Source organism: Candidatus Micropelagos thuwalensis (assembly GCF_000469155.1).
GTDB lineage: Bacteria > Pseudomonadota > Alphaproteobacteria > RS24 > RS24 > Micropelagius > Micropelagius thuwalensis.
In genome coordinates, this window is the sequence record NZ_AWXE01000003.1 from 1 (window position 1) to 115,343 (window position 115,343).

General features: G+C 43.3%; 115 protein-coding genes, 2 tRNA genes and 1 riboswitch (1 of these 118 running past the window's edge). Of the genes, 36 read left to right on the forward strand and 81 right to left on the reverse strand.

The window, feature by feature from the left end; translation table 11 throughout:
- Nucleotides 1–67: 67 nt before the first annotated feature.
- The 12 genes from RS24_RS03695 to RS24_RS03755 form a co-directional block, all read right to left on the reverse strand.
- A complete protein-coding gene (locus tag RS24_RS03695) occupies nucleotides 68–985 on the reverse strand; it encodes an NAD-dependent epimerase/dehydratase family protein (RefSeq protein ID WP_021776850.1) in 918 nt (305 codons plus the stop codon).
- 146 nt (nucleotides 986–1,131) lie between these two features.
- Complete coding sequence (locus tag RS24_RS03700) at nucleotides 1,132–2,526, reverse strand: FAD-binding oxidoreductase (protein WP_021776851.1); 1,395 nt, start codon at nucleotides 2,524–2,526, stop codon at nucleotides 1,132–1,134.
- A gap of 196 nt (nucleotides 2,527–2,722) precedes the next feature.
- On the reverse strand, nucleotides 2,723–3,898 hold the full coding sequence (locus RS24_RS03705) for a nucleotide sugar dehydrogenase (RefSeq protein WP_021776852.1): 1,176 nt from the start codon (nucleotides 3,896–3,898) through the stop codon (nucleotides 2,723–2,725).
- Nucleotides 3,899–3,905: 7 nt separating this feature from the next.
- Nucleotides 3,906–4,988, reverse strand: a complete 1,083-nt coding sequence (gene gmd / locus RS24_RS03710) for a GDP-mannose 4,6-dehydratase (protein ID WP_021776853.1) — start codon at nucleotides 4,986–4,988, stop codon at nucleotides 3,906–3,908.
- 197 nt (nucleotides 4,989–5,185) lie between these two features.
- Complete coding sequence (locus RS24_RS03715) at nucleotides 5,186–6,106, reverse strand: Wzz/FepE/Etk N-terminal domain-containing protein (protein ID WP_021776855.1); 921 nt, start codon at nucleotides 6,104–6,106, stop codon at nucleotides 5,186–5,188.
- Nucleotides 6,107–6,108: 2 nt separating this feature from the next.
- On the reverse strand, nucleotides 6,109–7,890 hold the full coding sequence (locus RS24_RS03720) for an SLBB domain-containing protein (protein WP_192814055.1): 1,782 nt from the start codon (nucleotides 7,888–7,890) through the stop codon (nucleotides 6,109–6,111).
- Between the two features lie 101 nt (nucleotides 7,891–7,991).
- A complete protein-coding gene (locus RS24_RS03725) occupies nucleotides 7,992–8,522 on the reverse strand; it encodes a hypothetical protein (RefSeq protein WP_021776857.1) in 531 nt (176 codons plus the stop codon).
- Complete coding sequence (locus tag RS24_RS03730) at nucleotides 8,519–10,591, reverse strand: YjbH domain-containing protein (RefSeq protein WP_021776858.1); 2,073 nt, start codon at nucleotides 10,589–10,591, stop codon at nucleotides 8,519–8,521. Before RS24_RS03730 ends, RS24_RS03725 begins: the two co-directional genes overlap by 4 nt.
- Before the next feature lie 17 nt (nucleotides 10,592–10,608).
- On the reverse strand, nucleotides 10,609–10,917 hold the full coding sequence (locus tag RS24_RS09995; protein ID WP_021776859.1) for a hypothetical protein: 309 nt from the start codon (nucleotides 10,915–10,917) through the stop codon (nucleotides 10,609–10,611).
- A gap of 343 nt (nucleotides 10,918–11,260) precedes the next feature.
- On the reverse strand, nucleotides 11,261–11,584 hold the full coding sequence (locus RS24_RS03745) for a hypothetical protein (protein ID WP_131443726.1): 324 nt from the start codon (nucleotides 11,582–11,584) through the stop codon (nucleotides 11,261–11,263).
- A gap of 59 nt (nucleotides 11,585–11,643) precedes the next feature.
- The gene (locus tag RS24_RS09710; protein WP_021776862.1) at nucleotides 11,644–12,465 is read right to left on the reverse strand and encodes a MipA/OmpV family protein; all 822 of its coding nucleotides are present in this window, start codon (nucleotides 12,463–12,465) and stop codon (nucleotides 11,644–11,646) included.
- 19 nt (nucleotides 12,466–12,484) lie between these two features.
- A complete protein-coding gene (locus tag RS24_RS03755) occupies nucleotides 12,485–13,525 on the reverse strand; it encodes an aldo/keto reductase (protein WP_021776863.1) in 1,041 nt (346 codons plus the stop codon).
- Between the two features lie 96 nt (nucleotides 13,526–13,621).
- On the opposite strand from RS24_RS03755, the gene RS24_RS03760 reads away from it, so the two are divergent.
- Together RS24_RS03760 and RS24_RS03765 are read left to right on the forward strand one after the other, a co-directional pair.
- Entirely contained in the window at nucleotides 13,622–14,293 is a 672-nt protein-coding gene (locus tag RS24_RS03760) for a nitroreductase (protein ID WP_021776864.1), read from the forward strand.
- Between the two features lie 73 nt (nucleotides 14,294–14,366).
- On the forward strand, nucleotides 14,367–14,723 hold the full coding sequence (locus tag RS24_RS03765) for a hypothetical protein (RefSeq protein WP_131443728.1): 357 nt from the start codon (nucleotides 14,367–14,369) through the stop codon (nucleotides 14,721–14,723).
- Between the two features lie 35 nt (nucleotides 14,724–14,758).
- Here RS24_RS03765 and RS24_RS03770 read toward each other — a convergent pair whose 3' ends face one another.
- Both RS24_RS03770 and RS24_RS03775 read right to left on the reverse strand, forming a co-directional pair.
- Entirely contained in the window at nucleotides 14,759–15,223 is a 465-nt protein-coding gene (locus RS24_RS03770; protein ID WP_021776866.1) for a cupin domain-containing protein, read from the reverse strand.
- Nucleotides 15,224–15,271: 48 nt separating this feature from the next.
- Nucleotides 15,272–15,628, reverse strand: coding sequence for a MotA/TolQ/ExbB proton channel family protein (locus RS24_RS03775; RefSeq protein WP_021776867.1), 357 nt, complete (start codon nucleotides 15,626–15,628; stop codon nucleotides 15,272–15,274).
- Nucleotides 15,629–15,845: 217 nt separating this feature from the next.
- Here RS24_RS03775 and RS24_RS03780 point away from each other — a divergent pair, with 217 nt between their 5' ends.
- On the forward strand, nucleotides 15,846–17,906 hold the full coding sequence (locus RS24_RS03780; protein WP_021776868.1) for a PQQ-dependent dehydrogenase, methanol/ethanol family: 2,061 nt from the start codon (nucleotides 15,846–15,848) through the stop codon (nucleotides 17,904–17,906).
- 40 nt (nucleotides 17,907–17,946) lie between these two features.
- Here RS24_RS03780 and RS24_RS03785 read toward each other — a convergent pair whose 3' ends face one another.
- Together RS24_RS03785 and RS24_RS03790 are read right to left on the reverse strand one after the other, a co-directional pair.
- On the reverse strand, nucleotides 17,947–18,336 hold the full coding sequence (locus tag RS24_RS03785) for a limonene-1,2-epoxide hydrolase family protein (protein ID WP_021776869.1): 390 nt from the start codon (nucleotides 18,334–18,336) through the stop codon (nucleotides 17,947–17,949).
- A 100-nt stretch (nucleotides 18,337–18,436) separates the two neighbouring features.
- The gene (locus tag RS24_RS03790) at nucleotides 18,437–19,099 is read right to left on the reverse strand and encodes a TetR/AcrR family transcriptional regulator (protein WP_021776870.1); all 663 of its coding nucleotides are present in this window, start codon (nucleotides 19,097–19,099) and stop codon (nucleotides 18,437–18,439) included.
- A 98-nt stretch (nucleotides 19,100–19,197) separates the two neighbouring features.
- Between RS24_RS03790 and RS24_RS03795 the strand changes: the two genes are divergently transcribed.
- A complete protein-coding gene (locus RS24_RS03795) occupies nucleotides 19,198–20,370 on the forward strand; it encodes a phytanoyl-CoA dioxygenase family protein (protein WP_038300680.1) in 1,173 nt (390 codons plus the stop codon).
- A 115-nt stretch (nucleotides 20,371–20,485) separates the two neighbouring features.
- Entirely contained in the window at nucleotides 20,486–22,030 is a 1,545-nt protein-coding gene (locus RS24_RS03800) for an acetolactate synthase large subunit (RefSeq protein WP_021776872.1), read from the forward strand.
- Between the two features lie 86 nt (nucleotides 22,031–22,116).
- Here the strand turns inward: RS24_RS03800 and RS24_RS03805 are convergent, their stop codons facing one another.
- From RS24_RS03805 to RS24_RS03840, 8 genes are all read right to left on the reverse strand, one after another.
- The gene (locus RS24_RS03805; protein ID WP_021776873.1) at nucleotides 22,117–23,436 is read right to left on the reverse strand and encodes a metal-dependent hydrolase family protein; all 1,320 of its coding nucleotides are present in this window, start codon (nucleotides 23,434–23,436) and stop codon (nucleotides 22,117–22,119) included.
- Nucleotides 23,433–24,386, reverse strand: coding sequence for an amidohydrolase family protein (locus RS24_RS03810; protein ID WP_021776874.1), 954 nt, complete (start codon nucleotides 24,384–24,386; stop codon nucleotides 23,433–23,435). The genes RS24_RS03805 and RS24_RS03810 overlap by 4 nt, the downstream gene beginning before the upstream one ends.
- Before the next feature lie 101 nt (nucleotides 24,387–24,487).
- Nucleotides 24,488–25,261, reverse strand: coding sequence for an SDR family oxidoreductase (locus RS24_RS03815; protein WP_021776875.1), 774 nt, complete (start codon nucleotides 25,259–25,261; stop codon nucleotides 24,488–24,490).
- Between the two features lie 51 nt (nucleotides 25,262–25,312).
- Nucleotides 25,313–26,800 (reverse strand): aldehyde dehydrogenase family protein, encoded by a 1,488-nt coding sequence (locus RS24_RS03820; RefSeq protein ID WP_021776876.1) that lies wholly within the window; start codon nucleotides 26,798–26,800, stop codon nucleotides 25,313–25,315.
- A 99-nt stretch (nucleotides 26,801–26,899) separates the two neighbouring features.
- Nucleotides 26,900–27,673, reverse strand: coding sequence for an SDR family NAD(P)-dependent oxidoreductase (locus RS24_RS03825; protein ID WP_021776877.1), 774 nt, complete (start codon nucleotides 27,671–27,673; stop codon nucleotides 26,900–26,902).
- Nucleotides 27,674–27,824: 151 nt separating this feature from the next.
- Complete coding sequence (locus RS24_RS03830) at nucleotides 27,825–28,226, reverse strand: MerC domain-containing protein (RefSeq protein ID WP_021776878.1); 402 nt, start codon at nucleotides 28,224–28,226, stop codon at nucleotides 27,825–27,827.
- A 203-nt stretch (nucleotides 28,227–28,429) separates the two neighbouring features.
- Nucleotides 28,430–28,732 carry a hypothetical protein gene (locus tag RS24_RS03835; RefSeq protein WP_021776879.1) on the reverse strand — a complete coding sequence of 101 codons (303 nt, stop codon included), beginning with the start codon at nucleotides 28,730–28,732 and terminating at the stop codon, nucleotides 28,430–28,432.
- On the reverse strand, nucleotides 28,729–29,838 hold the full coding sequence (locus RS24_RS03840) for an MBL fold metallo-hydrolase (protein ID WP_021776880.1): 1,110 nt from the start codon (nucleotides 29,836–29,838) through the stop codon (nucleotides 28,729–28,731). Before RS24_RS03840 ends, RS24_RS03835 begins: the two co-directional genes overlap by 4 nt.
- Before the next feature lie 210 nt (nucleotides 29,839–30,048).
- Between RS24_RS03840 and RS24_RS03845 the strand changes: the two genes are divergently transcribed.
- A complete protein-coding gene (locus tag RS24_RS03845; RefSeq protein WP_021776881.1) occupies nucleotides 30,049–30,843 on the forward strand; it encodes a phytanoyl-CoA dioxygenase family protein in 795 nt (264 codons plus the stop codon).
- 187 nt (nucleotides 30,844–31,030) lie between these two features.
- Entirely contained in the window at nucleotides 31,031–31,999 is a 969-nt protein-coding gene (locus RS24_RS03855) for a tyrosine-type recombinase/integrase (RefSeq protein WP_021776882.1), read from the forward strand.
- Nucleotides 32,000–32,112: 113 nt separating this feature from the next.
- On the opposite strand, the gene RS24_RS03860 is transcribed toward RS24_RS03855, so the two are convergent.
- From RS24_RS03860 to RS24_RS03870, 3 genes are all read right to left on the reverse strand, one after another.
- On the reverse strand, nucleotides 32,113–32,529 hold the full coding sequence (locus tag RS24_RS03860; RefSeq protein WP_021776883.1) for a surface-adhesin E family protein: 417 nt from the start codon (nucleotides 32,527–32,529) through the stop codon (nucleotides 32,113–32,115).
- A 10-nt stretch (nucleotides 32,530–32,539) separates the two neighbouring features.
- Nucleotides 32,540–32,947 carry a hypothetical protein gene (locus RS24_RS03865; protein WP_021776884.1) on the reverse strand — a complete coding sequence of 136 codons (408 nt, stop codon included), beginning with the start codon at nucleotides 32,945–32,947 and terminating at the stop codon, nucleotides 32,540–32,542.
- Nucleotides 32,948–33,235: 288 nt separating this feature from the next.
- A complete protein-coding gene (locus RS24_RS03870) occupies nucleotides 33,236–34,282 on the reverse strand; it encodes a bifunctional DNA primase/polymerase (protein ID WP_021776885.1) in 1,047 nt (348 codons plus the stop codon).
- Nucleotides 34,283–34,404: 122 nt separating this feature from the next.
- Between RS24_RS03870 and RS24_RS09715 the strand changes: the two genes are divergently transcribed.
- Complete coding sequence (locus tag RS24_RS09715; RefSeq protein WP_021776886.1) at nucleotides 34,405–35,181, forward strand: exonuclease domain-containing protein; 777 nt, start codon at nucleotides 34,405–34,407, stop codon at nucleotides 35,179–35,181.
- Between the two features lie 163 nt (nucleotides 35,182–35,344).
- Here RS24_RS09715 and RS24_RS03880 read toward each other — a convergent pair whose 3' ends face one another.
- From RS24_RS03880 to RS24_RS03915, 7 genes are all read right to left on the reverse strand, one after another.
- Nucleotides 35,345–35,671 carry a hypothetical protein gene (locus RS24_RS03880; protein WP_021776887.1) on the reverse strand — a complete coding sequence of 109 codons (327 nt, stop codon included), beginning with the start codon at nucleotides 35,669–35,671 and terminating at the stop codon, nucleotides 35,345–35,347.
- 293 nt (nucleotides 35,672–35,964) lie between these two features.
- Nucleotides 35,965–36,840, reverse strand: coding sequence for an ADP-ribosylglycohydrolase family protein (locus tag RS24_RS03890; RefSeq protein ID WP_021776889.1), 876 nt, complete (start codon nucleotides 36,838–36,840; stop codon nucleotides 35,965–35,967).
- Between the two features lie 34 nt (nucleotides 36,841–36,874).
- Nucleotides 36,875–37,198 carry an arginyl-tRNA-protein transferase gene (locus tag RS24_RS03895; protein WP_021776890.1) on the reverse strand — a complete coding sequence of 108 codons (324 nt, stop codon included), beginning with the start codon at nucleotides 37,196–37,198 and terminating at the stop codon, nucleotides 36,875–36,877.
- Nucleotides 37,199–37,207: 9 nt separating this feature from the next.
- Complete coding sequence (locus RS24_RS03900; RefSeq protein WP_021776891.1) at nucleotides 37,208–37,597, reverse strand: hypothetical protein; 390 nt, start codon at nucleotides 37,595–37,597, stop codon at nucleotides 37,208–37,210.
- Between the two features lies 1 nt (nucleotide 37,598).
- Complete coding sequence (locus tag RS24_RS03905) at nucleotides 37,599–38,294, reverse strand: tetratricopeptide repeat protein (protein ID WP_021776892.1); 696 nt, start codon at nucleotides 38,292–38,294, stop codon at nucleotides 37,599–37,601.
- A 1-nt stretch (nucleotide 38,295) separates the two neighbouring features.
- On the reverse strand, nucleotides 38,296–38,490 hold the full coding sequence (locus RS24_RS03910; RefSeq protein WP_021776893.1) for a hypothetical protein: 195 nt from the start codon (nucleotides 38,488–38,490) through the stop codon (nucleotides 38,296–38,298).
- A gap of 65 nt (nucleotides 38,491–38,555) precedes the next feature.
- On the reverse strand, nucleotides 38,556–38,864 hold the full coding sequence (locus tag RS24_RS03915; RefSeq protein ID WP_021776894.1) for a hypothetical protein: 309 nt from the start codon (nucleotides 38,862–38,864) through the stop codon (nucleotides 38,556–38,558).
- Nucleotides 38,865–38,957: 93 nt separating this feature from the next.
- Here RS24_RS03915 and RS24_RS10055 point away from each other — a divergent pair, with 93 nt between their 5' ends.
- The gene (locus tag RS24_RS10055; protein WP_021776895.1) at nucleotides 38,958–39,275 is read left to right on the forward strand and encodes a DUF5681 domain-containing protein; all 318 of its coding nucleotides are present in this window, start codon (nucleotides 38,958–38,960) and stop codon (nucleotides 39,273–39,275) included.
- Nucleotides 39,276–39,385: 110 nt separating this feature from the next.
- On the opposite strand, the gene RS24_RS03925 is transcribed toward RS24_RS10055, so the two are convergent.
- Nucleotides 39,386–39,460: transfer RNA gene (locus tag RS24_RS03925), tRNA-Val, on the reverse strand.
- A 302-nt stretch (nucleotides 39,461–39,762) separates the two neighbouring features.
- On the opposite strand from RS24_RS03925, the gene RS24_RS03930 reads away from it, so the two are divergent.
- The 4 genes from RS24_RS03930 (at nucleotide 39,763) to RS24_RS03945 (ending at nucleotide 43,864) form a co-directional block, all read left to right on the forward strand.
- Nucleotides 39,763–40,587, forward strand: a complete 825-nt coding sequence (locus RS24_RS03930) for an SDR family NAD(P)-dependent oxidoreductase (protein ID WP_021776896.1) — start codon at nucleotides 39,763–39,765, stop codon at nucleotides 40,585–40,587.
- Nucleotides 40,584–42,056 (forward strand): flavin-containing monooxygenase, encoded by a 1,473-nt coding sequence (locus tag RS24_RS03935; RefSeq protein ID WP_021776897.1) that lies wholly within the window; start codon nucleotides 40,584–40,586, stop codon nucleotides 42,054–42,056. The genes RS24_RS03930 and RS24_RS03935 overlap by 4 nt, the downstream gene beginning before the upstream one ends.
- Nucleotides 42,057–42,128: 72 nt before the next feature.
- Entirely contained in the window at nucleotides 42,129–43,046 is a 918-nt protein-coding gene (locus tag RS24_RS03940) for an N-formylglutamate amidohydrolase (RefSeq protein ID WP_051295594.1), read from the forward strand.
- A complete protein-coding gene (locus tag RS24_RS03945; protein ID WP_051295595.1) occupies nucleotides 43,043–43,864 on the forward strand; it encodes an inositol monophosphatase family protein in 822 nt (273 codons plus the stop codon). The genes RS24_RS03940 and RS24_RS03945 overlap by 4 nt, the downstream gene beginning before the upstream one ends.
- On the opposite strand, the gene RS24_RS03950 is transcribed toward RS24_RS03945, so the two are convergent.
- Nucleotides 43,853–44,827 (reverse strand): alpha/beta fold hydrolase, encoded by a 975-nt coding sequence (locus RS24_RS03950; RefSeq protein WP_038300681.1) that lies wholly within the window; start codon nucleotides 44,825–44,827, stop codon nucleotides 43,853–43,855. The two genes, RS24_RS03945 and RS24_RS03950, sit on opposite strands and share 12 nt — an antisense overlap.
- Before the next feature lie 93 nt (nucleotides 44,828–44,920).
- On the opposite strand from RS24_RS03950, the gene RS24_RS03955 reads away from it, so the two are divergent.
- The 4 genes from RS24_RS03955 to RS24_RS03970 all read left to right on the forward strand — a co-directional run bounded on the left by RS24_RS03955 (nucleotide 44,921) and on the right by RS24_RS03970 (nucleotide 53,978).
- On the forward strand, nucleotides 44,921–46,297 hold the full coding sequence (locus RS24_RS03955; RefSeq protein ID WP_021776901.1) for a sodium-dependent transporter: 1,377 nt from the start codon (nucleotides 44,921–44,923) through the stop codon (nucleotides 46,295–46,297).
- 234 nt (nucleotides 46,298–46,531) lie between these two features.
- Nucleotides 46,532–47,440, forward strand: coding sequence for an alpha/beta hydrolase (locus RS24_RS03960; protein WP_021776902.1), 909 nt, complete (start codon nucleotides 46,532–46,534; stop codon nucleotides 47,438–47,440).
- Between the two features lie 442 nt (nucleotides 47,441–47,882).
- On the forward strand, nucleotides 47,883–52,556 hold the full coding sequence (gene gltB / locus RS24_RS03965) for a glutamate synthase large subunit (RefSeq protein ID WP_021776903.1): 4,674 nt from the start codon (nucleotides 47,883–47,885) through the stop codon (nucleotides 52,554–52,556).
- Between the two features lie 3 nt (nucleotides 52,557–52,559).
- Complete coding sequence (locus tag RS24_RS03970) at nucleotides 52,560–53,978, forward strand: glutamate synthase subunit beta (protein ID WP_021776904.1); 1,419 nt, start codon at nucleotides 52,560–52,562, stop codon at nucleotides 53,976–53,978.
- 12 nt (nucleotides 53,979–53,990) lie between these two features.
- Here RS24_RS03970 and RS24_RS03975 read toward each other — a convergent pair whose 3' ends face one another.
- Nucleotides 53,991–55,193, reverse strand: coding sequence for a lytic murein transglycosylase (locus RS24_RS03975; RefSeq protein WP_021776905.1), 1,203 nt, complete (start codon nucleotides 55,191–55,193; stop codon nucleotides 53,991–53,993).
- A 78-nt stretch (nucleotides 55,194–55,271) separates the two neighbouring features.
- On the opposite strand from RS24_RS03975, the gene RS24_RS03980 reads away from it, so the two are divergent.
- On the forward strand, nucleotides 55,272–56,144 hold the full coding sequence (locus RS24_RS03980; protein ID WP_021776906.1) for a UTP--glucose-1-phosphate uridylyltransferase: 873 nt from the start codon (nucleotides 55,272–55,274) through the stop codon (nucleotides 56,142–56,144).
- Complete coding sequence (locus RS24_RS03985; protein WP_021776907.1) at nucleotides 56,141–57,124, forward strand: KpsF/GutQ family sugar-phosphate isomerase; 984 nt, start codon at nucleotides 56,141–56,143, stop codon at nucleotides 57,122–57,124. The genes RS24_RS03980 and RS24_RS03985 overlap by 4 nt, the downstream gene beginning before the upstream one ends.
- A 9-nt stretch (nucleotides 57,125–57,133) precedes the next feature.
- Here RS24_RS03985 and msrA read toward each other — a convergent pair whose 3' ends face one another.
- From msrA to RS24_RS04020, 6 genes are all read right to left on the reverse strand, one after another.
- Nucleotides 57,134–57,790: a peptide-methionine (S)-S-oxide reductase MsrA gene (msrA, locus tag RS24_RS03990; protein ID WP_108912107.1), complete on the reverse strand. Its 657-nt coding sequence runs from the start codon at nucleotides 57,788–57,790 to the stop codon at nucleotides 57,134–57,136.
- Between the two features lie 5 nt (nucleotides 57,791–57,795).
- Nucleotides 57,796–58,569 carry an ABC transporter ATP-binding protein gene (locus RS24_RS03995; protein WP_021776909.1) on the reverse strand — a complete coding sequence of 258 codons (774 nt, stop codon included), beginning with the start codon at nucleotides 58,567–58,569 and terminating at the stop codon, nucleotides 57,796–57,798.
- On the reverse strand, nucleotides 58,556–59,395 hold the full coding sequence (locus RS24_RS04000) for an ABC transporter ATP-binding protein (protein WP_021776910.1): 840 nt from the start codon (nucleotides 59,393–59,395) through the stop codon (nucleotides 58,556–58,558). Before RS24_RS04000 ends, RS24_RS03995 begins: the two co-directional genes overlap by 14 nt.
- The gene (locus tag RS24_RS04005) at nucleotides 59,380–60,297 is read right to left on the reverse strand and encodes a cobalamin-binding protein (RefSeq protein ID WP_021776911.1); all 918 of its coding nucleotides are present in this window, start codon (nucleotides 60,295–60,297) and stop codon (nucleotides 59,380–59,382) included. Before RS24_RS04005 ends, RS24_RS04000 begins: the two co-directional genes overlap by 16 nt.
- A gap of 23 nt (nucleotides 60,298–60,320) precedes the next feature.
- Nucleotides 60,321–62,165, reverse strand: coding sequence for a TonB-dependent receptor domain-containing protein (locus RS24_RS04010; protein ID WP_021776912.1), 1,845 nt, complete (start codon nucleotides 62,163–62,165; stop codon nucleotides 60,321–60,323).
- A gap of 96 nt (nucleotides 62,166–62,261) precedes the next feature.
- Nucleotides 62,262–62,448: riboswitch (cobalamin riboswitch) on the reverse strand.
- A 61-nt stretch (nucleotides 62,449–62,509) separates the two neighbouring features.
- The gene (locus RS24_RS04020; RefSeq protein ID WP_021776913.1) at nucleotides 62,510–63,529 is read right to left on the reverse strand and encodes a FecCD family ABC transporter permease; all 1,020 of its coding nucleotides are present in this window, start codon (nucleotides 63,527–63,529) and stop codon (nucleotides 62,510–62,512) included.
- A gap of 98 nt (nucleotides 63,530–63,627) precedes the next feature.
- Here RS24_RS04020 and RS24_RS04025 point away from each other — a divergent pair, with 98 nt between their 5' ends.
- Nucleotides 63,628–64,542, forward strand: a complete 915-nt coding sequence (locus RS24_RS04025) for an ABC transporter substrate-binding protein (RefSeq protein ID WP_021776914.1) — start codon at nucleotides 63,628–63,630, stop codon at nucleotides 64,540–64,542.
- Here RS24_RS04025 and RS24_RS04030 read toward each other — a convergent pair.
- Entirely contained in the window at nucleotides 64,510–65,295 is a 786-nt protein-coding gene (locus RS24_RS04030; RefSeq protein WP_021776915.1) for a hypothetical protein, read from the reverse strand. The two genes, RS24_RS04025 and RS24_RS04030, sit on opposite strands and share 33 nt — an antisense overlap.
- 182 nt (nucleotides 65,296–65,477) lie before the next feature.
- Here RS24_RS04030 and RS24_RS04035 point away from each other — a divergent pair, with 182 nt between their 5' ends.
- The 6 genes from RS24_RS04035 to RS24_RS04060 all read left to right on the forward strand — a co-directional run bounded on the left by RS24_RS04035 (nucleotide 65,478) and on the right by RS24_RS04060 (nucleotide 69,186).
- Complete coding sequence (locus RS24_RS04035; protein ID WP_131443730.1) at nucleotides 65,478–66,338, forward strand: hypothetical protein; 861 nt, start codon at nucleotides 65,478–65,480, stop codon at nucleotides 66,336–66,338.
- Between the two features lie 47 nt (nucleotides 66,339–66,385).
- The gene (locus RS24_RS04040) at nucleotides 66,386–67,105 is read left to right on the forward strand and encodes a FadR/GntR family transcriptional regulator (protein WP_021776917.1); all 720 of its coding nucleotides are present in this window, start codon (nucleotides 66,386–66,388) and stop codon (nucleotides 67,103–67,105) included.
- A gap of 105 nt (nucleotides 67,106–67,210) precedes the next feature.
- The gene (locus RS24_RS09720) at nucleotides 67,211–67,549 is read left to right on the forward strand and encodes an EF-hand domain-containing protein (protein ID WP_021776918.1); all 339 of its coding nucleotides are present in this window, start codon (nucleotides 67,211–67,213) and stop codon (nucleotides 67,547–67,549) included.
- A 17-nt stretch (nucleotides 67,550–67,566) separates the two neighbouring features.
- Nucleotides 67,567–68,118, forward strand: a complete 552-nt coding sequence (locus RS24_RS04050; protein WP_021776919.1) for a sigma-70 family RNA polymerase sigma factor — start codon at nucleotides 67,567–67,569, stop codon at nucleotides 68,116–68,118.
- 38 nt (nucleotides 68,119–68,156) lie between these two features.
- Entirely contained in the window at nucleotides 68,157–68,627 is a 471-nt protein-coding gene (locus tag RS24_RS04055; RefSeq protein WP_021776920.1) for a hypothetical protein, read from the forward strand.
- A gap of 13 nt (nucleotides 68,628–68,640) precedes the next feature.
- Nucleotides 68,641–69,186 carry a hypothetical protein gene (locus tag RS24_RS04060; protein WP_021776921.1) on the forward strand — a complete coding sequence of 182 codons (546 nt, stop codon included), beginning with the start codon at nucleotides 68,641–68,643 and terminating at the stop codon, nucleotides 69,184–69,186.
- 17 nt (nucleotides 69,187–69,203) lie between these two features.
- On the opposite strand, the gene RS24_RS04065 is transcribed toward RS24_RS04060, so the two are convergent.
- The 12 genes from RS24_RS04065 to RS24_RS04120 all read right to left on the reverse strand — a co-directional run bounded on the left by RS24_RS04065 (nucleotide 69,204) and on the right by RS24_RS04120 (nucleotide 81,205).
- Nucleotides 69,204–69,977, reverse strand: coding sequence for an SDR family NAD(P)-dependent oxidoreductase (locus tag RS24_RS04065; protein WP_021776922.1), 774 nt, complete (start codon nucleotides 69,975–69,977; stop codon nucleotides 69,204–69,206).
- A 34-nt stretch (nucleotides 69,978–70,011) separates the two neighbouring features.
- Entirely contained in the window at nucleotides 70,012–70,815 is an 804-nt protein-coding gene (locus RS24_RS04070) for a TIGR03084 family metal-binding protein (protein ID WP_021776923.1), read from the reverse strand.
- A complete protein-coding gene (locus RS24_RS04075) occupies nucleotides 70,815–72,860 on the reverse strand; it encodes an acetyl/propionyl/methylcrotonyl-CoA carboxylase subunit alpha (protein WP_021776924.1) in 2,046 nt (681 codons plus the stop codon). Before RS24_RS04075 ends, RS24_RS04070 begins: the two co-directional genes overlap by 1 nt.
- 6 nt (nucleotides 72,861–72,866) lie before the next feature.
- The gene (locus RS24_RS04080; protein WP_021776925.1) at nucleotides 72,867–73,679 is read right to left on the reverse strand and encodes an enoyl-CoA hydratase/isomerase family protein; all 813 of its coding nucleotides are present in this window, start codon (nucleotides 73,677–73,679) and stop codon (nucleotides 72,867–72,869) included.
- Nucleotides 73,680–73,725: 46 nt separating this feature from the next.
- Nucleotides 73,726–75,348 (reverse strand): acyl-CoA carboxylase subunit beta, encoded by a 1,623-nt coding sequence (locus tag RS24_RS04085; protein WP_021776926.1) that lies wholly within the window; start codon nucleotides 75,346–75,348, stop codon nucleotides 73,726–73,728.
- Between the two features lie 179 nt (nucleotides 75,349–75,527).
- Nucleotides 75,528–77,813, reverse strand: coding sequence for a TonB-dependent receptor (locus RS24_RS04090; protein ID WP_021776927.1), 2,286 nt, complete (start codon nucleotides 77,811–77,813; stop codon nucleotides 75,528–75,530).
- Nucleotides 77,814–77,977: 164 nt separating this feature from the next.
- Nucleotides 77,978–78,054: transfer RNA gene (locus RS24_RS04095), tRNA-Pro, on the reverse strand.
- Between the two features lie 67 nt (nucleotides 78,055–78,121).
- On the reverse strand, nucleotides 78,122–78,520 hold the full coding sequence (locus RS24_RS10150; RefSeq protein WP_021776928.1) for a MerR family transcriptional regulator: 399 nt from the start codon (nucleotides 78,518–78,520) through the stop codon (nucleotides 78,122–78,124).
- On the reverse strand, nucleotides 78,517–78,831 hold the full coding sequence (locus tag RS24_RS04105; RefSeq protein ID WP_021776929.1) for an integration host factor subunit alpha: 315 nt from the start codon (nucleotides 78,829–78,831) through the stop codon (nucleotides 78,517–78,519). The genes RS24_RS10150 and RS24_RS04105 overlap by 4 nt, the downstream gene beginning before the upstream one ends.
- A gap of 151 nt (nucleotides 78,832–78,982) precedes the next feature.
- Nucleotides 78,983–80,014 (reverse strand): phosphate acyltransferase PlsX, encoded by a 1,032-nt coding sequence (gene plsX / locus RS24_RS04110; RefSeq protein ID WP_021776930.1) that lies wholly within the window; start codon nucleotides 80,012–80,014, stop codon nucleotides 78,983–78,985.
- A 67-nt stretch (nucleotides 80,015–80,081) separates the two neighbouring features.
- Nucleotides 80,082–80,603, reverse strand: coding sequence for a DUF177 domain-containing protein (locus RS24_RS09725; protein ID WP_021776931.1), 522 nt, complete (start codon nucleotides 80,601–80,603; stop codon nucleotides 80,082–80,084).
- Nucleotides 80,604–80,632: 29 nt separating this feature from the next.
- Nucleotides 80,633–81,205 carry a ubiquinol-cytochrome C chaperone family protein gene (locus tag RS24_RS04120; protein WP_021776932.1) on the reverse strand — a complete coding sequence of 191 codons (573 nt, stop codon included), beginning with the start codon at nucleotides 81,203–81,205 and terminating at the stop codon, nucleotides 80,633–80,635.
- 136 nt (nucleotides 81,206–81,341) lie between these two features.
- On the opposite strand from RS24_RS04120, the gene RS24_RS04125 reads away from it, so the two are divergent.
- Complete coding sequence (locus tag RS24_RS04125; RefSeq protein WP_021776933.1) at nucleotides 81,342–81,854, forward strand: outer membrane protein assembly factor BamE; 513 nt, start codon at nucleotides 81,342–81,344, stop codon at nucleotides 81,852–81,854.
- Between the two features lie 71 nt (nucleotides 81,855–81,925).
- Here the strand turns inward: RS24_RS04125 and RS24_RS04130 are convergent, their stop codons facing one another.
- The 9 genes from RS24_RS04130 to glyA all read right to left on the reverse strand — a co-directional run bounded on the left by RS24_RS04130 (nucleotide 81,926) and on the right by glyA (nucleotide 90,762).
- On the reverse strand, nucleotides 81,926–84,022 hold the full coding sequence (locus RS24_RS04130; RefSeq protein WP_021776934.1) for a sodium-translocating pyrophosphatase: 2,097 nt from the start codon (nucleotides 84,020–84,022) through the stop codon (nucleotides 81,926–81,928).
- A 111-nt stretch (nucleotides 84,023–84,133) separates the two neighbouring features.
- On the reverse strand, nucleotides 84,134–85,105 hold the full coding sequence (gene thiL / locus RS24_RS04135; RefSeq protein WP_021776935.1) for a thiamine-phosphate kinase: 972 nt from the start codon (nucleotides 85,103–85,105) through the stop codon (nucleotides 84,134–84,136).
- A 6-nt stretch (nucleotides 85,106–85,111) separates the two neighbouring features.
- A complete protein-coding gene (gene nusB, locus RS24_RS04140; RefSeq protein WP_021776936.1) occupies nucleotides 85,112–85,579 on the reverse strand; it encodes a transcription antitermination factor NusB in 468 nt (155 codons plus the stop codon).
- Complete coding sequence (gene ribH, locus RS24_RS04145; RefSeq protein ID WP_021776937.1) at nucleotides 85,576–86,013, reverse strand: 6,7-dimethyl-8-ribityllumazine synthase; 438 nt, start codon at nucleotides 86,011–86,013, stop codon at nucleotides 85,576–85,578. The genes nusB and ribH overlap by 4 nt, the downstream gene beginning before the upstream one ends.
- Nucleotides 86,014–86,015: 2 nt before the next feature.
- On the reverse strand, nucleotides 86,016–87,140 hold the full coding sequence (gene ribB / locus RS24_RS04150) for a 3,4-dihydroxy-2-butanone-4-phosphate synthase (protein ID WP_021776938.1): 1,125 nt from the start codon (nucleotides 87,138–87,140) through the stop codon (nucleotides 86,016–86,018).
- A 47-nt stretch (nucleotides 87,141–87,187) separates the two neighbouring features.
- Nucleotides 87,188–87,787: a riboflavin synthase gene (locus RS24_RS04155; RefSeq protein ID WP_021776939.1), complete on the reverse strand. Its 600-nt coding sequence runs from the start codon at nucleotides 87,785–87,787 to the stop codon at nucleotides 87,188–87,190.
- A 42-nt stretch (nucleotides 87,788–87,829) separates the two neighbouring features.
- Nucleotides 87,830–88,933 carry a bifunctional diaminohydroxyphosphoribosylaminopyrimidine deaminase/5-amino-6-(5-phosphoribosylamino)uracil reductase RibD gene (gene ribD / locus RS24_RS04160; RefSeq protein WP_021776940.1) on the reverse strand — a complete coding sequence of 368 codons (1,104 nt, stop codon included), beginning with the start codon at nucleotides 88,931–88,933 and terminating at the stop codon, nucleotides 87,830–87,832.
- Between the two features lie 39 nt (nucleotides 88,934–88,972).
- Nucleotides 88,973–89,440 carry a transcriptional regulator NrdR gene (gene nrdR, locus RS24_RS04165; protein WP_021776941.1) on the reverse strand — a complete coding sequence of 156 codons (468 nt, stop codon included), beginning with the start codon at nucleotides 89,438–89,440 and terminating at the stop codon, nucleotides 88,973–88,975.
- Between the two features lie 17 nt (nucleotides 89,441–89,457).
- Nucleotides 89,458–90,762, reverse strand: coding sequence for a serine hydroxymethyltransferase (glyA, locus tag RS24_RS04170; protein ID WP_021776942.1), 1,305 nt, complete (start codon nucleotides 90,760–90,762; stop codon nucleotides 89,458–89,460).
- 157 nt (nucleotides 90,763–90,919) lie between these two features.
- On the opposite strand from glyA, the gene RS24_RS04175 reads away from it, so the two are divergent.
- From RS24_RS04175 to hemB, 3 genes are all read left to right on the forward strand, one after another.
- Nucleotides 90,920–91,693 carry a DUF1295 domain-containing protein gene (locus tag RS24_RS04175; protein ID WP_021776943.1) on the forward strand — a complete coding sequence of 258 codons (774 nt, stop codon included), beginning with the start codon at nucleotides 90,920–90,922 and terminating at the stop codon, nucleotides 91,691–91,693.
- Nucleotides 91,694–91,780: 87 nt separating this feature from the next.
- Nucleotides 91,781–92,953, forward strand: a complete 1,173-nt coding sequence (locus RS24_RS04180) for an isovaleryl-CoA dehydrogenase (protein ID WP_021776944.1) — start codon at nucleotides 91,781–91,783, stop codon at nucleotides 92,951–92,953.
- A gap of 19 nt (nucleotides 92,954–92,972) precedes the next feature.
- A complete protein-coding gene (gene hemB / locus RS24_RS04185) occupies nucleotides 92,973–93,965 on the forward strand; it encodes a porphobilinogen synthase (RefSeq protein WP_021776945.1) in 993 nt (330 codons plus the stop codon).
- Between the two features lie 237 nt (nucleotides 93,966–94,202).
- Here the strand turns inward: hemB and RS24_RS04190 are convergent, their stop codons facing one another.
- A complete protein-coding gene (locus RS24_RS04190; RefSeq protein ID WP_021776946.1) occupies nucleotides 94,203–95,078 on the reverse strand; it encodes an NAD(P)-dependent oxidoreductase in 876 nt (291 codons plus the stop codon).
- Nucleotides 95,079–95,166: 88 nt separating this feature from the next.
- Between RS24_RS04190 and RS24_RS04195 the strand changes: the two genes are divergently transcribed.
- From RS24_RS04195 to RS24_RS04215, 5 genes are read left to right on the forward strand one after another with little or no spacing between them, the layout of a single operon-like run.
- Nucleotides 95,167–97,047 carry an SLC13 family permease gene (locus tag RS24_RS04195; protein ID WP_021776947.1) on the forward strand — a complete coding sequence of 627 codons (1,881 nt, stop codon included), beginning with the start codon at nucleotides 95,167–95,169 and terminating at the stop codon, nucleotides 97,045–97,047.
- A gap of 58 nt (nucleotides 97,048–97,105) precedes the next feature.
- On the forward strand, nucleotides 97,106–97,834 hold the full coding sequence (locus RS24_RS04200) for an arginyltransferase (protein WP_038300689.1): 729 nt from the start codon (nucleotides 97,106–97,108) through the stop codon (nucleotides 97,832–97,834).
- Nucleotides 97,835–97,877: 43 nt separating this feature from the next.
- A complete protein-coding gene (locus RS24_RS04205; RefSeq protein WP_021776949.1) occupies nucleotides 97,878–98,966 on the forward strand; it encodes a TRAP transporter substrate-binding protein in 1,089 nt (362 codons plus the stop codon).
- Between the two features lie 2 nt (nucleotides 98,967–98,968).
- Complete coding sequence (locus RS24_RS04210) at nucleotides 98,969–99,505, forward strand: TRAP transporter small permease subunit (RefSeq protein ID WP_021776950.1); 537 nt, start codon at nucleotides 98,969–98,971, stop codon at nucleotides 99,503–99,505.
- Nucleotides 99,496–101,052: a TRAP transporter large permease gene (locus RS24_RS04215; RefSeq protein WP_021776951.1), complete on the forward strand. Its 1,557-nt coding sequence runs from the start codon at nucleotides 99,496–99,498 to the stop codon at nucleotides 101,050–101,052. Before RS24_RS04210 ends, RS24_RS04215 begins: the two co-directional genes overlap by 10 nt.
- A gap of 3 nt (nucleotides 101,053–101,055) precedes the next feature.
- On the opposite strand, the gene parC is transcribed toward RS24_RS04215, so the two are convergent.
- From parC to folK, 12 genes are all read right to left on the reverse strand, one after another.
- Nucleotides 101,056–103,308 (reverse strand): DNA topoisomerase IV subunit A, encoded by a 2,253-nt coding sequence (gene parC, locus RS24_RS04220; protein ID WP_021776952.1) that lies wholly within the window; start codon nucleotides 103,306–103,308, stop codon nucleotides 101,056–101,058.
- A gap of 35 nt (nucleotides 103,309–103,343) precedes the next feature.
- Nucleotides 103,344–104,072 carry a DNA repair protein RecO gene (gene recO, locus RS24_RS04225; RefSeq protein ID WP_021776953.1) on the reverse strand — a complete coding sequence of 243 codons (729 nt, stop codon included), beginning with the start codon at nucleotides 104,070–104,072 and terminating at the stop codon, nucleotides 103,344–103,346.
- A complete protein-coding gene (gene era, locus RS24_RS04230) occupies nucleotides 104,056–104,973 on the reverse strand; it encodes a GTPase Era (protein ID WP_021776954.1) in 918 nt (305 codons plus the stop codon). The genes recO and era overlap by 17 nt, the downstream gene beginning before the upstream one ends.
- On the reverse strand, nucleotides 104,970–105,668 hold the full coding sequence (rnc, locus tag RS24_RS04235) for a ribonuclease III (protein ID WP_021776955.1): 699 nt from the start codon (nucleotides 105,666–105,668) through the stop codon (nucleotides 104,970–104,972). Before rnc ends, era begins: the two co-directional genes overlap by 4 nt.
- Nucleotides 105,665–106,435, reverse strand: a complete 771-nt coding sequence (gene lepB / locus RS24_RS04240) for a signal peptidase I (protein ID WP_038300734.1) — start codon at nucleotides 106,433–106,435, stop codon at nucleotides 105,665–105,667. Before lepB ends, rnc begins: the two co-directional genes overlap by 4 nt.
- Nucleotides 106,436–106,452: 17 nt before the next feature.
- The gene (gene acpS, locus RS24_RS04245) at nucleotides 106,453–106,926 is read right to left on the reverse strand and encodes a holo-ACP synthase (protein ID WP_021776957.1); all 474 of its coding nucleotides are present in this window, start codon (nucleotides 106,924–106,926) and stop codon (nucleotides 106,453–106,455) included.
- A gap of 2 nt (nucleotides 106,927–106,928) precedes the next feature.
- A complete protein-coding gene (locus RS24_RS04250; protein WP_108912108.1) occupies nucleotides 106,929–107,735 on the reverse strand; it encodes a pyridoxine 5'-phosphate synthase in 807 nt (268 codons plus the stop codon).
- An 87-nt stretch (nucleotides 107,736–107,822) separates the two neighbouring features.
- Complete coding sequence (locus tag RS24_RS04255) at nucleotides 107,823–108,380, reverse strand: DUF2062 domain-containing protein (protein ID WP_021776959.1); 558 nt, start codon at nucleotides 108,378–108,380, stop codon at nucleotides 107,823–107,825.
- Nucleotides 108,380–108,979, reverse strand: a complete 600-nt coding sequence (pyrE, locus tag RS24_RS04260; RefSeq protein ID WP_021776960.1) for an orotate phosphoribosyltransferase — start codon at nucleotides 108,977–108,979, stop codon at nucleotides 108,380–108,382. The genes RS24_RS04255 and pyrE overlap by 1 nt, the downstream gene beginning before the upstream one ends.
- A 36-nt stretch (nucleotides 108,980–109,015) precedes the next feature.
- On the reverse strand, nucleotides 109,016–111,172 hold the full coding sequence (locus RS24_RS04265; protein WP_021776961.1) for a RelA/SpoT family protein: 2,157 nt from the start codon (nucleotides 111,170–111,172) through the stop codon (nucleotides 109,016–109,018).
- A gap of 33 nt (nucleotides 111,173–111,205) precedes the next feature.
- A complete protein-coding gene (gene rpoZ, locus RS24_RS04270; RefSeq protein WP_021776962.1) occupies nucleotides 111,206–111,652 on the reverse strand; it encodes a DNA-directed RNA polymerase subunit omega in 447 nt (148 codons plus the stop codon).
- A 140-nt stretch (nucleotides 111,653–111,792) separates the two neighbouring features.
- On the reverse strand, nucleotides 111,793–112,281 hold the full coding sequence (folK, locus tag RS24_RS04275; RefSeq protein ID WP_021776963.1) for a 2-amino-4-hydroxy-6-hydroxymethyldihydropteridine diphosphokinase: 489 nt from the start codon (nucleotides 112,279–112,281) through the stop codon (nucleotides 111,793–111,795).
- A gap of 132 nt (nucleotides 112,282–112,413) precedes the next feature.
- Between folK and RS24_RS04280 the strand changes: the two genes are divergently transcribed.
- Nucleotides 112,414–113,082, forward strand: coding sequence for a uracil-DNA glycosylase (locus RS24_RS04280; protein WP_021776964.1), 669 nt, complete (start codon nucleotides 112,414–112,416; stop codon nucleotides 113,080–113,082).
- 12 nt (nucleotides 113,083–113,094) lie between these two features.
- Here the strand turns inward: RS24_RS04280 and RS24_RS04285 are convergent, their stop codons facing one another.
- The 3 genes in view from RS24_RS04285 to dapA are tightly spaced (at most 16 nt apart) and all read right to left on the reverse strand, a layout consistent with a single transcriptional unit that may run on beyond the window.
- Nucleotides 113,095–114,051: a mitochondrial fission ELM1 family protein gene (locus RS24_RS04285; protein WP_021776965.1), complete on the reverse strand. Its 957-nt coding sequence runs from the start codon at nucleotides 114,049–114,051 to the stop codon at nucleotides 113,095–113,097.
- Between the two features lie 16 nt (nucleotides 114,052–114,067).
- Nucleotides 114,068–114,562 (reverse strand): SsrA-binding protein SmpB, encoded by a 495-nt coding sequence (smpB, locus tag RS24_RS04290; protein WP_021776966.1) that lies wholly within the window; start codon nucleotides 114,560–114,562, stop codon nucleotides 114,068–114,070.
- Nucleotides 114,563–114,573: 11 nt separating this feature from the next.
- A protein-coding gene (gene dapA, locus RS24_RS04295) for a 4-hydroxy-tetrahydrodipicolinate synthase (protein WP_021776967.1) crosses the window boundary here: on the reverse strand, nucleotides 114,574–115,343 show its 3' portion. 142 nt of this gene lie beyond the right edge of the window; 770 of the gene's 912 nt are visible here — the last part of the coding sequence; its start codon lies beyond the right edge, outside the window — the gene reads right to left on this strand; it ends in the stop codon at nucleotides 114,574–114,576.

Sequence of the window (115,343 nt, forward strand, 5' to 3'; positions counted from 1 at the left end):
GAATTATAAGGATATACATATATCTTGCGCTTTATATCAAGTAATTCAAACAAATATTTCTTAAATTTCAAATTAACTCGTTAGAACTATCATCTTTAAACCTAAGATTTCCCAAAAGACTCTGCTCTAATTTTTTTAAAAATAATAAACGACAAAAAATTTTAATAATTATAGGCGGAAAGCAAAAAGATCGTAAACTGTGACCAGATTGATTTGCGATAAGCTCAAAAATTTCTGATGTTGAAATATCTTTTTTTTCCTTGAAAACTCTAATTGTCGATTTTTTAGAATTATCCAATATCAGACTCTGAATACCCTCACACAGCGTGTCAACTTTAACATAGCTTCTTAAATTTTCTTTAAATCCTGCTATGGGCATCGGAATTCCCAAAGATAGTATTTTATCAAGAAGTCCCTTTTTCATATTTCCAGGCTTACCAATTACTAATGGTGGCCTGATTATATGGATTGTCATTGCAGTGGTTTTGCTTAATGCAATCAATTTTTTTTCAGCTTGTCTTTTTGTATGTGCATAAAATGTTGCTGGTTGAGGTTTATCAAGAATTTTAAATGGCTGTTTATTAATTTCTGCTTCACCAAATACCTTAGCGCTACTCAAGAAAATAAACCTGCTGACCCCAGCTTCAATTGCAGAATTGGCAAGAGCGATTGTAGCGTTACAATTTGTCTGGAAAATTTCGTGTTTTTTTGTTCGTCCCATTAAAAAAGGAGTTTTAGAAACCCCTGCTGCATGAACGATAACATCAACCTTATGAAGAATTTTGTTAATCCTATCATCAATAATATTAATGTTTCCTTTAATTACATTAAAGCTTGAGTCAAATTGATTGGAATCTCGAACTAAGGCTATGACTTTGTAATTCGCAGTGCTCTGAGAAAGAGTTTCGATAAGCTGTCGCCCAATAAACCCTGAAGCACCAGTAACAAGTATTGTGATTGATGAGTTTTGGCTGATTTCAGTCATGCAATAGGTACAAAAATATAATATGATTTAAGGTATGTATTCCGGTTCGTTATTTAGAAACCTTATAATTTCCAAGAAACACAATAACTAAACCTGAGTGAACTTATTTGACTATTTCATAAATAGCCTAACTACAAACAAATGAATTAATTGATAACACCTTTATTAAATATATTTTGATTATCAATAGACTTTTTAATTTTTAACCGTAAATCTCTTTCTGCTTCCCCCCTTAGTTCATTGTAGATAACTTTTTTGGTCCGCCCAATTCCGTGCTCTGCAGCAAAGCTACCATTCATTTCGTTTGCTAATGCGGCAATTTTTTGGCTGAGTCCTCTTTCTTTCTCTGTGAAAGCAGCATTACCTTCAGGTGGAGATATATTAAAGTGAATATTTCCATCCCCCATATGCCCAAAATAATTTATTCGCAAATTTGGGTTTACTTCAGAACAAATTTTAATAGCGCGAGTAATAAATTCTTCTATTGAACCAATGGGAACGGATATATCGTTTTTTATCTGCTCCCCTATTAATCTCTGTCCTTCAGGCTGCTCTTCTCTAAAAAACCATATTTTACGTCTCTGTGACTCTGAATTTGCTACAATACAATCTACCAATTCTGAGGAAACTAGATTGCTTGATAAGTAATCAATCAGAGGCTTACGTATATCCAGAAGTGATGATGTAGCACCCAATTCAAACAAAACATAAATTGATGCTCTGTCCTTTACGGGAAAATCATTATCAGTTGAAAGTTTTAAAATCAGATCAACACCAAAATCAGTAAAAAACTCAATTGCCATCAAAAAATTATGAAACTGACAACTAAAATCACGGCAAAATTTAACTGCTGTGTTTAGATCTTTAAATCCTACAAGGCCAGTTTCAACATTTGTGGATTTTGGCACTAATTTTAAAACTACTTTGGTTATCAGTCCTAGCGTACCCTCAGACCCACAAAAAAGAGACCTCAGTTGATACCCTGAATTATCTTTTTGAACCTCCCTGACACCTTCAAACACCTGCCCGTCTGGCAAAACAACTTCCAGGCCTAAAACCAAATCAGTCATCATACCGAACCTAAACGCCTGATTACCACCAGCATTCGTTGCAACTAGACCTCCAATTCTAGCAGACCCCTCAGACCCTAGGTGCATAGGGAATTCTAAATTTGTCTCGTTTAAAGCTGCATGAACATCAGCTAAAATTACACCAGCCTCGACGACCATTAGACCACTGTCCACATCCAATTTGATTATTTTATGCATCTTTTCAAATGAAACGATAATGGATTTACCCTGACTAGGCACCGAGGCTCCCACAAGACCTGTATTTCCTCCTTGGGGGATAATTTCTATATTTTCATGAGAGCAAACCTTCACAATTTCAGAAACATCATTTGTGTTGGCAGGAAAAGCAACACCCATTGGAATGGTGCCATTAATATTTAGCCAGTCGCGATAGTATTTTTGAGCATCTTTACCATCAATCCAATTATTCTTACCTATAATGTCTGAAATCGTTTTCTTTATTTTCGTCATTTTCGATAATCCATTACATCGGGATACCGCCCTTAGAAACCAATAAGTGTCAAACTAGTTGACGAATTAAAGGCTACAAAAAAATTCTCTTTGTGAGGGTGATGAGTTAATTTCCTTAAAGGTTTACAACAATGCGCAAAACTTAATCTGGGTCATGATGTCCATAACTTAAATATATATTTTTGAAGTTGCAATCTTAGTCAATGCCAAAAATATCTCTTGTGAAAATTTTATGTGAAACGTCACTCAGTTCATCAAATCGGCGGTTGGCGATAATTATTTCAGATCGAGATTTAAAATCTACTAAATCTACTACTACCTCAGAATTAAAGAATTTATCAGCCTCGAGTAATGGATCGTAAATAATAACTTCTATACCCTTAGCCTTAATACGCTTCATAATACCCTGCACAGCAGATGATCGAAAATTATCAGAACCCTTTTTCATGGCGAGGCGATATATCCCAACAGTTTTTGGGCTTTGAGCAAGAATTCTATCAGCAATGAAATCTTTTCGGGTTGTATTAGACGTGACAATCGCTTGGATTAAGTTTTGAGGAACATGTTCATAATTTGCCAGTAATTGCTTCGTATCTTTTGGTAAACAATAGCCACCATAGCCAAAACTAGGATTATTATATTGTTGACCAATTCTGTTATCTAATGAAACACCTTCAATTATAGACTTAGTATCAAGATTATGCGCCAATGCGTAGCTATCTAACTCGTTGAAAAATGAAACTCGCATTGCAAGATAGGTGTTTGAGAATAGTTTCACTGCCTCCGCTTCAGTAGGGCGCATATATAGGGTTTCAATATCGGTTTTTAATGCTGCGTCGCACAGAAGTTTCGCAAAAAATTTTCCATCTGGACATTCACCACCAATAATAACTCTTGAAGGGTAAAGATTATCGTAGAGGGCGCGACCTTCACGCAAGAACTCGGGTGAGAAAACAATGCGCTCTGTAACGAATTTATTTTTCATCTGCGCTGTAAAACCCACTGGAACAGTAGACTTAATAATGATTAGAGCCTTATTGTTATATTCAAGCGCGTCCGCAATAACCGTCTCAACAGAACTCGTATCAAAATAATTTGTCTCTGTGTCATAGTCTGTAGGTGTTGCAATCACAATATAGTCAGAATCTGAATATGCCTCAGACTTATCTGTTGTCGCAACTAAAGATAATTTTGTGTCTTTAAGAGTTTTTTCAATTTCATTATCGACAACTGTTGATAACCCTTTGTTAATTTGCTCTACACGAAAGCTATCAATATCTAATACTATGACATCATTATTCTTTGCAAGTAATACAGCTAATGACATTCCCACATATCCAGAGCCAACAATTGTTATTTTGGTATCAGCCATTAATCTTCTACCTGTATTTGTATCTCATAGCTGTGTTTTGATAGTCTTCATCGACCATTTCTTTGCACATCTGCTGGACAGATATTTGGGGTTCCCATCCAAGCATCTTTTTAGCCTTTGAAGGATCTCCCAAAAGCTTCTCGACCTCAGCAGGCCGGAAATATCGACTATCAATTCTTAAAATAACTTGACCAACTTTAACATTAGCAGCCCTGTCACCCTCAATTGCGGTCACAGTTCCAATTTCATCGATACCATTGCCTGTAAATTCAAGCTCTATGCCTAATGCTTTCGCTGACCACTTGAAAAATTCTCGAACTGAGTGCTGCTTACCAGTTGCAATTACAAAGTCGTGTGGCTCGTCTTGTTGTAACATCATCCACTGCATACGCACGTAATCTTTAGCGTGCCCCCAATCCCTCAATGCATCAAGATTGCCTAAATAGAGGCACTCTTCTATACCTAGAGCAATTTGGGCAAGACCCCGTGTAATTTTTCGAGTAACGAAGGTTTCCCCCCTACGTGGGCTTTCATGATTAAAGAGAATGCCATTGCATGCAAAGATATTATATGCCTCGCGATAATTAACGGTTATCCAAAAGGAATAAAGCTTAGCAACTGCATAGGGTGAGCGTGGATAGAAAGGTGTGTTTTCTGTCTGGGGAACTTCTTGGACTAACCCATATAGCTCAGATGTAGAAGCCTGATAGAATTTAGTTTTCTTTTCTAAGCCAAGAATTCTTATACCCTCAAGCAACCTTAACGTACCAACGCCATTTACATCTGCTGTGTATTCGGGTGTTTCAAAACTGACAGCTACATGGCTCTGAGCACCTAAATTGTAAATTTCGTCAGGTTCAATATCAGATAATAGGCGTATTAAATTACTTGTATCTGTCAAATCACCATAATGCAGCTTAAAGCGCTGATTTTCTAATTGGGGGTATTCATAAATATGATCTACCCTCTGGGTATTAAGGGAAGAAGAACGACGTTTAATTCCATGGACCTCATAACCTTTATCAAGCAGTAACTCTGCTAGATAAGAACCATCTTGTCCTGTAACTCCAGTTATTAGGGCTTTTTTCACAAAATAACGTTTTCTAAATGTGTTGACATAATTATTAATGGAATGTTCATAAGATAGAGATCATAATCAAGAAAATTATTGATAAAAGCAATTAAATTCATATAAAGATTAAGCCTCATCCAATTAGAACTTCTGGACCTTGCATTAATAATTTTTAATATCAATAACTATTAAAATTAAACATTTGTTTCTGATGTTTAGTCAGATTTACGATAACTATAAAAATAATCAATTACAAAGTATGAAATTGCAAAAAATAGACCTAAAAAAGCTCCCATTAAACTAATGATAGCCCGCGAAGGTTCAGATTTGGACTCAGGAACTGTTGCAGGGTCTATAGTTTTGAAAACATATTCTTCACGAACATTTGCCAACATCATAGTTTCAGTCTGTGACTGAATGAGATTAAAAAATAATTTACGAAGTTCTGTAAGCGGTGTCTGATCTATTTGTTGACGTAAATAAGCTATAGAACTTTCTGCTTCCTTAATTTCTTGTTCTCGAATGGCGTTGTTAAGATCCTTGATGACCAAGCCTGTCCACTCTGCGGCAATGTCAGGACTCTCATGTTTGAACCCTATTCTGATAAAGTCAGTTGCAGTATCCTCTTCAATCACCAAAGCATACATAAAGGCACTGTATATCTGCTCATTTGATGGTGTGTAACTCTCATTAACCCATGTTTTTGTTTTAACATCATATAAACTGGAATTAAGCTCAAGCTTTCTTGTCCCTGCATCCCAACGTTGAACAGCCAGGAGTTGAGGAGCGATTTTATGGCGTTCGACAAATTCACGAATGAATTTTCTTGATTTCAGAACCTCAAGCCCTAAGGAAGCCTTGTTAATCCCATCATCTGGCAATGCAACCCCAGCTAAAGAAGCGAGACCCCCGAATTGTCCTGCAATACCAGACATGCCTCCACCTTTTCCATCTTCGGCAGGGGCAACAAGCGCTTCAGCTTGGAAAAAATTAGGTAAAGTTATGGCATAAATAATAGAAATGAAGGCAGCGATAACGGTGAAGGTAGCTATTATTCTTTTTTTATCCCATAGAACTTTCATCAGTTCCAGCAGGTCTATTTCATCAGCTGGAATGTCAACCTTAGATTCAGACATAGCTACAACCCACTGATAGCAGCAATCGCGACTGCCCCTTGATAAACAATAGAAATCACATCTCTCCAGAATGGCAAAGACTGACGATAGTCATAATCCACTGGTACAATAATGGTATCACCTTCACTTAAAAGCTTGTCCGAACCATATCTAAACCAGCCGCCCTTGGGTTGTGCTACATTACCATTGGCCTTGACGATATAAATATTATCTTCATCGGCCAGTTGCGTTATACCAGCAGCCAACGTTAAGTAATCTTCGATTTCAAATTGCGAATTATAGACATATGAACTTTGACGCCTTACCTCTCCAAAAACGGTTATCGTATTACTTCTTTCAGGAATATAAAGCGCATCCCCATCTGAAAGAACTAAATTAGCATCATTCCTTCCTGCCAATGCGCGTGGCAAATCAATAATAACACGCCCTATTCCTGAGTAAGTTTCAAGCTGTTCAGTAATGAATTCAACATCTTCGACATCCAGCTGATTAGTTGACTGGGTTTGAGAGGAACTAACAACTTGCCGCCGCACTTCCTCAGCCAATTCTCTGGCCCTAAAAGCTTCTCTTTGGCGAACTTTCTCACGTGTAAAAACAGCCCCATGCAGAAAAGAGGCTTCCGTCGGACCACCAGCACGTGCCATAAGGTCACTAATGCGCTCACCAGCAGCCATTAGATAAGTACCAGGATAATTCACTTCACCTTGAATATTTACACGGATAGCAGAGGCTTTATTCATTACATAATTTGATTTATTCACCTTAGTGTATGACGTAGCCTTAAAATTGAAGTGGATGGCGTCACCATCAAAAAAACTAAACTTTTCGTTTTGACTAAAATTTAAAATTTTATTCGGTGAATCGGAAATCAGTGATGAATAAATAACAGCCTCGATATCTGCCCCTGGCGCCATCCCCCCCGCATAGGAGATTATCGCCTTTGCATCATCGCCGCCCTTAAGCTCAAAAATTCCTGGACGTTTGACCGCACCGGTTATTTGTAAATTTTTATTCGACTCCCCGACCAAAATGACATCATTTGACCTCAAATTAATGTCGGAAGAATTGTCCCCATTAATGAGAAAATCATACAGATCGACTTTACCAACGAGCTTCCCCCCCCTCTTGACCTGAATATTCCTGTAGGTACCTAGTTCAGTAATGCCACCAGCCAGATAGAGGGCATGCGTAACTCTCGAGAGGGCCGGCATTGAGTAAACACCAGGTGCCTCAACATTGCCTGCAATAAAAATATTGATGAATTTTGTTTTGCCAATTGTAACCGTCGCATTAACGCCAACCAGTTGGGAGTTTACACGGTTACGTATGAGTTCTTGCGCCTCATATAACTTCAGACCATTAAGATTAATCGGCCCAACTTTTGGCAGTAAGATTGACCCGTTTCTGTCAATTTCAATTGTATAGCTTACGCTTTCAGCACCATAATATTGAATGATAATTTGATCACCCAACCCCAAAAGATAATCATCGGGGGCCTGAGCATCATCTGCAATCTTGAACTCCCCCCTCTCGGAAGAAAAAAGCTCCTCCCCAAATCGTGACAAATCTCCTCGGAAGCCCAGGTAAGTTCTTAAATCCTCTTTATCTTTTTTATCAGGCAACTCGATGGTAAAATCTTCCATCTCCCGGCCGATACCGGTTTCTTTATCTTCAAAACCTCCCTTTAAATCGTCAATATCAAACCCCAGACTTTGAGCAAGTTCCTTTTGATCTCTTGTTTGTGCAAGGGTATCAGAGACAATACCTATTGAAAAAAAATTCAAAGCAAAGGCTGCGCCGAATAAGGAAAATAAAAGACAATATCTTTTAAAAATTGAATTACGAAATAAGGGAAACATACCAATCCACTTGCTATTTACTTGGTCTAATTTTGTTTTGTTAATGTCATAAGTTTATTTTGTGGCTCAATATATTGTTGTATTTCAATAATTTCATCAGCATCATTAACAACAATTTTATTAATATATCTAACTTCACTTTCACAAGATTGATTAAAAATTAAGAGATTATCCTGCAAGTTTTCTTCCCATTCACCACAGTTCTTTTGAATAGAATATGCATCCTCATCATTAAGTTCTACAGAACCAACCTCGTCGCCTTGAATATCATATTCTCCTTCAAAGTCGCCAAAACCAACAATAGACACTACAGACCATCCATCAAAAAATAATGAGTTTCCAAATTTATCAGCAAATAGAGTTCCATTAGGTAATTCCATAGCTATTAATTTATAATTAAGATTGTCATAAGTCGCATCCCAATAATAGTTTTGCATCTTAGGTTGAGGATTAGAGGAAGTAAAAGCTCCTATCTGACTAGAAGATACTGAACATGAAAAATTTATGAAAGAAATAGCAATTAAAAAAGCTAGGTATAAGTTTGTATTTTTTTTCATGGTTTCATTCTACTCTTGTTATTCGATAAAGTGTCATATCTAGCACCTCTTAAGCTATGCCACAACTCACCTGAAAAACCCTCTAATCTTGCCCCACCATCACGTTGTATGGTTCTGAGGCGAGATTGATAATTGTTCCTTGTATCACGACCAAATAATGCATTAAGAGGAACTTTAAAGTAAAGACCTTTATCAAAACTACCCTCTCCAAAATCCTCAGCAGATACGTCTGTCTGTGTAGCCCAAACACCTACTTTCCATCCATTATCGAAAGTTCGTCGAAGTTCAAAGGTTGCCCCCTTATCCTCAGCAAGATATTGACCAACATGAAGCGCAGCATCAAAGTTATAAAGCGGTGTCGCCCAATAAGCACTCACAAATCCGGTAACAGCTTCATAATCCAGATGGTCAAACTGACGGTCATAATCTCTTTTCTTTGCCCAATGCAAACTAGCGCCCGTTGCAAACCTTGATTGAGGCTTAGAAAATAAAACTTCTCCCCCTATACCTGAAAACATTTCCTCAAAAATACCGGCCTCTAACCTGATAAAGGTGATCTTATTTATTGAATTTTGATAAGCTAAGAAAAAACTTTCAACGCCAGTTTCACCTTGTTGATAATATTTTTTCATTTCCGATCTTACCCTTGGTAATACTGAGTCACTTTCTCTAATTATTGTATCGAAGTTGTTTTCCAAATCGACTGCTATAGATGATCGAATAGTAAAATTAGCTGGAAGAGGTATTGTAGATTTTAGTTGGGCATATAACTGGTATCTTAGAGGTTCATCGGGATCCATTAATTGCAGACGGTTTTGCAATGCAATATCAACAGGTATTCTAAATTTAACAAAATTAGTCCTACGAAACGGCTTTTTAATCTGTCTAGGTAATAATATATCCAACTGATTTACAAAAGTTTCAACACTATCATTGTGAATATTCATAGGCCTTATTGTTTCCAATGTATGAAGACGGTACCCCTCCTCATTAACAGTAATTGCAATAGATTTAAAATTTTGCGGAAGGTGAAGGTCAGCCAATCTTAATGCAACGCCAATAGCATCGGGCCAACTTCTATAGTCTTTATTACTTACCTCAAGATTAATTTCTTCCCCCTCAGGCTCGTAGTCTGCAGACATTAAAATTAATCCTGCCTTGCTCATATCAAGCAATAAGCGATCATACCAACTCGAGGGATTATAGCCTTCGGGAAACTCGTTTTTTTTCATATCAAGAGTGGATTTATAGAATCTTTCAGGATATTTTGGCGAAGTTTGCTTTGTATTTAAACTCGCAGAAATCTTAAATCCAAATTCATCGTTGTGTTTGTAATTTGCAGCCAGATGAAGATCTTCAAACAACTCCCACTCTAAGCCAAAGCTGTATGGGGTATCTGGGGATTTGCTACCTCTTCCAACCTGGAAGTTATACTCGTCAGGATTGTATTCAGCTAAAATTTTCAATGGGTAATTAGGAACAGCATATGTTAGGCCTCCAAAAATTCCGGCATTTTTACCGCTGAAGAAGTTATCGAAACTAAACTCTCCACCTTGGCCAGTAACAGCACTTCGCTCTTCAAATCTATCAGAAATATTTTTTAACGGGTTATCAAAATCACCTTTTCCAGCAAGGCGGCCCCACCCAACACCTAGGGTAACATCTAGGGGACCATATTTTTTGGAACCAACAATATATTCTGAACCATAAACTCCAGTACCAGCCACATCCCTTATACCAATAGCAATTTGAGGTAAGTAATTACTTTCCTCCAACAGCCTTATTTTGGCTTCGTAACTTCTGTCATAGTAAAAAAAGTCTTCAAACCCCACATACCTAAAAGTTGTTTCAAACCAAGGTGTCGCTTGATAATTAAGAGAGTAAACGCTTACTGTGTCTTGTTTTGAGACCGTAGCACGTAGATAGCCATCTTTCATCATGCGAGCAGAAGGGATATCTATAATCCCGGTTGTTCCCAAATCCCCAGCTTTAGCACCAAAGGATATGAAAAAAGATGATAATAAGAAAAATGGCCCTAGTAGAAGGGCCATTTTAAAAATTTTATTCATTTTATTAAATAAAGCTCTTAGGTACCGCCTGTACCACCTGTACCACCTGTACCGCCTGTACCGCCTGTACCGCCTGCGTCATCACCAGCAGCAGCAGGAGTGGGAGCTGGGTCGTCATCATCATCATCAGCAGCAACTGCTACACCAACAACGGCTGCGCCAATAGCAACAGCAGTAGCTACTGAGACACCAGCAATGGTTCCCGCACCAGCGGCAGCACCAGCTCCAGCACCAGCACCAGCACCACCAGCAGATGACTCAGATTGTGCATAAGCAGAACTGGTCATGATTATTGCGATTAAAGCAACAAGTAATTTTTTAAACATCTGAATCACCTTAGTAAAAAGTAACTTAAAAGCTAATTTATATTAGCAAACAAATAGAAAAAACTAAAAAACAACCTTTTGTCAAGAGGTTATTATATTAAAAATTAATTTTTTAAAAAATTTATAATTTTTTCGTTTAAATGATTAATCAGACCCTCAATGTCATCTTTCTTTAAATACCTTAAATATAACCCACGCTTCATTTTTGTATATCTAAAGTCCCAAAAACCAAAATCATAAACCTTCCAGCCATGATTAGTTTTATTAATAAAAAGTTTTAAATCCAAGTCAGGTACAATTTTCAGATTCCTCTCAACAATTAAGATTGCGCTTTTATTATTTATCAAAGTAATTTTTTTAGCCTAAGGCTAGTGTTAAGATTACTATTTAGCCATTCATATGCATATCTTCTGAATGTATTTTTAAGAGCTTCAGTAAGTTCTGAAATTAATTTTTTGTTAATTTTAAGGAAATTTTCTTCACCCAAAATTGTTTTTAAGGTTAATTCCGGATTACTGTGAAACAAAAAAAGTTTAGCTGGGCCTGCCTCAAATTTATAAGGATATTTGCGATAAAATTTTCTTTTCTTAGATACCTCACTACTTGAAATAATATCTTCAGCGAAAGTATCTTCAATCTCTTGGATAAGAATTTGTCTATTTTCCAAGCTATACCCAGTTGAGCAAAAGAAAAAAACAACAAAAAAGGCAGAGAGTAAAAACTTTTTTACCATATTTTGAATTTGCGAACGAAACCTATCCCCCCAAGGAGATAATCATCTTTTTTGATGAGGGGGCTTAATTCGTTCTTCCCTTTAGAAAGATCAATATATTTCACATAACTCAGGATAAGCCACTTATCTGTCTCATATTTAATTGTTGATGATAATCTATGCCCCAATAACCCGCTTCTGGCTTTATAGAATGCACGGTCGGTTGTTACAAATTCCTGATTTACCGAGAAAAACTTTGATTGATACGCCTCACTCGCCCAGATGATACCAATATCAAAATCATAAAATAGGTTTCCATTTTTGGCCTCATAATGCACCCGAGGCTCTACAAGATAACCTGCATCTTGCACAAATTTATCATCAAAAGCCTCATCTTCACCTAAAAGCTCAAATGAGGCGCGTACAGGGATATCTAAACTAATGTAATAATTTTGTTTCTGAATGAGCCTGAGGCTAACTTCAGGACCTATTTCGACAAAAAACCCCAAATCAGGCATACCATTACGCGCGGTATTATCATCACTGGATACCGGAAAAGAACCGGTAATATCAAAATCAAGCTGAATGATATTGGTATTAATCAATTCCGCATGTACGCCTTTATCATTGACGCTCAGTCGGTCAGACCTAAAGTCGATGTAAGGCACTGGCAGGAAATAATCATCATTCTCATCTGATCCGGGATAATGAGGTAAAGAGGCGACGCCCAGCCCAGCACCTAAGATCAGCGAGTCCTCGCTGATGCTCTCATTTTCCGTTGCATGACTGACGTGTGGAAAGCATGAAACTGCTACCAATAAGAAAAACCTTTTCATAAACCCTCAATTAACTCCCTTAGGGACAAAGGTTGGATGCGCTAAGATGTATTTCTTCTATTTCCGACAATATGTCATCATTTAATTCAACATCAATTGAAGAAATGGCAATTTCTAGCTGTTCCATACTTGTCGCCCCAATAATATTGGACGTTACAAAAGGTCTGGTCGTGACAAATTGAATAGCCATTTGTGCGGGATTTAACCCATGTTTGTTTGCCAATGCAAGATACTTGTCCACCGCCTCTTCCGATCCCGCTGTTTCATAGCGGCTAAGCCGAGGCGCAATATATTTTCTAGACCCGACGGGTATTGCTCCCTTTTGGTATTTACCGGTGAGATAGCCTTGCGCGAGAGGAGAATAGGCTAATAATCCGACCTTATCGCGATGATAGATTTCCGAACCGCCAAGTTCATAAATACGATTAAGAAAATTATAGGCATTCTGAACAGAGACAATACGAGGCAAATTCTTGGTTTCGGCATAATGCAAAAACTTCATTGTCCCCCATGGGGTTTCGTTAGAAAGACCAAAATGGCGGACTTTGCCGGATTTTCTCAACTCATCCAAAATACCGAGCGTATCCTCGATGCGGTTAATCTCATCACCGAAATGCTGATATCCTAATCCGCCAAATAAGGGCAGAGGGCGATCAGGCCAATGGAGCTGATAGAGATCAATATAATCGGTCTTTAAACGGGCGAGGCTTTTATCAATCGCCTCCATAATCTGAGGGCGTGTTAATTCAGGCTCATCCCCATTATCCCTGAACCAGGTCATGGTTGAACGACCGACCACTTTGGTTGCAAGAATAACATCCTGTCTCTTGCCGGTCTTCTCAAACCAGTTTCCAATCATGGTTTCCGTTCTTCCCTGCGTCACAGCTTCCGGCGGAATAGGATAAAGTTCGGCGGTATCAAAAAAGTTGACGCCCTTTTCAAATGCATAATCCATCTGCTCAAAGGCTTCTTCTTCGGTATTTTGACGACCCCAGGTCATTGTACCTAGACAGATGGCACTGACCTGCACATCCGTATCTCCTAATTGTCTTCTTTCCATGGCACCCCTCTTCAGCAACCTAACTGTGCTGATAAGTTCAGTTGCAACGCTGAAACCAATAACATAACTTCGGGAGAGTATTGAAAAGGAGCCACAATGACAACTGTTTCAGAAGCGATACTATCCCGGCGATCCATAAGAGCTTTTTTAGATAAACCTGTAGCCCCCGATTTAATAAAAAAAATCATCACACAGTCTGCCCGTGCCCCGTCTGGTGGAAATCTACAACCTTGGTATGTCGATGTTGTAACTGGGGATAGCCATAAAAAACTTTTGGATTTGATGGATAAAAAAATCGCAGACAACCCGGCAGGGGAAACAAGAGATTATGATTTCTATCCGAGTGATTTGCCTGATAAGTATACCAACCGCAGACGTGCAACCGGCGCCGGCCTCTATGAAGCAATGGGCATTGCTTATGATGATAAGCTGGCCAGATGGGATGCCATGAAGTTAAATTGGGAATTTTTTGGTGCGCCTGTTGGTCTGTTTTTCTCGATTGATAAATTCATGGGTAAAAATCAATGGTGTCATCTCGGCATGTTGATGCAAAACATTTCCCTCCTCGCAATTGAAAACGGTCTCGCAACCTGCATGCAAGAAGCTTGGGCCGTCTATAGTGAGACCATGCATGACTTTTTAAATCTACCTGATGAGCGTGTTTTTTACTGCGGTATGGCACTTGGTTATGAAGACAAAACTGCACAAGTTAATAAATTCATTACTGAAAGGGAGAAATTAGTTAAATTTGTTAGTTTTATTGATTGAAATAAAACAAATAAGGCGTATGTGTATTAAAGGTATTCTGGTTGAGTGTTGCGTAAATGAGGAAATTAAGCGTATGCGTAAGGAAGTAATTTTTAACGAGTGGTTGCAAGAAGTTTCCAAATATCCAAATGTAAATTACTTCAGACATTCAGGTGCTACGATGAGCCTCATGGCAACTATCGCCTCCCTAAATGGTGATTTCAACTTCGGGGTGACAGACTACATAAAAATCGCCCAGCAGCATCAAGCTTCAAAAAATCACAGCGAAAGCTCACTGCGTAATTTCTTGATGCAAGCAATTAAAGATGGTCATTTTGTGGCGTTGGATAATCCTTTGAAGAAAACCAGAAAGACGCTCGTACTATCCGATACGCTCAAAAAAGAGTACCGAAACTGGCTCAACTCTCTATCCAAAAAATTCGCAGCCTAAAAACAAAAAATTTCGTGACCTTAGGCCCTCACTGACTAGCCCTTAGCAGCATGGTCAACAATGTCATTCGGAAGATTACCTTCCCAAGCGTTTTTATAAAACGCTAAATCTGCAATGAATTGCACTTGGTCATCTGTATCAATAAATGACACTGGCCCGTGTCCGAAATAAATAAATTCAGTCACCTCCAGACCAGCAGCTTCTTCGTGAATCTCACCGATTGACTCATAGCCATACACACCCGGCCCAGCTTCACCAGTTTCAAATGTAAGTAAGCCTTTTGTGACAAAAAATTCCGCTGGGCTAATATGTTGATGTCGGCCAAATTTCACACCAGGTTGAAGCTGGACGTAAAGAACCCAGTCACCTGTGACATCGCAATATCTAAGAAGCTTAAACTTGACGCCTTCACCAAGTTCAACCCAATCAATTTTATTGATATCCGCGAGCATGCCACCTTGTACACCTGGGTCATGAATTTCTGATATATTTCTAGCCATTTCGTTACCAAATTATCCGCTACAGACGTTGTTAAATATTTATGAAATCTATTCAGGTTCGCTAAATGTAACAGCTACGAGCTTTAACATATATCCGTAGAAAAGGGTTGTGAGAGCAACAGCAAAAGCAGGGGCGACACTTTCCAAATCATTCAAGGTTTTAAATGAAGAATAAGCCATTATCGCAATAATGCCCATGATAGCGCCAATCCAACCGAAATATATCGTACCGTTACCAAATTCACTTAAGTAATTATCTGTTCTACCCTTTAACAATGCAAAACCGATACCGCCTCCGAAAACTAAAATAAAGCTGTATAGATCTATGAAAGTATTCAAACCGAATTTGTTTGCTATGGTAGCAACAAGAAAAATACAAATAACTAACCCTAAATATCTTTTCACAAGATTACCTCCAAATTTATAATCAAAATCAACATTAAAAGTTTACATAACTACTGTAAGCAATCTCAGCATTAATTGTGCTTAATTCATAGTAGCTTTTATCCTCTTGGAAATGAAATCAATTATATATATCTCTACAAATTACTAGTTTCCTTTTTTGGGGAAATATTTTGATCTCTAGGGTAATTTATATGTATCTGAGATTTGATGTAGTGGTATGACCAAAAAAAATTCTTTAGTTCCCGTTTTATTGATTTCTTTAATCGTAGTCTCATATTTTATCTTTTCATCTTCCGAAAAAGATAAAACCTCAGACTGGTTATCATATGGAAATGAGTACAACGAGCAGCATTTTAGTCATCTTAATCAAATCAACATTAAGAATGTAAATAGTCTTAAACTTGACTGGGAACTCCCTTTACCTGATGCCATTCAACTCGGTAGCACCCCTTTAGCCATTGATGGCAAAATATATTTCACTGGAGACAGAGCAATCGTATATGCCGTTGACGGTAGAACTGGACAATTAATTTGGGTTTATGATCCAAAAATTGGAGAAAAATCACCAAGAAAGATTGCACTGGGCTGGAATTCTAATCGGGGATTAGCCTATTTAGACGGAAAACTTTTTCTTGGTGCAACAGATGGTCGGCTCATCGCGCTGAATAAAGACTCAGGTGAATTAATTTGGTCAGTCGATACATTTGAAAAAAATGGTGACCGGGCCATTACTGGCGCACCGCGCGCTTTTAAAGACACTGTGATTATTGGTCATGGAGGCGCTGATGCACAAGCGCGGGGTTATGTGTCCGCCTATGACGCTAATACAGGTGAATTTAAATGGCGTTTTTATCTGGTTCCCGGAGATCCCGCAAAAGGCTTCGAGAATGAGGCCATGGAAATGGCTGCCAAAACCTGGCATGGCGACTGGTGGAATAGAGGCGGCGGCGGCGGAACCGTCTGGAATGCCATGACATTTGATGAAGAATTTAACGCAATTTATTTAGGCACCGGGAATGGAGGCGTTTGGGATCATCAACTTAGAAGTGATGGCATAGGGGATAACCTTTTTCTCGGGTCAATAGTCGCGCTGGATGCTGATACCGGCGACTATCGCTGGCATTATCAAGTCATGCCGGAAGAAAGCTGGGACTATAACGCCGCGATGGATATTGTTTTGGCTGATTTAGAAATTAAAGGGGAAACAAAAAAGGTTTTAATGCAAGCGCCCAAAAATGGATTTTTATATGTCATAGACCGTCAAACTGGGAAGCTCATCGGCGCGGATAAATTTTCTAAATCCAATTGGGCCAGTAAAATTGATTTGGAAACCGGGCGGCCTGTAATGGGCGAGGCAGCTGATTTTCAAAAAAGTCCTAAGCATCTTTGGCCGGGCCCAATCGGGGCACATAATTGGCAGGCCATGGCTTACAGCCCGAAACAAAAACTTGTTTACATTCCCGAAATGCAGCACGGGGCTACCTACATAAAATCTGAGATGCCAAATCTGAGAGAAAATTTTCTCAACCTCTCCATTATTACGACCTATGATCAAATAGATCCAAACGATGGCAAAGGATCAATCGTTGCGATGGATCCTGTGACATTGAAACCAAAATGGAAAGTTCAACATGATAGTTTTTGGAATGGCGGGATACTGGCCACGGAAGGTGATCTTGTTTTTCAAGGAACTGCTGATGGAGAATTTGCCGCCTACAGTGCAATTGATGGCACGAAATTATGGTTCATTGATGTTCAAAGAGGTGTAACCAGCGCGCCAATAAGTTACATGGTTGATGGTGTCCAGCGCATTGTTATACCAGTAGGATATGCTGGTGGGTATGCGGCATTCGGAATTAAAGCCACCCATGCGGGGTGGAAATATAAAGCACCTGGAATCAGACTTTTAAGCTTTAGTCTGGAGGGAGAAAAAGAACTCAAGAGGGTTGAAACCGGAAGGTATCAACTTGATTTAGTCGACTTGAGCGATGTTGAGATTGACGAAAAACTCGCGTTAACTGGCATGGAACTATATCACAGCGCCCCCTGTGGGAGTTGTCATGGTGGTCAAGGTAATAATTCTGGTTCCGGAGCGCCGGATTTAAGGGAGTCTGCATCTCTCACAGACTTTGAGACCTTCAAATCCTTAACAAAAGACGGGCTTTTGGTTGATAACGGTATGCCAAAATTTGATGATCTGTCTGATAGCGAGATCAATGCCATTTATGAGTATTTAAGGCAGAGAACGAAAATCGCCGCTGCGGATTTGAAAAATTAGGTTTTATGAATTTTGAAGAGAGTCGCAGGGCTTTATTGCTTCAGTATAAGGCTGTCGCTTCCTCCATGGCTTTTTCAAAAGTCATTAAATCAAAATAATCTCGCCAATGGGTCATTAGACCATCTGAAAACGTCATCACTCCGCATACGGGCAACTCGACCCATTTATCGTTAATTAGAAATTTATCTGTTCGTTCGGTAAAGACGTTGCCTCTATCATCTTCCGCAATTTGATGAATATCCCAGATGATTTTCTCGCTCATCTCTAATACAGGAGCAATGAAAGTTCTAATTTTGTCGTGCCCCTTAAGCGGTTTCATAGGAATGTTATGATATCGACAACTTTCGGACATCATATTGAGAATTTTATCGAGATTTTTATTTTCCCAAGCGCCAATAAAATCTTTTGCTAGATGGGTATTATCTGACATAGCCGGCTTTTTTTAAATCATAAAATATTATCAATTAAAAACACCTTAATTCAAATGTTTTACTTATGAAATCCATAAATCCAATATTTTTGTTTATCAATTATTTTAAATCATCAATTTTTCTTAAAAGTTCTTTTTTGAAGTCCTGAGAAGCATCTGCGCACAATGTAATTAACATCCCTGTCATCACCTGCCTTCTATAAGTTTTAAGGTCGATATAGCCATGCATCCAATCCAAACGAGCCAGCCTCTGAGAAGAGAAAAGCCTGATTGATATTTGATCTATATCTATTCGCCCCTCCAGCTTGCCAGAGGATATAGCGTGAGCACAAATTAATCTTGCTTGATTTCGTGCCTCCATAAAGACACCACTTTCTGACTGATGATCGAAAAAATTTAATCTTTCGCCAGCCATAAACGCAGCACGGTAAAAAGTTTCGTTTGTTGAGAGTAAATCAATTAGACCATCAACAAAACTTTCTAGGGCTTCTAATGTATTTGCTGGGTCAAAATCAGTAGCTGCATTCATAATATCCGACATGGCATCTCTCACAAGTTTGCTTAAAATCTCAGAACGCTTTCCGAGAAGATTATGAACTGTTGGTATTGTAACGCCTGCACAGTCAGCAAGCCTTGCAATTGTAAAGGCGTCTAGACCATCTTTAGAGATAATGTCACCAGCACACGCCAGTAAATAATTTTTACGTTTGTATTTATTTGCTTTGCGGGTTTTTAAACCCTTAGCAGGATTTTTTTTTGTCATTTAAATTTCTTAACAGATATACAGCTTGATTTACATTTTTTATTTTAATACAAATTTAATGTATAATAAAAACTGTAAATATTATGAAAGTGTCATTTATGTTTCAAAACGTTTCAAAATCAATAGAAGCCTGTGCAGCACATTATGGTGAAGATAGTAAAGCTATGCGTAAGTATTTGCTTAATGGAGAGAGGTTGGCTCTCGAGTTAAATAATCGTGGGCCTATTATCTTTGAACAAGACGGCTCTCTTTCTAAAGATATTCTTGAAGCTTACAACAAATATGGTTTTTATATTTTTACGGGCGTTATTGAGGACAAGGAACTCGAAGAAATTAAGCAAGACCTTGAGCAAATGAAAAAACGTTTCCCAGTCAGCCCAGGAGCTCAAAATACAATTGACGGCTCCCCAGCGCTAGGAGCAGATTGTTCAGCACTTACCTTAGTATGGTCTAAACCTCTCGGTGACCCTTTAGGCGGCACAGAATTAGCCAATGGTCGACATCAAGTAAAGCTTTTTGAACCGCAGGCAGCCGATGGAGCTCCTGAATTTATACCATTCATTTTGTTAGGTTCATTACAATTTTCTGAAACATGTTTGCGTATGTACGGACATCCTAAATTATTAAAAATTGCCGAGGAAATTAATGGTGAGGATTTTGCTCCTTTCAACGAAACCTTATTCATCAAGGAACCCGGTGTTGGAGCAGCCGTATCATGGCATCAAGACGGAGCTACTCATTGGGACAGCCCGGACTTTGATAGTGGTATTCACGGTTTCAATTTCATGGCTCAAGTTTATGGAAGCACGGCGGTAAACGGAGTATGGGTTTTGCCGGGCAGTCATATACATGGGAAAATAGATATAGCTAAGCTTGTAGAAGAGTCTGGAAGTGAACGTCTAATTGGGACTGTCCCAATAATTTGTGATCCTGGAGATGTAGTGATTTGTAATAGACAGATACTTCATGGCTCTTTCGCAAACACAGGATTTGAACCAAGAATTACAATAAATATGGGCTTTCACCGTCGAAGTTCTGTACTAAATGTTAAAGGTGCTGGAACGCATAGCGAAGTTCAAATTTTTAATGAAGAAATAATTGATAAAAGGTCAGAAGTTATAGGTTACGGCATTGATGCCCGCCGTCAGCATTTTCCTGGTGAAACCCCTTATGAATATAAACCATTTGTTAAAAAGGGATTAACATTTAAGTGGGATGAAGATGCCAGAGAAGCTATCCATGATTATAATAAATTGGATTTAAGTATCTAGTGGAAAGCTCAAATAGTTAGAAAAAATATCTTCCATAAAAATTAAAAAAGGCCTCGATATTTTTTATTACCCTGATCAAAATTAAGTCGTTCCTCAAAAAAATTAAGGTGTTTATATGAATGGTGCTCAAAGCTTGTTAGGAACTCTTGTCAGATCTGGAATTGAAGTCTGCTTTACAAACCCTGGCACATCAGAAATGCACTTCGTTGCATCCCTTGATCGTGAGCCAGAGATGCGAGCAGTTCTGGTTCTTTTTGAAGGTGTTGCAACTGCTGCTGCCGACGGATATGCTCGGATGATAAACAAACCAGCTGCAACACTTTTACATTTGGGACCAGGCCTGGCCAATGGTCTTTCAAATTTACATAATGCCAAAAAAGCAAGATCACCGGTTGTTAACATTATTGGCGATCATGCGACCTACCATCTGCCATTTGAAGCCCCGCTTACATCGGATGTTAAGGCCTTTGCTGCACCAGTTTCTCATTGGATAAAATCAAGTCCAAATGCTGCGGATGTGGGGCAAGATACAGCTGAAGCTGTGCGAGCAGCAAATTCGAATGGTGGACAAATCGCCTCGCTTATATTGCCTGCAGATACGGCTTGGACACCCGCCAGTGACTATGGCTTTTATCGCACACCTCCTATGCCAGACACTCCACCTCAAGCAGCAATTACTAAAGCTTCAAAGATGCTTAAAAATAGTAAAAAAACAGTAATTTTGATATCAGGTCATGCCCTTCGAGCTAAAGGGGTTAAAGCAGCAAACCGTATTGCTGTAAAATCTGGCGCACAAGTTTTTGCAGATACATTTAATGCCCGAATGGAACGTGGTGCAGGAAGATACAACATTAAAAGGCTACCATATTTTGCTGAGCAGGTTTCTGAGATACTTGCCGGGACTGAACAACTCATAATTGTCGGTTCCAAGCCTCCAGTCTCTTTTTTTGCATATCCTGACACTCCAAATTATCTTGTTCCAGATGGGTGTCAGATACATACATTATCAACACCAGCGGAAAACTCTATAAGTGCATTAGAGGCAGTAGCTGATGAAATCGGTGCCCCCAAAAACCCTCACGGTAGAATAGATTTAATACGTCCAGAATTAGCTAGCGGTGGCGATATTGCCTCTTCAGTTTGGCAAGCCATGGCACATTTTATGCCTGATGACTCAATTGTAGTTGACGAGGCAACAACAAGTGGCATCGCATCTGAGATGTTTCTCGCAAATGCCCCCTCATTTGACTATCTACAATTGACTGGTGGAAGTATTGGTATTGGTCTACCTCTATCATTAGGCGCCTCAATCGCATGCCCTGGTCGTAAAGTTATCTGTGGCCAGGGAGACGGTGGAGCCATGTATACACTCCAAGCTCTTTGGTCACAGGCAAGAGAACAATGTGATGTCGTAAACATTATATTTAACAATAGAAAATACCTAATTCTTGAAATTGAAATAATGCGCGTCGGAGCTGAAAATATAGGTCCAAAAGCGCTCGATATGTTTGATATTGGACGACCAGAAATAGATTGGTGCAAACTTGCTGAGGGTATGGGAGTTCATTCCATACGCGTTTCATCAGTCCAAGAAGTGAACCACGCAATGGAATTTTGTATGAAAAATAAGGGCCCTCATATGATTGAAGTTATTCTCTAAAACATTAATTACCGAAAAATTTTTATAATGTAATGCAAATTATAAATATTCACACTTTTCAAAAATCAATTATTTAATATCTTTTATTAACCTTGAAGTTTTTTCTTAATTATGTCCTTACATTCTGTTGGCAAAACCAAATGAGGCGACTGCTCATTGAGTAAATTGAAATACAACTGACCACTTTTCATGACAGAAATAATTTTAGATTTATCCTGCAAGGTCTGAATTTCTTCCAACGGGTTGCCGTCAATCAAAACAATATCAGCCAGACTCCCTGCTGTCATTGTGCCAAGACTTCCATCCGGCATAAAGGCTTCACCACCATGCTTAGTCGCAGCACGCAAGGCATCAAATTGGGAGAAACCAAAAAACTTAACAAAATATTCAAGATCTTTGGCATAGGTTCCATGCGGCGTAATGTTTAGACCATAATCGCCCCCAACAAGAATCCTAATACCCAACTTCTTCATTTTTTTGACGGAGTCGATTGTCGCCTCCAATTCAGCGGCATAACCCTCAACTTCAGGACTGTCTTTCGCAAATCCGAACATCTCGTAATTTTCCAGAAAGGTAACTTCCCATGCCGTTGCTGGTCCGACAAAAACTTTATCTTTATTGGCGTCAAGCAACTCACACGCTTCATCATCCAAGTAGTTCGCATGTCCGATATAATCGACCCCATATCTAACAGCTTGTTTAACCGCATCTGCAGAACGCGCATGACATGCAACGCGCATCCCCCTGCCATGTGCTTCGGAGACAAGAACATCCAACTCCTCATCCGTGAAACCAAGAACGCCAGGTTTAATACCTCCACCTGATGAAATTAACTCACCGTCAATCATGACCTTCACAACATCCACGCCGTTTTTTGAGAGGGTTCTCACAGCTTTTCGAACCTCCCAAGGGCCGTCCGTTATCATGCCGAGACCATCTATTTTCAACTGTGCATAATCCGGGTGCAAATCGGCATTACTGCCTGTCGACCCAATATCGCGCCCACCCGCCAATAGGCGTGGGCCAATAATATCGTTATTCTCAATGCCCTGTTTTAAAAAGGCATCGATACGATGCACCGAGCCGAAACTAATCGCTGAGGTAAATCCCGAACCGAGCATCACCCGCGCATTATTAATCGTTTTAATCATCACCTCTTCAACAGGCGATTTATCCAATTCTAGGGGACCGTTATTTGTGTAAGAAAGATGCGCGTGCGACTCTGTCATCCCCGGCATGGCAAATAACCCCATGCAATCAATCTCGTTGATATCACCAGAAATATCAGGCTTATTTGCACTGTCTCCAGCATATAAAATTTTATCCTGATCAATGACCAAAGTCCCATTTTCAATAGTCTCATCTGCATCACCGATAAAAAGATTAAGATTTTTTAATACGATCATAAAAGCCTCAACAATTTCTTGGCGTTAACAGATAAAGCGACGGCATCAGGGTGAATTGTCTCAGGCGTATCAAACCCACCAAAATTTGTCCCAAAAACAATTTTTTGATTATTCGCAAATTCATAAAGCAGGCTTTTTGCACTTTGCCCCTCAATATGCGTATCGAACCATAATTTTTTAACCATACCCAGATAATCAAAATCTTTATCTGCGAATTTAGCAAGCTTTGTCATCTTTTCTGCAAGAAAACTAAAACACCCACCGCCATGTGAGATGCATATATCCAGTTCAGGAAACCGATTTAAAACGCCCCCAAAAATAATCTGAGCAACAGCAAGCGTTTCTTCATAAGCATAGCCAAGGCTCAAAGATAAATTATAATTTTCCAGTCGATCATCCCTCAAGCCTGACCGCCCATCCGTGGAAGCAGGGTGTACAAATAAAGGAACATCCAGTTCTACCACCTTTTCATAGAGCTGATTAAGAGGCGCCGAGTCGAAGCCCCCCGGAAAATCAGTGCCAATAGAAGCGCCTGTGAGACCCAACTCTTTCACTGCACGTTCCAACTCAAAACACGCTGCTTCAATATCTTGAAGCGGCAAGGCTGCCAGTCCCAAAAACTTATCGTTATCAATGACGGTTTTTGACATTAGGTCATTATGTTTTTTGCAAAAACGGATTGCAGTTTCAGCTTCTATACCGTGGAACATTGTCAGAGGATTGGGCGACAAAACCTGCAAATCCACACCGAGGCGGTTCATCACATCCATCCTTAAATCAATATCGGTAAATATTGAGTTTTCGTAATCAAGATTCTTGAAAACATATTCACCGATTTTAAAACATTTGCGGCCTTCAGAGTCTTCAAACGCCTCAGGGCCATGAATTCCGGCTTCATTATTCAGATCTTGAAATACAATATGCGCGTGAACGTCAATTATGTTCGACATTTTACGCCCCTCCCCTCCAGATAATAATATTAGGGAGAAGGAGGAAAGATGTCATTAAATTTGCGTCTTCCGTCTTAACGGCAAACAGCTTGCATATGACATTACAAACTTCCTTTGATAACGCCACCATCAACCGGAATAGCTGTCCCCGTTATATAAGAAGCCTGTTGCGAGGCTAAAAAAGTAACCATACTGGCAATTTCATCTGGATACGCAAACCTTCCCAATGGAATGTCATCAATAATCGCTTGCTGTCTTTTATCGCCATCAGTACCACTTAACATTGATTTGACGCGGTCAGTCAGTGTCCACCCCGGGCAAACAGTATTAATGGTGATGCCATAAGCACCGATGTCTAATGACAGAGATTTCGCCCAACCCTGAACACCCATTCTCATAACATTTGAAAGCAGGATTTCTGGAATAGGCTGCTTAATAGAAAATGAAGAAATATTGACTATGCGCCCCCATTGCGCCCTTTTCATATCATCTAGAACCAGCTCGGTTGTAGTCACTGCAGAACGCAATGTCAGATGATAGGCATCCACCCAATCTTGGCTATCTACTGTTTGATAATTACCCACTTTAGGACCACCGGCATTATTGACGAGAATACTTACGGCCCCAAATTCACCCTGCACCTCTGAAATAAAACGCTGTATTTGCGATGCATCTGAAACATCCACAACGGAGGTAAAAATATTCACATCAACTTGAGATTGAATGTCTTGAACAGCAGCTGCAAGATTGCCTTCATCACGTCCGCAAATGGCGACATTTGCGCCTTCTTTGGCGAGAGATAAGGCAGTAGCCTTGCCAATCCCCAAACTCCCGGCAGTCACGACGGCAGTTTTTCCAGCAATTTCAAAATTCATAATTTAACCCGCCCAGATTAATGATTAATTGCCATTATTCCAAATTTAACTTTAGGTGCTTAACTTAATACTCACCGTTTTTTGCTCGGTATATGCCTTAAAGCCATCCTCGCCCAATTCCCGTCCCCAGCCAGATTGTTTGTATCCACCGAAAGGCAGGGCGGAATGCATTCCTCCATAATGATTGACCCATACATTCCCGGATTGGATTTTTGCGGCCACGGAATGGGCTTTGTTGACATCAGTAGTGAACACCCCAGCCCCTAAACCATATTGTGTATCATTTGCTAAGCTGATGACCTCATCCAGATCTTTGAATTTTGTGGCAGCCAATACAGGACCAAAAATCTCCTCCCGGGCGATTTTCATAGACGGGTCGATTTTAGTAAAGACCGTTGGTTTAAAAAAGTATCCGTCAGAATTATCACCATCTCCCCCAATTATAACCTCCGCCCCTTCTTCCAGACCTTCTTGGACATATTTATTGACTTGATTAAATTGGATTTCTGAAATGAGAGGGCCGAGCATTGTATCTGGGTCAAAACCGTTTCCGACTTTCAAACCTTTACTGAATTCTGCGATACCATTCAAAAACTCGTCATAGACACCTTCTTGGACATATAAGCGTGAACCCGCAAAACAAACTTGACCGCTATTGGTGAAAATCGCCATCGCCGCGGCAGGGATTGCCGTTTCAAGATCACAATCATCAAAAATGATACAGGGTGACTTCCCGCCCAATTCCAAAGTAATTCTTTTTAAATCATGACTGCAGGCATTGACGATTTTTTTACCTACTGAGGTTGAACCGGTAAATGAAATCTTATCAACGTCTTTGTGATGAACTAGCGCTTCCCCTGTAGAAGCATCTCCAGTTAAAACATTCAAAACGCCGGGGGGGATACCAGCTTCAAGAGCAGTCTCAGCCAGTAAAAGCGCACTCAGAGGGGTGTCCTCAGCAGGTTTCACAACACAACTGCACCCAGCCGCTAAAGCAGGTGCGACTTTGATTAAAAATGTACCAAAGGGGCCATTCCAAGGAAGAATTAAACCCACCACGCCGATAGGCTCAAGAGAGGTGTAACTATGAAAATTCTCACCATTACCAGTCAATGCAGATGAGATATTTTTGCCCAGAACCTTATCTGTCATCCCTGCAAAATATCGTATCCAATCAAGACCGTACTGTATGAAAGTCTTGGCAATCACAACAGGCATGCCATTGTCCAGCACCTCAATTTCGGAAATATGATCAATTTTAGATTCTAAAAGATCAGCCCATTTCCATAATATTTTGGTACGATCCAGAGGCTTCATGCCACTCCAAACACCTCTATCGAAAGAATTTCTGGCAGATGAAACAGCTTTATCAACATCCTGACTTGATGCGAAACAAACCTCGGCGATTTTATTTTTATTGGCAGGGTTAAAAACGTCGAAGCTTTTTCCATCAGATGAATCCAACCAGTTACCATCAATCAACAATTTATGTTTGTTTGATAAGAAATTTGTTGTTTCCTCTAAAACTTGATAGCCCATTTCACCCCCCGACAAACCTAAACTTACTTTTAATGCCTATACACATATAAGACGGAATCCACCTTAGATACTATAATTTTGTCTAACCACTTGAACATACTATAGAAAGACATCACCACCATTCGGGCTGAGGCACTGGCCTCGAAAATGAGCTGCCCCATCACTTGCAAGAAAAAGATACGCGCCGAGTATATCATCCACTTCAGCGAGTTTGCCCCGTGGAATACCTAAGCGAATAGCTTCAAGGATATCTGCTGGAACATCGCCCAATATCGGTGTTAGGGTTGCTCCAGGGGCCACACAGTTCGCTGTAATATTACCTGCACCGATTTCCAAAGCCAGCGTCCGCGTGAAAGACAATATAGCGCCTTTTGCGGCAGTATAATGAGCAAAACCCGGCGCGCCTTTATATGCAAGTTGCGAGGCGGTACTGATTATTCTACCCCTATCTCGTTCCAGCATATGAGGCAGGGCAGCACGTGTGCAGAGAAATGTCCCTTTAATGTGAACCGCCATTACCATGTCCCAATCGTCTTCAGAAATATCTTGTACAGGTGCTGAACACGCAATTCCTGCATTATTGACGAGAATATCCAACTTACCAAATTCAGAAAGGGTCGCATCCATCATGGTAGCAACTTCGTCAGATCGGCTAACATCAGCCTGAATAGCAATTGCCTTGCCGCCATTCTCGGTAATCGCATTGACGATATTATCTGCGGCAGATTGTGTTTCAGAGTCAGGATAATTAACCGCGATATGGCAGCCCTGTGCTGCAAAAGCAGACGCCAAACCCGCACCAATGCCTGAACTGGCGCCAGTAATCAAAACAGATTGTCCGAGCAGTTCCGGATAGTTTGGGAGACTTTCCATAGGACAACTCCATGATCATAAATATTATTCATATACTGAATTTAATCTTACGCTCTACACGTAAAAAATCCAGAAACTATCGGCAAAACCACCCTATCAAATGTGATAAATGGCAAATTACTAATTATATTTATGAATTAGATGGATAGAATTATTGATCGCAATCTGAAAGTCTACACAATCTGAAATTTCGGAAATGTGCGAGGGCAAGCAATCCTGCACCCAATAAAGTTGAATAACGCTCGCCTGATTCACCAAGCACCTCATGCCCGGTTAACGCTGTAAAAATTAATACACAAACACCTAAAACCCCTTTGAGTAAAACCGAGAGATTTCTGTGCCTTTTACAACCGAGAGAAAGGCTAAAGGCACTTAAAGGTATAAGTGCCCAAAGTAACCAAACATGAAAAGACTCCTCACCAAAAAGAGTAGTCCCAATTGCAGGAAACACACTCAAAAGAAAAGGAAGGCCAATACAGTGAACCGCACAAACGGAAGACGCAGAAACCGCAAACTTGTCAGCCAATCCGATATGTTTCGTTGCTATGCCCATAAGTTTTCCATGGATTAGTATTACAGAGTGTCTTTTCAAACAGAAAAAAATGAATAATACAACTCAAAATTATTCAGCTTTTTAGAAGAAACCTATCTCTTCAAATTCGCCTTATAAATAAAATAAAAATTTGAGGTCTAAAGCTCCAATATTTTTTTAAGAAAAATTTTGGCTTTGCTCATCCCAAAATACATCTCATTCAATTAATCATAGAGAGTTTGTGGGCAATCATATTCAGTGTTGGTGTGAACCGTGATTTCCGATTTATCCTGACAAAGAAAATTACACTGACGTTGTTTATTTGCCTTCCCGTCAGATGTATAGCCAAGTTCCACAATAGGTTCGCTTATAAGATTGCACACCAAGAGACGGTCTTGGGATGTCGACTCGGCAGGAGGTGGAGATGCCTGGCGTTGATTAAAAGATACATCTAAATCTACATCCAGCCAGAAAAACAGAGCTAGCAATGCCACCAACACCGTGATTGTTATGACGAAAGCCTTCATTTCAACCCCGTGTTTTCTTGGCTCATCGACAAGGCATCCAGCCCCAACGTTTCACCAATTTTCATTCTCAATGTTGCTAATCCGGCAGCTTCTCTGAAACGGGCATAAGGCTCTTCAGCAGGCTCAAGGGATAAGGTGAAAGTCCCCCAGTGCATTGGCACGAGTTTTTGACACCCAATCTCGCGGCCCAACTGCACGCCCCCTTCAGGTGTCATATGTGAGCCCTTCATCATTTTGCGGGGCGCATAAGCCCCAATACTCATTAGCCCAACATCACAGCCACCATGACGCTTGGCCATATGCTTTCCAATTTCTTTAAACACATATGAGTGGGTTTCTGTATCACCGCTGTGAAAAACAGAATGGCCACCTGCGCTAAAACCGAAGGACATCCATAATGTTTCATTAATGTCAAAAAGTGAACGGCTAGACCAGTGAACAGCCGGATAAGCTGTCAGGCGAAAGCGACCAGAATTCGAAGGAAGTTCAAATTCATCATACCAATCCATTTCTATAACCTTGCCGAAATTACGTTCAATAAAATATTTCCCTAACCCAAGCGGCACCAATGCAGTAATGGTCTCCCGATTCGGCAAACGATCTAATGTGTGCGTATCCAAATGGTCGTAATGTGCATGACTGATAACCAAAATATCAATATCAGGTAAATCTTCAATTTGAAGACCTGGGGGAAATAATCTCTCCGGCCCAGCCCAGCTCACAGGTGAAGCCCGTTTAGAAAAAATTGGATCAGTCAATACGACAATGCCGTCCAGCCGAACGAGAAAACTGGCGTGACCAATCCATGTAATCGCATCTGCTTCGCCATAAGCCTTAAAATCTTTCAAAGCCTTGCTCGAAATTTGAACATGCTCTTGTGGGATGATGTCACCCATGCCATCGGTAAGGCCTAATACCATTTTAGAAAAAAATGAGAGCCGCGTAAAAATACTACTCTCTCTTTCAGGACTATCAGGCGGATTTCTATAGCCGCCTTCTATATGGTGATACGGGGCGCTGGTTATGGCCCTATTTTCAAAGGTACAACTCACAAAAATTAAATCGCAACTAACAATCAACAAAATAACTTTAATAATTTTTTTCAATCATCAATCTCTTTATAACAAAAGTCGATTTCGAGTTTAACATCTCATATACTGATAGTTAATGTCCTTCCAATAAGAAACAAATTAAATGAATAATTTACATAACTGTTAGTTAAACATCTAAGAATTAGTCTCAAATCAGATTGTTTTTTTTGATTAAATGCATATTGTGGTTTTAGTAACTTAAATATCGTGATGTAGGCGTTACAGATGATTAAAAACAACAACTTATTAAAAAATATCTCTAAGTGTGCAAAAAACGAGATTGCTAATATTTATCATGGAACTCGTTCAAGGCTTGATTTCACCAGTAAGCGTCTTAATGACTGGGAAAAGCATTGTATTAAACAGATACATCTGAATAGCGCCTTTGTAATTGAAAATTATTGGTCCAGAGAAAAAGCCTTCCGAGTTAGAGATAAGCTCGAAGAATTCCATGACAGAAATGAACCCTTTGTCCTAGGGAATTATCTGAAAGATGAATTGGTAAGAATTTATCATGTAGAAAGAATTGTGCCCGAACTAAAAGAGTTTCGTTTTGATCCCTTTGTTTTAAAAATAGCCAGCGCTTATAACGGTCAGCCTTCTTATAGTGGGGCATTAGTTTATCAATATGATACTGTTCATGGCAGAGCTAAAAGTCACTACCATGTTGATACTTTTACGCGACAATTTAAATCTATGATGTACTTGGATGACGTGAATAATGGAAATGGCCCGTTTTCATATATTCCTGGGTCTCATCGCAAAAGAAGTTTATTAATAAAAAAACAAATAAGAGGAAATGATAACAATAAGAATAATGTATTTGATGAAGATGAGATAACTTCAATAAAAAACAAAGAGAAGCAAGTCTGCATGCCTGCTGGAAGCCTTTTAGTTTTCGATACTGCATGCATCCATAGAGGCGCACCTCAAGAAGAAAGAAGCCGTTCAGTTTTAATGAATTATATCACTCCAATCCAAAAAGAACTTTATCTACATAAACAAATACCAAGTCTATAATTCAATATCTAATAAATTGAAAAAATTATTATAAATTATTTTTGTCTCGTGGTGGGCGATACTGGGATTGAACCAGTGACCCCTACAATGTCAATGTAGTGCTCTCCCGCTGAGAAATAGAATTAAATCAGCTGGTTAACTGCCTCTCATTTTGTGACGCCACACTCAGGTCACAAAGGAGAGAGATATGGCCTCATTTCGCTTCCGTAATGGAAAGTGGCAAGCCCAAGTCAGAAGGCAGGGCTATAGAGCCACAACCAAAAGCTTTACCAATAAAACAGATGCCCAAAAATGGGCTAGAAGGCTAGAAACCGACATAGAAAATGGAAATACGCAATCAGGGGGGCAAGAAGCCCTAAACACCCCCCTTAAAAATTATCTCCAGCGGTATCTTGTCGAAATAGCCCCCCTCAAAGCTAGCTACAGTGTTGAGAAATACATTCTCAAAATTTGGCTAGAATCCTCACTGGCAAAACACCCAATCGGGTCCATAACACCCACTCAAATCATGTCTGAACTTGATGCTAAAAAGACCCTCTGGAAACCCACGACTATCCATCGAAACTTTGGGGTTTTAAGGCATGTTTTTAACACCTCTCAAACGCTCTGGGAGGTGCCTCTCAGGCGCAATCCTGTGCAGTATATAAAGTTACCTAAAACACCCAAAACACCTATCAGAAGACTCTCTGAGGGCTTCTTAGAGGCCTTTGAGAGCAGTCGCAGAGATAGTATTTATTGGGTCGTAAACTTTGCCCTTGAAACAGCCATGAGACGCTCTGAAATCGCCAATCTTCGGTGGGAGGATATACAAAGAGAGAAGCGGTTAGCTCTGGTTGTTAAATCAAAAACAAACCGACCAAGATTTGTGCCGCTAACGCCTAAAGCGCTTAGCATTCTGGATGAGGTTGGGGGGCAATCTGAATATGTCTTCGCCAAATCGTCGAATGCCATCAGACTTGCTTGGTCAAGACGCAAGGCATCAATCGGACATAATGAAGTGCGGTTTCATGATTTGAGACATGAGGCGATTTCTAGATTGTTTGAAAAAGGTCTGACTGTACCAGAGGTGGCAAGCATAAGCGGTCACTCAACCCCCCAAATGCTTTTTAGATATGCTCATAGTGATGTGAGGGCATTAGTCGATAAAATGCAATAAGTCGTATCCAATTTAGATATAGAAATACATAACAGTTCGGTGGGGGTAATAGGCGCAGTTAGAGTTTAAATAACTACATAAATAGTTTCACTAAGTGCAAAAAACCCCTCCAGTTAATTGCGGCTGGGGGGGTTATTTTTTTTAGCATTTTCAAGTGCGTTGCAAATGTAGCCTAAAGCAAGAGCACTATTATCATCTGGTGGCGGATACTCCCATTTTTCCTCATCGGGAGCGACGGATTCACTATCAATTACTTTTCCAACACCCATAGGTTGCAAATACGTAACAATTTGTAATGTTTTTTGCCTTCTTAAATCGCAATCAGACTGGCGGTACATTTTTAAAGAATGAAAACGCTCCGTGGGCTTTTTCCAGTTAATTAATTCCCAGTGAAATACATATCCATCTTTTATGCGAATACTATTTAAATCCATATAAACTTCAGCTATGGGTCCTGAAGCAAATAATTCCCACTCTGCCCAAGCAGGCGTCGAGAAAAGCAGTGCGATGGTTAGGAATAGTGGTTTCATTTTTAATCACTCAAGGACAATTATAATCATATGTATAGCCGTCAGTTCGTTCTCCTTTATAAAAACTATCTTTAATATATTCTCTTGTAGTTTTTATGACGTAGCAGTTTTCTTGTTGTTTTATTTCACTAAAATATCTTTCCAATACTTGTCGATAAGTAACGGATGAAGGGCTTGTATCAATATGGTCAAATGTAAATACTTCTAAAAGTGCTTTAGGTGCATCTAACATAGTTCCCCACCGCATTATATATATCTTAGATTTTTTATCGTCAAAAACAGCAAAATCCGTACCTTTATGCTTAATGTTATAAGAGGGCCACTCCGCAATGTGTCCTTTATAACCACTATGATATCCGCCGGCATTACAACCATGCAAAAACAAACCTAGGGTTAGAATAATCATGCTTTTTTTCATAATTTAAGTCCTCATGCTGTGGAGCAGAAATAAGTTCTGTCACTAGATAATAATCGAGCCTCCCCTCACCCACGAGCCCCGATAACTGCGGAAGAACCTATATTGCTCATCAAATATCTTTGCCAATTATTAAGCATTTCTGCTCTCTCTGCAAAGTAATCTGTTCTGTTATATGCGGCTTTGATACACATGATATTTTTCGGGTCGCCAGCTTTGGCTGGCGATCCGAAAATCATTCCTCTTCAGAAATGCAATCAAAATACTAACTGATTTAGAATTAGAATTTCATTACTGGTGCTTGGGGGGATGAAAGCTATATAGATATGCATTACGTGGACGATTGGGCACACACTTCTCGCCAACTCTGAAAATAATTTTATTATCTAATAAAACCTTCAAAGCCTCTCTCAATCTGTTTTTACCCCATCCCAAATAATTGGCAGTGGCTTCTTGTGCAATAGTATACACCTCTAAATCTCGTGTGTATTTAAGTGTTGCCAATAAGTAAAAGGCATCAGGTGTACACGAGTTGTGTTCTTTTCTGGCAAATTTAGCGAACTGTTCCCCTGGAGGAATTATTTGATTTGATATTCTGTTTTTCCATACGCTATTGACCACACTGATAACTTCACTAGCCCTCAAAGGAGGTATATTTGTTTCGTTCATTTGAAAAGCTAAGTGCTCTAATTCATTATAAGAACCAACCTCCAGCGCTCTTTCTCTCAAATAATTAAACAGCGAATTATTTCTAGCACCTTCAGCTGCTAAATATGTAACTGGCTCATCAGCCTCTTTAAATTGATACACATCCCTGAGGGCGGAATTTAAATTCAAAAGTCTATCTTCGGTAGTGATTGGCAAATCTTCCAAAGTTGCATCTAAAATGGACTCATTAGGCCAAGAATAGGGTTTTTTAGTCTCAGGATGAATGCCAGCTACAACGACCTGTTGCCCAACACCTAAAATCTCTACACCCCCCGTTTGCAATTTTCTTATGGGGGTCTTTGTACGATAGAAGTATGCCTTTCTTGGTGGCCTTCCTATCCGAATAAAATCAGAGGGACCCAAACACTGGAGCATTACCTGATTGATTATTTCAATCTTTTCTGGTTCTTCCTCATCAATATCAATTACTACGAGCTCACCAGTGCGTAATCCAATATTTTTAGTTTTATGTTTTTTTATATATTCAGCTCGCTCAAACTCATTATCTGGCATTGAAAATGTTGTCCAACCACTCATTCCCTTTTTGCCTTTCAGTGGCAATGGGTCATAACCATTTTGGTATAGTTGCTCAGCCCATCGACCATATATTTCTGCTTTTGACTCCGTCATAATTCATCCATAAAAATTTAACTTGTATAAATTTTAAGAAATCCAAAGTGAATCGCTAGAGGGTATTTTTCGAAAATAAAATCTAGTTCTGTGAATATTGTTAACTTGGTGGAAAACTAGGAATGAAAATTGTTGTTATTGATTTTGAAACAGCCAATGACCACCCATCAAGTGCGTGCGCTATAGGTATTACCGAAATACACGATGGTAAAATCATATCCTCGGAAGCTCATATCATTGAGCCCCCAACGGATATTTTTCGAAGAAGCTTTACTAAAATACACGGATTAAAATGGAAGGATTGTAAAGGCAAACCCACCTTTAAGGATTTTTACTCTGAGAACATTAGTAGATTTGAAAATGCAGATTTTCTTGCTGCCCATAATGCTGGATTTGACAGAACGGTATTATTTTCAACACTTTTACATTTTGGAATCTGCCCTCCCGAAACTCCGTTCATAAACACTCTTCCGATTGCTAGGAAAGTGTTAGGTATTAAGTCGGCTCCTCTCGATAAAGTTGCTAAACTTCTAAGCGTTGAATTAAATCACCATGAAGCTGCTTCTGACTCAAAAGCATGCGCTGAAATAATAGTTTATGCGCTATCAAATGGTTTCGATATTAGTTCGGCAGTAATGAAACCAACAATTATTGAAAAACCAGACAAACCTCCAACATGGGCAGACCATCCCGAAGAAATGAAGGAGAAATACCTATATCCATGGCGGGAGTTTTTCATTGAGAACGGCTACCTGGATAAGTCTTACTCAGACTTTCAATTTAGAATTAGAGGTTTTGAATTAAATGAAGCAAAAGGAAAAGAAGTAGACTTTACAGTTGAAGAAATTTTAGCTGACCAATGGGTTCAAGAGTTAATTAGGAAATTAAAAGAACAGTAATTTATCATTTCCTGGAACTCACAAAGCAAAGTAACTGGTTCTCAATTTATAGCCTAGGGTTAAGTTATACGTTTTCGGGTCGCCAGCTTTTGCTGGCGATCCGAAAACCACTTCCCTCCAGAAATAATCTCAGACAAAAATAATTCACTAAGAGGGTTAGGATTTAAATTTTATTTGTGTCTCTAAATTCTTTTTCTTTTTTATCTGCCTCTATTGTCCAATCAAGTTCTGGATTGGATGCATAAATCCCTTCTTTATTTGCCCATAGTTGTTTCTCATTATCTCTAATTTCTTCAACCTCTAAGTCGAGGATACGAATTGAAATTACCCCAATGATATTTGAAACTAATAGTGTGGCGGGTAGTAAAGAAATGCCAATGATTGCCAAGATTGCAAGACCAAAAATCCCGTAATTTGAAGCACTGACCATGAGAGTTTTAATGCCTAAAAATAATGCGTCACCAGTAAAAAATTTCCAGATGTATTTCATTTCACAGGAGAACAACTGAAAGATACATCAGGCCGCTTTGGGTCATTTTCAATCACAATCTCTCTGTCATATCTGCAATAATTAGCTATTCGCGACATCCAGTAAATTCTTTTGTCCACTTGTACTAAAATAATATCACAATCTTGGTTTCTGATGTTTTTTTCCAGAAGCTTTCTATCCTCTGTCAAATTTGGAAAAGATATGTAGTATTGACAAAAAGAATTAAATGCTTCCGCTGGGGTCGATAAAAGCAATGAAATTGTGAGGAGTAGTGGTTTCATTCTAATCTCAATTTAATGAAGCATATTAAAAGGGTATTGGTTCAATTTTAACAAATCAAGCCAGTCTTTATTAATACTATCATACCCATAAAGCGCTCCAGCAAATTGACCTGTTACAGCGCCAACTGTATCCGCGTCATCTCCTAAATTTACCGCCAACAATACCGCCTCATCAAAAGACCCTGTTTGGTTCACACACCATAAAGCTGCCTCAAGCGTGTGTATTACATACCCTGACGAGCTGATTTTATCTCTGGATTTATTCCTCCACCCTCCTGAGGGAATATCTTGCAAAAACTGCATATCATTTGGGGTTGCATCGATTGCGCTGTCCCAAGTTTTACCGTTAATTAAGTCTACAATTATGTTACAAGCAAAGGCGCAAGCCTCAGCTGCTACATTTGATGAATGCGTGGTAAAGCTTTGCTCTATAGCAATTTTAAGAGCCTTGGGCTTGTCATTCGAAAACAGAACTGGGACAGGCGCAAGCCTCATCAAACTTCCATTTCCATCGGATTTATTGTTTTGTGAAGCTGCTTCTAGAACGCCGCTTCGCCTGAACTCATTCAATGTCCAAAAAGTATTTTGGCCTATACCCACCGACTTTCCAGTGCTGGAGTATTTTCCATTTTCCATCCACTCACAAAACTCCTGGAGTAAATGTTTTCTGTCTAAACCTTCATTAACCTTCAGACTGTGAAATAAAGCCAATGACATTGCTGTGTCATCTGTCCAAGCGCCTGCAGGTAAGTCAAAATAGCCACCAGCTTCCATCTCAGAAATTGGTTCAAAGCTATCACGCTCATTGAATTCAACTGGCGCACCAAGAGCATCGCCAACTGCCAGCCCAAGCATACATCCTATCTGTGAATTATTGAGTAATTTCATTAGAAAAGCAGTCCGATGGTGAGGAGTAGTGTTTTCACTCTTGCTTATCTTCTAACGGCTTTTCCTCAGACTTCTTCTCACCAAAGTACTTATTTACAATCTCTAAAAGTAATAATAAAGCCTCAGGCCTAGATTTATTTTTTACGAGTTTCTTAAACCGCACTAAGTTTCGCTTTTTTTGAAGTTCTTTTCGATATTCAGTATCAAAAACTTCTCGTACTAAAGAATATAACAAGTAAACGGCAATAAATATGAACGGACTGTAAATAAAAACAAAAAGCCAAAACCAGTTTTCATCTAACCCAGCCCAAGCTGGCGTCGAGAAAAGCAGTGCAATGGTTAGGAGTAGTGGTTTCATTTTTATCAATTATTCAACAATTGAAAAACATGGGATTATTCCAAAGAGTTTTTGTATTCTCTTTTCTGCATATTCACTGTCTTTAATAGAGTGATATTCATTAAAGGGGGGGCCAATAGACAAATGCGAACCATCAAGACAAAGGTTTTCATTTACCCCATAATTTAATTGCCCATCAAGCTTAGCCACAAATGTTTTGTTACTTTTTGTTTTAATTAATTGGAACTTCTGTTCAGGAGTTATAGCTAAATACTTTCGGAAAAAAACCGTTTCTTTTATGGATACATATGTTGGCTTTTCTGGTTTTAAAACTTCTTCATTAAAACTCAGTCCATATGTGCAACTAGCTGTAATTCCAGAAGTTATGAGCAGTGCGATAATGAGGAGTAGTTGTTTCATCTCAACACCCCTTATAGTTGTTCTCTATACACTCAAGAGCCATTAGCATTGCTTTGTTTATCTCTTCGGTTGTCATCATACTTAAGACAATTTCTCTTTTTATAACGGCAGAGTCATCTCCATTTAATACTGCGAGGTGAAACCACATTAAAGCGCGCATATTATCTTTTATGACACCCGCTCCTTTGGCAAACGAAATCCCAAGGTTGCCTTGGGATGGGCCATCACCTTGCTCTGCCCCTTTTCGATACCACTTCACTGAAGTTTTGAAATCCTGAGTTACACCGAGTCCATCATAATACATATTACCTAGGTAGTATTGGGCTGAGACATTCCCTTGGTCTGCCGAAAGACGATACCACTTCGCAGCAGTTTTATAATCCTGAGTGACTCCGAGACCGTGATAAAACATACTACCAAGGCTATATTGGGCTGCACCATCACCTTGTTTAGCTGAAAGTGAATACCACTTAAACGCTTTTTTATAATCCTGTGTTACACCTTTTCCATGTGCATACATTGTGCCTAAATTATATTGCGCAACCGCATTACCTTTTTCTGCTAAAGGTTCCCATTGAAACAATGCTTCTGCATAATCGCCCCGTTCAGATGCCTCATAACCTTTATCAAAGTCCTGCGAATAACTAACAGACAAACTACCAACAAGTAATGCGATGGTGAGGAGTAGTGGTTTCATTTTATTTATCCTTTAGCTTTTTTTCGCGTTTGATAGCAGCGACTTCGCCTCTCAAAGACCGTGCGCTCCCCTCATAGGGGTCGCTATGGTCGCGCTCCAGCGCATCCACCTCAAAACCGCCAAACAAACCTTTCGGGCGACCCGACTTTAGCTTTGGAATAGCTGAAGTTTTGGATTTTTTGGAATCGCTACTCATTACTTTCCCCCTTCAAATATCTTTGCCAATTATTGAGCATTTCTGCTAATAAAAAACCCCTCCAGTTAATTGCGGCTGGGGGGGAATTTGTCTATCTCGCAAGTAAAAAAATGAGCATCGTCTGTTTCCGAAACTATAATTTGGCGGTCATATCGGCAAACTTCGTCCATGTAATATTGAATATGCTCGTCTTTCCCTGGGACTTTCTCGAGTCTAAAACTGAAAATATTGCAGTCTGCACGTTTAACTTCCCCTCTTATTTTTCTCCATTTTCCCCGCTCATCACTAGGGTCATATTTATAACGACACGCATAACCGAATGCCTCAGCAGGCGTCAAGAAAAGCAGTACGATGGTTAGGAAAAGTGGTTTCATTTTAATGTCTCAATAGACTGGTTAATAGCTTACCCTTTGAAATGCTAATTTCATCCATTGTATAATGCAACCTCAAGTCAGGAGGCGTTCACGATGCGAGATAAGACAGGCAGATTTATCAAAGGCTATTCAGGCAACCCTGGGGGCAGACCTAAGGACGAACATAACGTCATTGAGTTAGCGAGGAGCTATACGACTGAGGCTCTTGAGACGCTGGTGAAGCTCATGCGTGATGGTAAAGATGAGCGTGTAAGAGGCACTGCTGCTCAAGCATTGCTGGATAGAGGTTGGGGTAAGCCTAAGGTTGAGGTTCTCACAGACAAGTCTGACTACCTGACTGCGCTTCTGGAAGTGCAGAGCTCGATAATAGAGCATCGGTCACAATCTGGTCACAACTCGTCACAAATTTAAGTGTATTTTTGACAATCAAGGTGCACAGCTTGCCAGCCACCCCTGATATGTGTAATTCTATTTTCTGTCATGATTTGAGTGGTTTAAAAGGGAATTAACCTTTTGTCTCGTGGTGGGCGATACTGGGATTGAACCAGTGACCCCTACAATGTCAATGTAGTGCTCTCCCGCTGAGCTAATCGCCCCACTCACAAGAAGAATGTTTATGGCAAGAAAAAAAAGAAAATCAACTTGATTGACCTTACCCAATATCATTTATACTAGGCACTGTCATAAAAGTTGCGAAAGTATCATGCCATGCCCAACTCAACACCAAACAGCACCATCATCAATGCCAGCACCTTCGACTTGGTTTCAGAAGCTGAGCTTCAATTCATGGTCTCAAAATAAGTGAGATGGCTAATCAGCAATCATAAATCAATATCTAATGGAGAGGTTATACTAGGCACATTAACAGCTTAAACATTTCGATGACGGTGGGGGATAAATGATAAAAAATTTTCAAAATAAATCTGTATTGATTACTGGTGCTGCCACCGGAATCGGTCGTGCGCTGGCGCATGAACTTGCAAATCGCGGCGCGGTTGTCTATGTCACTGCCCTCACCGAAAAAGAAGCTCAGATTGAGGTTGATGAAATCACATCATCAAACGGTAAAGCTATCGCCGCCAAACTCGATGTCGGCAACTTCAAAGATATTGAGAAGATGATTGACCTCGTTGTCAGCGAGCAAGGGCAGCTTGACATCATGATTAACAATGCAGGCGTTGCTTATGTCGGCGAGAGCTATGACATGCAGGTTGAGACCATAGAGAAGCTGGCGCATATTAATTTTACTGCCGTCAATGTCGGTGCCGTTCTGGCCTATACGCAAATGAAGAAACAAGGCTTTGGGCATATTTTAAACACGGCCTCTATGGGCGGGTTTCTGCCGACCCCCGGCATGGCTGTTTATGCTGCGACCAAGCATGGCGTGGTTGGGTTAACCACCTCACTTGCATCTGAAGGCAAAGATTTTAACATTGTCGTTAAAGCTTCCTGCCCCGGCTTCATCAAATCAGAACTAATGAATAAATCCAGTGACGTAAGCAACAATATGTCAGACTATCTTGACCTGTTACCAGAACCGATAGATGCCAGCATTGCGGCGAAAACAATTATTGATGGACTGGGCAAAAAACCTGTCCTGATTTTCACGCCCTCTTATGCCAAAATCTCATATTTCCTGAACCGGTTTATTCCGGGTTTTCTAGCAAGAGGTGGAGACGATATTATGAATAAATATCGCCAAGCAGCAGGTATCTCAAAGTGAATGATAAATGCCACAAACGCACTGCCATAATCGGCGCCGGTATGGCAGGCTTGCTGGCAGCTATAAATTTAAAAAAAGCCAAACGAGAATTTATGGTTTTTGAAAAAGCCGATAGTCTCGGGGGGACATGGCGGGACAACCGTTATCCCGGGCTTACCTGCGATGTGCCAGCCCATGCTTACACATATAGCTTCGCGCCCTATGCCGAATGGAATGCCTATCACGCGACGGGTCCAGAAATTAAGCGCTATTTTGAGAAAGTTGCTAGCGATTATGGCATCACCCCGTTCATTCATTTCAACACCGAAATAACGGCATGTCATTTTCAGGAGGCTTCTGCTAACTGGGAACTGACAGACGCTCATGGCGAAAACCATATTTTTGATATTGTCATTGTGGCTTCAGGTGTTTTGCACCACCCGTCCACGCCGGACATCACCGGGTTAGACGATTTTCAAGGATCATGTTTTCACAGCGCACAATGGGAAGACGATCTTGTTCTAGAAAACAAAAATATTGGCATTATCGGTTGTGGTTCTTCCGGCATCCAAATCGCAACGGCATTAACCTCGGTCGCCAATCAGCTTGTACATTTTCAACGCTCGCCACAATGGATTATGCCGGTTGAACAATTCAATTATACAGAAGAAGAAAAACAAGATTTCCGCGATAACCAACAACTAATTGATGATATCCGTTACGACAAACAATATTGGGATAATATCTACAGATTTAACAAAGGCATTATCAATCCTGACAGCCCAGAAATGCAGATGATTGAAGATATTTGCCGCGACTATCTCGAAGCCAGTATTCAAGACCCCGCATTGAGAGAAAAACTCCGTCCCGATTACCGCGCCGCGTGCAAGCGGCTGATATATAACTGGCAATATTATGACTGTGTGCAAAACCAAAATGTCTTTGTAGAAACAGGATCAATTGACCGTGTCATGGCTTCTGGTGTCCAAATGCAAGACGGAACGTTTCACACATTGGACATTTTGGTTTTGGCAACCGGCTTCCATGCAGACAGATTTATCAAACCTACATCTGTAATAGGTCGCAATGGCCTATCTCTTGATACATTTTGGTCACCCCGCCCCACCGCACATTATGCCGTTACCCTGCCCGGCTTTCCGAATATGTTTATGTTGAACGGCCCGACTGGCCCTGTCGGGAATTTCTCTCTGATTGATATTGCGGAACGTCAGTGGGAATATATTGATCAGCTTCTTAGCATCATCCATTCAGGAGATGCAGAAACCGTCGAACCTAAAATTTCAGCATTTGAAGATTATGAAAAAAGACGAATTGAAGCTGCTCAAAAAACAATTTTCAGTTCGGGATGCTCTAGCTGGTATCTTGACAATACAGGCATACCCATGACCTGGCCCTGGAGTTATCAGGATTTTGCAGACGCCATGCAACAACCTATTTTATCCGAATATGACATTAGGGGCGCTTCATAAGCTCATAAATTCAGTTGGCCTGCCTTTCATGTTGCCGCGCCATGCAGTATAAAGGCCTTATAGGAATATGAGATGATGTCCAAAGATCATACGGCCCATGAGCCGGAGAAAAATTCAGAACCTAACCCTTTCACATTGACGACCCCGCAAGGAGGTGACACACCTTCAATATGGCTCATCACCTCCCCACATAGCGGGCATTATTATCCCCGCGATTTTATCGTGAAATCCCAGCTGGACAGCCAACAGCTTCGCCTATCTGAAGACATGCATATTGATGCATTACTCGCAGATGTTCCCAAAACAGGGGCAAGCTTACTTACGGCAACATACCCGCGCGCTTATGTTGATTTGAATCGGGAACCTTATGAATTGGATGCCTCAATGTTTAGTGACCCGCTTCCCGATTTTGTAAATAAAGATTCCACACGCGTTCTGGGCGGCCTTGGCACCATCGCAAAAATCGTCACTGAACGACTTGAGATTTATGACCGCCCACTCGAATTTTCAGAGGCAGAACAACGAATAGAAAAAATTTATTTCCCTTTCCATTCATGTCTTAAGCAACAATTGGAAATGGCGCGCGATTATTGGGGAGCAGCTTATTTGCTTGATGTTCACTCCATGCCATCCAATGCCGTAAGAAAATTCAAAGGCGGCAAATCCGGCAGTGTTGACTTTGTGTTGGGAAACCGTCACGGCAGAAGCTGTGATGCCGACTATTATGATCTCGTTTACAACTTCCTGACAGATGCCGGATATTATGTTGAAAAAAATAAACCCTATGCTGGCGGCTATATTACCGAGCATTACGGCAAACCGTCAGAGGGCTTCCATACACTTCAACTTGAAGTAAACCGAAAACTATATATGAACGAAGCCAGCTACGACTTGCTGGTTAATAGCGATGAAATGAAAAATCTGTTTTCTGACCTAATATCTGCGTTGATAAACAAAACGCTTGAAAAATGCCTAAAGGCGGCTGAATGATGAAAGAAATAGATAAAGATACAGCCTTCACATTTGCTAATGAACTTGCAGATGCGGCTGCCAAAATTACCCTACCCCTGTTTCGTCAATCTCTAGATGTATCCTCAAAAATGCAGGATGGCTTTGACCCTGTCACCAAGGCTGATAAAGACACTGAACAAAAATTGAGGGACTTGATTAATGCGCAATACCCCGATCATGCAATTTTGGGGGAAGAGTTTGGCTTCAAAGCTGGCACTGGATATCAATGGACGATCGATCCTATTGATGGCACACGCGCTTATATTTCAGGCATGCCAAGCTGGGGGACACTCATCGCGCTTTCAAAAATAACCGACGACGGGAATCTAACCGCCCTAATGGGGTTGGCTGACCAGCCCTATATCAAAGAACGTTATTTTGGCTGGATGTCTGGTGATGCTGCCGAAGCCAGTATGCATTCAGATGGAAGTGATAAAAAAAATATGGCGACACGACCCTGCAAGGCCATAGAAGACGCCGTGTTGGCCACAACAGACTCAAATCTTTTCATGAACACACCCACAGAAAACATTTGGTTAAACATCAGTTCACAAACACGTTTGAATAGATATGGCGGCGACTGGTATAATTACATGCTCCTAGCAGATGGGCACATAGATGTAGTCATCGAACAAGGACTTCAGGCCTACGACATCCAAGCCCTCATTCCTATAATTTCTGCAGCAGGGGGAATAGTGAGCGATTGGAAGGGTAATACGCCCATGCAAGGGGGTGAAGTTCTCGCTTGTGGCGACGCAGATTTACACGCGCAGATTGTTAGACTTTTATACGCTTGAAGCCTTCATAAAATGGTTATCTATATCTTCAAGAAACACCTGACGGGAGGCATCCGTTTCCATAAAAAGCTCGTGCCTAGTATCAGGATAGAGTTTTCCTTCAATGTAATCTGACAAGGCAATCGCCTTATATATCGCTTGATTAGCAACAAGCTTTTCATCCTCGGCGATACCAATAAATACAGGAATATCAAGACGTGAAAGAAAACTCTTTCTAAGCGTTTTTTGCATTGCATTGACTGCCCCCACGGACCAACTGTGACTTTTAAACGCAATATTCACATATGGGTGGCGGTCAACAATTCTCTCATTTCTCTCAAAACGACGATCATCCATCGTTACACGATTATAACTTGATCTGCCTGAAGCACGATCTGTAGCCGCAGATTTAAGCGGCCTATGACCCAACCAAAATAATTCATTAATACTTGTTACGATTTTAAGAAGTGCAAGCTGAAACGGATGCTCTTTGGGACCAATCATGGGTGCAGAAAGCGCTAACGAATGAAACAATCCTTTATGAAGCACAGCTGTTCGCAAATTAATCTGACCGCCCATACTATGCGATACGCCAAAAAAAGGCGGTGGAAAACGCTGCATGATAAAATCACGCATAACGATATTCAAATCGGAAATGTTTTTATCAAAATCTTTAAAATGTAAAACATCCCGACGAATATCTGAGCGACCACCAGAACAACCATGACTACGCCATTCAATCATGGCAACTCTGTATCCCAAATTCAGAAAATCTTTTACGGTCTCGGCATATTTTTCCATATATTCAGCATAGCCGTGGCTCAGAACAATCGTGCCCTTTGTTTTCTCAGATGGCAGTAAGCTTTCGAATAAACCGACGCGGATAGAAACTTCTTCATCCACGGAAACCAGATAGCAATCACCCGATGGCATAGGGATATCTAAACCTTCAAGAAACTGACTCTGTGAAACTCTTTTGGACATGTGACCGCAACACCCAACTCTAATCACATGGATACAACTTTCCATTTAATCAAAACACTACTATTTATTAGATAGCTATTGAAGGGGAAATCAATGTCAGAAAATAAAAACGCCATCGGCACAGAAAATCTTGCCTGGTCATCACATATCGGATTTCTGTTGGCCTGTGTGGGTGCAGCGATTGGCCTCGGAAATATTTGGAAATTTCCTTACATGGCAGGCACACAAGGCGGCGGCGCATTCGTATTAATTTATCTGGTTACCATTTTCCTTATCGCAATACCTGTGGCTGCGGCAGAGCTTATCACAGGTCGAATGGCAAGGCGCAACGCTGTCGACTCCGTTATTTATTTAGCGCGCGATACCAAGAACCCGGCACTTTTTGGTATTTCCGGTCTGATTGCCGTTCTTGCAAGTTTTATGTTACTGACTTTTTATCCTGTCATTTCCGGCTGGGTCATGGCCTATCTCGGCAAATCACTCATAGGTGGATTTTCGGGGTTTGACGCCGATCAAGTCGCAACAGAATTTAACAACCTTCTTGCCAATCCTGCTGAGATGATTTTCTGGCAGGTTACATTTCTGATGCTGACAGGGTTTGTTATCTCGCGTGATATCCACTCTGGCCTTGAAAAAGCAAATATATTTTTAATGCCCATTCTTTTTTTGATGCTTGTGATGGTTGTTATTTATGGCGCCATAGAGGGAGACATTGGAGCCGCAATCAGCTTTTTGTTTACGCCTGATTTTTCGAGTATCACACCTGATGTCATTCTCTCAGCTGTCGGTCACGGATTTTTCTCGGTGGGTGTTGGAGCCGCCATGTTGATAACTTATGGAGCGTATCTAGACCATCATGTCAGCATTGGGGAAGCTGCTATCACCATCGGCATTGCAGACACAATAATAGCCTTACTTGCCGGCATTGGTATTTTTGCGATTGTCTTCGGTCAATCTCTTGAACCCGCACAAGGCCCCGGACTTATTTTCGTAACCTTGCCATTAGCGTTTTCGGATATGACCGGAGGCGGTTTTTTTGCCTCTTTATTTTTCTTGCTTGTTGTTTTTGCCGCGCTAACTTCAAATCTCGCCCTCACTGAGGTTATAGTTCGCTTTATCAGCGACAAGCTGGGGACCTCTCGCGCCAAAACAACTTTAGTTGTCTTAATGGCGTCTTTCATCATTGGCCTAACAACAATATTTTCCTTCAATATTTTGAGCGAATTCAGACTTTCTGATACTGGTGTCTTTGCCGACAAGACATTATTTGATGCTAAAGATTATGTAACATCTAATATTCTTATGCCGCTTGGGGGCTTGCTGATTGTAGCTTTTGCGGGGTGGGTTGTCCCTGCAAATACCTCACTGAAACATTTTGGTGGAACAGCTTGGATGCACACTATTTGGCTTTGGCTGTCACGCCTCATCGCGCCATTAGGTGTTATTTGGGTTTTTATTAGCAATCTGTGAAGTATATTTTACTAACATATTCTAAAATTTAAAACATCGAAGTCATTTATTTGTTCAGATTACTAAAGTACCTAATGAAGAATTTCTTTGATCCACTACAAACAAGAAACTGTGACAGTTTTACTTTTGTCATATATTCAAAATAGAAAAGACATTAGGGCTATATATATATCAACCTATTACTCAAATTTACGAGTTCATTTACACGTGGTAACCAAGGATTAAGCCAATAAAATGAAAAAAATAAGTTTTCAGGCGCGTTTTTTAAAACGTATTTTTAGGCATTTCATAAAACCAATGCTTGAGAACGCAGGTGGCATTGAGGATATTAAAAGTGCTTCACGGGGGGAAGGTCCATTAAGCCGCTATTTGTCAAGGTTTATGCCTAAGCCTGATGAAAAAGTCATGATTGACCATATTTATGCTGAATGGCACGGTAAATCAGATGCTAAAGGAGCCCTTCTTTATTTGCATGGGGGGGCATTTGTGGTAGGGAGCCCCAAATCTCATCGAGGTCTAGTTAAAAATATCACCAAATTTGCTTCATTTCGTGCATTATCAATTGATTACCGGTTGGCACCAGAACATCAATTTCCAGCTGCACTTGAAGATGCCGAAAAAGCCTATGACTGGCTTTTGGAAAATGGCTATTCGCCTGAGAATATTGCTGTAGCGGGAGATAGTGCTGGTGGATGCTTAACTCTTGCGCTGTTGTTGAAACTTAAAGAGGTAGAGAAACCCTTACCTTCATGTGCCGTCACGATGTCGCCATGGACAGATTTGACTGGAAGTGGTGCGTCCGTTCGACTAAGAAATCATATTGACGACATGCTTGACGGCACCAAACTCAATGAAACTGCTGCACTATATCATGGTGAAACACCGGCAACGCACCCGCTTGTTTCACCACTTTTTGGTGATTTAGAAAACTTACCGCCTTTACTTATTCAGGTCGGAACTGACGAAATTCTCTGGGACGATGCATGCTCATTTGCAGAAAAAGCTAAAATGGCAGGAAATGAATGCACTCTAGAAGTATACGAAAACATGCCTCATGTTTTTCAACTCGGCGCGGATTTCGTTCCAGAGGCAAAAGTAGCGGTTAAAAAAATTACAGAATTCGTTAATACTAAAATAAAGTAGAATTTTAATTTATATATTTAAAAAATTTTCACAAATTTATCAGAAGATTATATGGTTTGCGCCAAATGCCAAAATGGACAATTCACCATGCGACTAATCGGCGCTACAATAATTATAATGTTAAAGAAATGCGTAATAGATTGATTCTATTAAGAATAATTTAGGTCAATAAAGCTGACATATTTACTTGTCAGTTTCCATCACAAGTGGCATATTTACATTATCAATAATGAACCTATTTAAACCTCAACTCGTAAAATACATGTACGTACGAGATATGGGATTATTGGCACTTTCTGGACTGTGTGTTTTTAAACATGCTTTTTGAATAAATATCATTAAGCGGTGCTTGTGGCTCCGCCCAAATATTTCCAGATACCAAAAATGGGTATTTGAATCCTTCAAATACTCAAAGCATGAATGTGAAACGAGAGTTAAATTAATGGATGGCAAACAAAACCGTTATCTTTCTGATAAGAAAACAGTGTTAAAAAATGAAAAAACCTCAGGCTTGCCTGAACCTCTCGGTTTGTATAATCCGCGTCACGAACACGATGCGTGTGGCATTGGATTTGTTGCTGATATTAAAAATCGTAAGTCTCATGATATTATCTCTGACGGTCTAAAAATCCTTGATAATTTAGAACATCGAGGTGCCGTAGGTGCCGACCCCAAAGCCGGGGATGGTGTAGGTATTCTCATCCAGACACCAGATGCATTTTTCCGCAAAGTCTGCGGTGAGTCAGGGTTTGATTTACCCGAAGAAGGCAACTACGCCGTCGGTTTCTTCTTTCTACCTCCAGACACTGAAAACCGAGTTCAGATTGAGAAAATTACTGAAAAGATTGTTGGTGAAGAAGGTCACACTGTTTTGGGCTGGCGTGATGTGCCCGTCGATAACAGCGATCTTGGCGAGTCCATTTTTCCCTCGGAACCTAAATCCCGTCAGCTTTTGATTGGCAACGCGCAAGATGCTAGTGACAGAGATAAATTTGACCGTGATTTATTCGTTATCCGCCGTCGTATAGAAATTGAAGTTAAGAAAATTGATAACCCTGACATTAACGGGTTTTTCTACATTCCTTCGATGAACTCACGGACAGTCCTCTATAAAGGTCTTTTGCTCTCAAGCCAGCTCGGGCCCTATTACCTTGACCTCCAAGATAAAGACATGGTTTCCGCCATGGCATTGGTTCATCAACGCTTTTCAACGAACACGTTCCCAACATGGAGCCTCGCACAGCCCTTCAGAATGATTTGCCATAATGGTGAAATCAATACAGTACGCGGCAATGTCAACTGGATGGCAGCACGCCACGAGGCTCTCAAGTCTGATCTTTTTGGTGACGACCTCAAAAAACTTTGGCCTTTGATTGAAGAAGGTCAATCCGACTCTGCATCTTTTGATAACGCTTTGGAACTAATGGTTCAAAGCGGCTATTCACTGCCGCATGCCATGATGATGCTCATTCCAGAAGCTTGGTCTGGCAATCCTCTCATGGATGCCAAAAGACGCGCCTTTTACGAGTATAATGCCGCTTTGATGGAACCATGGGATGGCCCCGCAGCGGTTGCCTTCACCAATGGGCGCCAGATTGGTGCGACACTTGACCGGAACGGTCTACGCCCTGCCCGTTATTATGTGACCTCTGATGACCGTGTCATGATGGCATCTGAAATGGGTGTCCTGCCTGCGCCGGAAGATAAAATCACTGAGAAATGGCGTCTCCAGCCGGGCAAAATGCTTCTGATAGACCTTGAACAGGGGCGCATCATTGAAGATAATGAAATTAAAGAAGAGCTTGCTTCTGCCCAGCCCTATCAAGATTGGCTTAATCAGGCGCAAATCAAATTGTCTGAGTTGCCAGAGAGTACTGCACCTGCCCATGTCGGTTTGCATGCGCCGGTTTTAGATTTACAACAAGCATTTGGTTACACGCAGGAAGATTTAAAATTCTTGCTTTCGCCAATGGTCGAGAAAAGTGAAGAGGCAATCGGTTCCATGGGAACTGACACACCTATTTCAGCCCTCTCCGACAAATCCAAGCTTCTTTATACCTATTTTAAACAGCTTTTTGCTCAGGTAACCAATCCGCCAATTGACCCGATTAGAGAAGAGTTGGTTATGTCTCTGGTCTCTTTTATTGGCCCGCGACCCAATTTGCTTGAACTTGAAGATACAGCCAAACAAAAACGTCTCGAAGTCGATCAGCCAGTCCTTACAAATGCAGATTTAGAGAAAATCAGAACCATCAGCGACATTGAAGATAACAACTTCCATGCCAAAACTTTGGATATTTGCTGGCCTGCCGATCAGGGTGCAGACGGCATGGCTCAAAGACTTACCGCCTTGTGTGAAGAAGCTGAGATTGCGATTACGCAAAATCACGAAAATATTATTATTCTTTCAGACAGGAATTTGTCTGCGGACAAAGTTGCTATCCCTGCATTGCTCGCAACCTCAGCTGTGCACCATCACCTGATCCGTAAAGGCCTTCGTACATCAACGGGTCTTGTGGTTGAAACTGGTGAGGCACGCGAAGTTCATCACATATGTTGTCTTGCAGGTTATGGCGCAGAAGCAGTTAATCCTTACCTCGCTTTCGAGACACTTGAGCATATGTGCTTAGAGAATGAAGAGACGCGGGATTTAACATCTGACGAGATTGCACAGCGCTATATCAAAGCTATGGGCAAAGGTATCCGTAAAGTGATGTCCAAAATGGGGATCTCAACCTACCAGTCCTATTGCGGCGCTCAGATTTTTGATGCCATCGGCCTCTCCGGAGATTTCGTAGACGCTTATTTCCGCGGCACAGCCACAACGATTGAAGGCATTGGCCTTGAAGAAGTTGCACTTGAGACCGTTCAACGCCATACCGACGCCTTTGGGGATAAAGCCATTCTGCGTAGTAGTCTCGAAGTCGGTGGTGAATATGCGGTTCGAACACGCGGTGAAGACCACATGTGGAATGCTGATACGGTCAGCACACTTCAACATGCTGTACGCGGTGAGGACTCAAAAACATATAAGGAATATGCCGATAAGGTAAACGTGCAGAACGAGAAATTGTTAACCTTGCGCGGTCTTTTCAAATTGAAAAAAGCCGCGGAGACTGGTCGTCAAGAAATCTCCATAGACGATGTCGAACCGGCCTCCGAAATTGTGAGGCGCTTCGCAACGGGTGCGATGTCCTTCGGCTCTATCAGCCCAGAAGCCCACCAAACCCTTGCCCTTGCCATGAACCGAATTGGCGGCAAGTCCAACACCGGTGAAGGTGGTGAAGAAGCCCAACGTTTTACGCCTCTTGAAAATGGTGATAGCATGCGCTCCGCCATTAAACAGGTCGCATCAGGACGCTTTGGTGTGACAACAGAATATCTTGTTAATTCAGATATGATTCAAATCAAAATGGCACAGGGTGCAAAACCCGGTGAAGGGGGGCAGTTGCCCGGTCATAAGGTAGACCGGCGTATTGCTGCCGTACGTCATTCAACACCCGGTGTTGGCCTTATATCACCGCCACCGCACCATGACATTTATTCTATCGAAGACCTTGCACAGCTTATCTTCGACCTTAAAAACGCCAATAGTGCAGCAGACATTTCAGTTAAACTTGTCTCCGAGGTTGGGGTTGGCACTGTGGCTGCAGGGGTATCAAAAGCCCGCGCAGACCATGTAACCATCTCAGGTTTTGAAGGCGGCACAGGCGCAAGCCCGCTGACCTCCATCAAGCATGCGGGTAGCCCATGGGAAATCGGTCTTGCCGAGACGCATCAGACATTGGTACTGAACCGCTTACGGACTCGGATTTCCGTTCAGGTTGATGGTGGCCTCCGGACAGGTCGTGATGTTGTGATTGGTGCTCTACTGGGTGCCGACGAATTTGGCTTTGCCACCGCGCCGCTCATTGCTTCAGGCTGTATTATGATGCGTAAATGTCATCTTAATACCTGCCCTGTCGGTATCGCTACACAAGATGAAACACTGCGGAAACGTTTCACCGGTACACCCGAGCATGTAATTAATTACTTCTTCTTCGTTGCCGAAGAGGTGCGTGAAATTATGGCTGAAATGGGTGTGCGGTCTTTAAACGATCTTATCGGTCAAACCGATATGCTAGATACGGATGAAGCCATCGCACACTGGAAAGCCAAGGGGTTAGATTTCAGCAAGCTGTTCGCCAAAATCGACAGCCAGGGTGAGGCTGTTTACCGCAGTCAGAATCAAGAGCATCCAATTGTCGACATTCTTGACCGCAAGCTGATTGCTGAAGCGAAGGATGCGTTGGAAAACAAAAAACCAGTCAGCATCGAGACACCAATTACAAATATTGATAGAACAGCTGGTGCCATGCTCTCAGGCGCAGTCGCCAGGAAATATGGTCATGAAGGCCTTGCTGAGGATACAATCTCTGTCCGTCTGAGCGGGACTGCCGGTCAAAGCTTCGGAGCATTTCTCGCGCATGGCGTATCTTTCGAATTGGTCGGAGAAGCCAATGACTATGTCGGGAAGGGGTTGTCGGGTGGTCGAATTGCGATTTACCCACCTGAGGAAAGCGGCATTGTCCCTGAAAAAAGCATCATTGTCGGTAATACCGTACTTTATGGCGCAATTACCGGTGAGTGTTATTTCCGCGGAGTCGCTGGAGAACGCTTCGCGGTAAGAAACTCAGGCGCATTTGCGGTTGTTGAAGGTTCTGGCGACCATTGTTGTGAATATATGACGGGTGGCTGTGTTGTTGTGTTGGGCGAAACAGGGCGTAATTTTGCAGCCGGTATGTCAGGCGGTATTGCCTATGTTTTAGATGAAAACGACGCGTTTGAATCCAAATGCAACATGTCAATGGTTGAGCTTGAAAGCATTGATGCGACAATGACGAATGAATTGTCAAACTTACGTGAGAATATGTCAGGCAATGATGCCGAGCGCCTTTATAAGTTGCTGGAAAATCATGCTCGTTACACCAATTCTGCAAAAGCAAAAACGATTCTTGTTGATTGGGACAACTGGCTGCCAAAATTTGTTAAAGTCATGCCGTCAGAATATCGTCGTGCTTTGAAAGAACTTGAAGTTGAAACAACGGACAAAGAGTCCGCACTGCCGGGAGAGTAAGATATGGGTAAGCCAACGGGTTTTCTCGAATATAACAGACATGACCGAAGCTATGTTGACCCAGAGGAACGGGTTCAACATTTCCGTGAGTTTGTTGTACCATTAGAAGCTGATGAGCTGAAAAAGCAGGCATCCCGCTGCATGGATTGTGGGGTTCCCTATTGCCATAATGGCTGTCCAGTGAACAACCAAATTCCTGATTGGAATGACCTGACCTATAATGGCAAATGGCAGGAAGCACTCCAAAACCTACATTCAACAAATAACTTCCCTGAATTTACAGGTCGTATCTGTCCTGCGCCTTGCGAAGCAAGTTGCACGCTTAACCTTATTGATGAGCCGGTAACAATTAAGTCAATAGAATGCGCCATCATTGACAAGGGCTGGGAAGAAGATTGGATTAAACCACTTGTTCCTGAAGCTAAAACCGGCAAATCTGTTGCGGTTATCGGCTCTGGCCCTGCAGGACTTGCAGCATCTCAGCAGCTTGCCCGTGCCGGTCATGATGTTCATCTTTATGAAAAAAATGCCAAAGCTGGCGGTCTTCTGCGATATGGCATTCCAGATTTTAAAATGGAAAAACATCTCATTGACCGCCGTGTTGAGCAATTAGAAGCTGAGGGTGTCACCTTCCATTTAAACACACATGTCGGTGTTGATATCACTGGCGATGAGCTTCAGGCAAAATATGATGCAGTTGTATTGGCAGGCGGCTCTGAGTCCCCACGTGACTTGCCTGTTCCAGGTCGTGAGCTTGACGGTATTCACTTTGCGATGGATTTTTTACCTCAGCAAAATCGCCGTGTCGGGCAAGAGCCAATTGGCGATATTGAACCCATTACGGCAACTGATAAACATGTTGTTGTGATTGGTGGCGGTGATACGGGGTCTGATTGCATCGGCACCAGTTTTAGACAAGGCGCACTTTCAGTTACACAACTTGAGATTATGCCTATGCCACCCGAAAAAGAAGATAAAGGTATGACGTGGCCAAATTGGCCCCTGAAACTCCGAACCTCCAGTTCTCAGGAGGAAGGTGCTGTTCGGGACTTTTCAGTAACGACCAATGAACTGATTGGTGACAACGGTAAAGTTTCTGCCCTGAAATGCGCGCGTGTTGATAATAATTTTAAACCAGAGCCGGGTAGTGAATTTGAAATCAAAGCAGATTTGGTTTTACTCGCAATGGGCTTTGTTCACCCCATCCATAAAGGTTTATTGGAACAACTTGGCGTTGATCTCGATGAAAGAGGCAATGTAGCTGCAGACACAGAAAGCTACACCAGCACGCAAAATAAGGTTTTTGCCTGTGGTGATATGCGCCGTGGTCAGTCACTTGTGGTATGGGCAATTCGCGAAGGTCGCCAATGCGCCAGAGAGGTCGATATGTTCCTTATGGGCGAAACAGCACTACCAAGATAAATCAGGTGCGCATTATTTCATCATATTGAGCAAGGCTGGCGTCGCATAGCCGTCGGGTTTAAGATTGTTCTTTTTTTGATAAGCACGTATCGCATCTCGCGTTTTCTTTCCCATCATGCCATCTGGTTTACCCGTTGGATATCCAGCCGTGTTCAGCAATGATTGTAACTCACGCAATTCAGACGGGTGCAAGGGACGTTCAGATTTTGGCCAAGCTGTTTTAACCCCTTCGCCACCAGCGAGTCGGTCAGATAAAATACCAATCGCCAATGCATAAAATGGTGCGGTGTTATAACGCAAAATAGCACGGAAATTATCGGTCACCAGAAATGCTGGGCCGGAATATCCTGCAGGCAAATAAAGCGCTGCGTTTTCTTTATTTTGCGGCAGATGTGTTTTAAGTCCCCTTACCCCAAGCCTATACCATTGCCTGAGCTCCTTTTGATGAGCTAAATCCGCCTGTGCAAAATCAAACCCCTCTGGCAAAGTGACCTCAAACCCCCATCTAATGTAATCCCGCCAACCCGAAACTTTCAGATAGTTAGCAGCTGAGCCCAGCGCATCTTCTCGGCTGTTCCAAATATCACGTTTGCCGTCGCCTGTCGCATCAACGGCATAATCCAAATAGGTCGTCGGAATAAATTGCGTCTGCCCCATCGCTCCCGCCCATGAGCCAAACATTTTATCTGATGGAATATCTCCAGCTTCTATAATCTTCAGGGCAGCAATGAGTTGCTGGCGACCGAATGCCTTACGTCGCCCACCATCATAGCCAAGCGTAGCCAAAGCTCTAAGAACATGCTTTTTACCTTGGTAGCTACCATAGTTGGTTTCCATGCCCCAGATAGCCGTCAGTAAATATCTGTGAACGCCGTAAGTTTTTTCTAGCTTGTCAAAAATAGCTTGATTGGAGGCAAGCATAGCCAGCCCCTTATTGAGTCGTGTGTCCGATACCATGGTATCGAGATATTCCCATGCCGGTTTTACATATTCGGGTTGACGCGCAGCAAGGGCTAAAATCTCCGGATCCATCTTCAATCCGGTCAAATTTTTAATGGTCTCCTCTGAAAGCCCTTCCGCCCGAGCAGAGACCTCCACATCTGACAGCCATTTATCAAAGCTCGTAGCAGATGCGACATTTGTCGCAGGGGACATATTGGTTAAAATAAAACCAAGCATTAAACTAAGCATGAAATTGACGAGGCGCATGGACATTTTTGTTAGAATCCCTTCTTTTAAGTTATGCTAAACGAGTTCTTTAACAGATAAAACTATTTATCGAGGTTAAAACTGATGAGTCAGAAAATAAGTAAAGTTGTTTTCCCTGTAGCAGGTATGGGTACCCGGTTTCTACCAGCCACCAAAGCTGTACCCAAGGAAATGCTGCCGGTTTTCAGCAAACCACTCATTCAATGGAGTGTTGAGGAAGCAACCGCAGCCGGCATTACTGAATTTATATTTGTGACCTCGCCTGAAAAACCTTCCATTATTAGCCATTTTCAGTCATCTCCTGCCTATGAGGCGATGCTTAAAGAAAGAAATAAGACCGATGAGCTTGAATTATTAAAGGCCGGATTACCAGATAATGCTAAAATTACCGAGGTTTCTCAAGATAAACCCCTCGGGCTCGGGCACGCCATTTGGTGCGCCAAAGAGGTGGTCGGAAATGAACCCTTCGCTGTAATTCTACCCGATGACATGGTTCTACATACAACTGGTTGTTTAAAACAAATGGTTGAGACCTATGAGAAGACAGGGGGTAATCTCGTTGCAGTTGAAAATGTACCGGCAGACCAGACTTTTCGTTATGGGATATTAGACCCAGAAACAGATGACGGACAGATCGTAAAGATCCGAGGCATGGTAGAAAAACCTGCTCCGGAAGACGCACCTTCCGATTTGGCAATTATTGGCCGCTATATTCTCGACCCAATGATTATGGTGACCCTGGATAAAGGTAAGAAAGGTGCTGGTGGTGAAATTCAAATCACTGACGCAATGGCTGATTTAATCGGTACATGCCCTTTACATGGCCTCAGATTTAAAGGTACACGATATGATTGCGGTAATAAGGCGGGCTTCCTTGCCGCCAATATAGCTTATGCAGCACTTGACCCTGAGCTTGTTGATGGACTGCAAGAACAAATCAGGACAATATTTAAATGACTCTTGAAGAGAACACCAAGATAAAGCCAATCGACCCACTGGACTCTGCGGCGCGTACACTGGACGCCGAGATTGCTGGCCTGGAAAAACTTAAATCAACCCTATCAAAGGATTTTGAGAAAGCTGTTGAGATGCTGGCAGGTGTTGGCGGACGCATTATCGTATCCGGTATGGGAAAAAGTGGACATATAGGTCGTAAAATTGCTGCTACCCTCGCCTCAACGGGGACACCAGCTCAATTTGTACATCCCGGCGAAGCCAGTCACGGCGATTTAGGTATGATTACAGCTCAGGATGTTGTGATAGGACTCTCTTGGTCTGGTGAAACACCTGAACTTGGCAATCTACTCTCCTATGTTAAACGCTTCAAAATTCCGCTTATTGGTATGACTTCAAATGTGGACAGTGCATTAGGCGTTGCCGCAGATGTTTGCCTGACATTACCTAAAGCTGAGGAAGCCTGCCCCTATGGGCTGGCCCCCACCACATCCACCACAATGCAACTCGCTATGGGAGATGCATTGGCAGTAGCGCTTTTACAGCGACGCGGCTTTACCAATATGGATTTCAAAAGCTTCCATCCCGGTGGCAAGCTCGGCTCAGGATTAATGATTTTGAACGACATCATGGTTAAGTCGGACATGCTTCCTCTATGTGAAGACTCTATGCAAATGTCAGAAGCGCTAATGATTATGACCGGCAAGGGCTTTGGGTGCTTGGGTGTTATTAACTTAGAAGGCGATCTAATCGGAGTCATAACTGATGGTGACTTGCGACGTCACATGGGGACTGATTTACTGGATAAAACTGCGGCGGATATCATGACTAAAGACCCAAAAACAGTCGTTGATACAATGCTCGCCGCTGAAGCACTCGCCATGATGAATGACAATAAAATTCAAAGTCTTTTCATTTGTGAGGAGTCAAAACCAATTGGTTTTATCCATCTGCATGATTTACTCCGTGCTGGGGTTGGTTAAGTTTTTAAACTAACTTTCGACACCTATGGGACATGTCACTCCCGTTCCGCCCAGCCCGCAATAACCATTAGGGTTTTTACCTAGATATTGCTGATGGTAATCTTCCGCATAATAAAAATTCGGCGCATCAATTATTTCCGTTGTGATGGGACCATAGCCTGCCTGTTGAAGTTTTTTCCCAAACTGTGCTTTAGACTCAAGCGCCAATTTTTTTTGTGCCTCGGAGAATGTGTAAATGCCTGAGCGATATTGCGTGCCAAAATCATTTCCCTGTGCCATGCCCTGAGTCGGATCATGATTTTCCCAGAAGATTTGTAACAACTTCTCATAACTAACTGTGTCAGAGGCAAATACAACTCTGACTACTTCATTATGACCCGTCAGGCCTGAGCACACCTCTTCATAAATCGGATTAGGCGTTAGGCCAGCAGCATAACCCACTTGAGTAGAGAACACCTTCGCCCCTTCCCAGAATTTGCGCTCGGCTCCCCAAAAACATCCCATACCGAACATGGCAAATTCTAAGCCCTCTGGCCAAGGGGATACCAAAGGCGTATCGAGAATAAAATGCTTACCCGACACATTTAATGGCATATCACGACCCGGCAATGCCTCATCCGGGCTTGGTAACTCAGTCTTTTTTCTTATCAAATTAAACACCATCATTTACCTCAAACTGTCTCGCAGATGCTTATATCCGACTGTATTGTTTCAATAGGGCCATCCCTTCGCCCCTCAAGTAGCTGTCTTAGCCAAGGGTTTTGATCTTCCCGCGCTTGTTCAGAATTGCCATGCCAGCGCAAACATCCTTCGTGCAAGACGGCAATTTCATCATAAGCCTCATGAATATTAACCATGTTTCCGGTAACAGAAATCACAGTCGCACCTTTTTTATCGACAAGCCCTTTGATCATACGATCTATTTTCGCCGCCAAAATCGGATCAAGACCAGCAGTTGGGTTATCAAGCAATAAAATATCCGGATCCGTGGCAATCGCACGTGCTAGCCCGACTCTTTTTTGCATACCCCCTGATAAGTCAGCAGGAGTTAAAATGGCATTTTCCTCTGGAAGGCCGACTTTGGGCAATAAAGCTTCGGCCTGTGCGCGTGCCGCACGTCGTCCCAACCCGTCTGCCATTAGTCTGAAAGCAATATTTTCCCAAACTGTCAAACTGTCAAAAAGGGCATTTTGTTGAAACAACATGCCAATACGATGACTAAGTGCTTTTGGTCTTTGTGCTGCTGTCCCAACCTCTTGACCATCAATTCTAATGACACCCTCTGAAGGGGCATAAAGACCAACAAGACATTTTAAAAGTACAGACTTACCCGCCGCCGCTGGCCCGATAAGTGCAAGCGAGCGCCCTTGTTTTAAAGACAAATCAACCTTGTCTAATGCAACGAGGTCATCAAACGTCTTGGTGACAGCTTCAACCTGCAACATTTTTTTCATCTCCAGTGACTTTTATTGATGGTATAATATAAGGCCCTTTATCGGTCCTGCCAAATTCTGCATTTACATTAAATACAGATGATAAGTTTTTCTCAGACAAAACATTTTCAGGGTTACCCATTGCTTCAACTCTGCCTTTATTCATCAATACAAGCCGGTCACTTAAACGCGCAGCAAGGGTAAGGTCATGGACAATGGTCACGACAAGCTTGCCTCTATGCACTTCTTCTTGCAAAAGCGCTGAAAGGTGTAATTGGCGCTCTGGGTCAAGCGAAGTAAACGGCTCATCCACCAACAAAACATCTGCATCAGTGGCGAGCAGACGCGCCATCAAAATCATAGCCTGCTCTCCTCCAGATAATGACAGAACGGATTTATCCGCATAGGCATCTGCTCCGCAACGTTGCATGGCCTCATAAATTTTTATCTCATCATTTTGACGCGCTTGGAAACTCTCTCCATGCGGTAAGCGTCCGAGGGCGACAAGTTCTCGCGCCAAAACAGGCCAATGCAAAGCTTGAAATTGGGGTAGATAGGCAATCATTTTGGCGCGCTTATAGGAATCGGACAAAACATCCTCACGCCCATCATATAAAATTTGCCCCGCATCAGGTGTCAACAAACCTGCAAGACATTTAAGTAAAGTTGTTTTACCCGCCCCATTCGGGCCAATTAAACTGACAAGCTCTCCAGCTTCTAAGCTAAGGGATACGCCATCAAGAGTTTTATGTGTTAAATCGCCATTGTTTGTATAGCGATGACACAACTCAACAACATCTACAGTCTTTAGAGTTTCACGCGCTACCATTTCTGCCATCTTTCAGGATTATCAATTTTTGGCACACAATTAGGGTTTAAAATCTCAGCAATAATGATGGCCGACTCCAGCAAGCGTGGGCCTGGTCGATTATAAAAATGGTTGCCATTAGCAATATAAACTTCGCCATCCTGTACAGCCCTTAAAGACTGCCACGAAGAGTTATCTGTCAAAGATCTGAGTTCCTCGCGCGCCCGCTCTACATCAAAACCGCACGGGCCAACAATAATCACATCCGGATCAGCAGCATGAATATCATCCCACACCACTGCTGGCGAATGATGCCCGCTTTCACCCAACACAACATCTCCACCACCATATGAAATAATTTCCGGCATCCAGTTACCTGCTCCCATAAGCGGCGCAGTCCATTCCATGAAGAAAACAGATTTTCTTTCCTCACCAGAGACCGCTTCAGCGAGGTTCTTGAACCCTAAACTCATCTTCTTAACAAGCGCTTCCCCGCGTGCTTCACATTTCAGAGCTACGGATAGGTTTCGAATATCCGTCATCACATCATCAAGCGTCATTGGCTCAAGTGATACCAGCTTTGGCGGCACGCGATGCGATCCCATCCAATCTTTTAAAGCTGTCTCAACCTCATCAAGACTGACGGCACAAAGCTCACATTGAGACTGAGTGACAATCACATCCGGCGCCAAATCAGCAAGCTTATCAGCATCCAGCATATAAACAGAAACACCCTGTTCCACGAGACGCCTGACATCAGCATCTATCGTAGCGGCACGCGCCATGGGGTTCATTTTTGGCTGGGTTAGAATCGGCAGATTATTCAGGCCGAGGGGCCAGTCACATTCATGTGACCGGCCCACAAGGTTTTGCTGAAACCCCAAAGCACAAACCAATTCCGTTGCGCTTGGGAGAAGGGAAACAATTCTCAAAAATGCCTCCTTACTATCAGCATTTAGAAGTCAAAACGAATCCCAACCTTAAACGACCTGTCTGATGTACCAAAGCCGAAAGCAGTCTGGTAATCCTCGTCCAAAAGATTGGTAATCTTACCCTGAATTTTTGAATAGTCATTAATTTGATAATGAACGCCAAAATTCAAGAGATTGTAATCCTCTAAATCCACCTGAGAAGACGGAAATGCGTTGAAATTGGTATCAATAACGTCACGCACCGACAATACAGACAGGTTACTGGTGAGTTTGTCGTTCAAATTGGCTTTGATATTCATATTAAGTGTGTGACGTGGTCGTCTAATCTCACGGCTACCATTTGACAGTCTAGGGTCCTGATAGGTGTAATTCGCATCAATATTGACCCGATCTCCCAGCGCCCAATCGGCGGTCAGTTCAACCCCCTCATAAGTGCTTTCGCCAGGTTGTTGAATATATTTACCATTTGAATAACCAATGAGGTTATCAAGCGTAATTTTGAAAATACTCGCCGATAAAAATACGCCGTCCCCATTATCATAGATAATGCCGATATCCTCACTCACGCTTTCTTCGGGTTCAAGATTAACATTCCCGCAAAGACCGTCCTGACAAAAAATACTTTTACCAAACTGCTCATATAAACTCGGGGAGCGGAAACCTGTTCCGTAATTTGCACGTAACTTTAATTCCGGTGTCAGATTTTTCAAAATAGTCACACGACCTGTTTCGTGCCGACCAAACTCTTCCTGATCATCAATACGGGCAGCAAAAGTCAAAAATAAATCCGACATTGGCCTGGTCTGCCACAAAATATGAGCCGACTGATTATCAGCTTCATAAGTTTCCGAACCGTCATTATATTCCTCGGTTTCCATTTCTAAACCGAAGAGAAATTGATTTGCTTCACTCAGCGTAAATTGCCCTAGATAGGTAAACATTTCACGTGTCCCCTCGGTTGAAAGTGTCGAGAAGGCTGAAATGGATTTGTTTTCATCTTTAGATGTTAATAAGTTTATTTCATGACGCAGATTATCAACCTGATAGGCAAGGCCAAGTTTGGCGTTTAGGCTCTCAAAAGCAGTTGTATCGTTAGAGTCGACAGGGACATAATTATCATGGTTCACATCACTATCGACATAACGGACTGATAAATTTAAGTCGAGATTGTCAGAGAGTGCTAACCCGAACCGCCCAACAGCTGACATATATTCGTAGCCGTCATCTTCCGTATTGCCATCATCTTCATCAGCCGAGGAAAAGCCATCACTTTCTGAAAAATTGAGTGCAACGCCATAATCTAAACTGGAAAGACTTCCTGCCGCAAAACCGGACGCACTATAACTGTCATAGCTGCCGGCTTCCAAAGACAAGCTCTGCCTCGTTGGGCCACCATAAGCCGTAAACATGCTCACGACACCACCAACGGACTCACTGCCGTACAGCACACCATGTGATCCGCGTAATACTTCAATGCGCTCAAGACCCAATGTCGTGATATGCGCCCATTCAGCCTGTTGACTGACTGGGCTGTTCAGTTGAATTCCGTCAAGTTGTACGACCGTATATTTTCCTGTCAGACCACGCAGAAAGACATTCGAACTTGTACCTGGACCACCAGATGAATAAGTGCTCACCCCGCTGACACGTTGTAAGACATTTTGTAAATGACGTTCCTGATAGTTCAGGAAGTCTTCCTCATCCAACACTGAGATTGATGATCCGATTTGATCGATTTTGGTCGGTATACCAGTTGCGGAAACGACAACTTCATCAACCGACTCCGCATACGCACCGGGTGATAAAAGCAAAACAAAAAAGCAGGGTAAAAAACAAATTAAAAACAAATAACAACGTGAGTGTATCATATTAATCTCCATACAGCATTAGCCGGAAAATTCCGGTGTTATTATTCGTCGTCTGTAACGGAAATACCGTCCTCCACAGTGCATCCCGCCTGTAGAAAGTAACGACCATATATGGCAGGTTTCCTGGCTTGCGGATCAGCATGTTTTGCCGCCTTCCCCTTGCGGGTGGCATATGACAAACACTTCTCGCCTACAGTTGCGGGAGCAGCTACAGAGTTGGTAAACGACCTTACTGTATTCCCTTTTACCCCCTTCACGGGGCACCAAATATGCACCTTTCTAGTAACCTGATTGAAAATTTCAGTCAAGTTTATGGAAATTGTCCAAGCATTTAGAGTGGTTCATTAGGCTGATCTGGCGAGTCCATGCCCTCTTAAAAGCAAATAGATGAAAAATGGCACACCTAACAATGCCGTTACGACGCCAAGTTTTAATTCCGTCATTGTTGGTAAGAGACGGATAAGTAAATCGGCGGCAACCAGCAGAATTGACCCCAAAATGGCAGATGGCAAAAGCGCACGGGACGGCATGTAACCAAAAAACGGGCGTATAATATGCGGCGCAACCAGCCCAACAAATCCAACAACACCGGCAACAGCCACCGCACCCCCAATTGCTAGTGCCATGCCAAATGCAAGTTGCACTCTGATCCGCATAATATTCGCACCAAGGCTGAAAGCAGTATCATCACCTAAAATAAGCGCATCAAGTTGTTTTCCGACTGAAAGCATCATACCGCACCCAATAAGGATTAAAGGCAGTACCAGACCTACATGACTCCATGAGCAATTTTCCAAAGATCCAAGCAGCCAATAGGTGATTTCAAGTGCAGCAAAATAATTGTCCGATAAGTTAAGAGTGAGAGAAATGCCTGACCCAGCAAAGGCACTAATTGCAAATCCTGCCAAAATTAGACGCAAAGTATCACCCCGCTTACCCGCAAGAATGAAAAGCAGGACGACAGATATCAACGCTCCGGCGCTAGCCATAAGCGGCACCGCAAAAGAGAGCGTTCCCGTCAAACCAATATAAATAGCCAGTACTGCACCTAATGCAGCGCTGTTAGCGGCACCTAATATGGACGGTTCGGCAAGACCATTTTGTAAAAGTCCCTGTACTGCCGCGCCGCTCACCCCCAACGCAAACCCTATGAGCACAGCTAATACAAGGCGCGGAGCGCGTATCTCTGATAATATCAAAGCATTCAGGGTTTCATCAGCACTAACAGCACCATCTCGATAGATAAGCCAACGCATCATGTCCCCAAGAGGAATGTACTCGCCCCCAAACATTAAAGACGCAAATCCCACCAGCAATAATACGCCGATAAGAATAATCATGTTAAAAGACTCTTTGCGTTGCATGTCGTGACCCTAATCGTCTCTATTTTTCACTTCAAGTTTAAATGCGCTTTCGTGACTTCATGCTGGACAATCGTTTCTGAAAATGCCAACAAAAAATCATGGTAAACCGAAAACGTGAAACTCTTATTACTCTACTGGCTGTGATAATTATTTTTTTTCACACCACTGGCATGGCTGATCAGTCAGAAAATTTGAGAAACAATAAAACACACCTACCGCGTGTAGTTAGCCTCAACCTTTGCGCTGATGCCTATTTAATGGCCTTTGCCAAGCCCGAGCAAATTTTAGGTCTTACACAACAATCCTCAGACCCAACACTATCAGCTTTTGTTGAAGAGGCTTCAAACTTCCCTGTTTCTGGCGATCGCATGTCAAATATCATTGAGCAACATCCGGATATCATTATCATTAATAATTATTCGCCACCGCCCAACAAGGCATTGATGGATAGGCTCGGTATAAAAATTGTTAAACTTGATGCCGCAAATAGCTATCAAACCGCCCGCACAGAAATTCTCCAACTGGGTAAGGCAATTCATCGACTTGAAACTGCTAAGGCTTATCTCGCACAACTCGACAAGGAGTTGGAAGATGCTCGACATACAAAACTCACATATATGCCCAGCATTATAAATTATCAAAGACGTGGCATTGTCGTGGGTGAAACTCACATATTGGACGACATAATCCAGCTCGCCGGCGCACAGAATTTAGGGCGTGATTCCGGAAGAACTATTGGCCCAATGTCTTTGGAAAATCTGATACGTCTACAACCGGATTATGTTTTGAGCATATCTGAAAACGATGAACAAACTCTCAAAGCTCAGGATCGCGGCTCTGAGATACTGAGTCATCCAGCTTTACAAAAAATGTTTAGCGCTGAACGGCATATTTTTATCCCCCAGAATTTAACAGTTTGTGCAGGTGCAACAACGCCAAAAGCTGTGGCTCATCTCATTGAAACTTTACAATCTTCTCAATTAAGTGCCGAGACCCGTCAAATTTCTGAGTAATTGAATGATCGGCTGCAGAACATCAGGTGTTGGAACAATATCCATAACTGTTAACGCTGTGCCTGAAAGAAGTGTCGCAATCCCCAGTAGACTCAGCAACAAGGGTAAATTTGACGCTGTTTTATCATAAACACCGAGTTCAATGGCTTTCAGGCTATAACCCGCCGCTTCGCCCAATTGCTGAAGCATAATTTTTATAGCTTCGCCCCAGGGCTGGCTTCGCATCAAAAGCACGCCACCCGCGCGACCTTTATCGGGGCTAGTTAAGGGGACATGCAACCCTTCAAGTGGAAATATATCTGGCCAAAGGTCAAAAATCTTTGCAGGTATTGTCTCCGTATTAAGTTCCCCTGCAGGCGCATTTGTCCTATCCATCCACTTAGCAAGTTTTTTTGCCCATTTTTCTAAATTTTTATCTTTTATTGTTTTGAGCTGACTTCCATCAAACCGTGACATTATAATGTCGTTCGTTTTATTTTTCTTCACCCAAACAATCACCCCATCACAATGGGCAAAGCCGTCCAATCTAGAGGCCAATATATTTGCAATTTCCCTTGCGTAGCGCGTGCGGCGGAAGTCATGTTCCATCATTAAAAGATTTGCCAAAGCTCTTGCTCCGCTGGGAGCAGCGGCCTGTGCTGATTGAGAGGAAGTCGAAATGTCTGATTTATTATCCAGATCATTGGCTGATTGAGGTACACCCTCATTTTGTAAAGTAGTATCAGCCATATCTTCAGTTTCAGTCGCAGACATTCAAGTCTCTTCCCTTTAATTTGTGTTCCAGCCTTTTAATTTTTTCATAAAATGCCACACTGAAAATAAATAACGCTTTAAGCTTATTTTTGACGAATCTCATCTATTGTATAGTGTTAATATAGTTTTAATATCGATTCATCAGATATTTTGTAGAATTCGGTGTCAGTAACGGTTTTTAAATGAGTCAATCAGAAGAAGAAGAGTTCCGGAAGATGGCAGAAATCGCTGATGCCATTAACGATATTCTTGAAAATAATAAACTTGACGATGGAAGTGATGCGTCCCCAGAGGATATTTCAGTTTCTGAGGATACAGAAAACCAAGACACAAATACACATGTTCTTTCGGAGGAAGTAACTTCTGATAATCTGGATGAGGGTCTGGAAGCCGCTCTGGCCGCCGAAATCGCTGCGGATTTAGCTGGTAATGCCCCCACTTATGAGTCCGATGACACTCAAAGTGATACCCCCCTTACAGAAACAGATGTTCCCTTTATATCTGGTGCTGCATTTGATGCACCACCTAATCTAGACAATCTGGCGGCCTTAGACTCTCAAAACGCGACTGATGAGAATGATGCAGAAAGCATGACAGACCCTCTCTCTGCAGCAGATAACCCTGAAATGGCTACTGACGAACCTTTTGACAAATTTCTAGATAATGACATGGCCTTTTTGTCATTACGTATGCGCGATACACTGGCTGAGCTCAAATCTGAACATGGAGATACTCTGGAAGCCACAGAAAACCTGATTGGAAAAATGGCTCTATCCGTGGATGGGCTAGTTGAAGAAATGCATTCTTCGTTGGGCGCATTAGAGAAAAAAATCACCTCACGAAAAGCTACCATTAATCAGGAAATTGACCGCATTTATCAGGAAATCGCCACGACAAGAAGTGAACTAGAGCTATTGGTGTCCAAATTCCAAAATGACACAGCAGAAAACCACAAAACCTATAATGATATTTTTTCTGAAGAGCGAAGTCGGGTTGAAAGGTACAGAGAATTCCTTTCATTTATGATACGCGATAAGAAATAGCTTAAATATTCTTGCATAAATTTATAAAGTAATATTTATTATTACTTATGGATAAAAATACCGCAAAAAGGCGTACTGATATTGCTGCTGAGACCATCGGTAAGCAAATTATGAGAGGAAAACTCTCTGTTGGACAAGTTTTACCTAGTGATCAGGTCATGTGCGAGACACTCTGCATCTCGCGCACAATTTTACGCGAAGCATTACGCATTTTGGGCGCAAAGGGACTGGTCAAAGCTGTCCCGAAAGCAGGCACATTTGTTAATGATACAGATAAATGGGCCATGCTGGACGAAGATATTTTAAACTGGCTTACAAATACCGCCACAACCGGGCGTCTGGAACCCCTTTTGGCGGAAATGATTGATATTCGTCTTGCTATTGAACCAGGGGCAGCCGCACTCACTGCTTCCCGCGCACTTGCCCCCGATCGTCAGAGAATATCCGAGTTATTTCAAGCACTTAAATATGCTAACACCCCAGTTCTTAGCCATGAAGCAGAAGCCGCTTTTATCGACTGTATTTTAGCGAATTGCCATAATCGTTTTTTCAATAGCCACCGTATTTTAGCAAAAACCAGCCTAAAATTGCTTTTTGATCATACGGAGAGATACAAATACTTATCTCTTTCTGCTCATGAAGCCGCCGTTCGGGCCATAATAAACTATGAACCCCAAAATGCGCGGCGAAGCATGCAGGCCATTCTGCTTCAAGTATCTCCAATTATCCGAAACAAAAAAAACCCTGCTGATGAGTCAGCAGGGTAAAGTTCAGGGATATGTGTGTGAGGGTTTAACACACAAACCGTCCAGAGGGACGGATATTATATCTACGTTGCGTTTAATAAAATGGATTAACTAAAGGAGAAAAAAATGTCTTTTAAGTTTGAAATTTTTACAAAGCGTTTGATTACCCTAATTGTTCTGGCTGTCATGTTTATAAGCTTCGGTAATTCAGCTTATGCTACCCCAATGGGCCTTAGAAATATGGACACCAATAATGACGGTAAAATCACACGACATGAATTTACCGCCAAAATCAACCAACATTTTGCTAAAATAGATCGAAATAATGACGGTGTGATACAGCATAAAGAGCTAAAAACATTTCACGCCACAAAATTTGAAAAAATGGATCGCGACAATAATGGTTATCTCGATAAAAAAGATAGACCCACCAGACATATGTATGAGAAGAAAGGTCACCACTAGCACTAAGGAGGTTGGTCTTGTCTAAACCTAGCGACGAAGACTTAATGTCTGCGATTGCAAAAGGCGACCTGAAGGCCTTCAACCTGCTGACCTCGAGACATTTGAAGATGGTTTACGCGATAGCATTGCAGAGATTAAAGCACCCAAGTGATGCTGAAGAGGTGACTCAGGATGTTTTTACCCGCCTCTGGCAAAATGCACCTAAATGGGAAGCCGAGGCCAAAATCAGTACATGGCTGTACCGTGTTTGCGTCAACCGTGCGATAGATATGTTACGACGCCGGAAGCCTATGACCGATATTAATGATGTTCCCGAGATACCAGATACTGCAGATAACGCACTTCAGACCTTGGAAATCAAAGACAGGAAAGCACAGCTAGAAAAAGCACTAGGCAACTTAACAAATGAACAGCGAGACGCAATCCAACTCGTCTATTTTTCCGAAATGAGGCAACAAGAAGCCGCTGACTCGCTGGGTTTAAACCTGGCAGCATTGGAGTCACTTCTGCGCCGCGCCAGAAAAAAACTACACACCGTACTAGATGGAAACTATGAGGAATTATACTAAGAGAATACTTTTCAGTAATTGGGGAGACATGAAAAGAAATGACTAAAGATAAGACAAATACCATATCCTTGGATATGCATAGATTTAAAGCGCTTATATCGGCCTATGGGAGTGATGTTGCAAAGTGGCCTGAAGATAGTCGAAGCTGGGCACAAACCTTCAGCCGTGACAATACCGAAGCACAAAACTTACTCTCGTATGAAAAAGAGCTTGATGAGATTTTAACTGATGTTGAAAGCAAGACACTCAATCCAGAGGCTTTAACGCACCTACAATATAAAATCGTTTCTTCCTCTACCCGTCTTCCCCAACAAAAAAACACGGACAATCAGCGCGCCTTAATGGGATCATCCATTCAATCTTTGACTGCCTGCTTTTTATTGTGTGGCTGTTTGGCAGCAGGCATGCTCAGCTTACCCTATCTACCCTTGGACACGATTGTCGTCGCCACCGAGAGTGAACAAAGTATCGCCTTTCTTGAAATCAATCTTTTAAGTTCGTGGGATTAAATCGGAGTACGTCATGAACGAAACGCCTATCCAAATCAGCAAACGGAAACGCAATATTTTTGTTATTGTATGTTTAATTTCTCTCGCAGCAAATTTCTTTGTTCTTGGTGCGGGTATTAGTTTCTATACGCAAGGTCATCCCCATAAAGTTACTGACAAAACAAAAAGCGTCGAAAGAATTGAAAAAAGGTTTCTTAAACGTATCAATATAGATGACAGGCCGGCTGTCCGCGAGGTTTTTAAACAAAACAGAGAACAAAGCAAATCGCTATTTGAAAGCTATTACAAGGAAAGAGAAAATTACATCGCCTATATTAAACGGGGTGAGATTAAAGAAATAGATCTCCAGATGATATCAAAGGACTTGTTGATACAGGAACGAAACTTAAGCCGTCATCTTAATGCAGTTTTGCAGCAACTCATCCTTGTCTCAGGGCCAGAGACGAGAAAAAAGATTGCAGAAATGATTCGTGTTAGAAATGGTCATCATCGTACTAATCGCAGTTGGCTTCCAGCCAAAGAAAGATTGCAAAAGCAACCTGAAAAACGATACGAGTAAAACCGATGCCCTAAGGCCTAACGCGGCGTCATTCTTATACCACCATCCATGCGGATGCATTCACCATTTACATAATCATTTTCCACTAGATACTGCGCTGTTTTAGCAATCTCATCGGGTTTACCGAGACGTTGAGGATTCAGCACTGAATTTTCTAGAGCTTGGAAAATATTTTCCGGCAGTGTATCAAACATCGGTGTATGAATAAGGCCTGGCACAATCGTGTTGCATCGAATACCTAGCTCAGCCAAATCCCGTGCAATAACGATTGTCATACCGATAACTCCACCCTTAGTCGCACTGTAAGCAACTTGACCGATTTGGCCTTCATATCCTGCAACCGATGCCGTATTAATTATCACACCACGCTGACCATCGTCAGTAATCGGATCATTTTTCATCATCGACTCAGCGGCAAGACGTGCCACATTAAACGTGCCGATAAGATTTACATCTACAACACGTTTAAAATCTTCAAGAGGATGCGGCCCGTTCTTAGGATGATATGTCTTCGCAGCCCAGGCAATACCAGCATAATTACAACAGATATGCGCCGGTCCGAAAGCAACCTCAAGACTCTGAATTGCTTGACCAACAGAGGCTTCATCAGTGACATTTACCTGCTGGTAAATCACATTATCACCGAGTTCCTCAACAAGTGCCGCCCCGCGCTCTTCATTCATATCAAAAATCGCGCATTTCGCTCCATTAGCGACAAATCTTCTAAGTGTCGCCTCGCCCAGACCGGATGCCCCGCCTGTGATGATTGCAATTTTATCTTTTAAATCCATTGTAAACTCCTACTAGTCCGATGCGAATAGCTGATTAAGTTGTCGTTTTCGTAAAACGTGTATTTTCTGTCGGCGGGGTTTCAGGCGGGCCTGCAAAACATTGTGCATGGGTCATCCAAGCCTCAGCAACCTCACCCGTTAGGTTTAGATTGGTGTCTGAAATATTGCGGGTTTGCGTCACGACCTGACAAAATTCACTGGCAGTTCCCGTCACGGCAGAGACATCGCTTGGTTCACCAAATTTCCAGATCTCACCGGATGGTGCTGTCAATTCAATGTAAGGTATTGGCCCCGGAGGTGTCTGACCTTTGACCTGGAAACTCCAGTTAAATGTGTTAACGCCAAGAACCACTATGTTTTTAATCCGGTCAGAATCCTGACGGACAACGCCAAGCGCATCATAAATAGCCAGACCATGTGCCCATGTTTCCATTAATCGAGCTGTAATACTTGAACGCACACTCATATCCGGGCCAACCCATTTAACACGGTGTTTTAGGTCAACTTCTGAAAATGCGTCGGCCATTGTGATATAATAATCGTGCCAGGTATTCAAAAGCGCCTGCCCAGCAAGCCCGTTAATATATGTCTGCTCAAATTTTTTGAGATTACCTGCCATGATATCTGCCTTAACCTTGTCAACAAAAGCATCAAAGGCTGCCTCATCGGCGTAGCTTTCATAGGCCGCCACGTTCCAGATATGCAGATGCTCAAGAATATCGTTGAAAGTCCAATTTTTAAAACCTGTCGGAGTGGTAAATTCAGCATCTGGTAAATCAGTCATAATCTGGTAAAGGGCTTCGGACTCGTCACGCAAATCATATGATAAGTGTTGCATCAGGCGTTTTCCTCATCACCAACATTTTCTTCGACAATCTCAATCATTAAATCATTAACACTGACTTGCTGGTCAGAAACAATCCTGACATCAACAACATTGCCCTCTACCTCAGAAAATATTTCATGCTGCATTTTCATAGCTTCGACAATTGCCAACTTCTGACCATCTGCGACTTTATCACCGACTTTAACAAACACATCAATCACGCGACCATGGAGGGGTGCGGTAACTAACCCACCGGCAGACCCGTCTCCACCGTCATCTGTTACAACCAATTGGTTGATACTCGACAAAAATATAGCCGTATCTGCTGATTGCAGCGCATGATAAAGCACGTTTGAGTCAATAACGGCCAGACTCTTAATAATTTGATTATTCACATTAAAGGATATTGATTCATCCGGACTCACCTGCTCAACATCATGCGTCTCAATAAGCACTTTATCTGCACCTTCTTCAACAGCAATATCAACACGATAAGAACCAACTTTCGCGCTTGAAACGGTGAGGTCAAAAACCTCATCGCCGATAAGCAAGCTATAGGGTGTTTGCAAACTGCCTGAGGTCGAAAAGTTTTTTAGCGCATCTGGCACAGATATGGCACGACTGAGAGCTTGCTCTCTATCATGAATAAAATGAAGCACGCCCTGTAACGCAACCATCTCAGAGCTAAGAGGCTCAGCTGTGTAACCGGTTTCCCCAAAAATCTCACCAATAAATGCTGTCGTCGCCTCACCCTTAATAAAGGTTTCTTTTTCAAGACAGGTGACAAGAAAATCTCTGTTTGTTGCTGGCCCTAAAAGTGCCGTTTGGCGTAAGGCCTCAACAAGCCTTTTACGGGCGGTCTCGCGGTCATCTCCATAGGCAATAACTTTGGCAACCATCGGGTCATAAAAAGGTGAAATGTTTTGCCCCTCAACGACACCGTCGTCAAAACGAACATTCTCCATAACCGCAGGGCGCCATGCCGCTATTTTACCCGTCGCAGGCATAAAATCATTATTCGGATCTTCAGCATAAAGCCGCACCTCGATAGCATGACCATCCAGAGAAACATCTTCCTGTTGCAAATCTAATGTATCGCCTTGCGCAACCTTGATTTGCAATTCTACCAAATCCAGACCTGTTACCATTTCCGTCACAGGATGCTCGACCTGCAAACGCGTATTCATTTCCAGAAAATAATATGCCCCACTCTGGTCTAGAAGAAATTCAACTGTTCCCGCGCCAACATAATTAATATTTCGCGCCGCTTCGACAGCAGCTGCTCCCATATCGGCGCGCAATTCTGGTGTCATAACGGGACAAGGGGACTCCTCAATAACCTTTTGATGACGGCGTTGAACAGAACAGTCACGCTCGCCCAAATGGACAACATGACCATAACGATCTGCAAAGACCTGAATTTCAACATGGCGTGGATAGATTATCGCCTTTTCCAAAATAAGCTCATCTGAACCAAAGGCATTCGCGGCCTCGGATCTAGCCGTGACAAGCGCGCTTTTGAACTCATCCATATCTTGAACCAACCGCATACCTCGCCCACCACCACCGGCAGTGGCCTTGACCATAATAGGAAACTTAATCTCCTTGGCTGCTTGTATAAGGCGTTCGTCCGATTGATCAGCATCTTCATAACCCGGCACGCATGGCACACCGGCTTCAATCATTCTGCGCTTTGCAGCAGCTTTATTACCCATCAATGAAATCACCTCAGCATCTGGGCCAATAAAAATCAGCCCCGCCTTTTGTACTGCATCTGCAAAATCAGCATTTTCAGATAAAAACCCGTATCCGGGATGAATGGCATCAGCATTGGTCTGGCGCGCAGCATCTAGAATATTGTCAATGACGAGATAACTCTCCCCCACAGGCCCTGGGCCGATAAGAATGGCTTCATCAGCAAGCGCTACATGCGGTGCCTCCACATCAGCATCCGAATAGACAGCAACTGTTGAAATACCAAGACGCCGTGCTGTCTGCATGACCCTGACGGCAATTTCTCCGCGGTTAGCAATAAGGATTTTTCTAATTGACGACATAACTTTTTAATTCTCTTCTGCCCAGCGAGGTTTTCGCTTCTCAAGGAAAGAAGCAATACCTTCGCGCCCCTCCTCACCAATAATCGCCTCGGCAAAACCTTTCGCAGCAAAATCGATAATCTCTTTACCCAAAATCGTCTGACTGGCAAAGATAATTTCTTTACTCACCGCATTTGCATTTGGCGCACAGCGCATGACGGCTTTTCTAATTTCTGCTTCCTTGGCCTCCGCTTCCCTTGCATCTTTTGTTACGAAATCAGCCAATCCGATTGATAACGCTTCTTGAGACCCTATACGTGCTGCAGTCATCACCATGCGCCGCGCAGCTGGCAGACCCAGACGGTTGACAACATGGGGAATAATCTGCGCCGGAGGAATCCCGATAGCTGCTTCTGTCATTGCGAATTTTGCATCCTCGGTCACGATGACCACATCACATGCGCAGACAAGGCCAAAACCGCCCGCCATCGCATGGCCTTCAACCAGAGCAATAACTGGCATAGGCAGCGTTGATAAGGCATCAAACATTTCCCCCATATGCAAGCTATATTCAGCAACCTCATCCGGCGATTTATCAGCTTTCTGGAAATTTTCTTTAAACTCTTTTAAATCCCCACCTGCACAAAAAACACCATCTTTTCCACGCAGAGTCATGCCGCGTACAGTTCTATCATCGCGAATGAGAGCGAGCACGGCCTGAAGCTCATCCGTAAGCGCGCGAGACATGGCATTTTTCACATCTGGACGGTTCAACCAGACCGTCAGCCAGCCTTTATCCAGTTCAGTCACAAGATATGTTGTATCCGGTAAATTTGTCATCCTCTGTCCTATTCGTCCAATTTACAGTCGTCTCTTTGTCGGAGAGTTACATGCGTGAAATGCCGAAAGCATTTGGCTGTGTTTTCCTGTGTTCTCGTTCCCATAATGTTTGCAAGAGGAAACCGCATATTTTGCGCGTATCACGCGGATCAATCATACCTTGATCCAGCATCCGACCGGAGCTGTAAAAAGCATCACACTGGCTGTCAAAATGCGAAATAATTGCAGCGCTTTGTTTGGCAAGCGCATCAAGGTCTGGCTCTGTACCGCGCCTTTTTGCACCGGCATAAGCAACCGCTTCCATTGTTGCAGCAGCCTGTTCACCGCCCATAACACCGGATGACGCAGACGGCCATGTGAAAAGAAAATCCGGTTCATAGCCAAAACCTGACATGCCGTAATTCCCCGCACCATAACTAGCTCCAACATAAAAACTGAGCTTCGGCACTCGGATGTTGGACACAGCTTGAATCATTTTCGCACCATGCTTAATCATACCCGCTTGCTCATATTCCGTACCGACCATATAGCCGGTGATATTATTCAGAAAAATAAGCGGAATATTCGCCTGATCGACAGTCTGGAAAAAATGCGCGCCTTTAGCAGCTTCATCAGGGCCCATAGGACCATTATTTGCAACGAGAGCCACATCGTGACCAAAAATGCTCGCATGTACACAAACCAGATTTGTGCCAAAACGATTGCTGAATTCGATAAAATCTGACCCGTCTACCAGACGTGCAATCAGTTCTCTTGAGTCATATGGAACTTTATAATCAGTTGGAACGAGGCCTAGAATTTCTTCCGCATCATACAAGGGATCTTGAAAGTCACTCTCTGGTTTCGGAGGGCAATGACTATTCCAACCCAGACGCCCAACAAGTTCACGCATTTTATGAATACCATCGGCATCATCTTCAGCCAGATGTTCCATCAAACCGGACACAGAGGCATGCATCTCCGTACCACCTAATTCACGCTCATCCGCAATCTCACCAGTTGCAGCTTGCACAAGCGCTGCGCCGCCAAGGGCCGCCATGCCATTATTCTTAACCCCGACATTGTAATCTGACATGCCGGGCATATACGCCCCGCCGGCAGTAGAAGGCCCATGCAAAATAGTGAATGTCGGTACACCGGCAGCACTTGCTTTAGCCAGACTATAAAAAACACGCCCCGCATAAGCCCATCCCTCGATTTTATAGGCCATCAAATTCGCACCGGCACTTTCAACTAGATGAATAAAGGGCAGCTTATTTGCAATTGCAATTTGGATGCAAGCCGTCAACTTGTCAAAACCACGTTCGGTGGCAGCACCAGCATTAATGCCGCTGTCATCTACACAAATCATGCTACGCACACCACTAACATATCCGATACCCGCCAAAATAGAGGCACCGGGCAAACTTGTTTCGCGATTAGGATCATCAACACAATAACTCGCTAGATTAAAAAATTCGACAAACGGCATGCCTACATCTAGCAATCTTGCCAATCTATCACGCGGCGTTAATTGTCCGCGCTCTTCAAATCTCGGGCGACGTTTTTCAGAAACCGCCTTGGCTCGCGCCTGAAGTTGATGAAGAAGCTCTATATTCTCCAACTGTTCTAAACGGTTTTTTTGATATGCGTCGCTATGAACATCCAATCTGGACACAAATGCCGGCATTTCTTTTCCTTCTAGTTCAAATATGGAATTCTAAGCATGTATAAAATTATGAGGCGAGATACGAAAAACTCACCTAATAGAAGAATAAAAAAAGAGGCGGGTCAACCCGCCTCTTTTGATATGTAGTTGCTCATAAAACCTTTCAGAATTGTTCATATGAACAAGTCAAATCACCGTACTTACCAGCTCATTGAAGCTGTCAGACCATAAGTAACCGGTTCTCCGAAATAGCCAAGGGTAATACCACCAAAACCTGGACCAAAATCGATGTAGTTGTTGATATACTCTTCATCCCCGATATTTTTACCCCAGAGTGTCAGTTTCATACTGTCATTACCGAATGGCAAATCAGACCAGATAAGTTGTGCATCAACTGTCCCATATGAGTCGACCAGTGTGTTATATGCGTTAGTACCGCCCGCATCAACTCCAACAAGCGCATATGGATATGTGAAGTAGTCATCAACATATGAATAATCAACATTCAGTTTAAGCGAACCGTTTGCACCGTTCATCAAGTCAGCATCAAAACCGATACCAAGTGTATTTTCCGGTGTATGCGGCAGGGCTCTATTATTGGCAACATCTGCGCCAAGCTCAAGAAACTCATCATATTCGGCATCAAGATAACCATAGCTGAGTCTCATCATCAGGCGTTCATTCGCCATAAACAGCGCCTCAATTTCAAGACCACTTATCGTTGCCTGACCAGCATTTCTCACATTAGAGGCTGCAGCCCCTTGCGCGGTAAAGATAGACAACTGCATATCTTCATGCTCATTGGTGAACAAGGCCGTGTTCAGTTGAAGGCGATCCTCCATCAGGCGCATTTTCGCACCAATCTCGAAAGAATTAACCTCTTCCGCATCATAAGGCGTTATCGTCTCAGCAAATGTAGCTGCCTCACCGTTGAAACCGCCAGACTTAAAGCCCTTGGCAAAACGCGCATAGAGATTTATGTCGTCATTATAGGCATATTCAAAAGCTAGCTCTGGTGACACATCGTCAAACTCTGTTGATGCCGTTGTCCCGGCAGGAATAAATGTACATGGGAAGGTATTTAAACATGCCGCGGCTGTTGCCGGATCGCTTGATGCAAGTGCAATACTTGTTCGGACAATATTTTTTTCCTCATCAGTATAACGCAGACCACCTTTGATAGTCAGCTGATCTGTAATTGGATAATCAAGCTGGGCGTAAACCGCATAGGCTTCAGTTTCACTACCATATTGAGAGTCAAATGAGTTACCGCCACCAAAATATTGTTGGGGGTTATTTGTATAGGCATCATCAGAGTAGTAGTAAGCGCCCAAAACATAATTAATATCGCCACGTGAGCCTAAAAGCTGGAATTCCTGACTTTTTGACTCAAAATCAGTGTAACGCGCTGTATGAGCAATGAAGAGAGGTGAGCCATCAAGATCAAGAACATCAGACCACTCCATATCACGAATACCTGTGATAGATTTGAATACTGCGTTATCGAGCTCGGCCTCAATAGTCAATGAGTGACCTTTAATTTTGGATTTCTCATGAACATTATTATCTAGTTGGACATTCTCTTGCCTATCAGAAAAAACATACTGATCAAGGGGGAAGAAAGCGCCACCAATTGCATAGAGAGGTGAGGTAGGATCAAAAATGTTTCCGGCACTCACGCGTACAGTCTGAGAATATGGCGGGTTTTGCGTGATGTTGCTGTAATCATAAGTATAGTCAATCACAACATTGTCTGTGATGTCGTAACTGAATGCAGCCAGCGCAGACACTTGATCTTTGTCCTCTAGATCACCATCTGGCCCGGTCGACTCAACAACACCGTCACGATCCAGCATATAGGCTGAAATTTTCGTGCGCAATTTACCTGTTTGTCCAATATCCAAATTCAGCTTGGTATGCTTACGATTATAATTACCGATACCGATTTCAGCGGATATACCAGACTCGTCTGATGGTTTTTTGGTGACAACATTAATAGCGCCGGCAAGTGTGTTACGTCCATAAAGCGTACCTTGTGGGCCGCGTAATACTTCCATTCTTTCCACATCAGCAACATCAAAAATACCGCCTTGTGTTTTACCGATGTAAACACCGTTCAAATACATACCAACGGTTGTTTCCCAAGTAATCGCAGGATTGATTGTGACACCACCACGGATGGCAACCTGAGCAGCTGTCCCGTTATTAGGTGCATTCGTGATGCGGAGGTTTGGGGTATATTTTTCAAGACCCGAAATGGAAGATATCTGGCGTTCTTCTAAAAAGTCACTACTATATGCAGAAACCGCTGCCGCAACTTCTTGCAGGCTTTCTTCACGTTTCTGTGCTGTGACAACAATTTCATCAAGAGCTTGAGCTGAGGCAGAAGAGACGTTCATGCCCCACCAAACAGCGGCTGCAAGACCGAATATAAAAGTTTTTTTAAAAAAATTGTCTGTTGACAATACATTCGCTTTTTTAAGCATCAGTTAACTCTCCATTAAAAAATTTGTAGATATTAAAGTGGCAAATTTACAAGAACTAATAAATGAACATAATTCGGAAAATAATGATAAAATCTAAACTGTTGCATATATGCACCGCAATATTCGGTTTCAAAATTTTAGGAATTGGGAGGTTGTTGCCTAATTGGTCGGAGTGGCGGGATTTGAACCCACGACCCCTTGTCCCCCAGACAAGTGCGCTACCGGGCTGCGCTACACTCCGTCCAATTAAAAGCAATGGACTATTATCTAGGAGCTTTTGAGAGAAGACGCAACAGAGTTTATTACGCCTAAGTTTCATCCGTCTTGAGAAGTAATTTAGCTTTTTCGAGAGTCTCGCGAATATTCTGAAGAGCTATTTTTGTTTTAGGGTCAGGGCCTGTATTTTCTTCGTCAGAAACAATGACCGTATCCAAACCGGAGGCATCAGAACGTAAAAGCATGCTGGCATCTTTTTCCTTTAGAAGTTTTTGGACGCCTTTAATAGTCATGCCTTTATCATGAAGCAGGTGCTTAATACCCTCAATTAAGGCAATATCTTCTGGTCTGTAGAGCCGCCGCCCACTCGCATTTTTAATGGGCTGAACCTGCTTAAACTTGCCCTCCCAAAACCGGAGAACATGAGTATCGACCTGCAGAATTTCTGCTACTTCACTGATGGATTTAAAAGCTTCTGGTGACTTTGTCACTTGGATGTAAATTTCTTGAAGGCTTCGTTTATACGGCCCTTCATCACATGACTTGCACGAAATGAGAGAACCCTACGTGGGGTAATTGGAACTTCTTCACCTGTTTTAGGGTTACGGCCAATACGACCGTTTTTCTGGCGAACGGAAAAAGTTCCAAAAGAAGAAAGCTTGACCTCTTCACCTGCAACGAGTGCCATGGAAACTTCGTCAAGCACAGCTTCAACAATGTCAGACGACTCAACGCGGGAAAGACCGATTTCATTATAGACGGCTTCACTCAAATCAGCACGTGTTAGTGTTTTGTTTGACATGTAACCTCCGAAATAACCCTTGAATATAAGCACAATGAATAGGCTGGAAACAACTGATTTTTATAGCAAATAAATACTTTATTTATAATTTCGGGGAGGGAATTGTGTATCTGTGGACATTTCAATAAAAAATATTGCGGAATAGCTGTGACTATTCCTGAATTGCAAGCAGCTCTTCTTCCATTTTATCCATCTCGTCAGCAATTTTTTCTGACATTTTATTAGCGGCCACTTCAATCGCTAGCTCTACCGCCGCTGCAATACCTTTAGGTGACGCACCACCATGGCTTTTAACCACGATACCATTCAGGCCAAGAAAAGTCCCGCCATTGACATTGTCCGGATCAAGCCTCTCCTTCAATGCCCCGAATGCCCCCCGCGCAAATATGTATCCGATACGAGCAAAAATTGAACTAACCATTACCTGCTTTAAATAGCCACTGATGAGCTGTGCGATACCCTCGGCGGTTTTAAGTGCCACATTACCGGTGAAACCATCGGTAACAACGACATCAACATCACCTTGAGAGATACCGTTACCTTCAACATAGCCGCAAAAATTAAGGGATGAGGATGTCAGCAAATCTGATGCCTGCTTCACACTATCCGTACCCTTCATTTCTTCAACGCCAATATTGAGAAGACTAATTCTCGGACTCTCCAGACCGAAAATAATACGGGCATAGGCGTCTCCCATAACCGCAAACTGAAAATATTGTTCTGCCGAGCCTCCAATAGTCGCACCCATATCCAGAACAATCGTCTCTCCTTTCATCGTAGGCCATATAGCTGCAATGGCTGGTCGTTCAATACCATTCAGAGTTTTCAAAATCACTTTTGACATCGCCATCAATGCACCGGTGTTTCCGGCTGAGACCACACCATCCGCAATGCCGGTATTCACCGCATCAATCGCCTGCCACATGCTACTTGTTTTGCGCCCCTGCCTTAAAGCCTGGCTGGGCTTCATATCCATATCAATAGACACATCACAATGATGCACTTTACTTGCAGCTTTTAGGGTTGGGAATTTATCAAGAAGCGGCTCTATCAGCTTTGCGTCACCAAACAGCAGAAACTCAGTTTCCGGTCTATGCTCTAAAGCAAGTGTGACACCTGTAAGAACTGTTTCCACATCCCGGTCACCGCCCATCACATCAATTGATATTCTTGTCTGAGACATGAATTACCCGTCAAAATTAATATAATCGCGGTAATCTAACCTAATTTGGGGTTATAGCAACGCCTAATCAATCTGCCTTAGGGGTGCTTAGTCTTTCCAAAACGGCAAAGGGATTGTCTTGTTTCTGGTCTTCGTCAACTTCTTCAGACTCAAGATAACTCAACGATACACCATTCTTTCTCGGATAGGGGCTAATGCCGAGAGATAAGTTCTGAATAGCGATTTCACCAATATCTGCTCGCCCATTTTGCAGTATTTCGGGTAAATCCTCATCTTCGTCATCTGCCATTCCCTTGGCTAGATGTTCGGGTAGCAGAAAAAACGCCAAGGGCTCCTCAATATGCTGAACAATCGTCTCAAGGCTTACCCCGCAAATTTGTTCAATATCTGCCTCAACAACCCCCTCAACGCGTAACCCTTGCTTACGCCAAGGGGTAATATCAACATCCATGCGCAAATTCATGAATCCCTCTACCCCAAGTCTGTTTTTTAATGCGTGGCACTCATCGTCTGACCCGATTGTCTGGAGTTTTGTGCCGGATGGCTTAATTTTGACAATATCAATAACGCGACTGAACTCATTATTCATAACAGCACCCTCTGACTTAAAAACGTGTCTTAGCGTGGTTCATTATCAAACAAAAAAATGTCACGTGACAAGAGCTGGTTCAAGGGTAGCTGACTTAAGGATATATCCATGTCGGTCATATATGTTGCCAACGCCCCGGCTCTGACCAGATTGTCATCACCTTCAGCCTCAGCAAACAGGTTCCTATGAATAACAGATGTCAGTTTATCTCTCCCGTCATCCATCACCTCGTCATAGGCAGCAACGCGCCCATAAAACGCCTCAGCCATTTTCTTAATTTTCTTGCTGACACTCAAATCCCCGACGCCCATTTCCCGCATCGCCTGATCCATATCCCTAAAAAATAGATCAAAAATAACCTGACCTGCACCATGCCGTCCCTGACCGTCGGCTTTCAGACGGCGCAACACAAGATAGATATGCATGACAAGAATTTCGAACCTGCCGTCAAAATCATCATTAGCACCTTTAGGCCCATAGAGGGCGGGCTTTCTGGCTTGCTTCATAATTGCCGTATAAACCGGCAGGTATAAATCCATCTCTTTATTCATACCGAGTAAAGATTTGAAAAAATTAACCAGAAATAAAAATAAATGTCGCATGCTACACCTTGAGCCAAAATGACTGTTGCGAAAATAGCCCTCTTGCGTAAAAGGTCAAGATAGCTGTATCACTAGGAAACTTTTAATTAAGAGTTTATAAGTTTCAAAGACGTATTTGCATTATGAAAGCTGACCAATGACCGGAATAATCACGGATAAAAAAAGTACCCTGACAACATATCTAAGTAAATCTTTACGCTTGGGGGCTGTGGCCATTACCGCCTCTTTAGTCTTCGGTCAAATTTCATGCGCACCAATTGTTTCCAATGTTGGCTATGTATTCGATGAGGAAACCCTTAATCAGGTCACCGTCGGATCTTCCAACAAGGAAATGGTTCGCAGCATAATGGGGTCGCCCTCAACCATCGCTCCTGTAGATGGCGCAGCCTACTATTATATTGCGAGCCGCATTGAAACCAACGCATACAAAAAGCCTGAAATAACTGATCGAAAGATTGTTGTTATCTATTTTGACGATAATGATATTGTCAATGATATTGGCGGTTACGGACTTGAGGATGGCAACATTGTCGCCTTTGTAGAACGTGTAACCGCAACCAGAGGTAAGGAGTTGAGCCTTCTTGCCCAACTGTTTGGCAACCTCGGACGCTTTAATTCTGGCAACCCAAACGCACTTCCCAGTAATTAATAAAATAATCTATTCATAAAAAACCCCGACATCTTTAAGATGCCGGGGTTAATTTTTGTTACTTTCAAACTCTAGTGAGCCAGAACAGCCAGCAGCAAGAGTGCCACAATATTGGTAATCTTAATCATCGGGTTAACCGCGGGGCCAGCAGTATCCTTATAAGGATCACCAACAGTATCACCGGTCACAGCCGCCTTATGAGCTTCAGAACCCTTACCGCCGTGATTACCGTCCTCAATATACTTTTTGGCGTTATCCCATGCACCGCCACCGGCAGTCATAGAAAGAGCCACAAAGAGACCTGTAACAATCACGCCAAGTAGCATCGCACCCAGCGCAGAGAATGCCGCACCACGGTCAGCAATTTGCTCAACGACAAAGTAAACCACGATTGGCGAAAGAACCGGCAGCAATGAAGGTACAATCATTTCCTTAATCGCTGAACGTGTCAGCAAGTCAACCGCAGATGTATAATCCGGCTTTTCTTCACCGGTCATAATGCCAGGCTTTTCACGGAACTGGCGGCGAACTTCTTCAACAATTGCACCCCCGGCACGGCCAACGGCCATCATGCCCATTGCGCCAAACAAATATGGCAACAGACCACCAATAAAGAGTCCGGCAACCACATAGGGGTTTGAAAGTGAGAAGTCGACTGTCACATCAGCGAAGTAAGAGAACCTCTCAGGGTTAGCAGAGAAGTACTTTAAATCTTCTGTATATGCCGCGAACAGCACCAATGCACCCAAACCAGCAGAGCCAATAGCGTAACCTTTTGTAACAGCTTTGGTGGTGTTACCGACAGCATCGAGGGCATCTGTTGTAGTGCGCACGTCTTCAGGCAGTTCGGCCATTTCTGCAATACCACCGGCATTGTCAGTGACAGGGCCAAATGCGTCGAGCGCAACAACCATTCCGGCAAGTGCCAGCATTGTTGAAACGGCAATCGCAATACCAAACAAACCGGCAAGGCTGTAAGTCGCAATGATACCTGCAACAATAACCAATGCAGGTAAAGCCGTTGCTTCCATAGAAACAGCCAGACCCTGAATGACATTTGTACCGTGTCCGGTGACTGAAGCCGCCGCAACTGATTTAACCGGACGATAATTAACACCGGTATAATATTCAGTAATCCAGATAATCAGACCTGTAATCACAAGACCAAGAACACCACAAATATAGAGATCCATGCCTGAGAAGCCTGAGTCTTCAATTTCACCAAGCCCAATATAATTGTCGGTGACAAAATACAGCGCAACCAAAGAGAGAACCGCTGACGCGATAAAGCCTTTATACAAAGCACCCATGATAGAGTTATTGCTACCAAGGCGGACAAAGAATGTGCCGATAATGGAGGTAACAATGCATGTCGCCCCAATTGCAAGCGGGTAAACCATCAGCGCTAACTCATTAAAGAAAATAGAAGCCAGAACCATCGTTGCCACAATCGTAACAGCATAGGTTTCAAACAAGTCAGCAGCCATACCCGCACAGTCACCAACATTGTCACCGACATTATCAGCGATAGTTGCCGGGTTTCTGGGGTCATCCTCCGGGATACCCGCTTCTACCTTACCAACCAGATCGCCACCAACATCAGCACCCTTGGTGAAAATACCACCACCCAATCTGGCAAAGATTGAGATAAGCGAAGCACCAAATCCAAGCGCAACCAGCGCATCAATGACCTGACGGTCAGAAGGGTCAAGACCCATGAATTGTGTCAGCACAACAAAGTAAACAGCAACAGACAACAGCGCCAGACCCGCAACCAGCATACCTGTAACAGCACCTGACTGGAAAGCAATCGACAGACCAGCGCCTAAGCTTTCGCTGGCAGCCTGGGTGGTCCGCACATTGGCACGCACGGATACAAGCATGCCGATATAGCCAGCAACACCTGAGAGGGCTGCCCCGACAACAAAGCCAATAGCGACTTTAGGGCCGAGCAACCAGCCCACCAGAACTGCGATAATAATGCCAACAATGGCAATAGTTGTGTATTGACGGTTCAGGTAAGCAGCAGCACCCTGCTGAATGGCGAATGCGATTTCTTGCATTCTTTCATTACCGGCATCTGCGGCCATAATGCTTCTAATCGCATATACGCCGTAAAGTATTGCCAGAACCCCTGCTCCAATAATAAGCATCATATCTGTGCTCATGGGTATCATCCTCATTTCATTTATTTGTGGGAATTAAAATATCCCGTTAAAGTTTCAGGAAAATCGCAAATTCCGTTGCAAAAGGCAACAGGCTAAAGGAAAAAGGTGTTGTTATTTTTTTATGCCAAAATGGGAAAAACCTGATTTTAACACTGAGGATGTCTCGGTAGGTAAAATTTTAAGTGTTGCGCCATTTGAATCCTGCAAAACCAATTCACTTCTATTAATAATGTGTCCAATTTTAGTCAGTTGGATGCTCTGGTCTGCCGCGAATTGTTTCAATTTGCCATGATTTTCAGATGGCGCAGTAAAAGCTAACTGATAATCATCCCCACCATTAAGTTGCGTCATTAAATCCTCATAAGCAGGGTCAGCAAAGGGTATTGCCGTCATATCAATCTGCATACCGCAAACAGATGCATCACAAACATGCCACAAATCGGCAAGGAGGCCATCAGAAACATCCACAGCCGCAGACATATAGGGTGCTGCAGCCAAGGCAAAATCTAAAGGTGGTTGCGGGTGTTCAAATAAGTCTCTGCAGGGAGATAATCGTCCGGCTTTAGCATCTTCAAGGCCAATAAATCCATGACCAATCGTTCCCGTGACAAAAATATCATCCCCTATTTTAGCACCAGCACGTTGTATCATGCCCCCTGTCGCAACCTCACCCATGAGTGTGAGACTGAACATGGCCTTATCAGGCGCCGCAACTGTATCACCGCCCAGCAATTGAATATGATAAGTGCTTAATGCCACCTCGACTTGTTGAGCGAAAGCCGCAATCCAATCTTCAGAAACATTTTTATGCGGTGCAAAATTCAGCAAACAAGCTTTTGGTGTCGCGCCTTTTGCAGCCAAATCCGAAATATTTACGCCGAAAAGCTTGGCAGCAATTTTGTCCGGTTGTGTATCGGGGAGATAATGAACACCTTCAATTATAGTGTCAGTGGTCAGCACCAGTTCATGTCCAACTGTCGGTGAATAAAGTGCGGCATCATCCTGCAAGCCCAACGCGCCACTGTCTTTGGCGAGGGGAGCAAAGTAATCTCGTATCAGATCAAACTCGTTTTTCTGAGACATAATTTTTCAAGATCTGGAAGTATTTGCAATTTTTTCAAAAATCGCATTTGCCATCCCCGCTTCAGGCGCATTGAAATAAGCATTCGCCATGGAGGTATATTCGGCAATACAGACTTTTACCGGAATATCTTTGCAAAACATTAACTCAAAAGTTCCTGCACGCATAATTGCACGCAAAGTAATATCTAAACGCTTAAGCACCCAACCTTCACGCAATAAATCATTAATGGCTTTATCAATATGACGTTGTTCATCAATCACACCCCGCAAAAGAGCTTCGAAATGGTCGCGATCTGCGTCCGGAAAGGTAACATTCCCCTCTTCGGTCTCAATCGGGAAGGCAAGTCGATAGGTATTGAACTCCTCAATAACTTTTTCAAGCGGTGCTTCGGCAATATCCATTTGATATAAGGCTTGTACAGCCATAAGCCGCGCGGCTTCTCTTCCGCTATAAGCAGTTGAGGTGACGCTCATTTGTCACCTTTCAAATCTTCGCGAATGGTCAAAAGGGTGAGCGCAGCCAACGCAGCTCCACCGCCTTTATTTTTGTCATTCTTATCACAACGCGCCCAAGCTTGCGCCTCATTTTCAACAGTTTGAATTCCATTACCGATAGCCAGGCTGTGTTGAATGCCAATATCCATCAACCCTCTGGCACTTTCGGCACAGACTGTATCATAATGCGTTGTTTCACCCCTAATGACGACACCAAGCGCGACAAAAGCATCATATTGACCGGTATCCATCGCAAATCTAATAGCTGGAGGAATTTCGAGAACACCTGGCACAGCTATGCGCTCATAGGTGTGTCCGGCGGCGTCAATCTCCGCAACGGCCCCGTCAACAAGAGCATCAGTAAGTGCCTCATAAAATCGCGCTTCAACAATAAGGATTTTCTTTTTGGTCAAAATTAGTCCTTTTCCCCAAATACTGGGCGCTGTCCGACAACTTCAATATCATACCCCTCAAGTCCCACGATCATGCGAGGCGTATCGGACAATAACTCAATTTCCTTCAAATTTAAATTGAGTAGAATTTGCGCGCCAATACCATACTCCCTCAGGCGAAGCGGCTCTTTTGAATTTTCTGGCGGGTGCATGGCGTCTGAGAAAGGAGTTGGCGATGTGTTTCTAATCAGCACAACAACGCCTCTTTCTTCTTCGGCAATCAACTCAAGCGAGCGCTGCAAAATTCGTCCTCTATTTGCTGCGTTTCCAACTTTCTGACCAAATAAATCGAGCAGGATATTTTCTGCATGCATTCGAACCAGAACGGGCGCGTCTGTTGAAATATCGCCTTTAATCAACGCAATATGCTCTTCATTTTCGATAATATTTTTGAAAACAACCGCTTTAAAATCAATATCACCCAGCAATTTGACGTCTTCTTCAAAAATACGTTCAACCAGCGTGTCATGGCGGCGGCGATAGGCAATCAAATCCGAGATTGTGCCAAGCTTGAGGCCGTGGAGTTGGGCAAACTGTACCAAATCCGGCAAGCGCGCCATGCTACCGTCATCATTCATAATTTCACAAATCACCCCAGCCGGATAAAGCCCAGCGAGGCGCGCAATATCAACTGCCGCTTCAGTATGTCCGGCACGCACAAGCACACCACCTGGTTTCGAAACGAGAGGAAACACATGCCCCGGCGATACAATGTCGGTGGCATTTTTCGTTGGGTCAATGGCAACCGATACTGTATGGGCGCGGTCATGCGCTGAAATACCTGTCGAGATACCCTCGCGCGCTTCGATTGAAACGGTAAAGGCAGTCTGATGACGTGACTGGTTTTGCGACGACATAAGCGACAATTCAAGTTGCTGTGAACGTTCTTCTGTTAAGGCTAGGCAAATTAGCCCGCGACCATACTTTGCCATAAAATTAATTGTCTCAGGTGTTACCATTTGCGCTGGCACAACAAGGTCTCCCTCATTCTCGCGGTCTTCCGCATCGACGAGAACAATCATCTTGCCGTTACGCACATCCTCAATGATTTCTTCAGTTGTGGAGAGATATTGTCCAAATTCTGACATATCGCTTTCCTTTTTCTCTTCTGGGTGATCATACACCCATTCGCAGATTAATCGTTTACTTCTTTTAATCTGGCAACATATCTAGCCAGCACATCGATCTCTATATTAATTAAATCGCCGGATTTCGATTGTCCCCATGTTGTTACCGCTTGGGTATGAGGAATCATATTGACCCCGAAATTATTTCCGCGCACTTCGTTTACTGTTAAAGATGTCCCGTCCAGAGTAACAGAACCTTTAGAAGCGATAAACATGGCAAGCGCTTCCGGTGCAGCAAAAACAAATCGCAAACTGTCACCATCAGGCTCAATCGATTTAATTTCTGCAATACCATCAACATGACCAGACACAATATGCCCGCCAAGCTCGTCACCCATTTTTAACGCTCGTTCAAGATTGAGCTTCGTTCCCACCGCCCAGTTCTTGGCTGTTGTAACATTCAGTGTCTCTGCCGACGCTTCCACTGCAAATCGTGGTGACGGGTTTTGCATTTTCTCAATCACAGTCAGACAAACACCTGAACAAGCAATCGAGGCGCCGATATCAATGCTTTGGGTATCATAGGAAGTTTCTATGACATATCGTGTATCCCCCATATGAGTGACCTCGATTATTGTGCCGACATCTGAGATTATTCCGGTAAACATGAATGCCCTTCCAATTCGATACTCTACTTAAACCACTTTTACTCAATATTGCGGTTTTACCCTACGGTAGAAAAACACACTATCTTGTGTATCTTTAGCCTCTACATCATTAGTTATATCGGTCGGCCAAATTTCAACCCGCACTTGTGAATACTTCGTTTGTGCAGACATATTTTCAATACCCATTAATTGCAAATCACTTTGCTCAGGCGGCCATGACGTATCTTCCAACCCAGAAGGGGTCTGGAAATGAACAATCTCATCTACGCAGTCTTCCGCCAAAAATGCCCGAGCAAGTCGCGGCCCACCTTCCAGCAAAACACGAGTAACCCCCCTTTCGCCAAGCGCCTTCAGCATATTCAGAGGAGAGTTATCATTCAGGAGTATCAAATCTTTATGGCCTGACAATATATAATCACCTTGCAGGGTTTTTTGGCTGGTCGCTACAGCCGGCGACGGACTTTGCGACACCAAACCCGGCAAACGACAACTCAGTGATGGGTTATCAGCCTCCAGCGTGCCACGGCCCACCAGAATCACATCATGTTCTGCTCGCATGAGATGCATTCGCCGCAGGGCTAATGTGCCGGTTAGCTGGCTGGCATGACCGGGAGGAGTTCGCATCATACCATTTTGGTCGGTAGCAATTTTTAGCGTCACCATTGGGCGTTTGAGATTTTGTAAGGTCAAAAACCCCGTATTTAACTCTGCTGCGAGAGTGGTTATTTCATCCTCATAAAGCATGACGACAATGCCCGCTGATTCAAGCATTTCAATACCACGACCTGCTACACGTGCATCCGTATCTTTTAATGCAATATGCACCTCAATGACCCCTGCCTGAATGAGAGCCTCTGCGCACGGACCAGTCTGCCCCTGATGCGCACATGGCTCAAGCGTTACATAAACCTTAGCGCCTCTGGCTTCAGTACCGGCCTGCAATAAAGCTTCAGTTTCAGCATGGGGTCTGCCGCCAGGTTGCGTCCAACCTCTGCCAATAATTTTTCCTTGCTTGGCAATCACACAGCCGACAGCTGGATTAGGCGCAACGCGACCTAAGCCCCTTCGCCCAAGATGCAGGGCGAGTAACATAAAGTCTCTATCTGTTTTTGTAAGTGAATGCGAGAGCGGGGGCTTATCAGTCATTAGCTCACCCTGTTTGGTAGCTGCCTTTGATGGGCAGAACTATTCTTCGAACCCTTCAACAACAGGCATATCACCGAGAAACTCCTCAAAGTCTTTAGCTTCTCTGAAGTCACGGTAAACAGATGCAAATCTGACAAAAGCAACCTGATCAAGAACAGAAAGACCTTCCATAACCATTTCTCCGATTGTATTGGCAGGAATCTCTCCCTCGCCAAGGTTTTCCAATCGGCGCACAATGCCACTTACCATACGCTCGACGCGCTCCTGCTCAACAGGCCTTTTACGCAGAGCGATTTGCACTGAGCGCATAAGCTTATCCCTGTCAAAAGGAACTTTACGACCTGTGTTTTTGACAATCGTTAGCTCCCGGAGTTGGATACGTTCAAAAGTTGTGAAACGCCCGCCACAATCTGCGCAATGGCGGCGACGGCGGATGACTGCATTGTCTTCCGTGGGGCGGCTATCCTTAACCTGTGTCTCATTATTATTGCAATAAGGACAACGCATTTGCCTGCTTCTCGAACTTAATAGATTGGAAAATTACCACAGAGTTCGGTGACTTGGGCCCTGACCTTAGCCTCGGCTTCCGGGGCTTCATCCGCACCTGACTGCGCAACGGCATCAAGCACCTCAGCAATCAAATCACCAACTTGCCGGAATTCATTAATCCCAAAACCGCGCGTCGTTGCTGCTGGTGTGCCGAGACGGATGCCAGATGTAATCATTGGCTTTTCAGGATCAAACGGCACCCCGTTCTTGTTACAAGTAATCGAAGCCCGCTCAAGCGCTATTTCGGCGACTTTGCCGGTTAGCCCTTTTGGACGCAAATCAACCAGCACAAGGTGATTGTCTGTTCCACCAGAAACAATATCAAAACCATGTCCTTTAAGCGTATCTGCCAATGCGCGCGCATTATTGACGACCTGTTGGATATAGAGTTTGAAATCTGGTTGTAAAGCTTCTCCAAAAGCAACGGCTTTGGCGGCAATTACATGCATCAACGGACCGCCCTGAATACCGGGGAAAATAGCGGAGTTAAACTTTTTACCCAAATCCGGATCATTTGACAGGATGAGGCCGCCTCTTGGCCCACGCAAGGTTTTGTGCGTTGTTGTCGTAACAGCATGCGCGTGTGGGATAGGGCTAGGATGTGCACCTCCTGCAACCAAACCGGAGATATGCGCCATATCAACCAAAAGATAAGCACCATGCTTTTCGGCAATTTCTCGGAAACGGGCAAAATCAATCACACGCGGATACGCAGAGCCACCAGCAATAATCAATTGCGGCTTATGTTCGGCAGCCAATGCCTCAACTTCATCATAATCAATCAAATGATCGTCGCGCTTCACACCATATTGCACAGCATTGAACCATTTGCCGGACTGGTTTGGGGCAGCGCCATGTGTCAAGTGACCACCGGCCGCCAGGCTCATTCCCAAAATGGTGTCACCTGGCTTAATAAGTGCCTGCATGACTGCCTGATTGGCCTGAGAGCCGGAATTTGGCTGAACATTGGCGTAGGCGCAGTCGTAAAGTTTACACACCCGTTCAATTGCCAAATCTTCGGCAATATCGACAAACTCGCAACCACCATAATAACGCCGACCAGAATACCCTTCGGCATATTTATTTGTCATAATTGAGCCTTGGGCCTCTAGAACTGCCTTAGAAACAATGTTTTCAGAAGCAATGAGTTCAATCTGATTCTTCTGGCGAGACATCTCTTCATCGATTGACTTTGCAAGTGCAGGATCAGCCTCGCTAAGAGAACGGTTGAAAAAATCATTATTTTCAAATGTTTGAATGGTGTTTTCTGATGCAGACATGGGCATTTTTCTCAAAACTATTTATAATTAATTCGTCAAGACTATGTAGCACATTAACCAGTGAATTTAAACAAGTGGCTAACACAAGCGCGATTGTAAACCAAATATTTGATATAAATTATTACAAGTGACCGACTTGCAAGTATATATATAGTTCATGGTAGATTTTGACAGTTTGAAAATTGCCGCAGGTGTGATTTTTATCATGATGAGCGGTGTCTGGATTGCTTCCCTGTTTCTCAAAGATGTCAGTATTGTTGACAGTTTTTGGGGATTTGGCTTTGGCGCAATTGCCTTGACCTTATTTTTGGCAAATCCTGGCGGTCAGGCACAGACAATTTTAACTTTCTTGGTCGGTCTGTGGTCACTCCGTCTGGGGCTACACCTATTTATCAGATGGTCCGCTGAAGCTGAGGAAGACCACCGTTATCAGAAAATGCGGCGCAATAATCCTGGTTTCTGGTGGCGCAGTCTTTACATTGTTTTTGGCCTTCAGGGTGTGCTGATGTGGGTTATAGCGCTTCCAGTTCAAATTGCACTGAGTGTGCCAGCTGTTTCTGCAAACCTCTGGATATATCCTGCGGCGCTGATTTCTGTCTCTGGCTTACTTATTGAAACATTTGCCGACCTACAATTAACGGCTTTTAGAAAAAACTCTGACAATAAAGGGAAAGTTCTCAACACCGGACTTTGGTCTCTCTCGCGGCATCCGAATTATTTTGGTGACGCTTTGTTCTGGTGGGGAATATGGTGCGTCTGTCTCACAATCACTTTAAAGACGCTTTTTGTAATTTTCGCTCCCGCTCTCATGACTTTTTTAATAGTAAAAATATCGGGTGCAGATCTACTCGAAAAAAGCCTTGTAAAAAACCGTCCCGAATATAAGGACTATATGGCGCAGACAAATCGTTTTATCCCAAAGCTGTTTTAGACCATAGTGGCATTAAATTAGAGTTTATACGCACTTTGAAATAATAACTTTTTATGGTGATATAATATCTCAAAACGGGGGAAAATAATGCTTAAAAACACTTATCCAACACTTCAGTTTGATCTTGGGGAAGAAGTGGAAATGATGCGCACATCAGTTCGCAATTTTGTCGATGACAAAGTTGCACCGCGCGCTTCTGAAATTGACAGCACAGATATTTTCCCAAGGGATTTATGGCCGTTAATGGGTGAATTGGGCTTATTTGGTGTCACCGTATCTGAAGATCATGGCGGATCGAATTTGGGCTATATGGCTCAAGCAATCATTGTGGAAGAGCTTTGTCGTGGGTCAGCCTCTGTTGGCCTATCTTATGGCTCACATGCAAATTTATGCGTCAACCAAATCAACCGTTGGGCAAGTGAGGAACAGAAAGAAAAATATCTGCCAAAATTATTGAGCGGTGAACATCTCGGCGCACTGGCGATGAGTGAAGCCGGGTCAGGTTCCGACGTTGTATCCATGAAACTGAAAGCTGAGAAAAAAGGCGACAAATATATTCTAAATGGCACAAAATTTTGGATTACAAATGGCCCAACAGCAGATGTACTTGTTGTTTATGCCAAAACTGAGCCGGATGCAGGTTCACACGGAATCACAACTTTCCTAATTGAAAAAGATTTCCCTGGCTTTTCTTGCGCACAAAAACTCGACAAGCTTGGTCATCGTGGGTCTGACACTGGTGAACTTGTGTTCGAAGATTGCGAAGTGCCTGAAGAAAACGTCATGGGCCCCCTAAATGGCGGTGTCGGCGTTCTGATGAGTGGTCTCGATTACGAACGCGCTGTTCTTGCCGCTTGGCCACTAGGAATAATGCAGGCCTGTATCGACACGGTCATACCCTATGTGCATCAAAGAGAGCAATTTGGCAAACCCATTGGTACTTTTCAGTTGGTGCAAGCCAAACTCGCCGATATGTACACAAAAATAAGTGCGACACGCGCATATATATACGCCGTCAATCAAGCCTGTGACCGCGATGAAACAACCCGTAAAGACGCTGCTGCCGCTATTTTATTCGCTGCTGAAAACGCAACACAATGTGCCCTTGATGCGATTCAACTCATGGGAGGCAATGGCTATATTAATGACAACCCTGTCGGACGTTTTTTACGCGATGCTAAACTGGCTGAGATAGGTGCAGGCACCTCTGAAATCCGGCGGATGCTTATTGGACGTGAGTTGTTCAGTGAAACAGCTTAATTGCATTAGAGCCCATTGAATGTCTAAAGCCCAATTTCCATCCATCAGAATGAGGCGTATCCGCCAGACAGATTGGGTGCGCCGCATGGTCGCCGAAACAAGACTTTCAGTCGATGATTTAATTTGGCCGATTTTCATACGGGATGGCGAAAATGAACGCGAGCCTGTTACCGCTATGCCGGGTGTTGATCGCTTGAGTATTGATCTCGCGGTGGAAGCTGCCAAAAAAGCTGTAGATTTGGGCATCCCCTGCATGGCTTTATTCCCCAACACACATCCGGATAAAAAGACTGCAGATGGCAATGAAGCCTGCAATCCAGAAAATCTGGTTTGTCGTGCGACGCAGGCGATTAAATCCGCCCTGCCGGATATAGGGATATTATGTGATGTTGCCCTCGACCCTTATACCGATCATGGGCATGACGGTCTGCTGGAAGACAACACCATCTTAAATGACGAAACTGTTGAGATACTTACCCAGCAAGCTCTCAACCAGGTTGAAGCCGGATGCGATATCATCGCACCTTCCGACATGATGGATGGACGCATTGGTGTTATTCGCGATGCACTCGAATTTGCCGGACATACTGATACACTCATCATGGCATATGCTGCAAAATATGCCTCAGCTTTTTATGGCCCTTTCCGCGACGCCGTCGGTTCGGGTGACCGCCTTAAAGGGGATAAGAAAACCTATCAGATGAATCCCGCAAATTCAGATGAAGCCATACGTGAGATCGCCCTCGATATCGCCGAGGGGGCAGATATGGTTATGGTTAAACCCGGCATGCCTTACCTCGATATTGTTCGGCGGGTTAAAGATAATTTTCATATTCCCACTTTTGCCTATCAGGTTTCGGGAGAGTACAGCATGATCTCCAATGCGGCCGAGCAAGGTTTGATTGACCGGCAATCCGCGATTTTCGAAAGCCTGCTTGGCTTCAAACGCGCCGGGGCTGATGGCATCCTTACTTATTTTGCGATTGAGGTAGCAGAAATTCTGAACAGCTAGAATTGCCACCGCATCCCCCCATTCACCCCCCACTGGGTGTCTGCTGTTGCATCGTGGTAATGATTAAAGCGAAGCTTCATATCCATAAACCAATAATTTTTGCTGATAGCAATCTAAAACTCACTATGGTCTGAACTTCACGTGCTTCAGAAGTAACTGGAATCACATGACGATCAAATAAATTGAAATAGAGCTAATATCAACAAATTTATATGACTTAAATTTTTGGTAATGATTTTATTTTTTGGAATTTGTTCTGACGACTTCAATTAAACTTGACGTATCCCAGCGTTCACCGCCAAGAGCTTGAACTTCTTTATAAAATCCGTCCACAAGACGCGTAACTGGCAATGCCGCACCATTTCTGTCTGCCTCCTCAAAACAGATAGTGAGGTCTTTTCGCATCCAATTAACAGCAAATCCAAAATCAAACTCCCCTGCAATCATGGTCTTGTATCTATTCTCCATTTGCCAGGATTGCGCTGCCCCTTTTGAGATAACCTCAATGACGTCTTCAGCATTTAATCCGGCATGCTGAGCAAAATTGATAGCTTCAGATAAACCTTGAACAAGACCTGCAATAGCAATCTGATTGACCATTTTAGTCTTCTGCCCCGCACCGCTGGGTCCCATCAATTTGTGCATTTTCGCATAGCAATCAATCACAGGGGCGATTGTGTTATAGGCTTCTAACGCACCACCAATCATGATTGTGAGAACGCCATTAATGGCGCCTGCTTCTCCACCAGAGACCGGCGCATCCAAAAAATAAATATCTTTGGTTTCCGCCTTGGTCGCACATTGGACCGCAAGTTCCGCAGAGGTTGTGGTGTGATCGACAAATATAGACCCAGCTTTCATGGTCGAGAATGCACCCTCATCACCTATAGTAACCGCCTGTACATCTTCATCATTACCTACACAGGCAAATACAATATCTGCTTCAGACGCAGCAATGGCAGGCGTCTCACAAACAGTTCCACCATTGTTGGCGACATGCTGCTCGGCCTTCTTAAGCGTACGATTGTAAACATTGACCTCATAGCCGGCCTTTGATAAGTGGCTTGCCATGGGTCCACCCATAACACCAAGTCCAATAAAAGCTGTTTTCATGGCGCACTCCCTTAAATAAGATAGCTGTATGGGAAAATTGACGAGATTTCAATTCGCTAGTGGGCAAATATCGAGAGAGAAATAATAAATGTCAGAAATTGCCTCAGTGCATGATGCAGCAGAAACCGGCATATATATGTGGTTGACCTTTGGTGTCATTATATTTGCCATGATTTCCTATGCCATGGAACGGATTTCTCTCGAAATAACTTCTTTGCTTATATTGATTGTTCTGCTGGTTATTTTTCAACTGCCGCATTTATGGCAATTACTTGGCGGGCCGGAAGCAAATATTTTACTCACGCCGACAGAATTACTTGCGGGTTTCGGAAATCCTGCACTTATTTCAGTAATGGCACTTCTCGTCATGGGACAAGGGTTATTCCAGTCAGGTGCGCTAGAGGGAATTACAGAGAAATTAAGCAATCTCGCAAATAAATCTCCTCTTCTTGCGGTAGGGTTAATTCTGATACTGGCTATGATAACCAGTGCATTTTTGAACAACACACCTGTTGTTCTCATGACTATTCCAATATTGGCAACGATTGCAACCAAAGCAGGTATCACAGCACCTCGGCTTATGATGTCTCTGAGTTTCATCTGTATTTTAGGTGGTATGACAACGCTCATCGGGTCATCAACCAACCTGTTGGTGGCAGGTGTCATAGAGGATACCGGCGTCCTCCATATCGACTTTTTCTCTATCACAGTGCCCGGGGCTGTGCTGGCAGGAGTCGGTGCACTTTACGTCATTTTTGTCATGCCTTATCTGCTCAAATCCGTTGCTGGTAATAATGACGAGGAAAGAGAAGAGCAAACCTCTGGCAAACAATACATATTGGAAATGCGGTTGAAGGCAGGGGACAAGCTGGTTGGCGCCCAGCCGGTGGCAGGCTTTTTCCCTGAACTCACGGGCCTCACATTACGCATGGTAGAGAGATATGGCGAAACGTTCCTCCCCCCCTTTGAAGACTTTACGCTCAATGTCGGCGATACCCTCGTCATGGCCGCCACAAGACCCGAATTGACAGATGCGCTTTCCGACCAGGGACACCCGCTCTCCTCTTTAGCAGAAGAACATGCTGAGGGCGTGAAGCCTGGCAACATCAACCAACCGACATTGGCAGAAGTTGTTGTCGCACCAGGTTCGCGGATGAATGGACGAAGTATTTACCAGACAGGATTTCATTTTGAAACTGGATGTAAGGTGCTTGGTATTCAACGGCGCAGTCGGATGTTGAGGCAAAACCTCAGGGACATCCGTCTTGAAGCCGGTGACGTTCTTCTTGTTTTAGGCTCATCAAAGCAAATTCAAGGTCTGCGCTCCAATCGTGATGTTTTACTCCTCGAATGGTCAGCTTCTAACCTACCCAATTTTGCTTACGCAAAACGCTCTCTAACGATATTTGGTCTTACCGTGTTGCTTGCTGCGCTGAATATTCTACCAATTGTTGTTGCTGCTATTTTCGGCTCTATTTGTATGATTCTTGGCGGCGCACTGAATATTAGACAAGCCTCTCGTAGTATTGATCTTAGAATTTTTTTAATCATCGGCGCTTCGTTAGCCATGTCTCGTGCTATGGAAACTACTGGTGGTGTCGCGTTTCTTTCCAGTAATTTCATTGAGGTGTTTGACGGGGCCCAGCCTGCTGTCATGATTTCAGCATTTTTCCTGCTCTGCGCCATCACAACAAATATCTTAAGCAATAATGCCACAGCAGTTTTATTTGCACCCATAGCTTTGGGGCTGGCATCAAGTCTATCTATGGCGCCTGAACCATTTATATTTGCCGTTATTTTCGCTGCGAATTGTTCCTTTGCCACACCAATATCATATCAGACGAATTTGCTGGTTATGACGCCAGGGGGCTATCAGTTCAAAGATTTTATGCGCGCCGGTATTCCGTTAATTTTCATAATCTGGATTACCTACTCGCTGTTTGCACCATGGTATTTTGGTTTATATTAATAATTGATCAACAGTGAATAACCATAATGTGTAACTCTATAGACGTGAATGTTTTGACATGAATGATTTAAGCGGGCCAAGGTTACCTACCTTCTATCTGACTGCACCTTCGCCATGCCCTTATTTGCCCGGCAAGCTGGAAAGAAAGATGTTCACATATCTTTCCGGTCTGGCAGCCGAGGATTTAAATGATGCCCTCACGCATGCAGGTTTTAGACGAAGTCAGAACATTGCCTATCGTCCAGCTTGTGAGGATTGTAACGCCTGTATTTCTGTGCGGGTCGCTGTTAATGATTTTAACCTCTCCAAATCATTCAAACGGGTTTTAAAGATTAATTCGGATTTAAGTGCCGCACGTCATGCGCCAGAATCTCGACGGACACAATTCGATCTACTCCGGAAATATCTGGATGAGCGTCACAATGATGGTGGAATGGCAAACATGAATAGCCTTGAATTTATATCCATGATTGAAGAAACCCCAGTAGACAGCCATGTTGTTGAATATCAAGAAGATGAAAAACTGATTGCTTGTGTGCTTATGGATCGGCTTTCGGACGGCTATTCCATGGTCTATTCATTTTATGAACCTGACCAAAAAAACCGCAGCCTCGGCACGTTCATGATTTTGGACCAAATCCAACGTACCAAAGAGGCGGGACTTGATTATCTCTATCTGGGTTACTGGATTTCCGGGTGCCGAAAAATGTTATATAAAGAACGCTTCCAACCTCTTGAGCAGTTGACAAAAGATGGCTGGCAACCTTTTATCGGTTCAACTTTTTAAGCTGGGTGATTAAAACCCTTACTAATCCGTCAAGGAGAAAATTATGAGTGAAAAAGTCAATCGTCGTAAATTGCTTGTTGGTGCAGGTTCAGCTGGTCTTGTTGCGTCCTCTGGTGTTGCCCCTGCTTATGCTCAGGGCAAACGTCGCCTCAAAATGGTGACCACTTGGCCTAAAAACTTTCCTGGTGTCGGCACAGCGGCAGAAAGTATCGCCAAGCGTGTCGAGATTATGTCCGAAGGAGAACTTAAAATTAAGGTTTTCGCGGCCGGTGAAATTGTTGGTGCTTTTGAAGCGCTAGATGCTGTCTCTACCGGATCAGCTGATTTATATCACGGGGCTGACTATTACTGGCAAGGCAAAGACCCTGCTTATAATTTCTTCACAACATGGCCTATGGGCATGACAGCGACTGAATTTTACTCATGGATAGACTTTGGTGGCGGTCAAGCTTTTTGGGATGAACTCGCAACAAAGTTTAAAGTTAAGCCTTTTATATGCGGCGATACCGGCACACAATCGGGGGGGTGGTTTACTAAAAAAATTGAAACGCTTGATGACCTAAAAGGTCTGCGCATGCGTATGCCAGGCCTTGGTGGTGAAGTTATCAGGCGGCTAGGCGCCTTACCTGTCGTTCTGTCAGGTGGAGAAATTTTCCAAAGTCTGCAATCAGGTGCGATTGACGCCACAGAATGGATTGGCCCTTGGAATGATCAGGCATTCGGCTTTTACCAAATTGCAAAATATTTTTACGCCCCCGGCTTTCATGAACCAAATGCAGCACTCACCCTCGGCATTAATCTTGATGTATGGGAAAGTTTAAAACCTACTCATCAGGAGCATATTCGCGTTGCCTGTCAGGCTGAAACCCAGCGCGTGAGAACCCAATATTTCTATAATAATGCAGTGGCATTTGAGACACTCATAAAAAAACACGGGGTAGAGGTAAATAACTTTTCTCCAGAAATTATGGAAGCTGTCAAAAAAATATCTGTCGAGGTCTTAAACGAATTGTCACAAACGAGCGCACTCGCCGGACGCATTTACAAAAGCGTGCAGGAGCACAGCGCATTGTTCAACAAGTGGTCATTGCATGCCGATGAAGGCTATATGCAGATGCGAAGAGACGGATAAGCATGGGTTTCTTGCGCCGTTTATCTGGTTTTATTGATGGGTTAAATAGGCAAATTTTATCTATCGTATCATGGTTATGTTTGTTCATGGTGCTTGTACAGTTTTTTGTCGTCGTCATGCGCTACGTTTTTGGCACAGGCTCCATTCAATTTCAGGAAATCATCCTTTATATGCACGGCATACTATTCTTGGTCGCTGCAGGGGGGACATTGCTCGCAGACGACCATGTGCGTGTGGACATTATCTATAACAACCTCAGCCCCCGCAAACAGGCGATGATTGAATTTATTGGGTGTCTTTTATTTCTCCTGCCCTTTTGTGGGCTAATACTTTACACCTCCTGGAATTATGTCGGGCAATCTTGGCAAATTATGGAAGGCTCCCGCGAACCAGGTGGCCTGCAAGGAGTCTATTTACTGAAAAGCTTTATTCCTCTTTTTGCTTTCTTACTTGGTCTACAAGGCATATCCCAATCCATTAAAGCCTTAGTTTTTTTAAACAATATTTCTGAAAATAAGGAGGCCCCCGAATGGAAGTGATGGCTCTCAGCATGTTCGCGGCTTCTTGCCTAATGCTGCTCACCGGCTATCCGGTTGCCTTTACGCTGGGTGGGGTTTCCTTTCTTTTTGGTTTATTGGGTCTGTTTACTGGTCATTTTGACTTTGCCTTTTTAATTGCATTACCTCAGCGCATTTTTGGCGTCATGACGAATGAAGTTCTGGTCGCCGTGCCGCTTTTTATATTCATGGGCACAATGCTTGAACGCTCTAAAATCGCCGAGGAACTATTAGAAAATATGGGCCGTCTGTTTGGCACAATGCGCGGCGGTTTAGGTATTTCCGTGGTTATTGTCGGGGCGTTATTGGCTGCGTCCACCGGCATTGTAGGGGCAACTGTCGTCACGATGGGCATGTTATCTCTTCCAACAATGTTGAAGCGTGGTTATAACCCCGAGCTTGCCGCCGGGACGATAAGCGCCGCTGGCACTCTTGGTCAGATTATCCCCCCTTCCATTGTTCTTATTCTGCTCGGTGATGTTGTCGCCAATGCCTATCAAAAGGCGCAGGTCGAAATGGGGATATTCGCCCCCGAAACGGTTTCCGTGGGCGAGCTTTTTGCAGGTGCGCTTATTCCAGGTCTTATGCTGGTCGGTCTTTATATCCTCTATCAAATCTTCTGGGCTATTTTTAAACCCGAAAGCTCCCCTGCTGTGTTGGACGATGATGAAGCAGTCAGCCTAGGACAAATTATAAAATCTCTTCTGCCGCCAATAGTGCTAATCTTCGCTGTATTAGGCTCAATATTAGTTGGTGTTGCCACCCCAACCGAAGCCGCTGCTGTGGGCGCAATCGGCACGATTTTGCTTGCAGGCGAACAAATTATGAAGGGTTCTAAACGCGCACGGTTGGCGGCTTTGGCAATTTTTTCTTTGTTCGTGATGGCGCAAAATTTTGACCTGCGAACCGGCGTCGACGTCATCACCTTCACAAACATGTTGGCAATAAGCGTATCCTTTATCTTTTGCGGCGTGATCATTCTTGGGCTTGGCACAAGCCTTCAGCATTGCTGGCGACAAGGCATTTTAAGTGAAGTCATGCAGACGACAACACGCGTTACGTCGATGGTTTTTGTCATCCTAATCGGCGCAGCTTTGTTTAGCCTCGTTTTTCGCGGTCTTGAAGGAGATGAGATGGTGCATGAGTTTCTCATCAATCTGCCGGGCGGTGAAATGGCAGTTTTGGCGAGTGTAATGCTCATTATGTTTCTACTTGGCTTTTTCCTCGACTTCATCGAAATCACTTTTGTAGTCGTACCAATTGTGGCGCCAGTTTTGCTGGTGATGGGTTTTGATCCTGTTTGGTTAGGCGTAATGATGGCCATCAACCTTCAGACATCATTCCTGACGCCGCCTTTCGGCTTTGCTTTGTTTTATCTGCGCGGGGTCGCACCGGATAGCTTAAAAACGTCACAGATTTACCGTGGTGTTATTCCGTTTGTGATTATTCAGATTTTGATGCTGTTTGTATTGGTCCTGTATCCAGAAATCTCGACATGGCTGCCTGACAAGCTATTTAACAAATATTAATTTTTAAAGTTTATTTTTGAAAGCAGGCCCCATCAGTCCATCTGAAGGAAACCCTTTAGGGCGGATGCGCCCAGCTTGCGCACGTGTTCCTTGCCAATCTGCCAAATCTTCAAATACGCGGCTACGACCGGCTCTGTCTGACACAATCAGTCCTTCATCAGCCTTAAAACTGCGCACATCTGCCAAACCACCTACATTGTATTTTTGCAATCTAACGCCTTTGCCGCGCCCCATTTCTGGCAAGTCAGCAAGCGGGAAAATGAGCAATTTTCTGTTTTCTCCTAATACCGCAATACTGTCGCCAGTTGCTGGGACACAACAGATTGCTTCATCCTCAACGCTAACATTTAAAATTTGCTTTCCAGCACGACGGGTGCTGTATAATTCACTTTCAGCAACAACAAACCCATTACCTGTGCGCGATGCCACCAAAAGCTTACGGGCTTCATCATAGACAAATATCTCAACAACCTCATTGCCCGCTTCCAAATCAATCATCAGGCTTAACGGTTCGCCATTCCCGCGCCCACCCGGCAATTTGCTGACCTGAAGCACATAGGCGCGACCATTAGTGGCGAATAATACCAGCTTGTCTGTTGTTTGCGCATGAAGGACAAACTTTCCCTGATCGCCGGTTTTGTATTTTATATCTTTACCGTTTTCGGCATGCCCCTTCATGGATCTGATCCAGCCTTTTTGTGACAGAATAATCGTGACCGGCTCTTTTTCGACTAGGATTTCCGGCAAGACATCCATCTCGGGCATCGCCTCGCCAAATGTACTTCTACGCTTTCCTAAATCTGTTTTTGGCCCATATTTTTTCTTCAATTCGCGAATGTCTGTCGCAATCGACTTCCACTGCATGTCGTCAGATTTCAATAAAGCCTTCAACCCTTTGCGCTCGGCTACCAATTCTTTGTGTTCGGTGCGGATGGTTTGCTCTTCAAGTTTGCGTAACGCCCGCAGTCGCATATTCAAAATCGCTTCAGCTTGTACATCTGAGAGGTCAAAAGTTTTCATCAGATGCGTTTTCGGCTCATCTTCTTCGCGAATAATACGGATGACCTCATCAAGATTGAGATAGGCAATCAGATAACCGTCCAGAATTTCAAGCCGTGCTTCGATTTTATCAAGGCGAAAACGGCTTTTTCGCACCAAAACTTCTTTCCTGTGATCAAGCCATTCAAGTAGCAAATCGCGTAAGCCCATGACACAAGGAACACCCTTGGCATTCAATACATTCAAATTCATAGCAAAACGAATTTCCAAATCACTTTGTTTGAACAACACGCCCATAAGCTGATCAGGATTAATATTTTTAGAGCGCGGCACGAGTACCAGCCGGACATCTTCAGCACTTTCGTCACGAATATCATCCAGCAAGGTGAGACTTCTATCTTGAATTTGCTCAGCAATTTTTTCTATCAGCCTGGCTTTTTGTACCTGATAGGGAATTTCTGTGACTACAATCTGCCACATACCCCGGCCGAGAGTTTCAACTTGATAACGCGCTTGCAGTCTGACCGAACCACGGCCCGTGGCATAAATTTCTTTCAGATTTTCCGGTGGTTCAACAATCACCCCACCGGTTGGAAAATCCGGCCCTTTTACACAATCCATTAAGGTATCAATACGCGCATTTCTCGCTTTCACTAAATGTAATGCGGCATCACATAATTCACCAATATTATGCGGTGGAATATTTGTCGCCATGCCAACCGCAATCCCTGATGAGCCATTTGCCAGCAAATTAGGGAAGGCAGCGGGGAGTACAATAGGTTCCTCCTCCTCTCCATCATAAGTGTCGCGGAAATCAACCGTATCATTATTAAGATCTTGCAGGAGAAGCTCGGCAATTTCTGTCATTCGCGCTTCAGTATACCGCATCGCGGCGGCACTATCGCCGTCGATGTTACCGAAATTACCCTGCCCGTCTACCAGCGGATAGCGGACTGCAAAGTCCTGCGCCTGCCGTACCAGAGCATCATAAACAGCCTGATCGCCATGCGGGTGATAACGACCAATCACATCGCCGACCACACGCGCGCATTTTTTGAAACCCGATGCAGGGTCGAGTTTAAGCTGGCGCATCGCAAATAAAAGTCGCCTATGAACAGGTTTCAGACCGTCACGTGCATCCGGTAAGGCGCGATTTGTAATGGTGGAAAGAGCATAGGCAAGATAGCGGCTTTCCAAAGCATCTTGCAGTTTGACAGATTGCAACGGATCCTGGCCTGGCGTATCAAGTTTCGTCATGCTTTTCCTATAGCAAGATTCGCCTGGCTCTTATCTTAGAAATCCGTAAAATCATCCAACATGTGAAGCAATCGTTCCCGACTTTCAGGCATGTTTTCTTCTAGTTGATGCAACAGCCGCACGGTTAAAAAATGACCGGTTATTGACAGACCATTTTTGACATCTTCCAAGCTGACAGCAGCAGTGGAATCTCGGAAGAATTGTGGCATGGGAAATAGCTTATCCAGATAAGGCTCCGCCGCTTCTGCCGAAACAGCACGCCCCGAACGCGGTGAAATATGTGTCAAATTAATGTTTGATCCATTCGCTGCACAACTCTCCAAATCAAGCCCAAAGCCCGTTTCCTCTAATAAGGCAAGTTCAAACCTTACCAGCAAGGGCAGCCAGACATCTAAATCCTCCAGATTATCCAGCAAAGTGCAAGTCGTGTCGTATAAACGGGGATAGCCGTTACGCTCCGGCAAAAAACGCAAAAGAGCGCAAACAGATGTCAGAGCAGCAAGAGTTTCGGGATGCGCCATTGCCCCAGCAACACGCGCTGTCGTTGCCTCAACAGTGAAAACACCCAAATGCTCAGAAAGTCGAGCTTTCCATTCTGCCTGCACACTATTGCCGGGTTGAAGAACTGGACAAAGTCGTCGCCCAGTGCCACCGCGTACAAGCCCCGCGCAGCGACCAAATTCTCTTGTAAACACCTCGATAATAACCGAGGTTTCGCCATGTCGGCGCGAAGATAAAACAACTCCCTCAGCGTTCCATTGCATTGACGGCTCCTGCATAATCTATGCCCATCATCCTGTAACGCTCTGGATCATCTATCCAGTTGTCCCGCACTTTCACAAACAGAAACAGATGAACCTTGTGGCCAAATATATCTTCCATTTCAAGTCGCGCCTGAGACCCGATTTCACGGATGGATTGACCTCGCTTACCCAGCACAATCGCCTTCTGACTGTCGCGACGGACGAAAATCACCTGCTCAAGCCTTACACTGCCGTCTTTTTGCCGCTTCCAGCTCTCTGTCTCTACAGTCAGCGCATAAGGAAGTTCCTGATGGAGTCGCAAAAATAATTTCTCTCGCGTTACTTCAGCTGCCAAGAATAAAGACGGTACATCGGCAGCCATGTCTTCAGAATAATGCCAAGGCCCTTCTGGCACCAACTGAGCGAGATAGCTCTTTAACTCTTCAAGACCTGTCTCTTTCAGCGCAGAAACCATGAATGTATCAGCAAAGTTTGCAGCCTCATTAAGCTGTTGAGTTAATTCCAAAAGCTTTTCACGCTTCACCGCATCAACCTTGTTCAAAACTAAAATGACCGGTTTGGATGTATTCTTGACACCCGCCAGAACAAGCTCAGTTTCAGCAGGTAAAGCACAACTGGCATCAAGAACGACAAGAACCGCATCCGCTTCTTCCGCGCCACTCCATGCTTCTTGAACCATGGCTTTATCAAGTTTTTTTACGCCTGAAAATATTCCAGGCGTATCGACCAGAACCACTTGAGACTGTTCATGCATCATAACTGCACGCAATCGCGCCCGTGTGGTCTGGGCTTTATGGGTAACGATGGCAACTTTCTGACCGACTAGCGCGTTTGACAGTGTCGACTTGCCAGCATTGGGGGGGCCAATTACGGCGATAAACCCAAAGCGATTTTCTGTCATGATGTCTCCACAATGCCCGTCAATAATTTTTCTAGAAGACTTCGCGCCGCTTCTATTTCAGCTTTCTTTTTGGATCCTGCCTTAGCCGATAGCCGTAAGCCATTATCAAGGCTAACCTCAACCGTAATAATCGGCGCATGGTCAGGCCCTGTCTTGTCAATCAACTTATAACTTGGCGCACCTAAACCCTCACGGCTGGCATATTCTTGCAAGTCAGACTTCGGATTTGTCGGCACATTCGTCATATCATCTAGCATGGGTGTCCACGCTTTAAGAATAAATGAGGAAGCAACCTCTAATCCACCATCCAGATAAAGCGCAGCAATAATGGCTTCACACAGATTCGCCATTACATTATCGCTCAGCATAATATTCTCATTATGTTCATCGCGGATAAGCGGCGCGGCCATATTATATTGTTGTGCAATTTGAGAACAGCTATGACGACTAACCAATACCCCTAGTCTTTTTGCAAGCTCGCCTTCATCCGCTTCAGGATATTTAGTCATCAATGCTTCGGAGATCACCAGCCCCAGCACCCGATCACCCAGAAACTCAAGGCGTTCATTACTACGACCTGCCATGCTGGAATGGTGCAGGGCTTCATCAAGCAAGGTTGGATTAAGGAAATCATGCGCAAGTTTTTTTATGAGCGCGTCTTTGGCTTTATTATGTCCGACGTTTTCAGGTGTCACTCAACGGCCTCAAAAATGCGGACCCATCGAATATTGACCGGCCATTCCCAGACCCTCCAAAAAACCCCTAGATGATTGACTGAGAAAAATTTCACCTCGGCACGACCAACAATATTCTCATACGGCACAAATCCAACGGCACGCGAAAAGCGACTATCCATAGAATTGTCCCGATTATCACCCATCACAAAATAATAACCTTGCGGAACATTAAAAATTGCCGTGTTGTCGCCGCGACCATTTTCCACCAAATCAAGCGTCCGGTAACGAACACCATTGGGAAGGGTTTCAACATATTGTGTAATCTTCAGATCTTCCCCGTCGGCTTGGGGGGACACAAAATCCTCAATCTTCTCGCGCGCAACGGCACTCCCATTGAGATAAAGCTGTCCATTCTGTACTTGTATTGTATCCCCGGGCAGGCCAACGACGCGCTTGATATAATCGGTACGGTTGTCACGCGGTAGTTTAAAAACAATGACATCACCTCGCGTTACATCTTGACCCATTATGCGATCAGAAAAAAGGGGCGGGGAAAAAGGCAAACTATGTTTTGAGTAGCCATAGCTATATTTTGAAACAAATAAGTAATCACCAATTAACAGTGTCGGCAACATTGACCCGGAAGGGATGCTAAAAGGTTGAAACAAAAGCGAACGGAACAATATCGCGATAATCAGCGCCTGAAGCGCAATCCAGATATTGTCAGAAAAATTTTGCTTAAAATCTTCCTTATCTTTGGCGGGGTTTAGATTATCTTCAGACATATTCATCTTACCCCGAATTAATGTGATGCCTGTGCGGCAGAAAGAATAACAAACGCCATCGCATAATCACCCTCATCAGATAGACTGATATGAACTTCTGGTGTCATGCCTGCCGGGGTCATCTCATGAAGTCTTGCTTCAGCTTCACCTGAAAGTTTCAATATTGGCCGCCCGTTTAATTCATTCTCCACAAGGATATCCTTAAAACCTACAGCCCGAGGGTTATTCTCTGCAGACGCATTTTCTTCTTTTTCGACGTTCTGCATGTTTTTGAGACCACTCAAGCCCCGTATCCCAACACCTAAAGCCTTGGCGCAAGCTTCCTTCGCAGCGAATCTTTTAGCATAAGCGGCCGCAGGCGATTGCTGCGCCCGCGCGCGGGTTTGTTCAATCTCTGCAAAAACACGGTTCTCAAAGCGATCCTCGTATTTTTCCAAGGATTGCGTGATACGTCGAATATCTGTCAAATCACTACCAATACCCAAAATCATGCTTACAACTCCACTGATTTGAGTTCAGGAGAGACTAGAGGCGACCTATCCGCCGCATCAATCAAGCAACGCATTTTACGGATAACATTTTCAAGCCCTTCAAAAATAGCCTCACCAATCATGAAATGCCCGATATTTAATTCACGCATACCTTCGATTGCCGCTACCGGCTGAACCGTTTCAAAACACAAACCATGACCGGCATGAACTTCAAGACCAGCCTGATGCGCCATAGCCGCTGAAGCGATCAAACGTTCAAGCTCAGATACTTTTTTTGTCTCATGACCTGCAGTATGTGCTTCGCAATAAGACCCTGTGTGTAACTCGACAACAGCTGCACCCAATGCCTTTGACACCGCTACCTGCACAGGATCAGGGTCAATGAATAACGATACGCGACACCCGGCATTTGCAAGTTTGTCTACAATGGGCGCAAGCACCTTATGCTCCGCCGCAACATCCAGCCCACCTTCAGTGGTCACTTCCTGGCGTTTTTCCGGCACAATACAAACTGCATGTGGTTTGTGACGCAGGGCAATATTCAGCATTTCTTCCGTAGCCGCCATTTCCAAATTAAGCGGTAAATTAATTTCAGTGGATAGCCGTTCAATATCTGCATCAGAGATATGACGCCTGTCTTCTCTTAGATGTGCAGTGATACCATCCGCTCCGGCTTCCGCAGCAAGCACGGCAGCTCTTACTGGATCAGGATGCTCACCACCACGCGCATTGCGAATGGTCGCAACGTGATCAATATTCACGCCTAATCTTACATTAAATTTCGCATTATCTGTCATTTGACTGCTCATGACTATTCATCGTGGTTCGGTTTAATTCCAAGGGCGTTTCATAATACAACAGACTCCCTAAAGTCTCATAGCATGTCTCTTATCACTTCAGAGACTGGAATTAACGTTTTTTTTCTTAACTGCACGTTCTGCCTTTTTCGTTTTGTATAAATTTATCAAAATATTAGAGGGTATATAGGTCAAAACAGTGATTAAAACACCCACAGGGAAGGCTCCAATAGTCATTGGGACAATAATTGGACCGAATATCTCAAGCGGCGACATAAATATATTCTCCAGCGAAATCTCCGGAAACGCATTATCGTCAAATCCCCGCCCCAGCAAAAAATTGCCCGTATTAAATGTAGATAACCAGATAAAAGGAAAAGTGAACGGATTGCCAACCCATGTGCCGATAGCCGAAGCAAGAATATTACCCCCGAAAAACCACGCGAGTAATGCCGCCGTCGCAAAATGAGTTCCCATAAATGGAGAGGCCGATACACCCGCGCCAATAGCAAGCCCAAGAGCGATACTGTGAACATCTCCTTTTAAACGCAACAATCTATGCAAAACATATTGTGACGCTCGATACCACCCTGCCCGAGGCCAAATCCACTCACGAAACTGACTTAAACTGTCTAGCGGCCGCCGTCTCTTGAACATTATTTCCCCAATGACCGACTGCCGGGCTTAATGGCTTTTACGGATTTTAAATCTGCAGGCACGTTTTTGGGCTGAAAAGTTTCAATTTCCAAATCGGCAAGTGAAAGGAGTTTAACGCCGATTTTTGCCTTACCACCTGAACGGTTGATAAGGCATGTCGCACCAACAACCGAACCGCCATGCTCCCTAATCGCTGATATGGCCTCCTTAGATGAAAGCCCGGTGGTAACGATGTCTTCCACCATCAAAACTCTGGGCTTTCGCCCTTGAATTGTCTCAAGCTCAAAACCACGACGAAAAGTGAATTTGCCATTTTCGCGCTCAAGGAACATTGCTGGCACACCTAATTGCCGTCCCATTTCATAGCCGACAATCACGCCACCCATAGCGGGAGAAACTACATAATCAATCTCTTTATTAATTTCTTGTTTAACTTTACCTGCCAGTGCTTTGCATAGCCGTGCTGCGCGCTTTGCGTCCATTAACACGCGGGCACATTGAAGATAATTCCGGCTATGTAGGCCTGAAGAAAGAATGAAATGCCCATCAAGCAGCGCGCCCCAGTCTCGAAACAGTTTTAATACAGCTTCAGATTTCATTTAACGCTCTCTCATCGGTGTAATGGGGTTACTTGACTAAGCTACAACTCTTTTAACGCGATTCACGAGGCGGCTTCCCCTTAATGCAGAAATTATTTCTTTAACATGATTTAAATCGCGTACCTCCAAATCCATTTCAAGCAAGCAGAAATCTTCATCACGTTGGTTCATGGATAAGTTAGAAATATTCGCACCAAATTCACCAATTGTTCGGGAAATAATCGCAAGTGCGCCAATCTTATTTGCTACGGTTAGCGAGAGGCGCGTATCATACATGCGACCATGACTGGCTTCATCATCCCACTTCAACGGCAACCATCTATCCAGTTCAGCCTCATAATCTTGGAGCAGGGGTGAAGATATTGGATATACCATCACCCCTTCACCGGGAGTCATAATACCGACAATACGATCACCAGGCAGGGGGAAGGTTTCAGGCGCAAATTTTATTGCTGAGAATGAGTCACCACCAATAACAGGGGCATTTTTATTGCCGTCACTGCCCACTTTCGACGTAATGGCATTTAGCGCAGTCACAAGCATTCCAGGTGATTTCTGGTCAGGATATACTTTCCTGAAAACCTCGGTACCTGACACCTGCCCTGCGCCGACCATAGCGTAAAGATCATCCAGAGTTTCACATTCAAACGGCACTAGTGCGCGTTCAAGGTGATTATCGTCATTACTTTTCTTTTCCGCCTGAAACACACTCGCGATGATTTCCCGCCCAGTCTTGATATGTGCCAGATGCTCATTCTCGCGTAGATGATGACGAATAGCTGCACGCGCTTTACCAGTCACCACAATGCTTTCCCAATTTGCCGAAGGCAATTGCCCTTCAGCACGGATAATCTCAACTTCATCACCATTACGCAGAACAGTTCTAATGGGCGTGATATTCCCATTCACTCGTGCGCCCGCACAGCTATTACCAACTTCGGTGTGAACCGCATAAGCAAAGTCAAGCGGTGTCGCGCCTTTCGGCAGGGCGATAATTCTCCCTTTAGGGGTAAAACAAAAAACCTGATCATGGAAAAGTTCCATTTTGGTATCTTCGAGAAATTCCTCTGCGGTGTTAGCAATTTTCAGCTGGTCGACAAGTTCCTGAAGCCATTTAAACGGCTTGATATCTTCAAAAACTTTTCTTCGATCGTCATCGCTGTCCTTGTAAAGCCAGTGGGCGGCGACACCATTTTGAGCAATTGTGTGCATTTCAGACGTACGAATTTGAATTTCAACGCGCTGCCGGTTTGGGCCGATAATCGTGGTATGAAGTGATCGATAATTATTTGTCTTAGGCACTGAAATATAATCTTTAAAGCGCCCCGGAACAAATTGCCATTTCCTGTGAACGGCGCCGAGTGCTCGGTAACAGTCAGCCTCCGTATCGACAATAACGCGGAAACCAAAAATATCTGAGAGTTGCTCAAGAGAGATAGATTTATTTTCCATTTTTCGCCAAATTGAAAATGGGCTCTTTTCACGGCCTTCCACAGCGGCGTCAACATCTTCCTCAGTGAGCAGATTTTTTAAATCATAAGCGATACTGTCCAACATGTCGCTGCGCTCGGCTTTAAGCGCTGCCAGTTTCTCGGAAATCAAGTTATAGCCTTGCGGCTTTAACATTTTAAAGGAGAGGTCCTCCAGTTCCTCACGAAAGGATTGAATGCCCATTCGCCCTGCCAGCGGCGCGTATATCTCTAATGTCTCCTGCGCGATGCGCTGTTTGCGCGAAGGGTCCTGAATATAATGCAATGTCCGCATATTGTGCAGACGGTCAGCCAGCTTAACAATCAGGACACGAATATCATTCGCAGTCGACACCAATAATTTACGGAAATTTTCTGCTTGTTTATTTTGATCGGCAGTAAGCTCAAGCTTAGAAAGTTTGGTAACGCCATCAACTAATTGCGCGACTTCCTCACCAAAAAGCTTTTGCAACTCCTCATAAGTTGCATCCGTATCCTCAAGCGTATCATGAAGGAGACCCGTGACAATGGTTGGCTCGTCTAACTTTAATTCTGTTAATATACCGGCCACTTCGACAGGGTGTGAAAAATAGGGATCACCAGACGCGCGCTTCTGGTCACCATGTTTCTTAACGGTAAACACATAGGCCTGATTAAGAAGGGTTTCATCAAGATTGCTGAGATAACCTGAGACTTTGTCAACAAGCTCAAATTGACGCATCATTGTGGCACCCTCCTAAAATAGCGTTTAGGAGTCTCAGTAATCGTTACCCTTGTCATGATTGGAACTACTGCTGGATCCTTTAGAGGCCGTTTGCTCCATTTCTTGGAGGGCAGCAAGAATGTCTTCTTCAGCCATTGGAGGGGCAGAGACCTCTTGTAAGGCTTCTTCACCCGCCTCAACATCTGTCTCAACTGTTTCAGCTGGAGCGAGTTGAGGAGCCATAACTTGCATGTCAGCTTCCGGCTCATCAACATCCACCTGACGTTGCATGGATGAAACCAATTGCTCGCGCAAATCATCTGGTTCAAGTTTTTCGTCGGCTATTTCACGAAGGGCGACGACTGGGTTTTTATCATTATCACGCTCTACAAGAATTTCTGAGCCAGCAGACATGCCCCGGGCGCGGTGAGCAGAAAACAGAACCAATTCAAAACGATTGGGAATTTTGTCAACACAGTCTTCAACGGTAACACGTGCCATACTTAAACTCCTGAAATAATTAGCTTGTATTGATTAATCATATAAAACAGATTTCAACTAATGAAACATGATTTTTGATAATTAACAAATCGATTGCAGTGTAGTTACTTCTATTTTGGTCATTTCGCAAGAAAAAACACCTATAACTTCACTATTTTAAGCCGTTCTGTGATACCAAGGCTATTCCAAAGAACACCAATTGACTTGCCAGTTTTAGGGTCGCGCCATTCAGGTGCAACATCCATAAGTGGCCTCAGCACAAACCCACGCTTAGTTAGCTCAGGATGAGGAAGATTTAAACGACCCTGCATTTGATGCCCGTGCCAATCCAGCATATCTAGATCAAGCGTACGCGCGCCCCACTTAACACTTCTTTGTCGCCCGAATTGACTTTCAATAAGCTGAAGTCTATCCAAAAGACCGTGAGGCATCAGAACACTGCTAACCCGCACGACTAAGTTTACATAATCACCCTGGCCAGGCGGGCCGACAGGAGGTGTATTATAAAATTCTGAACAGGCAAGAATGTTCATCCCATTTGCTTGCAAGACAGTCAGGCTTTCCTTAACGGTTTCAATCGGCGTGCCCATCCTGCCTGATAGATTGGAACCAATGCCCACAAGTATCATCTGACTTTCCAAATTTGCTGACCGTTTATGGCCTGATAAACAAATATCGCTTACATCTTATCAAGCACAAAGACAAATCATAAAGCGGTAGAGCGCTGTTTCAAAACCTCCACCAGCCTGCTAAAAAGCTTTATGAATAATTCATCCGACTCAAATGCAGAGGCAAAAAAAAATTGCCAGCTATGCCCTCGCCTTGTGGACTATCGACACGCTAATCGAACAGAGCATCCCGACTGGTTTAATGGCGCTGTTCCCTCTTTCGGGCAAGAGAATGCCGAAGTTCTAATCGTCGGCCTCGCCCCTGGTGTGACCGGCGCCAACCGCACAGGGCGCCCTTTCACCGGCGATTGGGCTGGTGATTTACTCTACGCCACTCTTGCGAAATTCAATCTTTCCAAAGGTCAATATGATCGGCGTACGGATGATGGCCTGAGACTCAAAAAAGTGATGATTACAAACGCTGTCCGTTGTGTACCACCACAAAACAAACCGACACCTGCAGAGATAAAAACATGCCGTCCTTTTCTTACCGCCAGACTAAATACCCTGCCACATTTAAAGGTCATTCTAGCATTGGGTAAAATCGCGCATGACAGCACCATTGCAGCATTAGGTTTGCGTTTAAAGGATTACCCTTTCGGGCATGCAAATAGGCATGATATCCCGGTTGATGAGACCATGACCCGCCCACCCGTCATATTCGATAGCTATCACTGCTCACGTTATAACACGAATACCCGCAGGCTAACGCCTGAGATGTTTGAGAATGTGTTCGAAAAAATCTGCGCAGAACTGAACTAACCGAAGAAGACCTTATTTGATCTGATGCTCATGATAAGCATCAAGAATTTTGGCCACGATGTCATCGGTAGCATTACGCGGTTCATAATCCCAGCTTTCAAGTTTTCCTTCAAAGGGCTTAACATAATCCCGCGCCAGCAAATGCTCATAAAAACGGTTAAAGCGCCGCGAGTGACCGCGCAAAAAGTAAACCTGAACCGGCACACCCGGGAAGCACGCCTCGCCAATCATGTTCACACTATCACCTGTAACAATAAGATGGTCAGCAATACCTAAGATCGCTTTATAGGGGTTGTCTCCCTTGCCATGCCATAAATAGTAATCATGGTCAGCAAGTGTCTTTCTCAGAATATTCACATAATCTTCGCGGGATCTGCTGGACAAACTGATAATTAATCGATGCCCCTGTTGAGCCAACATCAAAAGATTGGATGCTAAATTTTGCATTTCTAGTTTATCAAAATCGTAATACTTGTTTGGCCCACCAATCAAAATTCCAACTATTTTGCCATCAACTATTGAAGGACTAAGCCTCTTCTGCCAGCTTGCGACTTCACTTTTTAAACTCTCATGAGTTAACCCATGCGGCCCCAAAATTGTTGTCATGACATTATCGCCTGTAACTTCGTCATGTGCAGGTGCCCAGACAAAATCAAACACTTTTGGATTAATAATTGGGTTTTGCAAAAAGACCGTAAAACATTTCCCCGCAGAACGACGCTTTAGATAGCGTGCAGCTGGAACAGCACGACGACCACACGCAATAACCATATCCGGGAATGGTGGTTTAAATCTTTTATCTCCAACAAAACCTAATTCTGCTATTTTATAGGGCGCAACAGCGCTCCATGGAAAAGACAGATTGGCGTGGAAATAAGACACGTCTTGGCTTAAGGCTCTGGATATTGCCTCAAGTTGAATGTCACTACCTTTACTCCCGTTAGAAATACCCCAAATTTTCATATTCATTCTACCATTTGAAATATTAGCCTCTTTCGCGCATCAATCTTGCTTTATCGCGTTGCCAGTCTCGGCGTTTTTCATTGTCGCGTTTATCGGCTTTTTTTCGCCCTGTTCCCAATCCAATCAAAAGCTTGGCAATGCCATAATCATTGAAATAAAGTTTTAAAGGTACAACTGTTGCACCAGCACGTTGCACAGCTGCCGCTAATTTGCTGATTTCGCGGCGATGCAAGAGAAGTTTTCTAGGCTGAGTAGCCTTATGATTAAACCTATTACCTGCGTGATATTCAGGTATGTCAGCATTAATCAGATGCGCTTCGGCCTGATCGAGTTGAACATAGGCATGGGCAAGATTTGCTTTGCCTAGACGCAGACTTTTGACCTCGGTGCCTCGTAGAACAAGACCTGCCTCAAATGTATCCTCAATCTGATAATCATATCGCGCACGCCTGTTTTCAGAAATAACACCTGAAATGCCGTCAGCCTTTTTCTTGCGTCCGCCATTTTTTGCAGACATCACAGCCCCCGTTATGCCAATCCAGCATGAATAAGAGCCTGCCGAACCGCTTTTTTTGTCGGCTCGGTCACAGGCACAAGAGGTAAACGCAATTCCTCAGAACATAAACCGAGCTCTGCGGCTGCAAATTTTACAGGCGCAGGGCTAGCCTCCAGAAACAACGCATGGTGGAGAGGAATTAGACGATCCTGAATCTCAAGTGCTTTTGGCATATCACCAGCAAGACACGCGGACTGAAATTCAGCGCATAGGGCTGGGGCCACATTGGCGGTCACAGAAATACACCCAACACCGCCGTGAGCATTAAACCCAAGTGCCGTGCCATCTTCCCCAGAAAGCTGGATAAATTCCTCACCACAAGCCTGTCTTTGCAAGCTGACCCTATTCAGGTCACCGGTTGCATCTTTTACACCGGCAATATTTTGTAACTTTGACAAGCTTGCCATGGTCTCAACACTCATATCGATAACCGACCGACCAGGAATATTGTAGATAAAAATGGGAAGGCTGTCGACAGCATCATTTATTGCTGAGAAATGAGCAGTTAGTCCGGCCTGTGTCGGCTTATTATAATAAGGTGTGACAACCAGTGCAGCATCAGCGCCAGCTTTTTCAGCATGGCAAGTGAAAGCCAGTGCCTCAGCAGTCGAGTTCGAGCCTGTACCAGCTATTATAGGCACGCGCCCAGCAGCCGTTTCAATCACAATCTCAATAACTTGCAGATGTTCCTCATGACTTAAAGTTGGCGACTCTCCAGTGGTACCGCAAGGCACTAAACCAT

Coding starts and splice junctions, on each gene's coding strand:
- RS24_RS09710 (WP_021776862.1), bottom strand. CDS start 12,465: ATGAAAAGGTTTTTCTTATTGGTAGCAGTTTCATGCTTTCCACACGTC.
- glyA (WP_021776942.1), bottom strand. CDS start 90,762: ATGTCTGCATCAGAAAACACCATTCAAACATTTGAAAATAATGATTTT.
- RS24_RS03780 (WP_021776868.1), top strand. CDS start 15,846: ATGACCAAAAAAAATTCTTTAGTTCCCGTTTTATTGATTTCTTTAATC.
- RS24_RS03815 (WP_021776875.1), bottom strand. CDS start 25,261: ATGAATTTTGAAATTGCTGGAAAAACTGCCGTCGTGACTGCCGGGAGT.
- RS24_RS03915 (WP_021776894.1), bottom strand. CDS start 38,864: ATGAAACCACTTTTCCTAACCATCGTACTGCTTTTCTTGACGCCTGCT.
- RS24_RS03770 (WP_021776866.1), bottom strand. CDS start 15,223: ATGGCTAGAAATATATCAGAAATTCATGACCCAGGTGTACAAGGTGGC.
- RS24_RS03860 (WP_021776883.1), bottom strand. CDS start 32,529: ATGAAACCACTATTCCTAACCATCGCACTGCTTTTCTCGACGCCTGCT.
- RS24_RS03905 (WP_021776892.1), bottom strand. CDS start 38,294: ATGAAACCACTACTCCTCACCATCGCATTACTTGTTGGTAGTTTGTCT.
- RS24_RS03855 (WP_021776882.1), top strand. CDS start 31,031: ATGGCCTCATTTCGCTTCCGTAATGGAAAGTGGCAAGCCCAAGTCAGA.
- RS24_RS04255 (WP_021776959.1), bottom strand. CDS start 108,380: ATGTTCAAGAGACGGCGGCCGCTAGACAGTTTAAGTCAGTTTCGTGAG.
- RS24_RS03945 (WP_051295595.1), top strand. CDS start 43,043: ATGATGAAAGAAATAGATAAAGATACAGCCTTCACATTTGCTAATGAA.
- RS24_RS03715 (WP_021776855.1), bottom strand. CDS start 6,106: ATGTCTGAATCTAAGGTTGACATTCCAGCTGATGAAATAGACCTGCTG.
- RS24_RS04125 (WP_021776933.1), top strand. CDS start 81,342: ATGACCGGAATAATCACGGATAAAAAAAGTACCCTGACAACATATCTA.
- hemB (WP_021776945.1), top strand. CDS start 92,973: ATGTCTAAAGCCCAATTTCCATCCATCAGAATGAGGCGTATCCGCCAG.
- RS24_RS04010 (WP_021776912.1), bottom strand. CDS start 62,165: ATGATACACTCACGTTGTTATTTGTTTTTAATTTGTTTTTTACCCTGC.
- RS24_RS03820 (WP_021776876.1), bottom strand. CDS start 26,800: ATGGGCTATCAAGTTTTAGAGGAAACAACAAATTTCTTATCAAACAAA.
- RS24_RS03835 (WP_021776879.1), bottom strand. CDS start 28,732: ATGAAGGCTTTCGTCATAACAATCACGGTGTTGGTGGCATTGCTAGCT.
- RS24_RS03995 (WP_021776909.1), bottom strand. CDS start 58,569: ATGTTGCAGGTTGAAGCTGTCACCAAGACGTTTGATGACCTCGTTGCA.
- RS24_RS04200 (WP_038300689.1), top strand. CDS start 97,106: ATGAATGATTTAAGCGGGCCAAGGTTACCTACCTTCTATCTGACTGCA.
- RS24_RS03705 (WP_021776852.1), bottom strand. CDS start 3,898: ATGGCTGATACCAAAATAACAATTGTTGGCTCTGGATATGTGGGAATG.
- RS24_RS03825 (WP_021776877.1), bottom strand. CDS start 27,673: ATGGAAAGTCTCCCAAACTATCCGGAACTGCTCGGACAATCTGTTTTG.
- RS24_RS03980 (WP_021776906.1), top strand. CDS start 55,272: ATGAGTCAGAAAATAAGTAAAGTTGTTTTCCCTGTAGCAGGTATGGGT.
- ribB (WP_021776938.1), bottom strand. CDS start 87,140: ATGTCAGAATTTGGACAATATCTCTCCACAACTGAAGAAATCATTGAG.
- RS24_RS04205 (WP_021776949.1), top strand. CDS start 97,878: ATGAGTGAAAAAGTCAATCGTCGTAAATTGCTTGTTGGTGCAGGTTCA.
- nrdR (WP_021776941.1), bottom strand. CDS start 89,440: ATGCGTTGTCCTTATTGCAATAATAATGAGACACAGGTTAAGGATAGC.
- RS24_RS04040 (WP_021776917.1), top strand. CDS start 66,386: ATGGATAAAAATACCGCAAAAAGGCGTACTGATATTGCTGCTGAGACC.
- RS24_RS09725 (WP_021776931.1), bottom strand. CDS start 80,603: ATGAATAATGAGTTCAGTCGCGTTATTGATATTGTCAAAATTAAGCCA.
- RS24_RS03790 (WP_021776870.1), bottom strand. CDS start 19,099: ATGACAAAAAAAAATCCTGCTAAGGGTTTAAAAACCCGCAAAGCAAAT.
- RS24_RS04215 (WP_021776951.1), top strand. CDS start 99,496: ATGGAAGTGATGGCTCTCAGCATGTTCGCGGCTTCTTGCCTAATGCTG.
- RS24_RS03910 (WP_021776893.1), bottom strand. CDS start 38,490: ATGAGTAGCGATTCCAAAAAATCCAAAACTTCAGCTATTCCAAAGCTA.
- RS24_RS04130 (WP_021776934.1), bottom strand. CDS start 84,022: ATGAGCACAGATATGATGCTTATTATTGGAGCAGGGGTTCTGGCAATA.
- RS24_RS04025 (WP_021776914.1), top strand. CDS start 63,628: ATGGTAAACCGAAAACGTGAAACTCTTATTACTCTACTGGCTGTGATA.
- RS24_RS04265 (WP_021776961.1), bottom strand. CDS start 111,172: ATGATGCGTCAATTTGAGCTTGTTGACAAAGTCTCAGGTTATCTCAGC.
- RS24_RS04020 (WP_021776913.1), bottom strand. CDS start 63,529: ATGCAACGCAAAGAGTCTTTTAACATGATTATTCTTATCGGCGTATTA.
- RS24_RS04030 (WP_021776915.1), bottom strand. CDS start 65,295: ATGTCTGCGACTGAAACTGAAGATATGGCTGATACTACTTTACAAAAT.
- RS24_RS04180 (WP_021776944.1), top strand. CDS start 91,781: ATGCTTAAAAACACTTATCCAACACTTCAGTTTGATCTTGGGGAAGAA.
- RS24_RS03795 (WP_038300680.1), top strand. CDS start 19,198: ATGTTTCAAAACGTTTCAAAATCAATAGAAGCCTGTGCAGCACATTAT.
- RS24_RS04155 (WP_021776939.1), bottom strand. CDS start 87,787: ATGTTTACCGGAATAATCTCAGATGTCGGCACAATAATCGAGGTCACT.
- RS24_RS10055 (WP_021776895.1), top strand. CDS start 38,958: ATGCGAGATAAGACAGGCAGATTTATCAAAGGCTATTCAGGCAACCCT.
- RS24_RS04060 (WP_021776921.1), top strand. CDS start 68,641: ATGAACGAAACGCCTATCCAAATCAGCAAACGGAAACGCAATATTTTT.
- pyrE (WP_021776960.1), bottom strand. CDS start 108,979: ATGAAATCTGAAGCTGTATTAAAACTGTTTCGAGACTGGGGCGCGCTG.
- thiL (WP_021776935.1), bottom strand. CDS start 85,105: ATGTCTCAGAAAAACGAGTTTGATCTGATACGAGATTACTTTGCTCCC.
- RS24_RS03930 (WP_021776896.1), top strand. CDS start 39,763: ATGATAAAAAATTTTCAAAATAAATCTGTATTGATTACTGGTGCTGCC.
- parC (WP_021776952.1), bottom strand. CDS start 103,308: ATGACGAAACTTGATACGCCAGGCCAGGATCCGTTGCAATCTGTCAAA.
- era (WP_021776954.1), bottom strand. CDS start 104,973: ATGACAGAAAATCGCTTTGGGTTTATCGCCGTAATTGGCCCCCCCAAT.
- RS24_RS03830 (WP_021776878.1), bottom strand. CDS start 28,226: ATGGGCATAGCAACGAAACATATCGGATTGGCTGACAAGTTTGCGGTT.
- RS24_RS04105 (WP_021776929.1), bottom strand. CDS start 78,831: ATGTCAAACAAAACACTAACACGTGCTGATTTGAGTGAAGCCGTCTAT.
- RS24_RS03700 (WP_021776851.1), bottom strand. CDS start 2,526: ATGACGAAAATAAAGAAAACGATTTCAGACATTATAGGTAAGAATAAT.
- RS24_RS04085 (WP_021776926.1), bottom strand. CDS start 75,348: ATGCCGGCATTTGTGTCCAGATTGGATGTTCATAGCGACGCATATCAA.
- RS24_RS04070 (WP_021776923.1), bottom strand. CDS start 70,815: ATGCAACACTTATCATATGATTTGCGTGACGAGTCCGAAGCCCTTTAC.
- folK (WP_021776963.1), bottom strand. CDS start 112,281: ATGATACTTGTGGGCATTGGTTCCAATCTATCAGGCAGGATGGGCACG.
- RS24_RS04195 (WP_021776947.1), top strand. CDS start 95,167: ATGTCAGAAATTGCCTCAGTGCATGATGCAGCAGAAACCGGCATATAT.
- RS24_RS04285 (WP_021776965.1), bottom strand. CDS start 114,051: ATGAATATGAAAATTTGGGGTATTTCTAACGGGAGTAAAGGTAGTGAC.
- RS24_RS04280 (WP_021776964.1), top strand. CDS start 112,414: ATGAATAATTCATCCGACTCAAATGCAGAGGCAAAAAAAAATTGCCAG.
- plsX (WP_021776930.1), bottom strand. CDS start 80,014: ATGTCTCAGACAAGAATATCAATTGATGTGATGGGCGGTGACCGGGAT.
- RS24_RS03870 (WP_021776885.1), bottom strand. CDS start 34,282: ATGACGGAGTCAAAAGCAGAAATATATGGTCGATGGGCTGAGCAACTA.
- RS24_RS03785 (WP_021776869.1), bottom strand. CDS start 18,336: ATGTCAGATAATACCCATCTAGCAAAAGATTTTATTGGCGCTTGGGAA.
- RS24_RS03865 (WP_021776884.1), bottom strand. CDS start 32,947: ATGAAAAAAAGCATGATTATTCTAACCCTAGGTTTGTTTTTGCATGGT.
- RS24_RS03880 (WP_021776887.1), bottom strand. CDS start 35,671: ATGAAATACATCTGGAAATTTTTTACTGGTGACGCATTATTTTTAGGC.
- RS24_RS04120 (WP_021776932.1), bottom strand. CDS start 81,205: ATGCGACATTTATTTTTATTTCTGGTTAATTTTTTCAAATCTTTACTC.
- RS24_RS03760 (WP_021776864.1), top strand. CDS start 13,622: ATGACAACTGTTTCAGAAGCGATACTATCCCGGCGATCCATAAGAGCT.
- RS24_RS04055 (WP_021776920.1), top strand. CDS start 68,157: ATGACTAAAGATAAGACAAATACCATATCCTTGGATATGCATAGATTT.
- RS24_RS03975 (WP_021776905.1), bottom strand. CDS start 55,193: ATGTCCATGCGCCTCGTCAATTTCATGCTTAGTTTAATGCTTGGTTTT.
- RS24_RS03845 (WP_021776881.1), top strand. CDS start 30,049: ATGATTAAAAACAACAACTTATTAAAAAATATCTCTAAGTGTGCAAAA.
- RS24_RS04175 (WP_021776943.1), top strand. CDS start 90,920: ATGGTAGATTTTGACAGTTTGAAAATTGCCGCAGGTGTGATTTTTATC.
- nusB (WP_021776936.1), bottom strand. CDS start 85,579: ATGAGCGTCACCTCAACTGCTTATAGCGGAAGAGAAGCCGCGCGGCTT.
- RS24_RS09715 (WP_021776886.1), top strand. CDS start 34,405: ATGAAAATTGTTGTTATTGATTTTGAAACAGCCAATGACCACCCATCA.
- RS24_RS03985 (WP_021776907.1), top strand. CDS start 56,141: ATGACTCTTGAAGAGAACACCAAGATAAAGCCAATCGACCCACTGGAC.
- RS24_RS04250 (WP_108912108.1), bottom strand. CDS start 107,735: ATGAGCAGTCAAATGACAGATAATGCGAAATTTAATGTAAGATTAGGC.
- acpS (WP_021776957.1), bottom strand. CDS start 106,926: ATGATTTTGGGTATTGGTAGTGATTTGACAGATATTCGACGTATCACG.
- RS24_RS04000 (WP_021776910.1), bottom strand. CDS start 59,395: ATGGCAGAAATGGTAGCGCGTGAAACTCTAAAGACTGTAGATGTTGTT.
- RS24_RS03810 (WP_021776874.1), bottom strand. CDS start 24,386: ATGTCGAACATAATTGACGTTCACGCGCATATTGTATTTCAAGATCTG.
- RS24_RS03890 (WP_021776889.1), bottom strand. CDS start 36,840: ATGAAATTACTCAATAATTCACAGATAGGATGTATGCTTGGGCTGGCA.
- RS24_RS03950 (WP_038300681.1), bottom strand. CDS start 44,827: ATGTCCAAAAGAGTTTCACAGAGTCAGTTTCTTGAAGGTTTAGATATC.
- RS24_RS04065 (WP_021776922.1), bottom strand. CDS start 69,977: ATGGATTTAAAAGATAAAATTGCAATCATCACAGGCGGGGCATCCGGT.
- RS24_RS03755 (WP_021776863.1), bottom strand. CDS start 13,525: ATGGAAAGAAGACAATTAGGAGATACGGATGTGCAGGTCAGTGCCATC.
- gltB (WP_021776903.1), top strand. CDS start 47,883: ATGGATGGCAAACAAAACCGTTATCTTTCTGATAAGAAAACAGTGTTA.
- RS24_RS03955 (WP_021776901.1), top strand. CDS start 44,921: ATGTCAGAAAATAAAAACGCCATCGGCACAGAAAATCTTGCCTGGTCA.
- RS24_RS04210 (WP_021776950.1), top strand. CDS start 98,969: ATGGGTTTCTTGCGCCGTTTATCTGGTTTTATTGATGGGTTAAATAGG.
- RS24_RS03730 (WP_021776858.1), bottom strand. CDS start 10,591: ATGAATAAAATTTTTAAAATGGCCCTTCTACTAGGGCCATTTTTCTTA.
- RS24_RS04190 (WP_021776946.1), bottom strand. CDS start 95,078: ATGAAAACAGCTTTTATTGGACTTGGTGTTATGGGTGGACCCATGGCA.
- recO (WP_021776953.1), bottom strand. CDS start 104,072: ATGCAATGGAACGCTGAGGGAGTTGTTTTATCTTCGCGCCGACATGGC.
- smpB (WP_021776966.1), bottom strand. CDS start 114,562: ATGTCTGCAAAAAATGGCGGACGCAAGAAAAAGGCTGACGGCATTTCA.
- RS24_RS03900 (WP_021776891.1), bottom strand. CDS start 37,597: ATGAAACAACTACTCCTCATTATCGCACTGCTCATAACTTCTGGAATT.
- lepB (WP_038300734.1), bottom strand. CDS start 106,435: ATGTCTGAAGATAATCTAAACCCCGCCAAAGATAAGGAAGATTTTAAG.
- RS24_RS03940 (WP_051295594.1), top strand. CDS start 42,129: ATGATGTCCAAAGATCATACGGCCCATGAGCCGGAGAAAAATTCAGAA.
- RS24_RS03960 (WP_021776902.1), top strand. CDS start 46,532: ATGAAAAAAATAAGTTTTCAGGCGCGTTTTTTAAAACGTATTTTTAGG.
- RS24_RS03895 (WP_021776890.1), bottom strand. CDS start 37,198: ATGAAACCACTACTCCTAACCATTGCACTGCTTTTCTCGACGCCAGCT.
- RS24_RS04080 (WP_021776925.1), bottom strand. CDS start 73,679: ATGACAAATTTACCGGATACAACATATCTTGTGACTGAACTGGATAAA.
- RS24_RS04035 (WP_131443730.1), top strand. CDS start 65,478: ATGAGTCAATCAGAAGAAGAAGAGTTCCGGAAGATGGCAGAAATCGCT.
- msrA (WP_108912107.1), bottom strand. CDS start 57,790: ATGATGGTGTTTAATTTGATAAGAAAAAAGACTGAGTTACCAAGCCCG.
- ribD (WP_021776940.1), bottom strand. CDS start 88,933: ATGACTGATAAGCCCCCGCTCTCGCATTCACTTACAAAAACAGATAGA.
- RS24_RS03725 (WP_021776857.1), bottom strand. CDS start 8,522: ATGAAAAAAAATACAAACTTATACCTAGCTTTTTTAATTGCTATTTCT.
- RS24_RS03695 (WP_021776850.1), bottom strand. CDS start 985: ATGACTGAAATCAGCCAAAACTCATCAATCACAATACTTGTTACTGGT.
- RS24_RS03970 (WP_021776904.1), top strand. CDS start 52,560: ATGGGTAAGCCAACGGGTTTTCTCGAATATAACAGACATGACCGAAGC.
- RS24_RS09995 (WP_021776859.1), bottom strand. CDS start 10,917: ATGTTTAAAAAATTACTTGTTGCTTTAATCGCAATAATCATGACCAGT.
- RS24_RS03765 (WP_131443728.1), top strand. CDS start 14,367: ATGCGTAAGGAAGTAATTTTTAACGAGTGGTTGCAAGAAGTTTCCAAA.
- RS24_RS04075 (WP_021776924.1), bottom strand. CDS start 72,860: ATGTCGTCAATTAGAAAAATCCTTATTGCTAACCGCGGAGAAATTGCC.
- RS24_RS09720 (WP_021776918.1), top strand. CDS start 67,211: ATGTCTTTTAAGTTTGAAATTTTTACAAAGCGTTTGATTACCCTAATT.
- RS24_RS04090 (WP_021776927.1), bottom strand. CDS start 77,813: ATGCTTAAAAAAGCGAATGTATTGTCAACAGACAATTTTTTTAAAAAA.
- RS24_RS03805 (WP_021776873.1), bottom strand. CDS start 23,436: ATGATCGTATTAAAAAATCTTAATCTTTTTATCGGTGATGCAGATGAG.
- rpoZ (WP_021776962.1), bottom strand. CDS start 111,652: ATGGCACGTGTTACCGTTGAAGACTGTGTTGACAAAATTCCCAATCGT.
- RS24_RS03800 (WP_021776872.1), top strand. CDS start 20,486: ATGAATGGTGCTCAAAGCTTGTTAGGAACTCTTGTCAGATCTGGAATT.